The organism is Streptomyces sp. NPDC088246, from assembly GCF_044741025.1.
Taxonomy (GTDB): Bacteria; Actinomycetota; Actinomycetes; order Streptomycetales; family Streptomycetaceae; genus Streptomyces.
The window spans coordinates 167,702-281,138 of the sequence record NZ_JBIURV010000003.1; the positions used below are offsets into that span (position 1 = coordinate 167,702).

General features: G+C 70.4%; 102 protein-coding genes, 1 tRNA gene and 1 pseudogene (2 of these 104 cut by a window edge). 46 read left to right on the forward strand and 58 right to left on the reverse strand.

Features of this window, described 5'->3' with window-relative positions:
* Positions 1-174, reverse strand: the 5' portion of a protein-coding gene (gene rpsA / locus ACIPEK_RS05955) for a 30S ribosomal protein S1 (protein ID WP_266362176.1). 1,338 nt of this gene lie to the left of the window's left edge; only the first 174 of its 1,512 coding nucleotides appear in the window; the start codon lies at positions 172-174; the stop codon falls past the left edge of the window.
* Positions 175-570: 396 nt separating this feature from the next.
* Here rpsA and ACIPEK_RS05960 point away from each other — a divergent pair, with 396 nt between their 5' ends.
* Together ACIPEK_RS05960 and hrpB are read left to right on the forward strand one after the other, a co-directional pair.
* Positions 571-1,383, forward strand: coding sequence for a class I SAM-dependent methyltransferase (locus ACIPEK_RS05960; RefSeq protein WP_401991176.1), 813 nt, complete (start codon positions 571-573; stop codon positions 1,381-1,383).
* Positions 1,384-1,450: 67 nt separating this feature from the next.
* Positions 1,451-3,943 (forward strand): ATP-dependent helicase HrpB, encoded by a 2,493-nt coding sequence (hrpB, locus tag ACIPEK_RS05965; RefSeq protein WP_401991179.1) that lies wholly within the window; start codon positions 1,451-1,453, stop codon positions 3,941-3,943.
* A gap of 186 nt (positions 3,944-4,129) precedes the next feature.
* Here the strand turns inward: hrpB and ACIPEK_RS05970 are convergent, their stop codons facing one another.
* From ACIPEK_RS05970 to ACIPEK_RS05980, 3 genes are all read right to left on the reverse strand, one after another.
* Positions 4,130-5,140, reverse strand: a complete 1,011-nt coding sequence (locus ACIPEK_RS05970) for a DUF3068 domain-containing protein (RefSeq protein WP_383067649.1) — start codon at positions 5,138-5,140, stop codon at positions 4,130-4,132.
* 39 nt (positions 5,141-5,179) lie between these two features.
* Complete coding sequence (locus tag ACIPEK_RS05975) at positions 5,180-5,317, reverse strand: SPW_0924 family protein (protein ID WP_107451335.1); 138 nt, start codon at positions 5,315-5,317, stop codon at positions 5,180-5,182.
* A 146-nt stretch (positions 5,318-5,463) separates the two neighbouring features.
* A complete protein-coding gene (locus ACIPEK_RS05980; protein ID WP_401991183.1) occupies positions 5,464-7,128 on the reverse strand; it encodes a lytic transglycosylase domain-containing protein in 1,665 nt (554 codons plus the stop codon).
* Positions 7,129-7,314: 186 nt separating this feature from the next.
* Between ACIPEK_RS05980 and ACIPEK_RS05985 the strand changes: the two genes are divergently transcribed.
* A complete protein-coding gene (locus ACIPEK_RS05985; RefSeq protein ID WP_401991186.1) occupies positions 7,315-8,157 on the forward strand; it encodes a DUF4184 family protein in 843 nt (280 codons plus the stop codon).
* A 52-nt stretch (positions 8,158-8,209) separates the two neighbouring features.
* Here the strand turns inward: ACIPEK_RS05985 and polA are convergent, their stop codons facing one another.
* Positions 8,210-10,921 (reverse strand): DNA polymerase I, encoded by a 2,712-nt coding sequence (gene polA, locus ACIPEK_RS05990; RefSeq protein ID WP_401991189.1) that lies wholly within the window; start codon positions 10,919-10,921, stop codon positions 8,210-8,212.
* 158 nt (positions 10,922-11,079) lie between these two features.
* On the opposite strand from polA, the gene ACIPEK_RS05995 reads away from it, so the two are divergent.
* The 7 genes from ACIPEK_RS05995 to ACIPEK_RS06025 all read left to right on the forward strand — a co-directional run bounded on the left by ACIPEK_RS05995 (position 11,080) and on the right by ACIPEK_RS06025 (position 20,366).
* A complete protein-coding gene (locus tag ACIPEK_RS05995; protein ID WP_401991192.1) occupies positions 11,080-13,422 on the forward strand; it encodes an FdhF/YdeP family oxidoreductase in 2,343 nt (780 codons plus the stop codon).
* Positions 13,423-13,523: 101 nt separating this feature from the next.
* The gene (locus tag ACIPEK_RS06000) at positions 13,524-13,994 is read left to right on the forward strand and encodes a PaaI family thioesterase (RefSeq protein ID WP_401991195.1); all 471 of its coding nucleotides are present in this window, start codon (positions 13,524-13,526) and stop codon (positions 13,992-13,994) included.
* Positions 13,995-14,664: 670 nt separating this feature from the next.
* Positions 14,665-15,873, forward strand: coding sequence for a branched-chain amino acid ABC transporter substrate-binding protein (locus ACIPEK_RS06005; RefSeq protein ID WP_383067936.1), 1,209 nt, complete (start codon positions 14,665-14,667; stop codon positions 15,871-15,873).
* Between the two features lie 104 nt (positions 15,874-15,977).
* Positions 15,978-16,907: a branched-chain amino acid ABC transporter permease gene (locus ACIPEK_RS06010; protein WP_037699258.1), complete on the forward strand. Its 930-nt coding sequence runs from the start codon at positions 15,978-15,980 to the stop codon at positions 16,905-16,907.
* A gap of 5 nt (positions 16,908-16,912) precedes the next feature.
* Complete coding sequence (locus ACIPEK_RS06015) at positions 16,913-18,709, forward strand: branched-chain amino acid ABC transporter permease (RefSeq protein WP_401991198.1); 1,797 nt, start codon at positions 16,913-16,915, stop codon at positions 18,707-18,709.
* A 5-nt stretch (positions 18,710-18,714) separates the two neighbouring features.
* Positions 18,715-19,653 carry an ABC transporter ATP-binding protein gene (locus ACIPEK_RS06020; RefSeq protein WP_401991835.1) on the forward strand — a complete coding sequence of 313 codons (939 nt, stop codon included), beginning with the start codon at positions 18,715-18,717 and terminating at the stop codon, positions 19,651-19,653.
* On the forward strand, positions 19,650-20,366 hold the full coding sequence (locus ACIPEK_RS06025; protein WP_189277064.1) for an ABC transporter ATP-binding protein: 717 nt from the start codon (positions 19,650-19,652) through the stop codon (positions 20,364-20,366). Before ACIPEK_RS06020 ends, ACIPEK_RS06025 begins: the two co-directional genes overlap by 4 nt.
* 74 nt (positions 20,367-20,440) lie before the next feature.
* Here ACIPEK_RS06025 and ACIPEK_RS06030 read toward each other — a convergent pair whose 3' ends face one another.
* Positions 20,441-21,103, reverse strand: a complete 663-nt coding sequence (locus ACIPEK_RS06030) for an ANTAR domain-containing response regulator (RefSeq protein ID WP_401991201.1) — start codon at positions 21,101-21,103, stop codon at positions 20,441-20,443.
* A 95-nt stretch (positions 21,104-21,198) separates the two neighbouring features.
* Here ACIPEK_RS06030 and ACIPEK_RS06035 point away from each other — a divergent pair.
* Positions 21,199-21,281 (forward strand) — tRNA-Leu (locus ACIPEK_RS06035).
* A gap of 86 nt (positions 21,282-21,367) precedes the next feature.
* On the forward strand, positions 21,368-22,153 hold the full coding sequence (locus ACIPEK_RS06040) for a helix-turn-helix domain-containing protein (RefSeq protein WP_401991204.1): 786 nt from the start codon (positions 21,368-21,370) through the stop codon (positions 22,151-22,153).
* Between the two features lie 8 nt (positions 22,154-22,161).
* Here the strand turns inward: ACIPEK_RS06040 and pyk are convergent, their stop codons facing one another.
* Complete coding sequence (gene pyk, locus ACIPEK_RS06045; RefSeq protein ID WP_401991207.1) at positions 22,162-23,595, reverse strand: pyruvate kinase; 1,434 nt, start codon at positions 23,593-23,595, stop codon at positions 22,162-22,164.
* 125 nt (positions 23,596-23,720) lie between these two features.
* The gene (locus tag ACIPEK_RS06050) at positions 23,721-24,425 is read right to left on the reverse strand and encodes an SIMPL domain-containing protein (RefSeq protein WP_401991210.1); all 705 of its coding nucleotides are present in this window, start codon (positions 24,423-24,425) and stop codon (positions 23,721-23,723) included.
* A gap of 167 nt (positions 24,426-24,592) precedes the next feature.
* Here ACIPEK_RS06050 and ACIPEK_RS06055 point away from each other — a divergent pair, with 167 nt between their 5' ends.
* The gene (locus tag ACIPEK_RS06055) at positions 24,593-26,404 is read left to right on the forward strand and encodes a bifunctional metallophosphatase/5'-nucleotidase (protein ID WP_401991213.1); all 1,812 of its coding nucleotides are present in this window, start codon (positions 24,593-24,595) and stop codon (positions 26,402-26,404) included.
* Positions 26,405-26,498: 94 nt separating this feature from the next.
* Here the strand turns inward: ACIPEK_RS06055 and ACIPEK_RS06060 are convergent, their stop codons facing one another.
* From ACIPEK_RS06060 to pepN, 3 genes are all read right to left on the reverse strand, one after another.
* On the reverse strand, positions 26,499-27,917 hold the full coding sequence (locus tag ACIPEK_RS06060) for a lysine N(6)-hydroxylase/L-ornithine N(5)-oxygenase family protein (protein WP_401991216.1): 1,419 nt from the start codon (positions 27,915-27,917) through the stop codon (positions 26,499-26,501).
* Positions 27,914-29,311 carry a pyridoxal phosphate-dependent decarboxylase family protein gene (locus ACIPEK_RS06065; protein ID WP_401991837.1) on the reverse strand — a complete coding sequence of 466 codons (1,398 nt, stop codon included), beginning with the start codon at positions 29,309-29,311 and terminating at the stop codon, positions 27,914-27,916. Before ACIPEK_RS06065 ends, ACIPEK_RS06060 begins: the two co-directional genes overlap by 4 nt.
* Before the next feature lie 394 nt (positions 29,312-29,705).
* Positions 29,706-32,210 (reverse strand): aminopeptidase N, encoded by a 2,505-nt coding sequence (gene pepN / locus ACIPEK_RS06070; protein ID WP_401991219.1) that lies wholly within the window; start codon positions 32,208-32,210, stop codon positions 29,706-29,708.
* 129 nt (positions 32,211-32,339) lie between these two features.
* On the opposite strand from pepN, the gene ACIPEK_RS06075 reads away from it, so the two are divergent.
* The 3 genes from ACIPEK_RS06075 to ACIPEK_RS06085 all read left to right on the forward strand — a co-directional run bounded on the left by ACIPEK_RS06075 (position 32,340) and on the right by ACIPEK_RS06085 (position 33,836).
* Positions 32,340-32,876, forward strand: coding sequence for a MarR family winged helix-turn-helix transcriptional regulator (locus ACIPEK_RS06075; protein WP_401991222.1), 537 nt, complete (start codon positions 32,340-32,342; stop codon positions 32,874-32,876).
* 136 nt (positions 32,877-33,012) lie between these two features.
* A complete protein-coding gene (locus ACIPEK_RS06080) occupies positions 33,013-33,219 on the forward strand; it encodes a hypothetical protein (RefSeq protein ID WP_401991225.1) in 207 nt (68 codons plus the stop codon).
* Between the two features lie 194 nt (positions 33,220-33,413).
* Positions 33,414-33,836: a hypothetical protein gene (locus tag ACIPEK_RS06085; RefSeq protein ID WP_401991228.1), complete on the forward strand. Its 423-nt coding sequence runs from the start codon at positions 33,414-33,416 to the stop codon at positions 33,834-33,836.
* A 126-nt stretch (positions 33,837-33,962) separates the two neighbouring features.
* Here the strand turns inward: ACIPEK_RS06085 and ACIPEK_RS06090 are convergent, their stop codons facing one another.
* Positions 33,963-34,490: a hypothetical protein gene (locus tag ACIPEK_RS06090; protein ID WP_401991231.1), complete on the reverse strand. Its 528-nt coding sequence runs from the start codon at positions 34,488-34,490 to the stop codon at positions 33,963-33,965.
* 281 nt (positions 34,491-34,771) lie between these two features.
* On the opposite strand from ACIPEK_RS06090, the gene ACIPEK_RS06095 reads away from it, so the two are divergent.
* The 4 genes from ACIPEK_RS06095 (at position 34,772) to ACIPEK_RS06110 (ending at position 38,227) form a co-directional block, all read left to right on the forward strand.
* Entirely contained in the window at positions 34,772-35,611 is an 840-nt protein-coding gene (locus tag ACIPEK_RS06095) for a PP2C family protein-serine/threonine phosphatase (RefSeq protein ID WP_401991234.1), read from the forward strand.
* A gap of 308 nt (positions 35,612-35,919) precedes the next feature.
* Positions 35,920-36,756 carry an alpha/beta fold hydrolase gene (locus tag ACIPEK_RS06100; protein ID WP_401991237.1) on the forward strand — a complete coding sequence of 279 codons (837 nt, stop codon included), beginning with the start codon at positions 35,920-35,922 and terminating at the stop codon, positions 36,754-36,756.
* A complete protein-coding gene (locus ACIPEK_RS06105; RefSeq protein WP_401991240.1) occupies positions 36,749-37,303 on the forward strand; it encodes a TetR/AcrR family transcriptional regulator in 555 nt (184 codons plus the stop codon). The genes ACIPEK_RS06100 and ACIPEK_RS06105 overlap by 8 nt, the downstream gene beginning before the upstream one ends.
* A 144-nt stretch (positions 37,304-37,447) precedes the next feature.
* Positions 37,448-38,227, forward strand: a complete 780-nt coding sequence (locus ACIPEK_RS06110) for a hypothetical protein (protein ID WP_401991243.1) — start codon at positions 37,448-37,450, stop codon at positions 38,225-38,227.
* Here the strand turns inward: ACIPEK_RS06110 and ACIPEK_RS06115 are convergent.
* The 3 genes from ACIPEK_RS06115 to ACIPEK_RS06125 form a co-directional block, all read right to left on the reverse strand.
* Positions 38,221-38,499 carry a hypothetical protein gene (locus ACIPEK_RS06115; protein WP_401991245.1) on the reverse strand — a complete coding sequence of 93 codons (279 nt, stop codon included), beginning with the start codon at positions 38,497-38,499 and terminating at the stop codon, positions 38,221-38,223. The two genes, ACIPEK_RS06110 and ACIPEK_RS06115, sit on opposite strands and share 7 nt — an antisense overlap.
* An 84-nt stretch (positions 38,500-38,583) precedes the next feature.
* Entirely contained in the window at positions 38,584-38,922 is a 339-nt protein-coding gene (locus ACIPEK_RS06120; RefSeq protein ID WP_114243997.1) for a chorismate mutase, read from the reverse strand.
* A 202-nt stretch (positions 38,923-39,124) separates the two neighbouring features.
* Positions 39,125-40,018 (reverse strand): helix-turn-helix domain-containing protein, encoded by an 894-nt coding sequence (locus ACIPEK_RS06125; protein ID WP_401991248.1) that lies wholly within the window; start codon positions 40,016-40,018, stop codon positions 39,125-39,127.
* Between the two features lie 226 nt (positions 40,019-40,244).
* Between ACIPEK_RS06125 and ACIPEK_RS06130 the strand changes: the two genes are divergently transcribed.
* On the forward strand, positions 40,245-42,059 hold the full coding sequence (locus ACIPEK_RS06130; RefSeq protein WP_401991251.1) for a beta-galactosidase family protein: 1,815 nt from the start codon (positions 40,245-40,247) through the stop codon (positions 42,057-42,059).
* Positions 42,060-42,081: 22 nt separating this feature from the next.
* Here the strand turns inward: ACIPEK_RS06130 and ACIPEK_RS06135 are convergent, their stop codons facing one another.
* Entirely contained in the window at positions 42,082-42,858 is a 777-nt protein-coding gene (locus tag ACIPEK_RS06135; protein WP_401991254.1) for a S1 family peptidase, read from the reverse strand.
* A gap of 236 nt (positions 42,859-43,094) precedes the next feature.
* On the opposite strand from ACIPEK_RS06135, the gene ACIPEK_RS06140 reads away from it, so the two are divergent.
* Entirely contained in the window at positions 43,095-44,021 is a 927-nt protein-coding gene (locus tag ACIPEK_RS06140; protein WP_401991257.1) for a hypothetical protein, read from the forward strand.
* An 88-nt stretch (positions 44,022-44,109) separates the two neighbouring features.
* Here the strand turns inward: ACIPEK_RS06140 and ACIPEK_RS06145 are convergent, their stop codons facing one another.
* Positions 44,110-45,099: an SDR family oxidoreductase gene (locus ACIPEK_RS06145; RefSeq protein WP_401991260.1), complete on the reverse strand. Its 990-nt coding sequence runs from the start codon at positions 45,097-45,099 to the stop codon at positions 44,110-44,112.
* Between the two features lie 86 nt (positions 45,100-45,185).
* Here ACIPEK_RS06145 and ACIPEK_RS06150 point away from each other — a divergent pair, with 86 nt between their 5' ends.
* Genes ACIPEK_RS06150 through ACIPEK_RS06165 form a run of 4 tightly spaced genes read left to right on the forward strand, consistent with a single transcriptional unit; the run spans position 45,186 to position 48,632 of the window.
* Positions 45,186-45,929, forward strand: coding sequence for an enoyl-CoA hydratase family protein (locus tag ACIPEK_RS06150; protein WP_401991263.1), 744 nt, complete (start codon positions 45,186-45,188; stop codon positions 45,927-45,929).
* On the forward strand, positions 45,926-46,831 hold the full coding sequence (locus tag ACIPEK_RS06155; protein ID WP_401991266.1) for a CoA transferase subunit A: 906 nt from the start codon (positions 45,926-45,928) through the stop codon (positions 46,829-46,831). Before ACIPEK_RS06150 ends, ACIPEK_RS06155 begins: the two co-directional genes overlap by 4 nt.
* Entirely contained in the window at positions 46,828-47,568 is a 741-nt protein-coding gene (locus ACIPEK_RS06160; protein ID WP_401991269.1) for a CoA-transferase subunit beta, read from the forward strand. The genes ACIPEK_RS06155 and ACIPEK_RS06160 overlap by 4 nt, the downstream gene beginning before the upstream one ends.
* Positions 47,568-48,632 carry an NAD(P)H-dependent flavin oxidoreductase gene (locus ACIPEK_RS06165; RefSeq protein WP_401991272.1) on the forward strand — a complete coding sequence of 355 codons (1,065 nt, stop codon included), beginning with the start codon at positions 47,568-47,570 and terminating at the stop codon, positions 48,630-48,632. The genes ACIPEK_RS06160 and ACIPEK_RS06165 overlap by 1 nt, the downstream gene beginning before the upstream one ends.
* Positions 48,633-48,682: 50 nt before the next feature.
* Here the strand turns inward: ACIPEK_RS06165 and ACIPEK_RS06170 are convergent, their stop codons facing one another.
* The 5 genes from ACIPEK_RS06170 to ACIPEK_RS06190 all read right to left on the reverse strand — a co-directional run bounded on the left by ACIPEK_RS06170 (position 48,683) and on the right by ACIPEK_RS06190 (position 53,701).
* Positions 48,683-50,359 (reverse strand): DEAD/DEAH box helicase, encoded by a 1,677-nt coding sequence (locus ACIPEK_RS06170; RefSeq protein WP_401991275.1) that lies wholly within the window; start codon positions 50,357-50,359, stop codon positions 48,683-48,685.
* Between the two features lie 175 nt (positions 50,360-50,534).
* The gene (locus tag ACIPEK_RS06175; protein WP_003969786.1) at positions 50,535-50,738 is read right to left on the reverse strand and encodes a cold-shock protein; all 204 of its coding nucleotides are present in this window, start codon (positions 50,736-50,738) and stop codon (positions 50,535-50,537) included.
* Positions 50,739-51,087: 349 nt separating this feature from the next.
* Positions 51,088-52,245: an acetyl-CoA C-acetyltransferase gene (locus tag ACIPEK_RS06180; protein WP_383067584.1), complete on the reverse strand. Its 1,158-nt coding sequence runs from the start codon at positions 52,243-52,245 to the stop codon at positions 51,088-51,090.
* A gap of 31 nt (positions 52,246-52,276) precedes the next feature.
* Positions 52,277-52,888 carry a TetR/AcrR family transcriptional regulator gene (locus tag ACIPEK_RS06185; protein ID WP_383067582.1) on the reverse strand — a complete coding sequence of 204 codons (612 nt, stop codon included), beginning with the start codon at positions 52,886-52,888 and terminating at the stop codon, positions 52,277-52,279.
* Positions 52,889-52,918: 30 nt separating this feature from the next.
* Positions 52,919-53,701, reverse strand: a complete 783-nt coding sequence (locus ACIPEK_RS06190; RefSeq protein WP_401991279.1) for an SDR family oxidoreductase — start codon at positions 53,699-53,701, stop codon at positions 52,919-52,921.
* 93 nt (positions 53,702-53,794) lie between these two features.
* Here ACIPEK_RS06190 and ACIPEK_RS06195 point away from each other — a divergent pair, with 93 nt between their 5' ends.
* Genes ACIPEK_RS06195 through ACIPEK_RS06205 form a run of 3 tightly spaced genes read left to right on the forward strand, consistent with a single transcriptional unit; the run spans position 53,795 to position 56,858 of the window.
* Positions 53,795-54,676 (forward strand): enoyl-CoA hydratase, encoded by an 882-nt coding sequence (locus tag ACIPEK_RS06195; RefSeq protein ID WP_401991282.1) that lies wholly within the window; start codon positions 53,795-53,797, stop codon positions 54,674-54,676.
* Positions 54,676-55,821: an acyl-CoA dehydrogenase family protein gene (locus ACIPEK_RS06200; RefSeq protein ID WP_401991840.1), complete on the forward strand. Its 1,146-nt coding sequence runs from the start codon at positions 54,676-54,678 to the stop codon at positions 55,819-55,821. The genes ACIPEK_RS06195 and ACIPEK_RS06200 overlap by 1 nt, the downstream gene beginning before the upstream one ends.
* Positions 55,821-56,858: an acyl-CoA dehydrogenase family protein gene (locus tag ACIPEK_RS06205; RefSeq protein ID WP_401991285.1), complete on the forward strand. Its 1,038-nt coding sequence runs from the start codon at positions 55,821-55,823 to the stop codon at positions 56,856-56,858. Before ACIPEK_RS06200 ends, ACIPEK_RS06205 begins: the two co-directional genes overlap by 1 nt.
* Here ACIPEK_RS06205 and ACIPEK_RS06210 read toward each other — a convergent pair.
* From ACIPEK_RS06210 to ACIPEK_RS06220, 3 genes and pseudogenes are all read right to left on the reverse strand, one after another.
* Positions 56,838-57,336: pseudogene (locus ACIPEK_RS06210) on the reverse strand (pyridoxamine 5'-phosphate oxidase family protein). The gene ACIPEK_RS06205 and the pseudogene ACIPEK_RS06210 sit on opposite strands and share 21 nt — an antisense overlap.
* Before the next feature lie 103 nt (positions 57,337-57,439).
* A complete protein-coding gene (locus ACIPEK_RS06215; RefSeq protein ID WP_401991288.1) occupies positions 57,440-58,003 on the reverse strand; it encodes a HutD family protein in 564 nt (187 codons plus the stop codon).
* Positions 58,000-58,743 (reverse strand): vWA domain-containing protein, encoded by a 744-nt coding sequence (locus ACIPEK_RS06220; protein WP_401991291.1) that lies wholly within the window; start codon positions 58,741-58,743, stop codon positions 58,000-58,002. The genes ACIPEK_RS06215 and ACIPEK_RS06220 overlap by 4 nt, the downstream gene beginning before the upstream one ends.
* 137 nt (positions 58,744-58,880) lie before the next feature.
* Between ACIPEK_RS06220 and ACIPEK_RS06225 the strand changes: the two genes are divergently transcribed.
* Entirely contained in the window at positions 58,881-59,810 is a 930-nt protein-coding gene (locus ACIPEK_RS06225) for a rhomboid family intramembrane serine protease (protein WP_401991294.1), read from the forward strand.
* Positions 59,811-59,832: 22 nt separating this feature from the next.
* On the opposite strand, the gene ACIPEK_RS06230 is transcribed toward ACIPEK_RS06225, so the two are convergent.
* Entirely contained in the window at positions 59,833-65,688 is a 5,856-nt protein-coding gene (locus tag ACIPEK_RS06230) for a TIR domain-containing protein (RefSeq protein ID WP_401991297.1), read from the reverse strand.
* Between the two features lie 6 nt (positions 65,689-65,694).
* Between ACIPEK_RS06230 and ACIPEK_RS06235 the strand changes: the two genes are divergently transcribed.
* Positions 65,695-66,927: an SLC13 family permease gene (locus ACIPEK_RS06235; RefSeq protein WP_401991300.1), complete on the forward strand. Its 1,233-nt coding sequence runs from the start codon at positions 65,695-65,697 to the stop codon at positions 66,925-66,927.
* On the opposite strand, the gene ACIPEK_RS06240 is transcribed toward ACIPEK_RS06235, so the two are convergent.
* From ACIPEK_RS06240 to ACIPEK_RS06265, 6 genes are all read right to left on the reverse strand, one after another.
* Entirely contained in the window at positions 66,920-67,795 is an 876-nt protein-coding gene (locus tag ACIPEK_RS06240) for an inositol monophosphatase family protein (RefSeq protein ID WP_401991303.1), read from the reverse strand. The genes ACIPEK_RS06235 and ACIPEK_RS06240 overlap by 8 nt on opposite strands.
* Complete coding sequence (locus tag ACIPEK_RS06245) at positions 67,788-68,450, reverse strand: hypothetical protein (RefSeq protein ID WP_401991306.1); 663 nt, start codon at positions 68,448-68,450, stop codon at positions 67,788-67,790. The genes ACIPEK_RS06240 and ACIPEK_RS06245 overlap by 8 nt, the downstream gene beginning before the upstream one ends.
* A 21-nt stretch (positions 68,451-68,471) precedes the next feature.
* Positions 68,472-69,422, reverse strand: a complete 951-nt coding sequence (locus tag ACIPEK_RS06250; RefSeq protein ID WP_383067557.1) for a hypothetical protein — start codon at positions 69,420-69,422, stop codon at positions 68,472-68,474.
* 209 nt (positions 69,423-69,631) lie between these two features.
* Positions 69,632-71,092: a glutamate synthase subunit beta gene (locus tag ACIPEK_RS06255; RefSeq protein WP_401991309.1), complete on the reverse strand. Its 1,461-nt coding sequence runs from the start codon at positions 71,090-71,092 to the stop codon at positions 69,632-69,634.
* Complete coding sequence (gene gltB / locus ACIPEK_RS06260) at positions 71,085-75,662, reverse strand: glutamate synthase large subunit (RefSeq protein ID WP_401991312.1); 4,578 nt, start codon at positions 75,660-75,662, stop codon at positions 71,085-71,087. The genes ACIPEK_RS06255 and gltB overlap by 8 nt, the downstream gene beginning before the upstream one ends.
* Positions 75,663-76,106: 444 nt before the next feature.
* Positions 76,107-76,841 carry a VIT1/CCC1 transporter family protein gene (locus tag ACIPEK_RS06265; protein ID WP_401991315.1) on the reverse strand — a complete coding sequence of 245 codons (735 nt, stop codon included), beginning with the start codon at positions 76,839-76,841 and terminating at the stop codon, positions 76,107-76,109.
* A 264-nt stretch (positions 76,842-77,105) separates the two neighbouring features.
* On the opposite strand from ACIPEK_RS06265, the gene ACIPEK_RS06270 reads away from it, so the two are divergent.
* The 10 genes from ACIPEK_RS06270 to ACIPEK_RS06315 all read left to right on the forward strand — a co-directional run bounded on the left by ACIPEK_RS06270 (position 77,106) and on the right by ACIPEK_RS06315 (position 87,157).
* Entirely contained in the window at positions 77,106-78,314 is a 1,209-nt protein-coding gene (locus ACIPEK_RS06270) for an ADP-ribosylglycohydrolase family protein (protein WP_401991318.1), read from the forward strand.
* Positions 78,314-79,603 carry an ADP-ribosylglycohydrolase family protein gene (locus tag ACIPEK_RS06275; RefSeq protein WP_401991321.1) on the forward strand — a complete coding sequence of 430 codons (1,290 nt, stop codon included), beginning with the start codon at positions 78,314-78,316 and terminating at the stop codon, positions 79,601-79,603. Before ACIPEK_RS06270 ends, ACIPEK_RS06275 begins: the two co-directional genes overlap by 1 nt.
* Positions 79,548-80,735 (forward strand): ADP-ribosylglycohydrolase family protein, encoded by a 1,188-nt coding sequence (locus tag ACIPEK_RS06280; RefSeq protein WP_401991324.1) that lies wholly within the window; start codon positions 79,548-79,550, stop codon positions 80,733-80,735. The genes ACIPEK_RS06275 and ACIPEK_RS06280 overlap by 56 nt, the downstream gene beginning before the upstream one ends.
* Positions 80,732-82,105 (forward strand): ADP-ribosylglycohydrolase family protein, encoded by a 1,374-nt coding sequence (locus ACIPEK_RS06285; RefSeq protein ID WP_401991327.1) that lies wholly within the window; start codon positions 80,732-80,734, stop codon positions 82,103-82,105. Before ACIPEK_RS06280 ends, ACIPEK_RS06285 begins: the two co-directional genes overlap by 4 nt.
* Entirely contained in the window at positions 82,102-82,986 is an 885-nt protein-coding gene (gene rbsK / locus ACIPEK_RS06290; RefSeq protein WP_401991330.1) for a ribokinase, read from the forward strand. The genes ACIPEK_RS06285 and rbsK overlap by 4 nt, the downstream gene beginning before the upstream one ends.
* Positions 82,983-84,182 carry a CaiB/BaiF CoA transferase family protein gene (locus ACIPEK_RS06295; RefSeq protein WP_401991333.1) on the forward strand — a complete coding sequence of 400 codons (1,200 nt, stop codon included), beginning with the start codon at positions 82,983-82,985 and terminating at the stop codon, positions 84,180-84,182. Before rbsK ends, ACIPEK_RS06295 begins: the two co-directional genes overlap by 4 nt.
* Positions 84,179-84,991, forward strand: a complete 813-nt coding sequence (locus tag ACIPEK_RS06300) for an HpcH/HpaI aldolase/citrate lyase family protein (protein ID WP_401991336.1) — start codon at positions 84,179-84,181, stop codon at positions 84,989-84,991. The genes ACIPEK_RS06295 and ACIPEK_RS06300 overlap by 4 nt, the downstream gene beginning before the upstream one ends.
* Before the next feature lie 684 nt (positions 84,992-85,675).
* Entirely contained in the window at positions 85,676-86,368 is a 693-nt protein-coding gene (locus tag ACIPEK_RS06305) for a DUF2975 domain-containing protein (protein ID WP_401991339.1), read from the forward strand.
* Entirely contained in the window at positions 86,368-86,616 is a 249-nt protein-coding gene (locus ACIPEK_RS06310) for a helix-turn-helix domain-containing protein (protein ID WP_383046795.1), read from the forward strand. The genes ACIPEK_RS06305 and ACIPEK_RS06310 overlap by 1 nt, the downstream gene beginning before the upstream one ends.
* 388 nt (positions 86,617-87,004) lie before the next feature.
* Entirely contained in the window at positions 87,005-87,157 is a 153-nt protein-coding gene (locus tag ACIPEK_RS06315; protein ID WP_401991343.1) for a hypothetical protein, read from the forward strand.
* 107 nt (positions 87,158-87,264) lie between these two features.
* Here the strand turns inward: ACIPEK_RS06315 and ACIPEK_RS06320 are convergent, their stop codons facing one another.
* From ACIPEK_RS06320 to hisI, 12 genes are all read right to left on the reverse strand, one after another.
* Entirely contained in the window at positions 87,265-87,657 is a 393-nt protein-coding gene (locus ACIPEK_RS06320; RefSeq protein ID WP_401991346.1) for an alpha/beta fold hydrolase, read from the reverse strand.
* 116 nt (positions 87,658-87,773) lie between these two features.
* Positions 87,774-88,754 (reverse strand): prolipoprotein diacylglyceryl transferase, encoded by a 981-nt coding sequence (gene lgt, locus ACIPEK_RS06325; protein WP_401991349.1) that lies wholly within the window; start codon positions 88,752-88,754, stop codon positions 87,774-87,776.
* Positions 88,755-88,853: 99 nt separating this feature from the next.
* Positions 88,854-89,690: a DsbA family protein gene (locus ACIPEK_RS06330; RefSeq protein WP_401991352.1), complete on the reverse strand. Its 837-nt coding sequence runs from the start codon at positions 89,688-89,690 to the stop codon at positions 88,854-88,856.
* Positions 89,691-89,765: 75 nt separating this feature from the next.
* Positions 89,766-90,578 carry a tryptophan synthase subunit alpha gene (gene trpA / locus ACIPEK_RS06335; RefSeq protein ID WP_093895626.1) on the reverse strand — a complete coding sequence of 271 codons (813 nt, stop codon included), beginning with the start codon at positions 90,576-90,578 and terminating at the stop codon, positions 89,766-89,768.
* Complete coding sequence (gene trpB / locus ACIPEK_RS06340; RefSeq protein WP_383067530.1) at positions 90,575-91,855, reverse strand: tryptophan synthase subunit beta; 1,281 nt, start codon at positions 91,853-91,855, stop codon at positions 90,575-90,577. The genes trpA and trpB overlap by 4 nt, the downstream gene beginning before the upstream one ends.
* A gap of 136 nt (positions 91,856-91,991) precedes the next feature.
* A complete protein-coding gene (trpM, locus tag ACIPEK_RS06345; protein WP_327275751.1) occupies positions 91,992-92,207 on the reverse strand; it encodes a tryptophan biosynthesis modulator TrpM in 216 nt (71 codons plus the stop codon).
* Positions 92,208-92,215: 8 nt separating this feature from the next.
* The gene (trpC, locus tag ACIPEK_RS06350) at positions 92,216-93,025 is read right to left on the reverse strand and encodes an indole-3-glycerol phosphate synthase TrpC (protein ID WP_401991356.1); all 810 of its coding nucleotides are present in this window, start codon (positions 93,023-93,025) and stop codon (positions 92,216-92,218) included.
* Between the two features lie 115 nt (positions 93,026-93,140).
* Positions 93,141-93,680 (reverse strand): DUF2752 domain-containing protein, encoded by a 540-nt coding sequence (locus ACIPEK_RS06355; RefSeq protein WP_401991359.1) that lies wholly within the window; start codon positions 93,678-93,680, stop codon positions 93,141-93,143.
* A gap of 79 nt (positions 93,681-93,759) precedes the next feature.
* Complete coding sequence (locus ACIPEK_RS06360) at positions 93,760-94,008, reverse strand: HGxxPAAW family protein (RefSeq protein ID WP_351258607.1); 249 nt, start codon at positions 94,006-94,008, stop codon at positions 93,760-93,762.
* A gap of 127 nt (positions 94,009-94,135) precedes the next feature.
* A complete protein-coding gene (locus tag ACIPEK_RS06365; protein WP_383067525.1) occupies positions 94,136-94,795 on the reverse strand; it encodes a TIGR02234 family membrane protein in 660 nt (219 codons plus the stop codon).
* Between the two features lie 14 nt (positions 94,796-94,809).
* Positions 94,810-96,303, reverse strand: coding sequence for an anthranilate synthase component I (locus ACIPEK_RS06370; protein WP_383067523.1), 1,494 nt, complete (start codon positions 96,301-96,303; stop codon positions 94,810-94,812).
* An 11-nt stretch (positions 96,304-96,314) separates the two neighbouring features.
* Positions 96,315-96,698, reverse strand: a complete 384-nt coding sequence (gene hisI / locus ACIPEK_RS06375; protein ID WP_383067521.1) for a phosphoribosyl-AMP cyclohydrolase — start codon at positions 96,696-96,698, stop codon at positions 96,315-96,317.
* Between the two features lie 84 nt (positions 96,699-96,782).
* Between hisI and ACIPEK_RS06380 the strand changes: the two genes are divergently transcribed.
* Complete coding sequence (locus tag ACIPEK_RS06380) at positions 96,783-97,415, forward strand: TIGR03085 family metal-binding protein (RefSeq protein WP_401991364.1); 633 nt, start codon at positions 96,783-96,785, stop codon at positions 97,413-97,415.
* Positions 97,416-97,431: 16 nt separating this feature from the next.
* Here the strand turns inward: ACIPEK_RS06380 and ACIPEK_RS06385 are convergent, their stop codons facing one another.
* The 10 genes from ACIPEK_RS06385 to hisD all read right to left on the reverse strand — a co-directional run bounded on the left by ACIPEK_RS06385 (position 97,432) and on the right by hisD (position 105,219).
* Positions 97,432-98,676, reverse strand: a complete 1,245-nt coding sequence (locus ACIPEK_RS06385; RefSeq protein ID WP_401991366.1) for an MFS transporter — start codon at positions 98,674-98,676, stop codon at positions 97,432-97,434.
* Between the two features lie 26 nt (positions 98,677-98,702).
* Positions 98,703-99,290, reverse strand: a complete 588-nt coding sequence (locus tag ACIPEK_RS06390; protein ID WP_401991369.1) for an ArsR/SmtB family transcription factor — start codon at positions 99,288-99,290, stop codon at positions 98,703-98,705.
* A gap of 171 nt (positions 99,291-99,461) precedes the next feature.
* On the reverse strand, positions 99,462-100,217 hold the full coding sequence (hisF, locus tag ACIPEK_RS06395; RefSeq protein WP_401991372.1) for an imidazole glycerol phosphate synthase subunit HisF: 756 nt from the start codon (positions 100,215-100,217) through the stop codon (positions 99,462-99,464).
* The gene (locus ACIPEK_RS06400) at positions 100,214-100,612 is read right to left on the reverse strand and encodes a RidA family protein (RefSeq protein ID WP_327275742.1); all 399 of its coding nucleotides are present in this window, start codon (positions 100,610-100,612) and stop codon (positions 100,214-100,216) included. Before ACIPEK_RS06400 ends, hisF begins: the two co-directional genes overlap by 4 nt.
* Positions 100,609-101,334, reverse strand: coding sequence for a bifunctional 1-(5-phosphoribosyl)-5-((5-phosphoribosylamino)methylideneamino)imidazole-4-carboxamide isomerase/phosphoribosylanthranilate isomerase PriA (priA, locus tag ACIPEK_RS06405; protein WP_385653843.1), 726 nt, complete (start codon positions 101,332-101,334; stop codon positions 100,609-100,611). Before priA ends, ACIPEK_RS06400 begins: the two co-directional genes overlap by 4 nt.
* Positions 101,334-101,990, reverse strand: coding sequence for an imidazole glycerol phosphate synthase subunit HisH (hisH, locus tag ACIPEK_RS06410; protein ID WP_327275741.1), 657 nt, complete (start codon positions 101,988-101,990; stop codon positions 101,334-101,336). Before hisH ends, priA begins: the two co-directional genes overlap by 1 nt.
* A gap of 10 nt (positions 101,991-102,000) precedes the next feature.
* The gene (locus tag ACIPEK_RS06415) at positions 102,001-102,168 is read right to left on the reverse strand and encodes a hypothetical protein (RefSeq protein WP_176740053.1); all 168 of its coding nucleotides are present in this window, start codon (positions 102,166-102,168) and stop codon (positions 102,001-102,003) included.
* A complete protein-coding gene (gene hisB, locus ACIPEK_RS06420; RefSeq protein WP_093894918.1) occupies positions 102,165-102,767 on the reverse strand; it encodes an imidazoleglycerol-phosphate dehydratase HisB in 603 nt (200 codons plus the stop codon). The genes ACIPEK_RS06415 and hisB overlap by 4 nt, the downstream gene beginning before the upstream one ends.
* The gene (locus tag ACIPEK_RS06425; RefSeq protein ID WP_401991377.1) at positions 102,764-103,900 is read right to left on the reverse strand and encodes a histidinol-phosphate transaminase; all 1,137 of its coding nucleotides are present in this window, start codon (positions 103,898-103,900) and stop codon (positions 102,764-102,766) included. Before ACIPEK_RS06425 ends, hisB begins: the two co-directional genes overlap by 4 nt.
* Entirely contained in the window at positions 103,897-105,219 is a 1,323-nt protein-coding gene (gene hisD, locus ACIPEK_RS06430; protein WP_401991380.1) for a histidinol dehydrogenase, read from the reverse strand. Before hisD ends, ACIPEK_RS06425 begins: the two co-directional genes overlap by 4 nt.
* Positions 105,220-105,358: 139 nt before the next feature.
* On the opposite strand from hisD, the gene ACIPEK_RS06435 reads away from it, so the two are divergent.
* The 4 genes from ACIPEK_RS06435 to ybaK all read left to right on the forward strand — a co-directional run bounded on the left by ACIPEK_RS06435 (position 105,359) and on the right by ybaK (position 109,548).
* Positions 105,359-106,960: an oxidoreductase gene (locus ACIPEK_RS06435; protein ID WP_401991383.1), complete on the forward strand. Its 1,602-nt coding sequence runs from the start codon at positions 105,359-105,361 to the stop codon at positions 106,958-106,960.
* 268 nt (positions 106,961-107,228) lie between these two features.
* Positions 107,229-108,266: a hypothetical protein gene (locus ACIPEK_RS06440; protein ID WP_401991386.1), complete on the forward strand. Its 1,038-nt coding sequence runs from the start codon at positions 107,229-107,231 to the stop codon at positions 108,264-108,266.
* A gap of 5 nt (positions 108,267-108,271) precedes the next feature.
* Positions 108,272-109,015: an LON peptidase substrate-binding domain-containing protein gene (locus tag ACIPEK_RS06445; protein ID WP_401991389.1), complete on the forward strand. Its 744-nt coding sequence runs from the start codon at positions 108,272-108,274 to the stop codon at positions 109,013-109,015.
* A 32-nt stretch (positions 109,016-109,047) separates the two neighbouring features.
* A complete protein-coding gene (ybaK, locus tag ACIPEK_RS06450; RefSeq protein WP_401991392.1) occupies positions 109,048-109,548 on the forward strand; it encodes a Cys-tRNA(Pro) deacylase in 501 nt (166 codons plus the stop codon).
* Between the two features lie 287 nt (positions 109,549-109,835).
* Here the strand turns inward: ybaK and ACIPEK_RS06455 are convergent, their stop codons facing one another.
* The 4 genes from ACIPEK_RS06455 to ACIPEK_RS06470 form a co-directional block, all read right to left on the reverse strand.
* Positions 109,836-110,582: an ABC transporter permease gene (locus ACIPEK_RS06455; protein ID WP_401991395.1), complete on the reverse strand. Its 747-nt coding sequence runs from the start codon at positions 110,580-110,582 to the stop codon at positions 109,836-109,838.
* A 34-nt stretch (positions 110,583-110,616) separates the two neighbouring features.
* Positions 110,617-111,504 (reverse strand): ABC transporter permease, encoded by an 888-nt coding sequence (locus ACIPEK_RS06460; protein ID WP_383067493.1) that lies wholly within the window; start codon positions 111,502-111,504, stop codon positions 110,617-110,619.
* Positions 111,505-111,532: 28 nt separating this feature from the next.
* Complete coding sequence (locus tag ACIPEK_RS06465; RefSeq protein WP_401991843.1) at positions 111,533-112,507, reverse strand: ABC transporter ATP-binding protein; 975 nt, start codon at positions 112,505-112,507, stop codon at positions 111,533-111,535.
* A 154-nt stretch (positions 112,508-112,661) separates the two neighbouring features.
* Positions 112,662-113,437: the 3' portion of an NYN domain-containing protein gene (locus tag ACIPEK_RS06470; RefSeq protein WP_401991398.1), read on the reverse strand. 496 nt of this gene lie beyond the right edge of the window; the window shows 776 of its 1,272 coding nt (coding positions 497-1,272); its start codon lies beyond the right edge, outside the window; it ends in the stop codon at positions 112,662-112,664.

Here is a 113,437-nt window from a genome sequence, read left to right on the forward strand (position 1 = left end):
GATGTCGAGGAGAACCTCGTCCCGGTCAACCTTCACGATGACACCGTCAACGATGTCGCCGTCGTTGAAGTACTTGATCGTCTCGTCGATCGCCGCGAGGAACGCGTCCGCGTCGCCGATGTCGTTGACCGCAACCTGCGGAGTGGTGGCGGTGGTCTCGGTGCTGCTCGTCATGTGGGAAAGGGCTCCGGTACGGACAGTGAGTCGTAGGTACTGCTACGCCGGGAGCCCGTATCGCCTCTGCAGAAGCCGGACAGCTCGGGAAGCACCGGACCCGCCGAACGGGAAGCGCCTCGTGAACCGAGGGGACATGCAACAGATGCGAGCGCGGCCTGCTAGGTCTGAGGCGCGCAGGCTCGCAGCGCAACTTGTAGCATACGGGGGCAGCCGGGCACGGTCAATGCACGAAGGCGCACACCGGGGGCACAACGCCCCATATCCGGCACAATTCGTGTTCTCCGAGGCCACATCGGCCCGGGAGATAATCGTGGGTACGGAGCCGTACTCACGGGTGCCCCTGGGTGCGTACCGCGTGCGGCGGGGTGAAGGCAAACTACAACGGCGGACACGATGAGCCAAGAGATCTACACGGCCGAACCCGAAGCGACTCGCCGCAGCGCGTCGGAGGCCGAGAGCAGCCGGGCAAGTCGCGGCTGGTGGGACCGGAACGCCGACGAGTACCAGAGCGACCACGGCGCCTTCCTCGGCGACGACCGTTTCGTCTGGGGTCCGGAGGGGCTCGACGAGGCCGAGGCCGGTCTGCTCGGCCCCGCCGAGTCGCTGAAGGGCCTCGACATCCTGGAGATCGGTGCGGGCGCGGCGCAGTGCTCGCGCTGGCTGGCCTCCAAGGGCGCCCGCCCGGTGGCCCTGGACCTCTCGCACCGGCAGCTGCAGCACGCACTGCGGATCGGCAACGAGGTCCCCCTGGTGGAGGCGGATGCCGGGGTCCTGCCGTTCCGGGACGGCTCCTTCGACCTGGCGTGCTCCGCCTACGGCGCGGTGCCGTTCGTCGCCGATCCCGTGCAGGTGTTCCGCGAGGTGCACCGGGTGCTGCGCCCCGGGGGCCGCTGGGTCTTCTCGGTGACGCATCCGGTCCGCTGGGCGTTCCCGGACGAGCCGGGTCCCGAGGGGCTCTCCGTCGCGTCCTCGTACTTCGACCGCACCCCCTATGTCGAGCAGGACGAGCAGGGCAATGCCGTGTACGTCGAGCACCACCGGACGCTGGGTGACCGGGTGCGGGACGTGGTGGCCGGCGGGTTCCGGCTGGTCGATCTCGTCGAACCGCAATGGCCCGCCTGGAACAACCAGGAGTGGGGCGGCTGGTCCCCGCTGCGCGGCAACCTGATCCCGGGGACGGCGATCTTCGTCTGCGTACGGGACTGAACTGATACGGAGGTCCGGGCCGGTCTCGGGGTACGGGAGCCCCGGTGCCTCGTACGAGACTGGGAGCGTGATCCGTACCGACGCCCTGGACCAGTTGCCCGTACGCACCGCTGTGCCCGCCCTGGAGCGGGCCCTCGACGACCGTGGTGTCGCGGTGCTGTGCGCGCCGCCCGGCACCGGCAAGACGACCCTCGTACCGCTGGTCCTGGCCGGTCTGACCGGGGGCGGCCCGGTGCGCAGGGTGGTGGTCGCCGAGCCGCGGCGCATCGCGGCGCGCGCGGCGGCGCGCCGGATGGCGTGGCTCATCGGTGAGCGGGCCGGCGGGCGGGTGGGCTTCACGGTCCGCGGAGAGCGGGTGGTGGGGCCCCACACCGTGGTGGAGGTGGTGACCACCGGGGTGCTGCTCCAGCGGCTGCAGCGCGACCAGGAACTGGCCGGGGTCGATGCGGTGATCATCGACGAGTGCCATGAGCGGCATCTGGACGCGGACACGGTCGCCGCGTTCCTTCTCGATGTGCGGGAGGCGATCCGGCCCGATCTGCGGCTGGTGGCCGCGTCGGCAACGACGGACGCCGCGGGCTGGGCACGGCTGCTGGGCGATGCCCCCGTGGTGGAGGCACGGGGTGTCTCGCATCCGGTGGAGGTGGTCTGGGCACCGCCCGCCACCCCGGTGAGGCCGCCGCACGGGATGAGGGTCGATCCGGCGCTGCTGACGCATGTCGCCTCGACGGTGCGCCGGGCGCTCGCCGAACGGGAGGGCGATGTGCTTTGTTTCCTGCCCGGTGTCGGCGAGATGGGGCGGGTCGCGGTGCAGCTGGCGGGGGTGGCCGCCGAGGTGCTCCAGGTGCACGGGCGGGCTCCGGCGGCGGTGCAGGACGCGGTGCTGGCCGGGTCGTCCGGCAGTCGGCGGGTGGTGCTGGCGACCTCGGTGGCGGAGTCGTCCCTGACGGTGCCCGGGGTGCGGGTCGTGGTCGACTCGGGGCTGGCCAGGGAGCCGCGTACCGATCATGCGCGGGGGCTGAGCGCGCTGACGACGGTACGGGCGTCGCAGGCGGCGGGGCGGCAGCGGGCGGGCCGGGCCGGGCGTGAGGCGCCGGGAGCGGTGTACCGGTGCTGGGAGCAGGCGGAGGACGGGCGGCTGGCGCGGTTCCCGTCCCCGGAGATCAAGGTCGCGGATCTGGTGGCGTTCGCGTTGCAGGCGGCGTGCTGGGGCGATCCGGACGCGTCGGGGCTGGCGCTGCTCGATCCGCCGCCCGCGGGTGCGATGGGCGCGGCGCGCGAGGTGCTGACGGCAGTCGGCGCGGTGGACGCTGACGGGCGGGTGACCGACCGGGGCGTACGGATGTCCCGGCTCGGCCTGCATCCGCGACTGGCGCGGGCCCTGCTGGACGGCGCCGCCGAGGTGGGCGGCCGCCGGGCGGCCGAGGTGGTGGCGCTGCTGAGCGAGGAGCCGCCGCGCGAATACGGGGATGATCTGGCGGCGGCGCTGCGTACCGCCCGGCGGGGCGGGGACGGCTATGCGGCGCGTTGGCGGCAGGAGGTCCGGCGGCTGTCCTCGTCGGTCAAGGACGTGGGTGGGGGTTCCGGTGCGGACGATGGAGCCGTCGGTCTGGTGGCCGCGCTGGCGTTCCCGGAGCGGGTGGCGCGGGCCCGGGGCGAGGGGACGTTCCTGATGGTGTCGGGTACGGGTGCGGAGCTGCGGGACGGGTCGGGGCTGCGCAGCGCGCCGTGGCTGGCGGTCGCGGTCGCCGACCGGCCCGCGCACGCGGCGTCCGCGCGGGTGCAACTCGCCGCCGTCATCGACGAGGACACGGCGCGGGCGGCCGCCGGGCATCTGCGGTTCGCGGGCGAGGAGGTCCGCTGGGCCGGCGGCGATGTGGTGGCCCGCAGGGTGGAGCGGCTGGGTGCCGTCGAGCTGTCGGTGCGCCCGCTGAAGGAGCCGGCGCCCGAGCTGGTGCGCGAGGCGCTGATCGAGGGTCTGCGGCGCGAAGGGCTCGGGCTGCTGCGCTGGACGCGTGAGACCGAGCAGCTGCGGGAGCGGCTCGCCTTTGCGCACCGGACGTTGGGCGCGCCCTGGCCGGACGTGTCGGACGGTGCGTTGCTGGACCGTACCGAGGAGTGGCTGGAGCCCGAGCTGTCACGGGCCCGGCGGCGCTCCGGTCTCGCGCGGATCGACGCGGGGCAGGCGTTGCGGCGGCTGCTGCCGTGGGCGACCGGTGAGGCGGCCCGGCTGGACGAACTGGCGCCGGAGCGGATCGAGGTGCCGAGCGGCTCCCGTATCAGGGTGGAGTACGGCGGGACGCAGCCCGTACTCGCGGTGAAGCTCCAGGAGCTGTTCGGCCTGCAGGAGACCCCGAGGGTGGCCGGGGTGCCGGTGCTGGTCCATCTGCTCTCCCCCGCCGGCCGTCCCGCGGCCGTCACCGCGGATCTGGCGTCGTTCTGGCGGGACGGCTACCGGGCCGTGCGGGCGGAGCTGCGCGGCCGCTATCCGAAGCATCCGTGGCCACAGGACCCCACGACGGTGGAGGCGACCCGGTTCACGAAGAGGGCCCGGCGGTAGGCAGCGCGGGTGAAGGAGCGGGGCTGGGGTGCGTGCATCGCAAGGCGGAGGATTGAATCAGACGGGGTCTCCCCTGCTCGAGCTCAGCCGAGAGCTCGGGGAAGGAGCGTTGGTGATTGACGGCAACGCCGCGAGGTGCGTGCCCCAGCCCCGCGAAGCCTGCTGCCGGGCCCTCTGGGGCGCGGCTCAGGCGGGAGTAGGTTCCGGGTCCGGGGCGGGTGCCGGTGCCCCGTCGGGCAGTTCGCCGTCCGGACGCCGGGAGCGCGCCTCCAGCCACAGGGCGAGCGCGAGCAGGCCGGCGCCGAGGACGACGAAGCCCCGGGGCAGGTACGAGGTGAGCAGCAGAACCAGCACGCGCTGGGACTTGACCAGGGCGACGATCGAATCCACGTAGTCCTCGCGCATCTTCACATGCCCGGCGAACGCGGTGACGGTGTCCTGGGACATGCCCATCGCCTTGGCGTTGCGCAGCTCCTCCTTGTGGATCTCCTCGCCGTTGACGGGCGCTCCGGTGACCGGGTCGACCCAGAACATCCGCTTGGTGGTGTACCAGCGGGTCATGCCCGTCTTGGCGACCTGCTCCGCGGTGACGCCCTTGATGGGCATCTTCTTCGGCATCGGGACCTTGGTCCAGGGGATGGTCTGCTCGAAGTAGTAGACGTCCATGCCGTGGAAGGTGCGGGTGCCCCTGTAGTGGATGGGCGAGCTCGTACGGGTCTGGGCGTCGAAGTACTCGTAGTCGCGCTTCTGGGTGAGGAAGGGCCACTTGAACTCGATGCCCTCGCGCCTGACCGGGTCGCCGTCGACCATTTCGCCGGTGGCGTGGACGGGGGCCTGGCTGTGGGCGTCGAAGATGTAGCGCTCGGGGATCTCGGAGACCATCTTGCCGTTCGGGTCGGCGACGTAGCTGAGGGAGTCCCAGACGACGACGTCCCGCCCGGCGCTGCGCTCGATCTTCTCGGACTCCTCCACATTGCCCTTGAGGGTCTGCACGATGGTGACCTTGGGGACCTGCTTGACCTTCATGTTGTCGTTGTAGTCGAGGAGGGTGGCCGGCTTCGCCTCCAGCACCGTCTCCTGGTACTGGCTGGGCGGGATCTTCGCCAGCCTCGGGAAGGCGTACCAGCGCAGCAGTGGCGACATGGCGGCGAAGAAGACGGCGAAGGCCAGGAGTACGAGGCTGGCTCTGCGGCGCATGGTGGTGCCCTCCCTCAGCTTCTGTGCTTCTTCCGGTGGCTAGTTCTTGGGGCCCGGGACGGTGGTCAGCAGGGGTTTGGGCGAGGTCTCTCCGGGCGGGGCGCCGATCGTGGTGATGGTGAAGACGAGCGCGAGGGCTGCGGCCAGTCCGATGGCGGCGGCGACGAGGGCACGCATGCCGGTCCTCCCGGAGAACACGGATCTGATGGATCGTCAGGGCTGGGGCACCGTAGCAATGCGGGCGCGAGATGAGAACACGTAGAACAGCCCCTCTGCCGGGTGGTGGCGGAGGGGCTGTCGTGAGTGACGTGCGGCGGGACGGGTCAGGCAGCGGGCGTCTGCGGGGCCTCGACCTCGAGCTCGATGACGACCGTGGCGCCGCCCTCGGTGGTGAGGCGCAGCTTGTACGTGCCCGCGGTGTCGTCGGCGTAGATCTTCGGGAGCTTCAGGATGCCGTCGGCGTCGGTCCTGAGGTCCGTGAGGGTACGGACCGTCTTGCCGTCCGCGTCCTTGAAGTACGGGCCCTTGTCGTTCTCCACCGGCTCCGCGGCGTCGGTGATCATGGTTGCGGTGACGGCGACACCGGCGGCGACCGCGCCCTTGTAGGTGGCCTTGACCTCGACGGTGTCGGCGAACTCGGCGCCGGGCGCGGCGGTCAGTGCCTTCTCGTCGGTCCTGGCGATCGCGTCGGCCTGTCGGGCGGTGACGGTCGCGGTGTAGGTGACGGCGGGCAGCGAGCGGCCGGTGGCGACGGCCCGCACCGTGAACCGCCCCGTCTTCTCGCCCGCCTGCAGCACCGGGGCGGTGACCGTGCCGTTGGCTCCCGTGAGGAGAGTGACGGCGTTCTTCCCGCCGGCGAAGGTGGCGTCCGTGTCACCGGCGATGGTGAAGGTCACGGACGCCTTGGCGAGCGAACCGCCGAGCTTGTTCGTGGTCCGCACCTTGATCCGCTCGGCGAACGCGTCGCCCGCAGTCGCGGTGAGCGTGCCGGTGCCGGCGTTCTCCACACGTGCGACGGTCTGGGACGGCGGGGGCGTGGGTGGGGTGGGCTTCGGACTGGGCGGAGTGGAGCCGCCCGGCTTCGGCGGCTTCGGCTTCGAGCTCGGAGGCGGGGTCGGGGACGGCGAGGCGCCGGGAGTGCCGGGATTCGGGCTCGGGTCCGTACCGCCGCCGAGGTCGGGCGGGACGGTGCCGGTGCCGTCGGGGATCTCGTGGGTGCCACTCTTGTAGTAGTCGAACCAGGAGCGGACCGTACGGAGATAGGCGTCCGAGTGGTTGTAGCTCAGGACCGCCCGGTCGAGATCCGTGGCTATGGACAGATCGCGGGAGCCGGCGCAGAGATAGCGTCCGGCGGCGAGCGCCGCGTCGTAGATGTTGTTGGGGTCCTTGCGGCCGTCTCCGTTGCCGTCCTGGCCCCAGGTCGCCCAGGTGGACGGGATGAACTGCATCGGGCCGACGGCACGGTCATGCGTCGAGTCCCCGTCGTACGCCCCGTTGTCGGTGTCCTTGATCATGGCGAAGCCCCGGCCGTCGAGGACCGGGCCGAGGATCGGTGAGAACGTGGTGCCGTTCGCATCGACCCTGCCGCCGCGGGCCTGGCCGGACTCGACCTTGCCGATCGCGGCGAGCAGCTGCCACGGCAGCCGACAGGCGGCGTCGCTGCCTGCGACGGTCTGTTCGGCCTTCTTGTACGCGGCCAGGATCGAAGCCGGTATGCCGGATTCCGCACTGCCGGTGATGGGCAGATCGGTGGCGGTTACCGGCTTGTTGGGCGTGTTCAGCGGCGGCAGGTCCGTGTAGTACGGCGAGTTGCCGGTGGCCGCGGTGCCGTCGGGCGACGGTGTCGTTCCGGCGGACTGCTGATCGCCGCTCCCGGTGACCAGCGTTGCGCCAGGGGCCCCTGAGGCGGAGAGCGCCGCCACGGCGACTGCGGCCACAGCGGTCGTGGTCGCCCCCTTGCGAAGTCGGCGACCGAATTGCGCTGCCATACCTCTGGCCCCTCCCCTTCGACGGCTGTCCGAGCTCCCCAGCGCCAGGACTCAGGCGACCCTACGGCAACTTGTGCCGCCGGAACACCGTGCAATGACCGGTTCTTACCTGTTCTTCACGTTCCGGACAGCAAGTTGTACGGCGGTCGTCGGGCGGGCGACGGCGGCTCACGCATACTTGCCGCCATGCCGTTCACACTCAGTCATGCCGCGGCCGTGCTGCCGGGGATGCGGCGGGACGGAACGGCGCGCGGGCCGCTCCTCGCCTCTGCCCTCGTCGCGGGATCGTTCGCCCCCGACATGACGTACTACGCGGACACCGCGATCCCGGGCGCCATGGAATTCGGGCGGGTCACCCACTCGGTGTGGGGCGTGTTCACGGTCGATGTGCTGATCACCGCAGCCGTGGTGGCGCTGTGGCTGCTGCTGCGCGAACCGTCGGTGGCGCTGCTGCCGAGGGCCTGGCAGGGACGGGTTCATGCGTTCGTGCGAGGGCAGCGGTGCGGATCAACCGACCGAGGGGCGTGGGGTGTCCGGGACGGTGCGTGGTTCGTAACTTCGGCGGTCATCGGGTCCGCCACTCATGTCGTCTGGGACGCCTTCACCCATCACGACCGGTGGGGTGTGCGGTTGGTGCCGGTGCTCGACGGGAGCGTCGTCGGGTTTCCCGTGTTCCAGATGGTGCAGTACGGCAGTTCGGCGGTGGCACTGGCCGTGCTCGCCTGGTTCACGGCTTCGGGGCTGCGACGGACCGATGCGCGCCCGGTCCCGCCGTCCGTGCCGGTGCTGGGCCGTCGGGGGCGGTGGTCGGCGGGGGTACTGCTGAGCGTCTGCGTCCTGCTCGGCGTCGTACACCGGTGCGCACGCTGGTATGCGTACTTCGGGCACATCGACACCCCGCTGGACATCATCCCGACCGCCTGCTTCGGCGCCGGGGCGGGACTGGCGGTCGGCCTGGTGCTGTACGGGGCGTGGATGCGGCTGCGACGGCCGCACGCTTCCGTACCCTCGGTCGCCGGACGGGCCTGATTCCTCCGGAGGGTCTCTGAACAAACCCCGGGGCCCGTCCGGCGCCGCCGCGTCAGTGCGCTGCGGACTCCCAGTCCGTACCGACACCCACCGATACATCCAGCGGGGCGCGCAACTGCACGGCCGTGGACATCTCGTGGCGGAGGATCTCCTCCACCTGCGCCCGCTCGCCCTCGGCGATCTCCAGGACGATTTCGTCATGGACCTGGAGCAGCATCCGGGACTTCAGCCTCGCCTCGGTCAGCGCCCGGTCGACCTGGAGCATGGCGACCTTGACGATGTCCGCGGCCGTGCCCTGAATCGGTGCGTTGAGCGCCATGCGCTCGGCCATCTCGCGGCGCTGACGGTTGTCGCTGTTGAGGTCGGGGAGATAGCGGCGACGCCCGAAGACCGTCTCCGTGTAGCCGGTGGCCCTGGCCTCCTCCACCACACGGTGCAGATAGTCACGCACTCCGCCGAACCGCTCGAAGTACGTGTCCATCAGGCCGCGCGCCTCGCCCGCCTCGATGTTCAGCTGCTGGGAGAGGCCGAACGCGGAGAGCCCGTACGCGAGTCCGTAACTCATGGCCTTGATCTTGCGGCGCATCTCCGGGTCGACGGCCGACTTGCCGACGCCGAAGACCTGCGAGGCGACCGTCGTGTGCAGATCCTCGCCGGAGGTGAACGCCTCGATCAGGCCCGCGTCCTCGGAGAGGTGGGCCATCACGCGCAGTTCGATCTGGCTGTAGTCGGCCGTCATCAGCGTTTCGAAGCCCTCGCCGACGACGAAGCCCCGGCGGATGGCCCGGCCCTCATCCGTACGGACCGGGATGTTCTGCAGGTTCGGGTCGGTGGAGGAGAGCCGGCCGGTCGCCGCCACCGTCTGGTTGAACGTGGTGTGGATACGGCCGTCCGCCGCGATCGTCTTGATCAGGCCCTCGACGGTGACCCGCAGCTTCGCCTGCTCGCGGTGGCGCAGCATGATGACCGGCAGCTCGTGCTCGGTCTGTGCGGCAAGCCAGGCCAGGGCGTCGGCGTCCGTCGTGTACCCGGTCTTCGTCTTCTTCGTCCTGGGCAGGCCCAGCTCGCCGAAGAGGACTTCCTGGAGCTGCTTGGGCGAACCGAGGTTGAACTCGCGGCCGACCGCGGCGTGCGCCTCCTTCACCGCCTGCTGCACCGCACCGGCGAACTGCTGCTCCATGCCCTCCAGATGGGCCCGGTCGGCGGCGATGCCGTGCCGCTCCAGACGGGCCAGCAGAGCGGACGTCGGCAGCTCCATGCCGTGCAGCAGATCGGTCGCGCCGACCTCTGCCAGCCGGGTGGTGAACGCATCGCCCAGATCCAGGACCGCGCGTGCCTGCGTCATCAGGGCGTCGGCCTCGGCCCGGTCGTCCGCGCCGAAGGCCAGCTGGCCGTCGGACGCCGCCGCGGGGGCCAGCTCCCGGCCCAGATACTCCACCGCCAGCGCGTCCAGCGCGAAGGAGCGGCGGCCGGGCTTGACCAGATAGGCGGCCAGCGCGGTGTCCATCGTGACGCCGTCGACCTGCCAGCCGTGCTCGGGGAAGACCCGCATGGCGCTCTTCGCGTTGTGCATGACCTTCGGCCGCCGCGCGTCGGCGATCCACGCGGCGAACGCCTGCTCGTCGCCCTCGTCGAGCTCTGCGGGATCGAACCAGGCCGCCGCCCCGCCGGCCGCGGCGAGCGCGATCTCGGTGACCGTGCCGCTGCCCACCGCCCAGGTGTCGACGGTGGCGACACCGAGCGGCTGCCCACCGTGCTCGGCGAGCCAGGGCGCCAGCTCGCCCGCGCCCAGCACCGCGCCGTCCAGCTCGACGCCCGCGGCGGGCGCCGGGGTCTCGTCCTCGGCCGCGCCCGGGTCCACGGCCAGCAGCCGCTCGCGCAGACTCGGGTTACGGATCTCCAGGACGTCCAGCACGCCCGTCACCGCGGTGCGGTCGTACGGTGCGCGCTCCAGGTCCTGCGGGGTCTTCGGCAGCTCCACGTCACGGACCATCTCGGTCAGCCTGCGATTGAGCCGCACCGCGTCCAGGTTGTCCCGGAAATTCTGCCCGGCCTTGCCCTTGACCTCCTCGGCGCGCTCCACCAGCTCGTCGAACGAACCGAACTGGTTGATCCACTTCGCGGCGGTCTTCTCACCCACACCGGGGATGCCCGGAAGGTTGTCCGACGGGTCACCACGCAGCGCCGCGAAGTCCGGATACTGCTGCGGCGTGAGCCCGTACTTCTCCTCGACCTTGGCCGGGGTGAAGCGCGTCAGCTCCGAGACGCCCTTCGTCGGGTACAGCACGGTGACGTTGTCCGTGATCAGCTGGAACGAATCCCGGTCACCGGTGACGATCAGCACCTCGAAGCCGGCCGCCTCGGCCTGCGTGGCCAGCGTGGCGATGACGTCGTCCGCCTCGAAGCCGTCGACCGCGAAACGGTCGGCGTGCATCGCGTCGAGCAGCTCGCCGATCAGCTCGACCTGGCCCCTGAACTCGTCCGGGGTCTTCGAGCGGTTCGCCTTGTACTCGGGGAACTCCTCCGAGCGCCAGGTCTTGCGGGAGACGTCGAACGCCACCGCGAAATGCGTCGGCGCCTCGTCACGCAGCGTGTTCGCCAGCATTGACGCGAAGCCGTACACCGCGTTCGTCGGCTGCCCCGACCCAGTCGTGAAATTCTCCGCAGGCAGCGCAAAGAACGCCCGGTACGCCAGGGAGTGCCCGTCCATCAGGAGCAGGCGCGGTCGGTTGTCTGCCGTCTTCTTCGATGCCGTCTCAGCCACGCCCCCGATCCTGCCACGGACCACTGACAATCCCGACCGGGCATGGCTCGCCGGACGCTCCGTCGGTGCCTCGTGACAGGATCGACGGAGGAACACGTACCGCATCACTGCGTACAGCGCACCGCGCAGGTCCGCAGTTGCTCAAAGGGGAGCACGAAATGGCCACGAAGCCGCCCGCAGGTGACCCGGTCCAGGATGCGCCGCGGGTCGAGCCGGCGCAGCACGCCGCCGCCGGACTGCCGGCCGTCGCACACAGCCTGCTCATCGCCCAGCAGCAGATGGGCGTGCGGCGCACCGCGCAGACCCTCCTCAAGGTCAACCAGAAGAACGGCTTCGACTGCCCCGGCTGCGCCTGGCCCGAGGGCGACAAGCGGCATACGGCGGAGTTCTGCGAGAACGGCGCCAAGGCCGTCGCCGAAGAGGCGACACTGCGCCGTGTCACGCCCGACTTCTTCGCCGCGCACCCGGTCGCCGATCTCGCCTCGCGCAGTGGGTACTGGCTGGGCCAGCAAGGGCGGATCACCCAGCCGATGTACCTCCCCGAGGGCGCCGAGCGGTACGAAGCGGTGACCTGGGAGCGCGCCTTCGGCATCATCGCCGAGGAGCTGGGCACGCTCGCCTCCCCCGACGAGGCCCTCTTCTACACCTCGGGACGTACCAGCAACGAGGCGGCGTTCCTGCTCCAGCTGTTCGCCCGCGAGTTCGGCACGAACAACCTCCCCGACTGCTCCAACATGTGCCACGAGTCCTCCGGCTCGGCGCTGACGGAGACCATCGGCATCGGCAAGGGCAGCGTCTCGCTGGAGGACCTCCACCAGGCGGACCTGATCATCGTCGCCGGGCAGAATCCCGGCACGAACCATCCCCGGATGCTCTCCGCCCTGGAGAAGGCCAAGTCCGCGGGCGCGAAGATCATTTCGGTGAACCCGCTGCCCGAGGCCGGCCTGGAGCGGTTCAAGAACCCGCAGACCCCGCTCGGCATGATCAAGGGCGCCGCGCTCGACGATCTCTTCCTGCAGATCCGTATCGGCGGCGACCAGGCCCTCTTCCGGCTCCTCAACAAGATGATCCTTCAGACCGAGGGCGCCGTCGACGAAGCCTTCGTACGGGACCACACCCATGGTTACGAGGAGTTCGTGGCCGCGGCCCGCCAAGCCGACTGGGAACAGACCCTCGCCGCCACCGGCCTCGACCGCGGCGCCATCGAAGAGGCCCTCGCGATGGTCCTCGCCTCCAAGCGCACCATCGTGTGCTGGGCCATGGGCCTCACCCAGCACAAGCACTCCGTGCCGACCATCCGCGAAGTCGTCAACTTCCTTCTGCTGCGCGGCAACATCGGCCGCCCCGGCGCCGGAGTCTGTCCCGTCCGCGGCCACTCCAACGTCCAGGGCGACCGCACCATGGGCATCTTCGAACGGCCCGCACCCGAATTCCTCGACGCGCTCGACAAGGAATTCTCGATCACCTCACCGCGCCACCACGGCTACGACGTCGTCCGCTCCATCCAGGCCCTGCGCGACGGCGATGCCAAGGTCTTCTTCGCCATGGGCGGCAACTTCGTCGCAGCCACTCCCGACACGGAGGTCACCGAGGCCGCGATGCGCCGCGCCCGCCTCACCGTCCATGTCTCCACCAAACTCAACCGCTCGCACGCCGTGACCGGCACCCGCGCGCTGATCCTGCCGACGCTGGGCCGAACCGACAAGGACGTCCAGGCGAGCGGCAAGCAGTTCGTCACGGTCGAGGACTCCATGAGCATGGTCCACGCCTCGCGCGGCAACCTCACCCCGGCGAGCCCGCACCTGCTCTCCGAACCCGCCATCGTCGCCCGCCTCGCCCGCGCCGTCCTCGGCCCCGGATCGGCCACCCCCTGGGAGGAGTTCGAGAAGGACTACGCGACGATCCGCGACCGCATCTCCCGCGTCGTCCCCGGCTTCGAGAACTTCAACGCCCGCGTCGCACACCCCGGCGGTTTCACCCTCCCGCACGCCCCGCGCGACGAGCGCCGTTTCCCCACCGCGACCGGCAGGGCCAACTTCACCGCCGCACCCGTCGAGTACCCCGAGATCCCCGAAGGCAGGCTGCTGCTGCAGACCCTGCGCTCGCACGACCAGTACAACACCACGATCTACGGCCTCGACGACCGCTACCGCGGCATCAAGGGCGGCCGCCGCATCGTCCTGGTCAACCCCGACGACGCCCGCACCCTCGGCCTGGCCGACGGCGCATACACCGACCTCGTCAGCGAATGGAAGGACGGGGTGGAGCGCCGCGCCCCCGGCTTCCGCATCGTGCACTACCCGACCGCCCGGGGCTGCGCCGCCGCCTACTACCCGGAGACCAATGTGCTGGTCCCCCTCGGCTCCACCGCCGACACCAGCAACACCCCCGCCAGCAAGTCCGTCGTCGTGCGCTTCGAGAACATCCAGAGGCAGAACGTCCAGGGGCAGACCGCCAGGCAGACCGCCAGGCAGACCGCCAGGCAGACCGCCCAGAGGTAGTCCGCACCCACAACCCACTAAGCGTTCGCTCAGTCGTCTGATAAGAACGATGCACACAGCAATAAAGCTATGAACCACGCAGACGATCGGAGCCGGACCCCATGGGCGAGCACACCACACCCAAGTTCCCCCAGGAGATCATCGACGAGTACGCCGCACTCGGCGTCGATCTGCCCGCACTCTTCTCCGCCGGCCACCTCGGCGAGCGGATGGGCGTCACGATCGTCGAAGCCTCCGCGGACCGCGTCGTCGGCACCATGCCCGTCGAGGGCAACACGCAGCCGTACGGACTGCTCCACGGCGGCGCCTCCGCCGTCCTCGCCGAGACCCTCGGCTCGGTCGGCTCCATGCTCCACGGCGGCGTCACCAAGCTCGCTGTCGGTGTCGACCTGAACTGCACCCATCACCGAGGGGTACGGAGCGGACTCGTCACGGGCGTCGCCACCCCCGTACACCGCGGCCGCTCCACCGCCACGTACGAGATCGTCATCACCGATGAGCACGACAAGCGGGTCTGCACCGCCCGCCTCACCTGCATGCTCCGCAACGCACCGCAGAACGACACCGCCTGACCGACCGGAACACACCGCACAGCGCCCCCGACACCACTGCCCGGCCGGACCCCATTCCGGCCGGGCAGCGCCATTCCCGCCCGCAACCACCCATACGCAAGGCATTGTTGAGCAACCGAACACGCCAACACCCTTGACCGTACGGCTGGTTGTATGGCCAACTCGGCACCCCAGCCACACCCGGCGCACACCCCGCGCACACAACACCGCGTCGACCACATCGGCCCAGATGTAACACTGCGTAACAAGTGCGCAATGCGCAAACGTCACCGCGCAGCACTCCGAACCCGGCCCCGCAGCCGCCGGGCGGCCCATCGTGCCCCCATGACGCCCTCTTCACCCCTCGACACGCGACAGCAGCAAGATCAGCTCAAGCCCCTTAGCAGAGCTGCGCGTTCTCACAATGCGGTCACTTCACCGACCGGCAAAAAGCCGTACATGTCCGCACAGCCACCTCAAGCCTTGCTCAAAGGCATAACAAGACAGTCACATCCTGCGGCGGACCCATCCCGGACACCCACACCTGCGCCTAGAGTCACCGCCAGTCACCGCGCCGCCGGGCGCGTCTGCTGCACGGCCCTGTACCAACCAGTACGGCCCGGCGAACGACACGGCACCTCAAGCAGAGGAGGCCGCGCCAGGGAAAGGACCTTTCGTGCGACACCGTTCTTTGCTCATCCTCACCACAGTGCTCACCACAGGAGCACTGACACTCACCGCCTGCGGGTCGCGCGACGACGGCAAGAAGAGCAGCAGCGGCGACACCCAGACCGTCGTCATCGGCGTCGACGCGCCCATCACCGGCGACCTGTCCGCCCTCGGCCTCGGCATCAAGAACTCCGCGGACCTCGCCGCCAAGACGGCGAACAAGGAAAAGACCGTCCCCGGCATCAAGTTCGAGGTCAAGCCGCTCGACGACCAGGCACAGCCCTCCGTCGGCCAGCAGAACGCCCAGAAGTTCATCGACGACGACACCGTCGTCGGCGTCGTCGGCCCGCTGAACTCCGGCGTCTCCCAGTCGATGCAGAAGCCGCTCAACGACGCCTCCCTCACCCAGGTCTCCCCCGCCAACACGGGCACCGAACTCACCCAGGGCGAGAACTGGAAGACCGGCGACAAGAAGCGCCCCTTCAAGACCTACTTCCGCACCGCCACCACGGACCAGATCCAGGGCGCCTTCGCGGCGAAGTACCTCTTCAACGACGCGAAGATCAAGCAGGTCTACCTCATCGACGACCAGAAGCCGTACGGCGCCGGTCTGGCCGCCTCTTTCAAGGCGACCTTCACCACCCTCGGCGGCAAGATCGTCGGCTCCGACCACGTCAACCCCGACGACCGCGACTTCAACGCCGTCGTCACCAAGGTCAAGAAGTCCGGCGCCAAGGCCGTCTACTACGGCGGCGAGTACCCCGCCGGCGCACCCCTGAGCCAGCAGCTCAAGGACAGCGTCCAGATCCCCCTCATGGGCGGCGACGGCATGTACAGCGCCGACTTCATCAAGCTCAACAAGAAGGCCCAGGGCGACATCGCCACCTCCGTCGGCAAGCCCGTCGAGGAACTCGACTCCGCCAAGAAGTTCATCGCGGACTACAAGACGGCCGGATACAAGGACGCCTACGAGGCCTACGGCGGCGGCACCTACGACGCCACCTGGGCGATCATCGAGGCCGTCAAGCTCGCCGTCGCCGAGAACAACGGCAAGCTCCCCGACGACGCCCGCGTCAAGGTCCTCGACGCCATGAGCAAGGTCAAGTTCGACGGCGTCACCGGCCCCGTCTCCTTCGACGAGTACGGCGACACCACCAACACCATGATGACCGCCTACCAGGTCAACGGCGGCAAGTGGACCTCCAAGCTCAGCGAGGCCTACAAGCCCTGACCCGTGCCCTCCCGGACACGCACTGACTGACACCAGACCGCGCGGGAGCGCTACCAGCGCTCCCGCGCGGTGCCATATCCGAACCACTCCACGGAGGCCCTGCGGTGAACGAACTGCCGCAACAGCTGGCCAATGGACTCATCCTCGGCGCGATGTACGGTCTCATCGCGATCGGCTACACGATGGTCTACGGAATCATCCAGCTCATCAACTTCGCCCACGGCGAGATCTTCATGATCGGAGGCTTCGGAGCTCTCACCGTGTACCTCTGGATGCCGGCCGGCGTCTCCCTCCTCGCAATCATCCCACTCATGATCATCGGCGGCGTCATATGCTCCGTCGCCGTCAGCACAGCCGCCGAACGCTTCGCCTACCGGCCCCTGCGAGGCGCCCCCCGACTGGCCCCACTGATCACCGCGATCGGACTCTCCCTCGCACTCCAGCAGGCCATCTGGAAGTGGTACCCCGACGCCAAGAAGGACCGCTCCTTCCCCCAGTTCAAGGGCGAAGCGATCGACATCTTCGGCGCCCACATCCAGCGCGGTGACCTCTTCGTCCTCATCACGGCACCCATCTGCATGCTCGCCCTCGGGCTCTTCGTCTCCAAGACCCGCTCCGGCCGCGGCATGCAGGCCACCAGCCAGGACCCCGACACCGCAAAACTCATGGGCATCAACACCGACCGCATCATCGTCATGGCCTTCGCCATCGGTGCCGCGTTCGCCGCCGTCGCCGCCGTCGCCTACGGGCTCAAAAACGGCCAGATCGGCTTCAAAATGGGCTTCATCATGGGCCTCAAAGCCTTCACCGCAGCCGTACTCGGCGGCATCGGCAACATCTACGGCGCCATGCTCGGCGGCGTCGTACTCGGCATCGCCGAATCCCTCGCCACCGGCTACATGAGCAACGTCCCCGGCATGGAACTCTTCGGCGGCGGTGCCTGGAAGGACGTATGGGCCTTCGTCCTCCTCATCATCGTCCTGCTGCTCCGCCCCCAGGGCCTGCTCGGCGAACGCGTCGCGGATCGGGCGTGATACGGATGACCACCAACCACACCACCGCACCCGGGGCCGCCCCCATCCTCGCGATCCCCGCAGCCGCGGCCCGCATCGCCACCCTCGCAGGCGCCGCCGTCGCACTCGCCGGCACCTTCCTCGCCTGGACCTGGACCAGCGAATTCCCCGGCGACCTCACCGTCACCGGCTACCCCGGCGGCCTCCAGGTCCTCACCCTCATCAGCGCCGCACTCACCCTGCTCTTCGCCCTGTCCGGATACGGCATCCGAGGCCTCGGCTGGCTCACCCCCGGCGGCACCAACAGCCCCGTCCGCCTCCTGGCGCTCGGCACCTTCGGCACCACCGGCTACACCATCGGCGCCATCGCGTACGACCTCGGCGGCGTCGTCAACCTGGAACCCGGCGCCTGGGTCAGCGGCATCGGCGCACTCATCGCCGCCATCGCCGCACTCGGACTCCCCGGCGACCAGCCGCTCCCCGACACCACAACGGCCGGCGCCTGGCAGCGCTTCCGCAACAGCCTCAGCGCCCCGCCGGCCCGCCGCGCCAAACCCCTCCCCGCCTGGGCCGAAATCCTCACCATCGCCGTAGCCTTCGGCATCGGCCTCCAGGTCTTCGCCTACGGCATCGACACCGACTACGCCGAACTCTTCATCGGCTTCCTCATCACCGTCGGCTTCGCCTTCACCGCACTCCACCGCGCCGGACTCGTCTCGCGCCTCACCACGCTGACCACGAAGCACCGCAACATCACCCTCGCCGCCGCCCTCGTCGCAGCCGTCTGCTTCCCGTTCACACAGCAGAAGGAGGAGTACGCGCTCATCGGCGCCAACATCCTCATCTTCGCGACCGTGGCACTCGGCCTCAACGTCGTCGTCGGCCTCGCCGGCCTCCTCGACCTCGGCTACGTCGCCTTCCTCGGCGTCGGCGCCTACGCCGCAGCCCTGGTCTCCGGCTCCACCATGTCGGCCATCGGCGTCGAATTCCCCTTCTGGGCCGCCGTCCTCACCGGCGCCGGCGCCTCGCTCGTCTTCGGCGTCCTCATCGGCGCCCCGACCCTGCGACTACGCGGCGACTACCTGGCCATCGTCACCCTCGGCTTCGGTGAAATCTTCCGCCTCACCGTGAACAACCTCAACGGAAACAGCGGACCCGACCTCACCAACGGCTCCCAGGGCATCCCGAGCATCCCCGACCTCAACTTCTTCGGATTCGACTTCGGGCTCAAGCACGACATCCTCGGCTTCAACCTCGGCAGGTCCGCCAACTACTACCTGCTGATGCTCGTCTTCACCGCCGTCGTCGTCCTCGTCTTCCGCCGCTCCGGAGAATCACGCATCGGCCGCGCCTGGGTCGCCATCCGCGAGGACGAGACCGCAGCCACCGCCATGGGCATCAACGCCTTCCGGCTCAAACTGCTGGCCTTCGCCCTCGGCGCCACCCTCGCCGGCCTCGCCGGAACCGTCCAGGCACACGTCAACTACACAGTGACACCCGAGCAGTACCAGTTCGCCGGCTCCGTACCGCCCAACTCCGCATTCCTCCTCGCCGCCGTCATCCTCGGCGGCATGGGAACCCTCAGCGGACCCCTCGTCGGCGCCGCACTGCTCTACCTCATCCCGGCCAAACTGCAGTTCATGCAGGACTACCAGCTCTTCCTCTTCGGCGTCGCACTCATCCTCCTGATGCGCCTGCGCCCCGAAGGCCTCGTCGCCGACCGCAGGAAGCAGCTCGAGTTCCACGAGACCGACCAGCTCGACGTACCGGAGCCACGGCAGTCCGCAGAGACCGGCGCCGGCATCGCCAAGGCGGGGGCGTGACCACCATGACCACCACCACGAAGACCGCCACCACCGTCCTCGACGCGAGCGGCGTCACCATGCGCTTCGGCGGCCTCACCGCCGTACGCAACGTCGACCTCACCGTCAACGCGGGCGAAATCGTCGGCCTCATCGGCCCCAACGGCGCCGGCAAGACCACCTTCTTCAACTGCCTCACCGGCCTGTACGTCCCCACCGAGGGCAAGGTCAGCTACAAGGGCACCGTCCTGCCGCCCAAGCCCCACCTCGTCACCCAGGCAGGCATCGCCCGCACCTTCCAGAACATCCGGCTCTTCGCCAACATGACCGTCCTGGAAAACGTCCTCGTCGGACGCCACACCAGGACCAAGGAAGGCCTCTGGTCCGCCCTCCTGCGGCTCCCCGGCTTCACCAAGGCCGAACACGCCAGCCGCGAACGCGCCATGGAACTCCTGGAATTCATCGGCCTCCAGGACAAGGCCGACCACCTCGCGCGCAACCTCCCCTACGGCGACCAGCGCAAGCTGGAAATCGCCCGCGCGCTGGCCAGCGACCCCGGACTCCTGCTCCTCGACGAGCCCACCGCCGGCATGAACCCGCAGGAAACCCGCGTCACCGAAGAACTCATCTTCGCCATCCGTGACCAGGGCATCGCCGTCCTCGTCATCGAGCACGACATGCGGTTCATCTTCAACCTCTGCGACCGCGTCGCCGTCCTCGTCCAGGGCGAGAAACTCGTCGAAGGCACCTCCGACGTCGTCCAGAGCGACGAACGCGTCGTCGCCGCCTACCTCGGCACCCCCTTCGAAGGCGCCCCCGGCGCCGAAGAAGTCGCCGAAGTCGAAGCCGCCGAAGCAGGCGCCACCAAGACAGCCGACACCACCAGCACCACCAGCACCACCAGCACCACCAGCACCACCAGCACCACCAGCACCACCAGCGCCGAGGAGGAGGACACCCGATGACCGCACTGCTAGAGGTCGAGGACCTCCGCGTCGCCTACGGCAAGATCGAAGCCGTCAAGGGCATCTCCTTCACCGTCGAAGCCGGCCAGGTCGTCACCCTCATCGGCACCAACGGTGCGGGCAAGACCACCACCCTGCGCACCCTCTCCGGGCTCCTCAAGCCCGTCGGCGGCAACATCCTCTTCGACGGCAAACCGCTCAACAACATCCCGGCCCACAAGATCGTCTCCCTGGGCCTCGCCCACTCCCCCGAGGGACGACACATCTTCCCCCGGCTGACGATCACCGAGAACCTCCAGCTCGGCGCCTACCTCCGCAACGACAAGGCAGGCATCGAGAAGGACATCCAGCGCGCCTACGACCTCTTCCCCATCCTCGGGGAACGCCGCAAGCAGGCCGCCGGAACGCTCTCGGGCGGCGAACAGCAGATGCTCGCCATGGGCAGGGCTCTGATGTGCCAGCCCAAGCTCCTGATGCTCGACGAACCCTCCATGGGCCTCTCCCCGATCATGATGCAGAAGATCATGGAGACCATCGTCGAACTCAAGGCACAGGGCACCACCATCCTGCTCGTCGAGCAGAACGCCCAGGCCGCGCTCTCCCTCGCCGACCACGGCCACGTCATGGAGGTCGGCAAGATCGTCCTCTCCGGCACCGGCGCGGACCTCCTCCACGACGAGTCCGTCCGCAAGGCCTACCTCGGCGAGGACTGAACCCCGCCCGACCGTACGAGTAAGGCCCGCACCCCGATCGATCCGGGGTGCGGGCCTTACTCGGATACGCGCGCCTACTGGTCGCCGTCCTTCGCCGCCCTTTTCTTCTCCTCGGCATCCTCGATCAACGCCTCGGCAAGCTGCTGCATGGACAGCCGACGGTCCATCGACGTCTTCTGGATCCAGCGGAACGCGGCCGGCTCCGACAGCCCGTAATCCGTCTGCAGAATGCTCTTCGCCCGATCCACCAGCTTCCGCGTCTCCAGCCGCTGCGCGAGGTCGGCGACCTCACCCTCCAGTGCCTTCAGCTCCGAGAACCGCGACACCGCCATCTCGATGGCAGGCACCACGTCGCTCTTGCTGAACGGCTTCACGAGATACGCCATCGCCCCGGCGTCCCGCGCCCGCTCGACGAGATCGCGCTGCGAGAACGCGGTGAGCATCAGGACCGGGGCGATGGACTCCTCGGCGATCTTCTCCGCGGCGGAGATCCCGTCGAGGATCGGCATCTTCACATCGAGGATGACCAAGTCCGGCCGGTGCTCCCGGGCGAGCTCGACGGCCTTCTGACCGTCCCCGGCCTCACCGACGACCGCGTAGCCCTCTTCCTCCAGCATCTCTTTGAGGTCGAGCCGGATGAGCGCCTCGTCCTCGGCGATGACGACGCGGGTCGTCAGCGGCGGAACGTGCGACTTGTCGTCGTCGGCTGCGGGCTGGGGCGACTCGGGGGCGGTCACGGGGACTCCTCGTTCCAAGGGCAGGTACAGCTCCTATGAGCCTACCTAGCAGCGGACCGGGCGTGTCACCCGGTACACTTTCCGGCAGCAGCCTCGCCGGGTTGGTGGAATGGCATACACGGATGTCTCAAACACATCTGCCCGAAAGGGCTTGCGGGTTCGAATCCCGCACTCGGCACATGCGAGACAAAGCGGATGTTCACGTTCTCGTGAACATCCGCTTTCTGCTGCACCCAGTAGCGAGTGGTCGCTCATGGTGTTCGTATGAACTTCCACGGACCAGAACTACGACAGAAGGCGCTCACCCTTCTCCGAGGCGGCGCAAAGAACGCGGACGTGGCGCGGCAGCTGAACGTGCCGGCAGGCACCGTCAGCTACTGGAAACACATGGACCGCGCCAAACGCGGCGAGTGCCCGGGAGCCCATCGTTCCTTCTGCCCTCGATGCGAAGGAGAGTTGGACCGCTCGGCGTACGCCTACCTTCTCGGCCTCTATCTCGGTGACGGGCACATAGTCCAGAACAAGACCATGCACACGCCCAGTCTGTCCGTCGCCTGCGCAGATTCGTGGCCCGGCCTTATGGACCTGTGCGAGAGCGCGATGCGTGCCGTCTTCCCCGAGAACTCCGTATGCAGGGTCCGCAGAAAGGGATGCCACCAGGTGAAGATGTACTCGAAGCACCTTTGGTGCCTCTTCCCCCAGCACGGTCCCGGTAGAAAGCACGAGCGCCCGATCGTCCTCGCAAACTGGCAACAGGAGATCGTGGACGCACACCCGTGGGAGTTCATCCGTGGTCTGATCCATTCCGACGGATGCCGCATCACCAACTGGACCACCCGCCTGGTAGGCGGGGAGCGTAAGCGCTACGAGTACCCGCGCTACTTCTTCGCCAACAAGTCCGACGACATCCGCAAGCTCCTCTCCGACACCCTCAACAAGGTCGGAGTCGAGTGGACGACTCTCGCTCGCGGCAGCGATCCGTTCAACATCTCCGTCGCCCGACGGGCGTCCGTCGCTCTCATGGACGCCCACGTCGGGCCGAAGTACTGACGACTGACCTACCTGGCGCTGTCGTCCTCGCCGATGTGGTGCACCCGGACCAGGTTCGTCGAGCCCGGGACTCCCGGCGGGGAGCCGGCCGTGATGACCACGATGTCGCCCTTCTCGCAGCGGCCGATCTTCAGCAGTTCCTCGTCGACCTGGGCCACCATCGCGTCCGTCGATTCCACGTGCGGGCCGAGGAAGGTCTCGACGCCCCAGGTCAGGTTCAGCTGGGAGCGGGTGGCCGGGTCCGGGGTGAAGGCCAGGAGCGGGATGGGTGAGCGGTAGCGGGAGAGGCGCCTGACCGTGTCGCCGCTCTGGGTGAAGGCGACGAGGAACTTGGCGCCCAGGAAGTCGCCCATCTCGGCCGCCGCGCGGGCCACCGCGCCGCCCTGGGTGCGGGGCTTGTTGCGGTCGTTCAGGGGCGGGAGGCCCTTGGCGAGGATGTCCTCCTCGGCGGCTTCGACGATGCGGGACATCGTGCGGACCGTCTCGATGGGGTACTTGCCCACGCTGGTCTCGCCGGAGAGCATCACCGCGTCCGTGCCGTCGATGACCGCGTTGGCGACGTCGGAGGCTTCGGCGCGGGTGGGGCGGGAGTTGTCGATCATCGAGTCGAGCATCTGGGTGGCGACGATGACCGGCTTGGCGTTGCGCTTGGCGAGTTTGATCGCGCGCTTCTGGACGATCGGCACCTGTTCCAGGGGCATTTCGACGCCGAGGTCGCCGCGGGCGACCATGATGCCGTCGAAGGCGGCGACGATGCCGTCGATGTTCTCGACGGCCTGAGGCTTCTCCACCTTGGCGATGACGGGGAGGCGGCGGCCCTCCTCGTCCATGATGCGGTGGACGTCCTCGATGTCGCGGCCGCTGCGTACGAAGGAGAGGGCGATGATGTCGGCGCCGGTGCGCAGGGCCCAGCGGAGGTCTTCGATGTCCTTCTCGGAGAGTGCGGGGACGGAGACGGCGACGCCGGGGAGGTTGAGGCCCTTGTGGTCGGAGACCATGCCGCCCTCGATGACGGTGGTGTGGACGCGGGGGCCGTCCACCTCGGTGACTTCGAGGGTGACGCGGCCGTCGTCGACGAGGATGCATTCGCCGGTGGTGACGTCGGTGGCGAGGCCGTCGTAGGTGGTGCCGCAGGTGTGGCGGTCGCCTTCCATGGGTTCGACGGTGATGGTGAAGCTGTCGCCGCGTTCAAGGAGTACGGGGCCTTCGCGGAAGCGTCCGAGGCGGATCTTCGGGCCTTGAAGGTCGGCGAGGATCCCGACGCTGTGTCCGCTCTCGTCGGAGGCCTTGCGTACGTGGTGGTATCGCTCTTCGTGTTCGGCGTAGGTGCCGTGGCTGAGGTTGAGGCGGGCGATGTCCATTCCCGCTTCGACCAGTGCCTTGATCTGGTCGTATGTGTCGGTGGCGGGGCCCAGGGTACAGACGATTTTTGCTCGGCGCATGGTTTGAGCCTAGACCTTACCTACGGGTAGATATTTGGCCGTGCATGACGACCCAACAACCTTTGGGTGAAGGGTTATTGACAAGTGTTGAATTGTGCGGCGGGGTGCTCGGATGAGCATTCTCTTTATAGTTTTGGCGGTGACATGGTGAAGCGGGCGTTCACCTGTGCGTAGACGGTCTGGCGTTGCGGTTCGAGGTCGAGGGCCGGGGCTGGTTCGGCGGCTGCCCCGCCGTATGCCGCGCGGCCCCGGATGCCTCCGGGTGCGACGGGCATGGCTATGGCCGGGGCGGCGTTCTCCGCGCCGAGGTCGGCGAGTTCGACCAGGGCGGTGAGGTGGGCGCCGAGGGCGTCGGCGTATTCGCGGGCGCGTTGGACGGCTTCGCGTACGGCCTGGCGGCGGGCGTTCGCGTGGGCTGGCGAGTCGGGGCGCAGGGCCCACCAGGGGCCGTTGACGCGTGTCATGTCGAGGTCGGCGACGCGGGTGGTGAATTCGCCCAGTGCGGTGAAGTCGTTGAGGACGGCGGTGACGTGGACGCGGCCGTGGTAGGCGCGGATTTTTTCGTCGCGGCCGCGCTGGGTGAGTTCGGGGGTGATGGAGAATGCGCCGGTTTCGAGTTTTTCGACCGCTTGTCCGTAGGACCGTGCGAGTTCGAGGACGTGGTTGTTGCGTCGGGTGAGGTCTTCGAGGGCTGCGCGGCGGTCTTTTCCGCGGGCGCTGACGGTGATGCCGATGTGGGCGGTCTCGGGGTCGACTTCGAGGCGGGCTTCGCCTCGGACGGCGACGCGGGGGTGGTCGGGGGTGCCGTAGGGCGGTGGGGTGTCGGTCATGGGTCCACTCTCGCATCCGGGTGCGACAGCGGGTGGTCATCAGATCGAAACCCGCAAGGGGTGTTGCCGGGTGTTGCTCGTGGGTCATTATCTACGCGCGTTGTGCACTGCGAGTACTGAGCTGTACGAGAACTGAGCTGTACGAGAACTGAGATGTGGGAGACGAAATGCCGCTGAACCGTAGGACGTTCCTGGGCACATCGGCGGCCGCCGGTGCCGGTGTGGCGATCGCTGGTGGTTCCGCCGTTCCTGCCGCGGCCCACGGTCATGGCCAGGGGCACGGCCACGGGCGTCCGCCGAAGCGGTACTCGTTCACCGTGATGGGCACCACCGATCTGCACGGGAACGTCTTCAACTGGGACTACTTCACCGACAAGGAGTTCGACGACAAGGCCCACAACGACGTCGGTCTGGCGAAGATCTCCACGCTGGTGGACCAGGTGCGCCGGGAGAAGGGCCGCCACAACACCCTGATGATCGATGCGGGTGACACGATCCAGGGCACCCAGTTGTCGTACTACTACGCCAAGATCGATCCGATCACGGCGAAGCGCGGCCCGGTGCACCCGATGGCGCAGGCGATGAACGCGATCGGCTATGACGCCGCGGCGCTCGGCAATCATGAGTTCAACTACGGCATCCCGGTGCTGCGGAAGTTCGAGGAGCAGTGCGACTTCCCGCTGCTGGGTGCGAACGCGCTGGATGCGAAGACGTTGCGGCCGGCGTTCGCCCCGTACGTGATCAAGAAGATGCGTACCCCGCACGGTCCGGATGTGAAGGTCGCGATCCTGGGTCTGACCAACCCGGGTATCGCCATCTGGGACAAGGCGAATGTCAGCGGGAAGATGGTGTTTCCCGGTCTGGAGGAGCAGGCGGCGAAGTTCGTGCCGCGGCTGCGTTCCATGGGTGCGGATGTCGTGATCGTGTCGGCTCACTCGGGCCACAACGGTACGTCGTCGTGGGGTGATCAGGTCCCGTATGTCGAGAATGCGGCGGGTCTGGTGGCCGAGCAGGTTCCGGGGATCGACGCGATTCTGGTCGGGCATGCGCATCTGGAGATTCCCGAGTATTTCGTGGAGAACAAGCAGACCGGCAAGAAGGTGGTGCTCTCCGAGCCGTTGAAGTGGGGGCAGCGGCTGACGCTGTTCGACTTCGATCTGGTGTGGGAGAAGGGCCGCTGGGTGGTGGAGAAGGCGGGTTCGCAGGTGTTGAACTCCAACACCGTGGCCGAGGACCCGGAGATCACGAAGCTGCTCATGGACGAGCACAGGAAGGTCGTGGCGTACGTCAATCAGGTCATCGGTACGTCCACGGCGGCGATGACGACGGCGGAGGCGGCCTGGAAGGACGAGCCGATCATCGATCTGATCAATGTCGTCCAGGCGGAGACGGTGAAGGCGGCGCTGGCGGGTGGCGAGTACGCGGCGCTTCCCGTTCTCTCGCAGGCTTCCTGCTTCTCGCGTACGGCGCAGATCCCGGCCGGGAATGTGACGATCAAGGACGCGGCGGGTCTGTACCCGTTCGAGAACACCCTTGAGGCGCGGCTGCTGACCGGTGCGCAGATCAGGGATTATCTGGAGTTCTCTGCCCGGTACTACGTGCAGACGGCGGCCGGTGTTCCGGTGGACACGGCGAAGCTGACGAACGCGGACAACACTCCGGACTACAACTACGACGCGGTGTCGGGTCTGACGTACGAGATCGACATTGCGAAGCCGAATGGTTCGCGGATCGTGAATCTGTCGTTCGAGGGCAAGCCGATCGATCCGGCGGCGCAGTTCGTGCTGGCGGTGAACAACTATCGGGCGAGCGGTGGTGGCAATTTCCCGCATGTGCCGGGTGCCAAGCAGTTGTGGGCGAACTCGGAGGAGATCCGTAACACGATCATCGCCTGGGTGCAGGCGAAGGGTTCGGTGGACGGTGCGCAGTTCGCTTCGGTGGACTGGCGTCTGACGCGGGACGGTGCGCCGGTGTTCTAGGCGTTCGCCCCTGGGGGTGTGCTGGTGTGGGTCGGCGGCCGTCTTCTCCTTGTGGAGGGGGCGGCCGCCTTCTGTCTGTGTGTGGGGGTGGGTGTCAGTTGCTCTGGGTGAGGGGGATGAGGTCGGGGTTCTGGGTGGGGATGGGTGGGGTCTGGGGGGTGAGGCCGAAGGTGGTGAAGGCGGTGCGTTGCGGGAGGGGGTAGGCGTTGGTGCCGGTGAGGTTGTTGAGGATGGTGGCGCTGCGCCAGGCGGCGAGTCCGAGGTCGGGGGCGCCGACGCCGTGGGTGTGGCGTTCGGCGTTCTGTACGTAGACGTTGCCGGTGACGGTGGGGTCGAGGACGAGGCGGAACCGGTCGTCGATGTGGGGGCGTGCGGAGGTGTCGCGGCGCATGTAGGGGTCGAGGCCGGTGAGGATGCGGTCGAGGGAGCGTTCGCGGTAGCCGGTGGCGAGGATGACGGCGTCGGTGGTGAGGCGGGATCGGGTGTTCTGCTGGGTATGTTCGAGGTGGAGTTCGATGCGGGTGTTGGCGACGCGTCCTGCGGTGCGTACGGAGACTCCGGGGGTGAGGGTGGTGTCGGGCCAGCCGCCGTGGAGGGTGCGGCGGTAGAGCTCGTCGTGGATGGCGGCGATGGTGTCGGCGTCGATGCCTTTGTGGAGTTGCCATTGGTGGGGGACGAGTTCGTCGCGTACGGATTCGGGCAGGGCGTGGAAGTAGCGGCTGTAGTCGGGGGTGAAGTGTTCCAGGCCGAGTTTGGAGTACTCCATGGGTGCGAAGGCCTGGGTGCGGGCGAGCCAGTGGAGCTTTTCGCGGCCTGGGGGGCGGGCGCGCAGGAGGTCGAGGAAGATTTCGGCGCCGGACTGTCCGGATCCGATGACGGTGATGTGTTCGGCGTCGAGGAGTGTTTCGCGGTGGTGGAGGTAGTCGGCGGAGTGGATGACGGGGAGGGATTCGGCTTCTGCGAGGGGTTTGAGGGGGTCGGGGATGTGGGGCTCGGTGCCGATTCCGAGGGCGATGTGACGGGTGTGTGCGCGGCCGAGTGCTTCGGCTTCGCCGTCGGTGTCGAGTTGGGTGAAGTCGACTTCGAAGAGGCCGCGTTCGTTGTTCCAGCGGACGGCGTCGACCTGGTGGCTGAAGTGGAGGCCGGGGAGTTGGTCGCTGACCCAGCGGCAGTAGGCGTCGTATTCGGCGCGCTGGATGTGGAAGCGCTCGGCGAAGTAGAAGGGGAAGAGCCGGTCGCGGCTGCGCAGGTAGTTGAGGAAGGTCCAGGGGCTTGCGGGGTCGGCGAGGGTGACGAGGTCGGCGAGGAAGGGGACTTGGAGGCTGGCTCCGTCGATGAGGAGGCCGGGGTGCCAGTGGAAGGCGGGGCGTTGTTCGTAGAAGGCGGTGGTGAGGGGGTGGGGGTTGCCCGGAATGCCGTGGGCGAGTGCGGCGAGGGAGAGGTTGAAGGGGCCGATGCCGATGCCGACGAGGTCGTGTGGCTGGTCGGTCTCGGGGGTGGGCAGGTCGGTCATCGGGGGGTGTTGCCTTCCGCGAGGTCGTTGGCGAGGTGGTTGACGAGGTCGAGGAGTGTGCGGAGGTTGTCGGGGGTGGTGTGGGGGTTGAGGAGGGTGGCTTTGAGCCAGAGGCGGTTGTCTGTGTGGGCGCGGCCGAGTACGGCGTGGCCTCGGGTGAGGAGGGTGCGGCGGATGGTGGCGACGGTGTTGTCGTCGGCGTCGGTGGGGCGGAAGAGGACGGTGCTGATGGTGGGGCGGTCGTAGAGGTCGAGGGTGGGGGTTTTGGCGATGAGGTCGGCGAGGTGGTGGGCGGCGGCGATGGTGTGGTCGATGAGGTCGGCGAGTCCGGTGCGGCCGAGGGCTTTGAGGGTGACGGCGATCTTGAGGGCGTCGGGGCGGCGTGTGGTGCGCAGGGAGCGGCCGAGGAGGTCGGGGAGGCCGGCTTCGGTGTCGTCGTCGGCGTTGAGGTAGGAGGCGCGGTGGTGGAGTACGTCGAGGTGGGTGCGGTCGGGGGTGGCGAGGATTCCTGCGGATGCGGGTTGCCAGCCGAGTTTGTGCAGGTCGAGGGTGACGCTGTGGGCGCGGTCGAGGCCGTGGACCTTGCCTCGGTGGGTGGGGCTGAAGAGGAGGGGGCCGCCGTAGGCGGCGTCGATGTGGAGTTCGGCGCCGTGGGTGGTGCAGAGGTCGGCGATGTCGGCGAGTGGGTCGATCTGGCCGGTGTCGGTGGTGCCTGCGGTGGCGGTGACGAGCAGGGGGCGGTGGAGTTCGGTGAGGGCTTCGTCGAGTGCGGCGAGGTCCATGACGCCTGTGGGGGCGGGGATGACGACGGGTGCGGGGAGGCCGAGGAGCCAGGCGGCGCGGGTGACGCTGTGGTGGGCGTTGGCGGCGCAGATGGTCTGTACGGGGCCGTTGCGTTCGCGGGCGAGGAGCAGGGCGAGTTGGTTGGCTTCGGTGCCGCCGGTGGTGACGAGTGCGTCGGGTGAGGGTTGGTGGGGGTAGATCTCGCTGGCGAGTGCGGCGGTGATGTCGGCTTCGAGGGCGGAGGCTGCGGGGGCTTGGTCCCAGGAGTCCATGGAGGGGTTGAGGGCGGAGGCGGCGAGGTCCGCGGCGGCGGCGAGGGCGAGGGGCGGGGTGTGCAGGTGGGCGGCGCAGAGTGGGTCTGCGGGGTCTGCGGCGCCTTCGGCGAGGGCGCTGATGAGGGTGTGCAGTGCGTCGTGGGGGCCGGTGCCGTGGTCGGGGATGACGGGGTGGGTTGCGGCGCGCATCCGGGGGGTGACGGCGTCGGGTCCGCCTGCGGGGAGGGGGCCGTCGCGGCGGTGGGCGCCGTCGTGCAGTGCGGTGAGGACGGTGTCGATGAGGGGGCGCAGGGCGGCGGGGCCGGTGGTCGATCCGGCGAGGGGCGGGGTGGGCATGGTGGCGGGGCCCTTCGGGTGCGCATGGGTGGACATGCCAGCTTGTCCGGGTTTTCGGGGGCGCGGCCGCGGAGCTCGGTGATCTGAACTCGAAAGGGGGATGTGGGTTGGGCGGAGGGGTGTTGTCGGGGGTTTCGGTGATATGGGTGTGGCGTCGGATATGGGTGTGCCCGGCGCCTCCCTGTGTGGTGGGGTGGCGCCGGGCACGGGTGGTGCCGACCCTGAGAGCCTGTCGGGTGACCTCTGATCGGGCGGCCACGGCCTGGCACGCACGCTTCCAGCGTTGCCGAAATGCCCTAGTAGCTCCGCTACGAGGCCATCCCGGCGCCTTGGAATCGCACGCACCATGCCGCGTCCGCTCTCCGATCGAAGGTCACCCGACAGGCTCTGAGGGTCAGTGGGTGTCGCGTACGGCGAGGGCGCGGCGCAGGTCGTCGATCTGGTCGATGAGCTTGCGGCGCAGGGCCGGGGTGAGGTCCTGGTCGTTCAGGGCTTGTTCGCCGAGGTGGAGGCTGTCGGTGTCGACGGCGTGGGCGGGGAAGGCGTAGCGGCCGGCGGCTTCGGCGATTGCGGGGCCGCGGCGGGCGGCGAGGCGGGTCGCCTCGGGGTAGTAGCGGGGCACGTAGTCGCGTACGAGGTCGGCCTGTTCGGGCTGCCAGAAGCCTTGGGCGGTGGCGGTGAAGAGGTAGTTGGAGAGGCTGTCGTCGTTGAACAGGGCGTGCCAGGCGGCGGCTTTGGCTTCGGGGGTGGGGAGGGCGGCGCGGCAGCGGGCGGCGCCTTCTTGTCCGGTGGCGCTGGGGTCCTGTTCGAGTTCGGCGGCGATGGCGGTTTCGTCGGTGGCGCCGAGGACGGCGAGGCGGGTGAGGATGCGCCAGCGCAGTTCGGGGTCGAGTTCGGGTCCGCCGGGGACGGTGCCGTTGGTGAGCCAGTCCTGGATGGTGTCGGGCTGGGTGGCGGCGTCGATGAGGTGGCGTACGGCGACGAGGCGCAGGCCGGGGTTGTGGCCGTCCTCGGTGCGGCGGATGAGGTCGCGGCACAGGGCGGTGAGGGTGGCGAGGGCGGCGGGGCGGTTCTCGGGGGCGAGGTAGCGGCCGGCGATCTGGGTGTCGGCGAAGGCGAGTACGCCCTGGGCGAGGGCGAGGTCGGTCTCGTGCGGGAGGTGTGCGCGGGCCGCTTGGAGGTAGGTGGTGGGGGCGAGTTCGCCGTCGCGGACCAGGTCGCGGGCGGTGTTCCAGACGACGGCGCGGGTCAGGGCGTCGGGGATGCCGGAGAGGTCGCGTACGACGGTGTCCCAGGACTTGGTGTCGAGGCGGACCTTGGCGTAGCTGAGGTCGCTGTCGTTGAGGACGACGAGGGCGGGGCGCCGGCCGGGCAGTGCTTTGGCCGTGTCGTTCTGGGGGACGTCGATCTCGAACCGGTCGCGCAGGACGAGGCGGTCGGGGCCGGGGTGGGCGTCCGGGGCGTGGTCGTATGCGCCGACGGCGATGCGGTGGGGTCGGGTGCCGTTGTGGTCGACGGTGAGGGACCACATGCCGTCGGACTCCTCGACCTGGGGGGTGAGGGTGTCGACTCCGGTGGTGCGCAGCCAGGCGTCGGCCCAGGCGTGGACGTCGCGGTCGGTGGCCGATGCGAGGTTGTCGATGAAGTCGGCGAGGGTGGCGTTGGCGAATTTGTGGCGGGCGAAGTGGGTGTTGATGCCGGCCAGGAAGTCTTTCTCGCCGAGCCAGGCGACGAGTTGGCGCAGGGCGGATGCACCCTTGGCGTAGGAGATGCCGTCGAAGTTGAGCATCGCGGACGCGGTGTCGGGGACGGCTGCCGGGTCGGGGGCGACGGGGTGGGTGGAGGGACGCTGGTCGGCGTCGTATCCCCAGCCCTTGCGGGCGACGCCGAAGTCGACCCAGGTGTCGGTGAAGCGGGTGGCCTCGGCGAGGGTCTGGTAGCCCATGTACTCGGCGAAGGACTCGTTGAGCCAGATGTCGTCCCACCAGGCGAGGGTGACGAGGTCGCCGAACCACATGTGGGCCATCTCGTGGGCGATGACCATGCCGCGGGTCTGGCGTTCGGTGTCGGTGACGGCGGAGCGGTAGATGAACTCGTCGCGGAAGGTGACGAGTCCGGGGTTCTCCATGGCGCCTGCGTTGAACTCGGGGACGAATGCCTGGTCGTAGGAGTCGAAGGGGTAGGGCTCGTCGAACTTCTCGTGGAAGCGGTCGAAGCAGGCGCGGGTGATGTCGAGGATCTCGTCGGCGTCCGCGTCGAGGTACGGGGCCAGTGAGCGGCGGCAGTGGATGCCGAAGGGCAGTCCGGCGTGTTCGGTGGTCACGGAGTGCCAGGGGCCTGCGGCGACGGCGACGAGGTAGGTGGAGATCAGTGGGGTGGCCGCCAGGGTCCACCGGCCGTCGCCGCGGTGCTCGGCGATGCCGTTGCCGAGGACGGTCCAGCCTTCGGGGGCGGTGACGGTGAGCTCGAAGACGGATTTGAGGTCGGGCTGGTCGAACGCGGCGAAGACGCGCTGGACGTCCTCCATGAACAGCTGGGTGTAGACGTATGTTTCGCCGTCGGTCGGGTCGGTGAAGCGGTGCATGCCTTCGCCGGTGCGGGAGTAGCGCATGGCGGCGTCGATGCGGAGTTCGTGTGCGCCGGCGGTGAGTGCGGTGAGCGGGAAGCGGTTCTCGGTGAGGTCGGCGGGGTCGAGGGGCTGTCCGTCCAGGCTGATCGAGCGCAGGGTGGCGGGCTTGAGTTCGACGAACGTGTCTCCGGCCGCGGCTGCGGTGAACTGGATGACGGTGCGGGAGTCGAAGGTCTCCTCCCCTCCGGTCAGATCGAGGTCGATCGTGTACCGGTGTACGTCGAGGAACTGGGCTCGGGTCTGCGCTTCGTCGCGCGTCAGTACGGACATGCACCCATGCTGCCGTACGGCCCGGGCGGGGCGCAGGCGGGTTCTCCCAGGGCTGAGTGGGAAGGATCGGTGGGCCTTTCAGGGCTAAGATTCTTACCCATTGTGTTCCTGTACGGAGGAGTGCCCGCAATGGCGAAGAACGCGGCTTCCGCTTCCGCGACGCGGCAGGACGCGGTGGCGTCGATCGTCGAGGACTGGCGGCGGGAGCGGCCGGATCTGGATACGGCTCCGCTGGAGGTGTTCGGCCGGCTGCGCCGGGCGTTCCTGCGGTACAGCGCGGCGGTCTCCCGGCCGGTGGAGCGCAAGGGCCTGTCGGTGGCCGGGTTCGATGTGCTGACGGCGCTGCGCAGGGCGGGGGCGCCGTTCCGTCGTACGGCGGGTGAGCTGGCCGATTCCGGTTTGATCAGTTCGGCGGGGGTCACGCTGCGGATCGACCGTCTGGAGAAGGACGGGCTGATCCTGCGGGAGCGTGATCCTCAGGACCGTCGGGTGGTGCACTCGCGGCTCACGGACGAGGGTCTGTCGACGATCGACGAGCTGTTCGCGGAGCACTTGGACAATGAGCGGCGGATGCTGGCGGGGCTGACTCCCGCGGAGTGCCGGCAGCTGGCCCGGCTGCTGGAGAAGCTGGAGCGGTCGGTGCTGGCGGCGGCGGAGGACGCGTAGTCGTCCCTGGTCGCCGGACGGGCGGAGAAGCGAGCCCGTCCGGCGGTTGAGGACGTCTGTTCGGCCAGTCAGGCGGTTGAGGATGTCTCGGGTTCAGCCTGTCGCGCCGGCCTGCGCTTCCGCCTCCGTGCGGTACGTGCGGCGTACGCGGGGCGTGGGCGGCGCGGTCAACCGCCCGGGCGTGATCCTGGGCCCGATCCTTGTCGGCATGGTGTACGCGGCCGGGGACGGCGTCGCGCCGGTGTTCATGATGCTGAGGGCAGTGGCACTGGTGGGCGCGGTGGTGGCGGGCACCTTCGCGCAGAAGACGGCGAACCGCCCACTGGAGGAGATCTCGCCGTGAGGGGCGCTCACCCCCGTCGCTCCTGGTCACCGCGGAACGTCCGGTACTCGCCGTCGGGCGCCATGACATGCGGGTCGGGGAGACACCTCGGGCAGTCAAGCCGTCAATCAGGAACCATGCTTGTGGACCGCCTCCAAGCCGCGTGACTCCTATTTCGGTGGAGGCACGACGGAAGCGGCTGCCACAGTGATCGCATGGATCTCCCTCCCGACGCCGTGCTCGTCTTTGACCGAGACGAAGACCTGAACGTCTTCGAGTCCTTCGCGCACGCCACGAACTACCTGGAGGCGATTGATGTGTCGGAGGGCGAGTACACGGCGGCCTACACCCCTGACGGTCGAGTGCTGGCGCTCTCCGCCCCTGAAGCGTGGAGAGGGCCGGTCGTTCTGACCGGAACCGACGGAGTTGACCTGGCCGATCTGGAGCGCAGAGTGGCCCGCTACTGGCAACTCCATCAGGTAGGTCAGCCGCCGTGTGACCCACAGCAGACAGCGCGTTTCCTGATCGACAGGGACAACCAGCCCCACAGGGGGCGGCTGAAGCTTTTCACCGCCCTGCTGGGTCGCAATTTCGGGAATGGACCGACGTCACTGCCGCACGATCACTCCACTGATTGACGCGGCGCCGGACGGCGAGGGGCGCGGATACGGCGACGGGCGCGAGGAAGTGCTCGGCCTTGCGTTCGTGGCGGCGGTGCAGGCTTCGGCAGGCGCCATGACAGCTTGGACTGCACCTCACCTCGCTCATTCCCTGACTCCGCGCATCCGAGCCACGAGGGCACCCCGGCGTCGCCTTCGGGGTGGGAGGGGAACAAGGGCCGTCGATGAGACCCCCAGTGCGTCCAGCCGGGAAAGGAGTGCGGCCTCCTGCTCCTGGGTGACGGCAATACACAGAGAGGTTCCCGTGTCGTTCGCGCTGAAGATCGAGCAGTTGCCTTGCCAGCCTTCAGCGTTGATCGTGTAGGGAGCAAGGTTCTCGAGCACTTCGAACTGTTTGTCGTCACGCACGTCGATGCCGATGCCCATCCCGAGGTCGTGCCGCTGGGAGCGAGCGCCGCTTGCGACCTCCTCACGGGCGAGGGACAGCGCGCGTTCGCAGGAGTTCAGTACGGCAGGCGGCCAGGCTTCGTCGCTGTAGGCGTCGAGGTGGGCCGTGTCGATGTCGGAGCGCAGGACACGGAGCGCCTCGCGGTGCACATGCTCGATGTCTGCGGGAGTCAATCCGTCTGCGAGTACGAACTCGCTTCGTGGACTGCCCTGTTGGTTGATCACGTGCAAGACCTTTCCATCTCGAGTACGCCTTCGCCTCGGCAGAAACGAGCGGCAACGTGATCATTGTCGGACACGGCCTGGCGTCCTTGGGAAGAGTCGGGGGACGTGCGCTCTCGCATGTCAGGCCGCGGCGACGCCTGTCGCCGGGAAGGCGTCGTCGACGTCGTCACCGAAGGGATCGGCAAGATGTCCGGGGGCATCGCGGCCGACGCCATGGACGCGATGACGTGAAGTGGCTTTGCCCGTAGTCCCGTTGAAAGCTCTGGCAGGATGCACAGCTGATGAGTGAGATTGCGGGCTGTGACCTGTGCGGCGGAACGGTCGCTCCCGACGGGTACTGCTGGGACTGCGGTGCGGCCCAGCCGTCGTTTCGCTCGCGCGTGGAGATCACGACGGACGGCGGTGCGGCGGGCGTCAGCGACCGCGGCCGGCAGCGCGGCATCAATGCGGACGCGATGGCGCTGACCACGGTCGGCAGTTGGACGGTCGGGGGCGTCTGCGACGGCGTGTCCATGTCGCCACGGTCGGAGCGAGCGGCCCAGGTCGCCGCCGAGGTCGGCGTGACGGCTCTGGCGGCGCGGCTGCGGGAAGGTGTTCTGCCGGAGATCGCGCTCGGTGACTCCGCCAGGCGTGCGGCGCGCGCTGTTGTCGGCCTGGCGGCGTCGGTGCATGCCGCACCCGCCTGCACGTATGTCGCCGGTATCGCAGGCCCGGAAGGCATCTGGAGTGCCTGGATCGGCGACAGCCGTGCCTACTGGCTGCCGGACGAAGGGCCAGGGATGGCGCTGACCGAGGACGACACAGGTCAACACGAGGCACTCTCCGCATGGCTGGGAGCCGACGCCGGTGAACCAGCACCGCACATCCGGAGCTACCGGCCCTCGGTGCCAGGTCGGCTGCTGCTGTGCACCGATGGGCTGTGGCGCCATCTGCCCGATGTCGCCGCACTGCGGGGCGTGCTCCGCCGTCGCCCGATCGCGTCGTCGGCCGGCAGTGACCTTCTGGAGGACACGCGGTCGCTGGTCCGGTACGCCCTTGACGCAGGCGGGCGCGACAACATCACCGCGCTGCTCATCCCCGTCGCACCGGCCGTGCCCACTGCGAACGTGACCGGCCGCTAGGCGGTTTCGTTCCGGTCACCCCACCGAGTGGGGTTGCCGTCAGTACAAGACCGGGCATCGGCTCTCTGGATCGGGGTCGGGGTTCTGATCTTTCCGGGTGCCGTCCACGCGCTCGTACGCGATGTTCGCCGCTCCCGTATGGCGTCTGCCGCCTGAAGGCCAGCTGATGCGCTCCGTGCTCGCCCATCGGCGTACAGCGGCGGCGCTCCCGCCCGGAGGTCCGGTCCCGCCCCCTTGGAACAAGGGTTGACACCATCGGCTAATCACATTAGCTTGATGGCTATATTCATTAGCTTCGGAGGGTGGACGTGACCGAGTTCTTGACGATTGACAGCGGACAGCTCGCGTACGAGGTGACCGGCGAGGGCCCGCTGATCGTGCTGGCCCACGGCATGGGCGACAACAGGGCGGCCTACCGAGATGTGGCCGCCCGGCTCGCGACGGCCGGATTGCGGGTCGCCAGCATGGACCAGCGCGGCCACGGTGAGTCCAGCACCGGCTGGGCGTCCTACACCCGCACCGACGCAGCGGCCGACCTCCTCGCCCTGATCAGGCACCTGGGCGGCCCCGCCGTCGTCGTGGGCCACTCCTTCGCCGGCGGCGCCGCCACCATCGCCGCGGCCCAGGAGCCCGAACTGGTCAGCGCCATCGTCGAGATCAGCCCGTTCACCCGCGCACAGAAGATCAGCCCGAGTGCTCTGATGTCCCACGCCCGCTACCGCAAGGGCATGAGCCTGCTCATGGGCGCCGGTCTGCTGCGCAGCGTCGGGCTGTGGAAGCGCTACCTCGACCATGCCTACCCGGGAGTCAAGCCCGACGGTTACGCCGGCCATGTCGCCGCCCTCGACGCCGACCTGCGCAGGCCCGGCCGGATGGCCGTCGTCAGCAGGATGGGCATGTCCGCGCCCACGGACGCCGGTGCCTGTCTCGACGCCATCCAGTGCCCCGCCCTGGTCATCGAGGGCACGCTCGACCCCGACTGGGTCGACCCCAGGGCCGAGGGAGAGGGCATCGTGGCCGACATGCCCGCAGGGCTCGGTCGGCTCGAGATGATCGAGGGAGCCGGTCACTACGCACACGTCCAGTTCCCGGACGAGGTCGCCACCGCCATCCTGGCCTTCCTCAAGGTCGGCGCGCGTGGCTAGGGCAGCGCTCACCACGGATGCCGTCGTCGATGTCGCGCTGCTGATCATCGACGAAAAAGGCCCCGCCGCCCTGACCTTGTCGGCGGTGGCCGGCCGGGCAGGCGTCGCCACCCCGTCCCTCTACAAGCACGTGCGCAATCTGGCCGAGCTGCGCGACCTCATGTCGGCGCGGATCATGAACGAGATCGCGGACCAGGTCGGTGAAGCCGTACTGGGCCGCTCCGCCGACGAGGCGATCCGCGCGCTCATGACGGCCTGGCGGCACTACGCGCTGCGGCACCCCCACCGCTACTCGGCGCTGATCCAGACGCCCGAGCCGCGCACGGTCGAGGCCGGGACGCGACTGATCAACATCATGCTCGCCACTTTCCGTGCGTATGGAATGGCGGACTCCGTAGCGATCCACGCAGCCCGCTGCCTGCGCGCGGCCGTCCACGGCTTCGCGGTTCTGGAGGCCGAGGGCGCGTTCGGGCTCCCGGAGAAGCTGGACAAGAGCTACGACCTGCTGATCCACATGATGATCAAGGGCCTGCACGCACCTCACTGATCAGGCCATGATGAGAGACCTCTGACCAAACGCATCACAGAGCCGCATCATCAACGACAGCCGAGCTCGGCAGGATTATCGGGGCAGATGGTTCATATGGGGCAGGCAGTGTCCGAAGCGGTGCGTAGGGCTTCAGGGACGGGCGTGGACGTCGCACGGCGGCGGGTCGCGGGGGTCGTGGGGGTCGCGCCATGGGGAGTGGCGGCGGGTGCGGTTGCCTGGTGTCTCGCGGGGAGCCGGCGCGCCGCGCACATGGAGAACTACCCCTGGAACGTCTGGACTCCGATCGGTTACGGCGCGGTGAAGGGCGTGTTCCTGGGGCTGCTGGCCGGCTGGTGTGCCGTACTGAGCCTTCGGGCCGGCCGGGCGGCCAGCCGGAAGGAGAACAGCGGGGCGGCGCGTTTCGCGGGGCTGGTCTTCGGCGGCGGGCTGCTGGGCGGGCTGGTGCCCGGGTCGGTCCGGGACTTCATGGGTGCGCCGCAGCCGCGGACCCTGTACTACTTCGACGGGCCGAGGCCCGAATCGGAGTGGTACTGGCGGCCGTTGCTGTCCGAATGGCTGACCTACACGGTGCTGCCGGCACTGGGCTGCGCGGTGCTTCTGACGGCGGGTGCTCTGGTGTCCGCCCGGTCCTCGCGCCGCGAAAGCGTCGGCTGGGCGGTACCCGCCCTGGTGGGAGCGGGACTGCTGCTCCTCCCGCACTACGCGGCCGCCGGGCTGCCCGTGCCACAGGGCAACGGCGACCACGTCAACGAGTCGGCCTCGGCCGGGCTCGTGGTCCTGGCCACGGGACTCGGTCTGCTGGTGAGTGCCTGGGTGGCGTGGTCGAGGCGCAAGCGGTCGGCCGGGCGGTCCGGCCCGTATCCGTCGCGCCGGGCGGGCGAACCGCCCTCCGTTCAAGGCGAGCCGCCCTCAGCTCATTGAGAAGACAAGAAGTGGAGAGCGACTGCCGCCAGTCCCCACACTCCCCCGGCCGCCAAGCCGATCCCGATCAGTCTCTGGTGGGCGAAGGAACGGACGAACCCTCGGTCCGCCCTGCCGCCCATCCACTCGTGCCACTGCCGCGGAATGCCCCGGAAGTCCGCCGCGACGAACACGCCGACGCCGATCAGGAGGAGGCAGAGGGAGGCCGTCACCCAGGCGGGCGGCGGTTCCCGTCCGGTCGCGGCGGCGACGCCTTGCGCAAGCAGACCCATGCGTACCGTCCCCCCGACCACCGGGAGCGCCCCCGGTGGTCACAGCCTCGGCTGTCGGTCCGCAGGATTCAAGCCCTGCCCCGTTCACGACCCGGCGCCGGTCTCCCCGTTCGTCGCCGACTCCTCCGCGATCCGTTCATGGTGGCGGATGACCTCCGCCACGATGAAGTTCAGCAGCTTCTCCGCGAAGGCCGGATCCAGATGCGCGCTCTCCGCCAGCTGCCTCAGCCGGGCGATCTGCCGGCTCTCGCGGGCCGGATCGGCCGGGGGGAGCTGGTGGGCGGCCTTGAGGTGGCCGACCTGCTGGGTGCACTTGAAGCGCTCGGCGAGCATATGGACAACAGCGGCGTCAATGTTGTCGATGCTCTCGCGCAGCCGGTTCAGTTCCGCGCTCACGGACTCGTCGATGTCCCTCGTGGTCATGGTCAGCGAGCTTAGACCGACCGTCAAATGGGTGGTGGGAGAACGAGCGGGGCCGGGTGCGTGCGGCTGCAAGGCAGAGGAGGGCGGCAACGCGAAGGGGGCCCCCATGCCTTTCGGGCTATGGGGGAGTTGCCGACTGACGACAACGCCGCAGGTGTGCGTGCCCAGCCCCGCGACGCCGCCCCCCATGTGCCGGTCGGTTTTAGACGGCCGGGCCCAGGGGGGTGATCGTCGGTGGGTGTTCCGGGTCCGGGACCTGGTCGCTCCAGCCGCCCGGGACGCTGCGGCCCTGCTGATCGCGGAACCGGACCGGGGCGGTGCCGACCCGGCGGGCGAAGAGGCGGGAGAAGTACGCCGGGTCGTCGTAGCCGACGCGTCGGGCGACCGCGGCGACCGGCAGGTCGGTGGCGGCGAGGAGCTCCTTGGCGCGGCCGAGCCGGATGCCGAGAAGGTAGTCCTTCGGGCTGCAGCCCGCACCCCGCCGTACCGCCGTGCGCAGTTCGGCGGGTGTCATTCCGTGCCGGGCCGCGTGCTCGGCGACGGAGAGCGGCTGGAAGGCATCGCGGGCGAGGGCCTGCAGAACCGGGTCGCCGTCGGGGCTGACATCGGCGCGGGCCCGGCGCAGGGCGACGAGGAGTTCGTGCACGGCGGCGCCGGTCTCGACCTCCAGCAGCGGGTTGCCGCGCCGTGCCGCGCGCACCATCCGCCCCACCGCTGCACGGGGGCCCGCCGTGTCGGCGAGCGGGACGAGCGGGCGGTCGGGTTCGATGTAGCCGAGCTCGGTGTACGTGGCGGTGGCGGGGCCGGTGAAGTCGACGAAACTCTCGTCCCAGCCGGTGCCGGGATCGGCGCCGTAGTGGTGCGGGGTGCCGGGGGTCAGCCAGATGAGGCTGGGCGCGATGACGGGCACCCGGCGGCCGTCGGATCCGATGAACCAGCCGCTGCCGGAGTTGATGACGACGGCCACATGGTGGTCCAGGGTGCGCGGGCCGACCGTCGGCAGGGCGCCGTGCTGCAGCCCCACGCCCAGGCAGACGAGGCCCAGCCGGTGGTGGAGCGGGCTGGGAGTGAAGAAGCGCATCCAGGTGTGGTACATCGGCCTTCCTTCCTCCCTCTTTTCTTTGCGTTGGTCCGAACATTTCGCGTCCGAACAATTGTGTCCAAACAGCAGTGATCTTTGTCCATGGACCGGCCGCACGCCAGGGGGCGAAGGTTGGTCGCATCATTCCTCCCGGGTTCGCCCGCTCCGTGGTGCGTGCCGTCGTGCGACCCCTGGACGGCGCGACGCCGGGGGACCGCACGCACAGGAGAGTACGAGCACGATGGCTGACTTCACCGTGGGGGACGACCACTTCCGGCTCGACGGGAAGCCCGTACGGCTGCTGTCGGGGGCGCTGCACTATTTCCGGGTCCATGAGGCGCAGTGGGACCACCGGCTGTCGATGCTGCGCGCCATGGGTCTCAACTGTGTCGAGACATATGTGCCGTGGAATCTCCATGAGCCGCAGCCCGGCCGCTTCCGGGACGTGGCGGCGCTGGGCCGGTTCCTGGACGCGGCGCAGCGGGCCGGGCTGTGGGCGATCGTCCGCCCGGGACCGTACATCTGTGCCGAGTGGGAGAACGGTGGTCTGCCGGCCTGGGTGACGGGGCGGTTCGGGCGACGGGTGCGGACCCGTGACGAGGAGTACCTGGGTGCCGTGGAGCGGTGGTTCTCGGCGCTGCTGCCGCAGGTGGTGCAGCGGCAGATCGGACGTGGCGGCCCGGTGATCATGGTTCAGGCGGAGAACGAGTACGGGAGCTACGGCACCGATCGGGTCTATCTGCAGCGGGTGGCCGGGATGCTGCGGGAGCGCGGGGTGACCGTGCCGCTGTTCACCTCCGACGGGCCGGAGGACCACATGCTCACCGGCGGCTCCGTGCCGGGGCTGCTCGCCACGGTGAACTTCGGGTCGGGTGCGCGGGAGGCCTTCGAGGTGCTGCGCCGCCATCAGCCGAGGGGGCCGCTGATGTGCATGGAGTTCTGGTGCGGCTGGTTCGAGCACTGGGGTGCCGCGCCGGCGGTACGGGATCCGGCGGAGGCCGCGGAGGCCCTGCGGGAGATTCTGGAGTGCGGGGCGTCGGTGAATGTCTACATGGCGCACGGGGGGACGAATTTTGCGGGCTGGGCGGGGGCGAACCGCTCGGGTCCGGTGCAGGACCAGGATCTTCAGCCGACGGTGACGTCATACGACTACGATGCGCCGATCGACGAGTACGGGCGGCCGACCGAGAAGTTCTGGCTGTTCCGGAAGGTCCTGGCGGAGTTTGCGGACGGCCCGCTTCCGGAGCTGCCGCCGGAGCGGGTCGGGCCCTCGGCGCCGGTGCGGGCGGAGCTGACCGAGTGGGCGCCCCTGTCGGTGGCCCTGGAGGTGCTGGGCGACCCGGAACGGGCGGAGTCCGGTGTTCCGCCGACGTTCGAGGAACTGGGCGTGGACCGGGGCCTGGTGCGGTACGAGGTCACTGTTCCGGGTTTGCGACGACCGTACGCGCTGGGTGTGTCCGGGCTCCGGGACCGTGCGGTGGTGTATGTGAACGGCGTCCGGCAAGGTGTGCTGAGCGGCGAGAACACCACCCTCGACGAGCCGGTGGCCGGGCCCGCGGAGGTCGAGCTGTGGGTGGAGTCGCTGGGCCGGGTCAATTACGGGCCGCGGCTGGGTGAGCCGAAGGGCATCACGGGCGGCGTCCGGCACGAGCGGCAGTATCTGCACGGGGTACGGGCGCGGGGGCTGCGGCTGGCCGCTTTCGAGGAGCCGGGTGCGGTGGACGCGGTGCCTTTCGGTGGGGTCGCCGAGAGGGGCCGTGCCGGGCTGTACCGGGGTTCGTTCGAGTCGGCGGAGTCGGGACTCGCAGGTCCTGCGGATCACGCGGGGCTCGAACTGCCGGGCTGGACGCGCGGGTTCGTGTGGGTGAACGGTTTCTGTCTGGGACGGTACTGGTCGGCGGGTCCGCAGCGGACGCTGTATGTGCCGGGTCCGGTGTTGCGGGAGGGCGTCAACGAGGTGTGGGTGCTGGAGGTGGAGGGTGCCGGGGATCCGTGGGTGGAGCTGGGTCCGGGTGTGCCCGTCCGGACGGGCACACCCGGGGGTGCTCAGAGCTGATGCGGTGGGGCCGGCCGGGGCGTCAGAGCGTGGCCGCCGCGGAGGCGATGTTGGCGGCGAACGTCGAGACCTCGCTGTACACACCCGGGTAACCGGGCTCGGCGCAGCCCTGGCCCCAGCTGACGATGCCCACCTGGATCCAGGCTCCGGCGTTGTCCTTGCGGAACATGGGGCCGCCGGAGTCGCCCTGGCAGGTGTCCACGCCGCCCGTGTCGATCAGCCCGGCGCAGATCTCGTCGCCGGGGACGAGGTCACTGCCGTATGCGCCCTGGCAGTCTGCGTCGGAGACGAACGGCACGGTGGCCTTCAGCAGATACCGCTGCTGGCTTCCGCCCTCGGTGGCGGCGCCCCAGCCTGCGATGGTGAAGGTGCCGTTGTTGTACGTGGTGTTGGTGGCGACCTTCAGGGTGGGCAGGTCGATGGGCTTGGCGAGCTTGATCAGTGCCCAGTCCTTGCCCTTGCCGTTGTAGCCGGGGGCCTGGAGGACCTTGGTGGACTTGACCTTGATCGCGCTGGACGACTGGAGGTCGACGACGCCCGCGGTGGCGGTGATGGAGGTGTTGTTGCCCGAACCGTTCACGCAGTGCGCGGCGGTGAGGACGATGTCCTTGGCGTAGAGAGCGCCGCCACAGCCCATCGACAGCCGGACCATGAACGGGAATTCACCCTGGGCGGCGCGGGTTCCGCCGACGACCGGGTTGGGGGCCGCGGACGCTCCGGCGGGCTGGAGGCTGACGGCCGCGAGGACCACGGCGGCTATGACGGAGCATCTCTTCACGGCGCGCAGAAGCTGCTTCAACGGACTGCCTTCTTTCGTGGGGGGTTCTTGTGGGGGGTTGCGTGGGGGTACGTGCCCTCGCCCGGGGTCCTGGCCACGGGCAGCAGAACCCCGTTGGTCATGCCCCCGACAAGAGCATGATTCGGATTATCGGGAAATAATCACGGGCCCCACAAGATTCACTTTTCGGCCAAGATCACTCACGTCGCTGCGGCTACAGTGGAGGCCGGTCGATCGTCGCGGACGGGGGCGGAGACGTGACGGACAACAGCCGGGACCACGGCCGGGGCGGCGGAAGTCCGGTCGTCCACGGCTTCCCTCATCTCGACACCGTCCGGTCCGCGATCACGGCGCTGTACCGGAGGCTGTCGCATGACGGTGTCCGCGGCTACGCCACGAGCCTCGCCCCCGCCGACGCCGCCTTCTCCGACCAGGACGATCTGTACCTCGGCGCCCAGCGGGTGGCGCGGGCCATGGTCCAGCATCTGCACCTGCCGGACGCCCGCATGATCGTCGGCTTCCGGACGATGGAACACGCCGCCGGCGTCGAACTCGCCGCGGGGCCCGAGTACTTCATCGAACTCAACGACCGCTTCCGCACCCATCGCAGGGACATCGGCGCCGCGCTCTCGCACGAGGTCATGCATGTGCTGCTGCACCGCCTCGGCCTGGAGTTCCCCGGTACGCGCGACAACGAGATCCTCACCGACACCGCGACGACGTATCTGGGCGCGGGCTGGCTGCTGCTGGACGCCTTCCGTGAGGACGCCGTCTCCAGCCAGAAGCTCGGCTATCTCACCCCGGAGGAGTTCGGATACGTCCTCGCCAAGCGGGCGTTCGCCTTCGACGAGGATCCCTCACCGTGGTTCACGAGTCCGCAGGCGTACACGGCGTACACGAAGGGGCGCGCCCAGGCCCTCCACGACACCCGGCAGCCGCCCCTCGCGGCGGCCGGCTGGGCGGGCCGGCACCGCTACGCCAAGGACCGGCGGTACGCCCAGGACCATCCGGGTGCGGGGGCGGCCCCGGGCCCCGACGCCCCGTACACCTTCGAGAACGGCCCGCAAGGCCTCCGGGTCTCCTTCGCCTGCCCCACCTGCCACCAGCGCATCCGCGTTCCGGTACGCGGCCGGGTACGGGCCCGGTGCGGGTTGTGCCGGACGGTCCTGGACTGCAGCACCTGAAGCAACCGGGGCTGCGGGAAGGGGCGGGCAGGGAAAGCCCGTCGCAGGCGCCCGCCCCCGCACCTCGAACGCCGGAGAGAGTGAATGGTCAGCCTCGCCGACGGCTGGATTTCGCCCCGTACACCGGCTGCGCCGGCTCCGCCTCCGACAGCAGCTTCCGTGCCGCTTCCCCCGCCTCCGCCGGCGCCCACCGCGCCCGCCGGTCCGCGGTGGGACCGGGGCGCCAGCCCTCCATGACCGTGATCCGGCCGGCCTCCGCCCCGAAGACCCGCCCGGTCACCCCGTCGCTCGCGGCCGAGCCGAGCCACACCACCAGCGGGGACACGTTCTCGGGGGCCATCGCGTCGAACTCCCCCTCCCCCGGCGCCGCCATCGTCTCCGCGAACGTCCGCTCGGTCATCCGGGTCCGTGCCGCTGGGGCGATCGCGTTGACCTGGACCCCGTACCGCCCCATCTCCGCGGCCGCGACGAGCGTCAGGCCCACGATGCCCGCCTTCGCAGCGGAGTAATTGCCCTGTCCGACGCTCCCGAGCAGCCCCGCACCGGAGCTCGTGTTGACCACCCGGGCCACCGGCGCGCGGCCGGCCTTCGCCTCGGCCCGCCAGTGCGCGGCGGCCTGCTTCAGTGGCAGGAAGTGGCCCTTCAGATGGACCCGCATCACCGCGTCCCAGTCGTCCTCGTCCAGATTCACCAGCATCCGGTCGCGCAGAAATCCGGCGTTGTTGACCAGCGTGTCCAGTCGCCCGAAGGTCTCCAGCGCGGCAGTGACCAGCGACGCCGCCCCCTCCGTCGTGGCGATGTCACCCCCGTGGGCGACCGCTTCGCCGCCCGCCGCCACGATCTCGTCGACCACCTGCCGGGCCGGACCGGCCGAGCCCCCGTCGCCGTCCGGGCCGACACCGAGATCGTTGACCACGACCTTCGCCCCCTCGGCGGCGAAGGCGAGCGCGTGGGCACGGCCGAGCCCGCGCCCGGCACCCGTCACGATCACGACGCGCCCGTCGCACAGTCCACCGACGCTTCCTCCGTCGTTTCCCCCTTCGCTTCCCCTGTCCCGTCCGTCGCTGCTTGCGGTCATCACACATCTCCTTGTTGGCGATGCGGGGGCAGGCTGCTACCTTCCACACCTAACAAATGTTTGGTGGAAAGGTAGCTGATTCGCCCATGGGTGTCTCCACCGCAAGTCCCGGCAAGGGCATCTGCCTCGTCACGGTCGACTACCCGCCCGTCAATGCGCTCCCCGTACAGGGCTGGTACGAACTCGCCGACGCTCTTTGTGCCGCGGGCCGCGATCCCGAGGTCCGCTGTGTCGTGCTGGCCGCCGCCGGGCGTGGATTCAACGCGGGCGTCGACATCAAGGAGATGCAGCGCGACACCGGTCACGCCGCCCTGATCGGCGCCAACCGCGGCTGCTACGAGGCGTTCTCGGCCGTGTACGAGTGCGAGGTCCCGGTCGTCGCCGCGGTGAACGGCTTCTGCCTCGGTGGCGGCATCGGCCTCGTCGGCAACGCGGACGCGATCGTGGCGAGCGACGATGCGACATTCGGCCTGCCCGAGCTGGACCGGGGCGCGCTCGGCGCCGCAACCCATCTCGCCCGGCTCGTGCCGCAGCATCTGATGCGCGCGTTGTACTACACCTCGCGCACCGCCACCGCCGCAGAACTGCACGCCCACGGCTCGGTCTGGAAGGTTGTAGCGCGCGATGAACTCCTGGATGCGGCAATGGAGTTGGCGGGCGAGATCGCCCGTAAGGACGGGTATCTGATCCGGCTGGCGAAGGCCGCGATCAACAGCATCGACCCGGTGGACGTACGCCGCAGCTACCGCTTCGAGCAGGGCTTCACCTTCGAGGCCAATCTCAGCGGTGTCGCCGACCGCGTCCGCGACACCTTCGGCAAGGAGGCATGACCGTGACCGTGACCGGAATCGGCACCGACATGAGGACCGACAAGACCATGACAGCGCAGGACGTCGTCTCCCGGCTCAGCAGCGGGATGACGATCGGCATCGGCGGCTGGGGCTCCCGCCGGAAGCCGATGGCACTGGTCCGGGCGCTGCTCCGCTCCCGGATCACCGATCTCACCGTGGTCTCGTACGGCGGCCCCGACGTCGGCCTGCTCGCCGCCGCCGGCAGGATCCGCAAACTGGTCGCGGCCTTCGCCACACTCGACTCGATCCCGCTCGAACCCCACTTCAGGACGGCCCGCCAGCGCGGCGCGTTCGAACTGATGGAGGTCGACGAGGCCATGTTCATGTGGGGGCTGCACGCCGCCGCGAACCGGCTGCCGTTCCTCCCCGTCCGCGCCGGTATCGGCTCGGACGTGATGCGGGTCAACCCGGGCCTGCGTACGGTCACTTCGCCGTACACGGACGGCGAGGAGTTCGTCGCGATGCCCGCCCTGCGGATGGACGCTGCACTGGTCCACATGAACCGTGCCGACCGGTTCGGCAACGGCCAGTACCTCGGCCCGGACCCGTACTTCGACGACCTGTTCTGCGAGGCCGCCGACAACGCCTACGTCTCCTGCGAACGCCTCGTGGAGACCGCCGAATTGACCGAGACGGCGGCCCCGCAGACGCTCCTCGTCAAGCGGCACTCCGTCACCGGCGTCGTCGAGACCCCGAACGGCGCGCACTTCACCTCCTGCGTCCCCGACCACCCGCGCGACGAGGCGTTCCAGAAGGCGTACGCGACCGCGGCCGCCGACCCCGACGCCTGGGCGGCCTTCAGCGACCGCTTCCTGCCCGCACAGGGCGACGAGAAGAGCTATCAGTCGGCCGTCCAGGCCTGGCACGAGGAGCAGAAGTGAGCAACCGGACCGTGACCCGGGCCGAGTACTGCGTGATCGCCTGCGCCGATGCCTGGCGTGACAACGGAGAGGTGCTCGCCAGCCCGATGGGACTCGTCCCGTCCGTCGGCGCCCGGCTCGCCAAACGCACCTTCTCGCCCGATCTGCTGCTCACCGACGGCGAGGCGCTGATCGTCGGCCCGGACGGCACGACGGAGGGCTGGCTGCCGTACCGCCAACACCTCACCATGGTCACGGGCGGCAGGCGTCACGTGATGATGGGAGCGAGCCAGATCGACCGGTTCGGCAACCAGAACATCTCCTGCATCGGCGACTGGGAGCAGCCCACCCGCCAGCTCCTCGGCGTACGCGGCGCCCCGGTCAACACCCTGAACAACCCGGTCAGTTACTGGGTGCCCAAGCACTCCCCCCGGGTCTTCGTCGAGCGCGTCGACATGATCTGCGGCGTCGGTCACGACAGTGCCGCGGCGGCCGGTCCGTCGGCGACCCGCTACCACCGCATCCCTCGCGTCGTCACCGATCTCGGCGTCCTCGACTTCGCGACCCCGGACCGCTCGATGCGCCTCTCCTCGCTGCACCCCGGCGTCACCGCCGACGAGGTCCGCGAAGCCACCGGCTTCGCGCTCACGATCGCGGACGATGTCCCGTACACCCGGGAGCCGACCGCCGAGGAGCTGGCCTTGATCCGCGAGGTCATCGACCCGAAGGGCACCCGGAACCGCGAGGTCGGGGTCTGATGCGGACCGCGCTCACCGATCTTGTCGGCGTCCGCCACCCCATAGTCCAGACCGGCATGGGCTGGGTCGCGGGCCCCCGCCTGGTCTCCGCCACGGCCCGCGCGGGCGCGCTCGGCATCCTGGCCTCCGCGACGATGAGCGTGGAGCAACTGCGGGCAGCGGTACGGGAGGTCAAGTCCCGTACGGACGAGCCGTTCGGCGTCAATCTGCGCGCCGACGCCGGTGATGCGCACGAGCGGGTACGGATCATCGTCGACGAGGGCGTGAAGGTGGCGTCCTTCGCACTGGCCCCTTCGAAGGAGCTCATCGCCGAGCTGAAGGACGCGGGCGTGGTCGTGATCCCGTCCATAGGTGCCCGGCGCCATGCCGAGAAGGTCGCGGCGTGGGGCGCGGACGCGGTGATCGTGCAGGGCGGCGAGGGCGGCGGCCACACCGGTGATGTGGCAACCACCGTGCTGCTGCCCCAGGTTGTCGATGCGGTGGACATCCCGGTGATCGCGGCGGGTGGCTTCCACGACGGCCGGGGCCTGGTCGCTGCGCTGGCGTACGGGGCGGCGGGCATCGCGATGGGTACGCGGTTCCTGCTGACGTCGGACTCGACCGTGCCGGACGCGGTGAAGGCCCGCTATCTGGCGGCGGGCGTCAAGGACGTGACGGTCACCACGGCGGTGGACGGGCTCCCGCACCGGATGCTGCGTACGGAGATGGTCGCCGCGCTGGAGAACGCGGGCCGGATCCGGGCGTTGGCCCAGGCGGTGCGCCGGGCGGCGGGATTCAAGCGGATCTCCGGGACCGGCTGGTCCCGGATGGTGCGCGACGGTCTCGCGATGAAGCACGGCAAGGACCTGTCCTGGAGCCAGGTCCTGCTGGCCGCCAACACCCCGATGCTCCTGAAGGCGTCCATGGTCGACGGCCGCACGGATCTGGGTGTGATGGCATCGGGCCAGGTGGCGGGCCTGATCGAGGATCTGCCCAGCTGTGCGGAGCTGGTGGAACGGGTGATGGAGGAGGCCTGCGCGGCGCTGGGCGCGGTGTCGGGCGCCGTGAGCCCGTCCGGCGATTGAGGACAAAGCGGTGACCGGACGAATCCGGTCACCGCACGTCATCCGTACCGTTACGCGACCCTGCGGCCACGCCCCGCCGCCGCACCACCGCGTCCGGCCCCGGACCCGGAACGCCCGGCCCCGGCACCGCGTGCCTCGCCGCGGCCACCACCGGCACCGGAAGCAGCGCCACGAGCCGAGCCACCCGCACCGCCGCCGCGGCCGGAGGAACCCCCCGTACCCCGGCCTTCACCGCCGCCGCCCTGCCCGGCACCACCGCGCCGGCCCCGGCCGCGGCTGCCCGAGCGGAAGCCCGCGCCACCGGCCGCGGCCCCGCCCGACCGCGTGCGCGGCTTCGGCGGGGTCGGCTGGGGGACCTCGATGACGATCGCGACGCCGGACGGCTCCCGGGCCCCGGTGATCCGGGTGAGTTCCTCGTCGCTGGACTTGATCCGGGTGGTCCGCGGAGCGATGCCCGCATCGGCCATCAGCCGGGTCATCTCCCGCTTCTCCTCGGGCAGCACCAGGGTGACGACGCTGCCGGACTCCCCGGCACGCGCCGTGCGCCCGCCGCGGTGGAGATAGTCCTTGTGGTCGGTCGGCGGGTCCACGTTCACGACCAGGTCGAGGTCGTCGACATGAATGCCGCGCGCCGCCACATTCGTCGCGACGAGCGCGGTGACCTGGCCGTTCTTGAACTGATCCAGCGTCCGGTTGCGCTGCGGCTGCGAACGCCCGCCGTGCAGGGCGGCAGCCCGTACACCGCTGGCGAGCAGCCGCTTGGCGAAGCGGTCGGCGGCACGCTTGGTGTCCACGAACATGATCACCCGGCCGTCGCGGGCGGCGATCCTGGTGGCGACGGCCTTCTTGTCGGTCTCGTCGGCCACGTGCAGCACATGGTGCTCCATGGTGGTGACCGCGCCCGCGGACGGGTCGACCGAGTGCACGACCGGGTCGGTCAGGAACATCTTGACCAGCCGGTCGATGTTCTTGTCCAGGGTCGCGGAGAAGAGCATTCGCTGACCGTCCGGCTCGACCTGCTTGAGCAGCGCGACGACCTGCGGCATGAAGCCCATGTCCGCCATCTGGTCGGCCTCGTCGAGGACGGTGATGGCGACCTGGTCGAGGCGGCAGTCGCCGCGCTCGATGAGATCCTTCAGCCGTCCGGGCGTGGCGACGAGCACCTCGGCGCCGCGGCGCAGCGTGCCGGACTGTTTGCTGATCGACATGCCGCCGACGACGGTGGCCAGGCGCAGGTTCACGGACGTCGCGTACGGCGTCAGCGCGTCGGTGACCTGCTGGGCGAGCTCACGGGTCGGGACGAGGACCAGTGCGAGCGGGGCGCGCGGCTCGGCGCGCCGTCCGCCGCTGCGGGCCAGCAGCGCGAGGCCGAAGGCGAGGGTCTTGCCGGAGCCGGTGCGGCCGCGGCCGAGGATGTCCCGGCCGGCGAGCGAGTTCGGCAGGGTGGCGCCCTGGATCGGGAACGGATCGGTGACGCCCTGCGCGGCAAGGGTTTTCAGCAGGGCTGCGGGCATGTCCAGCTCGGCGAACGCCTCGACGGCGGGCAGTGCGGGGGTCATGGTTTCGGGCAGGGCGAATTCGCCCTGCGGCGGCGTGGCCCTGCGACGGGGCGACGCCTTGCCGGATCCCTTGCCGGAACCCTTAGCGGTTGCCTTTGCCGGGGCCGTGCCGCGCCCCCTCGACGGGCGGTTGCGGGCGGGTCGGTCCTGGCGTTCGGAGCGGGTCATACGGAATTGCCCTCCTGGGGGATTCCTGAGGATTCCTAGGGATTCCTGGGAACTGCGTGGGACTGCTGGGGAGCGCTGCGGGACGGCGCGTTTCTTCGCCATGTCCCGGGACAGCACAAGCCGGGACCCGCACCTTCACGGTGCGGGCCCCGGCTGCGAGGTACGCGTCCGGCAATTAGGCCGGGACGATGTTCTCCGCCTGCGGGCCCTTCTGGCCCTGCGTGACGTCGAAGGAGACCTTCTGGCCCTCCTGGAGCTCACGGAAGCCCGAGGTGGCGATGTTGGAGTAGTGGGCGAAGACGTCGGCGCCGCCGCCGTCCTGCTCGATGAAGCCGAAGCCCTTTTCCGAGTTGAACCACTTCACGGTTCCAGTAGCCATGTCATTCTCCTAAAAGAGGTGCAGTGCCGGAAATCCGCACTTTACGAATTCCAAGTCGCCGCATTGAGCCCCATCCGGAGAAAGCCGGAAAACAATAATGCGCCTGAGGAAGCATTCCCGTCAGGCGCACATAAAGTTCATGGGTACCAAAACTGCAACTCGGCAACCGTAGCACGTTCTGCCGACCGGCGGTGGAACACGCCGCGCCGCCGGCCGGCGGATTTTCTGCCCGGGCCCTTGGGGTAACTGGCCCGGAGCGAGCTCGGGACTCTGCCGAAACCTGTTCCCGGAGCCCTGTCGGAACGGTTCGGCGACCTGGTCAGCGGCCGGGCAGGGGCCGGGGTGGGGGTCAGAGCCGTTCGATGATGGTCACATTCGCCTGGCCGCCGCCCTCGCACATGGTCTGCAGCCCGTAGCGGCCGCCGGTGCGCTCCAGCTCGTGCAGCAGCGTCGTCATCAATTTTGTACCGGTTGCGCCGAGCGGGTGACCCAGGGCGATCGCGCCGCCGTTGACGTTGACCTTGTCCGGGTCGGCTCCGGTTTCTTTCAGCCAGGCCAGGACGACCGGGGCGAATGCCTCATTGATCTCGACCAGGTCGATGTCGTCGATGGTCATTCCGCTCTTCTTGAGCGCGTGCGCGGTGGCCGGGATCGGCGCCGAAAGCATGCGGATCGGGTCCTCGCCGCGCACCGACAGGTGGTGGATGCGGGCGCGCGGGGTGAGACCGTGCTCGGCCACGGCGCGCTCGGAGGCGATGAGCATGGCGGCGGCCCCGTCGGAGACCTGCGAGGAGCAGGCGGCGGTGATCGTGCCGCCGTCCAGGACCGGCTTGAGGGCCGCCATCTTCTCCAGGGTGGTGTCGCGGCGCGGCCCCTCGTCGGTGGTGACGTCGCCGTAGGCGACGGTCTCGCGCGCGAAGCGGCCCTCGTCGATGGCGCGGATCGCACGCCGGTGGGAGCGGAGGGCGAACTCCTCCATGTCCTGGCGGCTGATGCCCCACTTCTCGGCGATCAGCTGGGCGCCGTGGAACTGGTTGACCGGTGCGTCGCCGTACCGGGCGCGCCAGCCCTCGCTGCCCGCGTACGGGCCGTCCGTCAGGCCGAGGGGCTCGGCGGCCTGACGGGAGGCGAAGGCGATCGGGATCTGCGTCATGTTCTGCGTGCCGCCCGCGACGACGAGGTCCTGGGTGCCGGACAGGACACCCTGGGCGGCGAAGTGCACGGCCTGCTGGGAGGAGCCGCACTGCCGGTCGACGGTGACGCCGGGGACCTCCTCGGGCAGTCCGGCCGCCAGCCAGCAGGTGCGGGCGATGTCACCGGCCTGCGGTCCGACGGTGTCGAGGCAGCCGAAGACCACGTCCTCGACGGCCGCCGGGTCGATTCCGGTCCGCTCGACGAGGGCCTTGATGACATGGGCGCCGAGGTCGGCGGGGTGGACCGAGCCGAGCCCTCCCTTGCGCCGGCCGACCGGAGTGCGTACCGCTTCGACGATGTATGCCTCGGCCATGACTTCTGCTCCTCGGTGAGCTCGGGTGGGGTCAGGTGTCGAGGGCGATGCCGTCCAGAACCATCGAGAGGTACTGGCGGGCGATCTCCTCCGGGCTGTGCTGTCCGCCCGGCCGGTACCAGGACGCCGCGACCCAGACGGTGTCACGGACGAAGCGGTAGGTGAGGCGGATGTCGAGGTCGGCGCGGAAGGCCTTGTCGGCGACGCCGCGTTCCAGCGTGCCGAGCCAGGCCTTCTCGAACTTCTGCTGGGAGTCGACGAGGTACTGGAAGCGCGGCTGGGTGGCCAGGTGCTTGGACTCCTTCTGGTAGATGGCGACGGCGGCGCGGTGCCGGTCGATCTCCCGGAAGGACTCGGTGACGAGGGCCTCGATGGTCTCCCGGGGTCCGAGTCCGGCGGCGAGCACCGCGTCGTACCCGTCCCAGAGTTCGGTGAGGAAGGTCGAGAGGATCTCGTCGATCATCGATTCCTTGGAATCGAAGTGGTAGTAGAGGCTGCCCGCGAGCATCCCGGCCGCGTCCGCGATTCTGCGGACGGTGGTGGCGTTGTATCCCTGCGCGGCGAACACCTCGGCGGCGGTGGCGAGCAGTTCGCGGCGACGCTCGGGCGAGGGGGTCACCTGGGGCTTCTTCTTGGTAGGCACCCGCCCATTCTCCGCCCGGCCGCCCTCCCGTCAGGCATGCCGGTTGCTGACGGAGACGACCTCGCCCGTCATGTAGGAGGAGTAGCCGCTGGCGAGAAAGACGATGACGTTGGCGATCTCCCACGGCTCGGCGTAGCGGCCGAATGCCTCCTTCTCGGTCAGTTCGTCGAGGAGTTCGGCGGAGGTGACCTTCACCAGGTGCGGGTGCATGGCGAGGCTGGGGGCGACGGCGTTGACACGTACGCCGTACCCGGCGGCCTCGATCGCGGCGCACCGGGTGAGCGCCATGACGCCCGCCTTGGCGGCGGCGTAGTGGGCCTGGCCGCTCTGGGCGCGCCAGCCGACGACAGAGGCGTTGTTGACGACGATGCCGCCGCGGCCCGCCGCTTTGAGCGAGCGCAGGGCCGCCCGGGTGCAACGGAAGGTGCCGTTCAGCGTGACGTCGAGGACCTTGGTCCACTGTTCGTCGGTCATCTCGGTGAGTTCGGCGGTGCCGCCGAGGCCGGCGTTGTTGACGACGATGTCGAGGCCGCCGTGGGTCTGTTCGGCGAGCGCGAAGAGTGCCTGGACCTGGGGCTCGTCGGTGACGTCGCAGGGCAGTGACGCGACATGGTCCGCGCCGAACTCCTCGGCGAGCGCCTGCTCGGTCTCCATCAGCCGGCGGGCGTGCGCGTCGCCGATGACGATGCGGGCGCCCTCCTCAAGGAGTCTACGGGCGGTGGCGCCGCCGATTCCGGCGCCCGCGGCTGCGGTGACGACGGCGCTGCGGCCGGCCAGCAGGCCGTGTCCGGGTACGTACTGCGGTGCGCTCACGCCCGCGCCTCCTCGGTCTCGGCCCGCGGATCCTCGACGGTCCTCATGCTCGTACGTTAACCTACCAAACACTTGTTAGGGAAGGATGAGCCGATGCTCGATGCCCACGACACATCTGCCGGTGACGCCGGTGACCTCCAGTCCGATCCCGTGCTGTACGAGCGCCGGGGCCCGGTCGCGTACGTGACGCTGAACCGCCCGCGCTACCGCAACGCCCAGAACTCGGCGATGACCTACGCCCTGGACGCCGCGTTCTACCGGGCCGCCGAGGACTCCGAGGTCAAGGTGGTCGTACTGGCGGGCGCCGGGGAGCACTTCTCGGCGGGCCATGACATCGGCACGCCCGGGCGCGATGCGCATCTGCCCTTCGAGCGCAGGGCCGGTCTGTGGTGGGACCACTCCGACAAGACCGGCGCGGAGAGCCGCTTCGCCCGTGAGTCGGAGGTCTATCTCGGCATGTGCAGGCGCTGGCGCGAGCTGCCGAAGCCGGTCGTCGCCTCCGTCCAGGGCGCGTGTGTGGCCGGCGGGCTGATGCTCGCCTGGATCTGCGATCTGATCGTGGCGAGCGAGGACGCCTTCTTCGCCGATCCGGTGGTGCGGATGGGCATCCCCGGCGTCGAGTACTTCGCACACCCCTGGGTGATGCCGCCCCGGATCGCGAAGGAGTTCCTTTTCACCGGCGACCGGATGAGCGCCCGCCGGGCGTACGAGGTCGGCATGGTGAACGAGGTGGTGGAGCGCGGCGCACTCGCCGGACGTACCCATGAATTGGCGTTGCGGATCGCCGGGATGCCGCGTCTGGGACTGGCCCTCACCAAGCGTGCGGTCAACCAGGCCGAGGACCTTCAGGGGCTGCACACCGGCATCGACTCGGCTTTCGGGCTGCATCATCTCGCCCATGCGCACAACGCGGAGACGGCGGCGGACCCGCTCGGCGGCATGGACATCGCCTCGATGAAGAAGGCGGGTGCGTGATGGATCTGTCGTACACGGCCGAGGAGGAGGAGTTCCGGGCCGAGGCGCGGCAGTGGCTGCGGGCCAACGTACCCACCGAGCCGCTGCCGTCCCTGGAGACCGCCGAGGGCTTCGCCGCGCACCGGGAGTGGGAGGCGCGGCTTTACGCGGACCGCTGGTCGGTCGTCTCCTGGCCGGCCGAGTACGGCGGCCGGGGCGTCGACATCTTCCGGTGGCTGACATTCGAGGAGGAGTACTACGCGGCGGGCGGCCCCGGCCGGGTCTCGCAGAACGGCATCAGCCTTCTCGCCCCGACGCTCTTCGACCACGCCACGAGGGAACAGCGGGCCCGGGTCCTGCCGTCGATGGCGAGCGGGGAGGTGATCTGGGCGCAGGCCTGGTCCGAGCCGGAGTCGGGCTCGGACCTGGCGTCACTGCGCTCGCGGGCGGTGCGCACGGACGGCGGCTGGCTGCTCTCGGGGCAGAAGACCTGGTCCTCGCGGGCCGCGTTCGCGGACCGGGCGTTCGGCATCTTCCGTACGGATCCCGAGGCCGCGAAGCCGCACCACGGGCTGACGTATCTGTTGTTCGACCTGTCGGCGCCGGGGGTGTCGGTCCGGCCGATCGGGCGGCTCGACGGCAAGCCCGCCTTCGCCGAGCTGTTCCTGGACGAGGTGTTCGTACCGGACGAGGACATCATCGGGGAGCCCGGACAGGGCTGGCGTATCGCCATGTCGACAACGGGCAACGAGCGCGGACTGACGCTCCGCTCCCCCGGCCGCTTCCTGGCCGCCGCGGACCGGCTGGCCGGGCTGTGGCGCACTCACGGCGACCCGTCCGACACGGCGCTGCGGGACCGGGTGGCGGACGCGGTGATCGGGGCGCGCGCGTATCAGCTCTTCACCTGCACCAACGCCTCACGCTTCGCGGCGGGGGCGGACATCGGCGCGGAGTCCAGCCTGAACAAGGTGTTCTGGTCCGAGTACGACATCGCTCTGCACGAGACGGCGCTCGATCTGCTGGGCCCGGACGCGGAGCTGGCGGAGTCCGAGTGGGCCGAGGGGTACGTCTTCTCCCTCGCGGGCCCCATCTACGCCGGTACGAACGAGATCCAGCGCGACATCATCGCCGAGCGGCTGCTCGGCCTGCCGAAGGGACGGCGCTGATGCGTTTCCTCCTCGACGACGAGCAGCGGGAGTTCGCCCGCTCGCTGGACGCGATGCTGACCGCCTCGGACACCCCTGCGGTGGTACGCGTCTGGGCCGCCGGGAACCATGGACCGGGCAGGGCCCTGTGGGCGCGGCTGGCGCAGGCGGGGGTGTTCGCCCTGGCGATACCGGAAACGTACGACGGCGTCGGACCGCTGCCGGTCGAACTCGCTGTCGCCTTCACCGAGTTGGGGCGGCACGCGGTGCCGGGGCCGGTCGTGGAGACGGTTGCGGCCGGGGTACTGCTGGGGGGTGTGGGTGGCGCGGCGGCCAAGGAGTGGCTACCGCGGCTGGCCTCCGGTGCGGCATCGGCGACGCTCCGGTTGGACGGGTACGGGCCGTATGCGCTGGACGCGGACGCCGTCGACGCGGTGTTCACCGTGACCGGCGACGAGCTGCGACTCGCACCCGGGCCCGGCGCGCTCAGCGTGTCGTCCGACCCGGCCCGGCGGCTGTGGTGCCCCGGGCCGGGCGGGGAACTGCTCGCATCCGGGCCCCGGGTGGCGCAGGCCTCGGGGCGAGCCGCTCGGTGGGCGGCGTTCGCCACGGCCGCGCAGGCGCTCGGCACGGGCGAGGCGCTGCTGCGGGCCACGGTCGCGTATGTGAAGCAGCGCACCCAGTTCGGTACGGCGATCGGTTCCTTCCAGGCGGTCAAGCACCGGCTCGCGGACACGCTGATCGGGCTGGAGTTCGCCCGCCCGCTGCTGTACGGGGCGGCGCTCGCGCTCGCCGGGGAGGCGCCGGACGCCGGTGCGCAGGTGGCGGCGGCCAAGGTGACGGCGGGCGAGGCGGGGTACGCGGCGGCGCGGGCGGCACTGCAGTTGCACGGCGCGGTGGGGTACACGCAGGAGCTGGACCTGTCGCTGTGGCTGCGCAAGGCGCGACCCCTGCGGGAGGCGTGGGGGACGCCGGGGGCCTGCCGCGGGCGGGTGCTCGCCGACGGGCCGGCCGCGCCTGCGGCCCGGCCCCCTGCGTCAGGAGATTTCGTTCAGTGAGCCGTCGTCGTTGCCCCTTCGGAAGGTGCGCAGCGGGTGACCGGGGCGCCATACCTGGATGACCAGGGTGTTCGAGACCGGTGCGTACCACCTCGGTCAGCTCCACCCGGAAGAGATGGAAGGGTTCCGGCGGCTTCACCTCCTCGATGAAGCGGGCCAGCACGGCGGGGTCGGTCATCTCCACCGCGCGGCCGGAGAGCCGGACGTCCCCGTCGGCCATCTCGGCGTCCGGTCCGGGGTTGGCCTGCACCGCGAACCGCGGATCGCGCAGCAGGTCCAGCGCCTTGCGCGAGTTCGGCATCATGCCGAGGAACGGCTCACCCAGCCGGAAATCCACTTCGAGGCCGGTCACGCGCGGCGATCCGTCCTTGCGCAGGGTCGCCAGGACGTGGTGCTTGTACTGCTGGAAGCGGGCCCGGACGGTGTCGGCGAAGGCCGGCTCCGCCGACTGGAACTCTTCCCAGGAACTCGATGTCATGCGTCCATGGAACCCTGGAATCCCGACATCTTCTGTCTGCTTTTCCCGGCTGCACCCGATCGGCCGCGCAACTTCCGGGCTCCCGCCATCCGCCGGGTGCCCGTCATCCGACCGACAGGGTGACCACCAGCGCCCAACCCAGCGTCCGCAGCACTCCCGGCGATTCGCCCTGCGCCAACAACGCGTCGTAGCGGTCAAGTTCGATGTCCTGGCCGTCGACCACCGCACCGTCCTCCAGCGCGACGGCCAGAACCGTCCCGCCCCGAGGCACCGACAGCCGGACGGTGCCGCGTACCACCGCGACCTCCGCGCTCGTACGCTCCCTGCGGTACATCACATTGAGGTTCACGACCGGGCCACCGAGCAGCCTGCCCTCCGTCTCCAGGTCACCGGCGAAGTCGTGCGGCCAGTACTGCTCGTCGACGATGTGGTGCTCGCCGCCCACCATGAGGTCCATCCCGGCGCCCTCGACCACGGTCAGTGTGCGGTCGACCCCGGGGAACGAGGAGAACGGCCCGTCCCCGGACACATCGGCGAGGCTGACCCGCCAGTCGAAGGCGTCCAGCGGCGCGCCCTCGGGGGACGCCGCGATCTCGCGGGTGACTCCCCCGCCGTTCTTCCAGGGCGTGGCCGTGCGGTCGGCCGCCCGCAGCACCCGGGCCGTCACTTGACGATCCCCTGTGCCCGGGCCGCGGCCAGCCACTGCGGGAATTCGGCGACCAGCCGGTCGTACAGTTCGGCGTCCGGGACCTTGCGCGGGTCGAGTCCGGCGTGGAAGAAGCCTGCGTTGTCTATGGGGCGCTTGGCGGGTACGGCCAGTTCGTCGAGCCTGTGCAGGAAGTCGAACTGCGTACTCCGCTTGTTACCGAAGCCGATGAACTGCCAGAACAGTGGCAGTTTCGCCGCCTTGCACAGATAGCGCTCCGCCGCGTGCTTGCTGATCGGGCCGCCGTCCGTCTGGAAGACGACGAGCGCGGGGGCGGTCGAGCCGCTGTCGATGTAGTGGTCGATGACGGCGTCCATGGCCAGGTGGTAGCTGGTCTTCCCCATGTGCCCCAGGCCCGCCACGATCGCCTCGACCCGGCCGCGGTGATTGTCCAGTGCGATGTCGGTGACGGCGTCGACATCGGTGGAGAAGAAGACGACCGGTACACGGCCGTCGTCGTCCAGATGTGCCGAAAGACCCAGCACCCGGTCCGCCAGGGCCTGGACGCTGCCGTCCTTGTAGTACTCCTTCATGGAGCCGGAGTAGTCGAGCACCAGATATACCGCTGCGCGCTCCCCGGTCATGCCGTGCTTCGTCAGCGGGACGGAAGCACTCCTGTAGAGGCCGACCAGCGCGGGTGCGGTCTCCTCGATCTTGCGGAGGCTGATGGCCGGACCTGTTGCGGCGGACGAGCCGGCCATGCGGATTCTCCGATCTCGGTGTGTCAGAACCCTGAGCGTAAGGCACCCGGATATGCCCGGGGCGGCGGTGTTCGCTATCTTGATCGCCGCCGTCCCCACCGGCCGCTCGTGTCCGCCCACCCGTGAAGGAGCCTGCCGTGGAGGCCGCGGTCACCACCTGCTATCGCCATCCGTCGTACGAGACGTATGTGAGCTGCACCCGCTGTGAACGGTTCATCTGCCCCGACTGCATGCGTGAGGCCGCTGTCGGTCACCACTGCGTGGAGTGCGTGAAGGAGGGGCAGCGCTCGGTCCGGCAGGCCCGCACCGTGTTCGGCGGTGCGGTGGCGAGGACCGCGGTGCCGCTCGTCACGTATGTGCTGATGGGCCTGAACATCCTGGCGTATCTGGGCGAGCTGGTCCGTCCGGGGATCGTCGACCGGTTCGCGATGCTCGGTGCGGGGCTGGACGGCCCGGACGGAGGCCAGTACGTCTACGAGGCCGGGAAATTCCCCGGCTTCGATGTGATCGGTGTGGTGGACGGCGAGTGGTACCGGCTGCTGACCGGGGCCTTCCTGCATCTCCCGCCGGGCGCGTCGTCCTTCGGCTCGCTGCCGTTCGGAGTGCTGCACATCCTCTTCAACATGTACGCGCTGTGGAATCTGGGCCGGGTCGTCGAGGAGCAGCTGGGCCGGGCCCGCTACCTCGCGCTGTATCTGCTGTCCGCGCTGGGCGGTTCGGTCCTCGTCTATCTGATCGCGCCGTTCGACGGCACGGTGGGTGCCTCGGGTGCGATCTTCGGTCTCGGCGCGGCGTTCTACGTCATCAACCGGCGCCTCGGACGCGACATGCAGGCGGTGAACCGGTTCATGGCCGGGTTCCTGATCTGGATGCTGATCTCGGCCGGATTCACCTCGTGGCAGGGCCACTTGGGCGGGCTGCTGACGGGCGGCATCGTCACGGTCGCATACGCGTACGCCCCGGCGAAACGGCGTACGACGATCCAGGCCGCCGCGGGTGTGGTGCTGCTCGCCGTGCTGGTGCTGCTGGTGGTGCTCAAGACGTCCGCGCTGACGGGCGGTGCGTGAGCACCGCCCCGGCCGTGTCCCCTCAGAGGGCTTCGCCCAGCGCCAGCCGGTTCACCCCCGGCAGATACGGATCCAGCTCGCCGGGGGCGAACCGGGACATGCCCACCACATGCCAGAACTCGCCGGCCACATCGCCGTCGTACTTGTAGCCCCCGGCCGGGGTGAGCGTCGCCCAGCCGCCCGGCAGTCCGATCAGGGTGGCCGTGGGTTCGGGCACCGTACGGTCGACGGAAAGGGTCCACAGGCGTACCGTGCCGTCCTCTCCCGCGCTCGCGAGGGTGCGCCCGTCCGGGCTGAACGCGAGGGAGAGGACTCGTCCGGCGTGGCCGTCGAGCGCCGCCAGCCGCTCGCCCGACTCCGCGTGCCACAGCCCGATCGTGCGGTCGTCACCCGCCGTGGCGAGCAGGTGGCGTACGGGGTGCGCCGCGACGGCCCAGAGCTTGCCGGTGTGTCCGGTCAGCCGAAGCTCCGGGACGCCGTCCCGCCACACGACCGTGCGGCCGTCCCAGCCCGCCGTGGCCAGCCATGCGCCACCGGGTCCGAACGCCACCCCGTACACCCGGTCCGTGTGCTCGCGCAGTTCCGCCAGGAGCTCGCCCGTGCCGGGACTCCACAGACGTACGACCCCGTCGTCGCAGCCGGTGGCGAGCTCGCCTCCGGGGCCGGTGCAGAAGGCGATCGAGCGGACCCGGCCCCGATGCTCGGTCAGGGTGGCGACGGGTGCGCCGGTCGAGCGGTACCAGAGGCGGACGGTGTCGTCGTCGTTGGCGGTGGCGAGGAGGGAGCCGTCGGCGCTGAACGCCCCAGCCCAGATGTGCTCGGTCTCGGCGTCCACCTCGCGCAGGTGGGCACCGTCCGATGCGCTGCGGAGGTAGATGTCGCCGTCGTTGCTCGCCGTGGCCAGGATTTCCTCGGCCGGGCTGAAGAAGGCGGAGACCAGGCGGTTGCCCCGGCCCGTCAGCTCAGTGGTACGCCGGCCGGTCCGGGTTTCCCACAGCCGTACCGTTCCGTCGTTCCCCGCCGCCGCGAGCTGGGTGCCGTCGGCGCTGAACGAGAGTCCGGTGACCCGGCGGCCGTGGCCACGCAGGATGCGGCGGCCGTGCCCGGTATCGGCGTCCCAGATCTGGGCACCGCCATCGTTGCCGACGGTGAGGAGCTGCCGGTCCCCCGGACGGAAGGCGCAGGCCCACGCGGAGCCCCGGTGCGCGGTGGGCTGGCGGTCGTGCAGGGCGACGGTGCGGCCCGTGCGGGGAGTGCCGGAGACCTTCCAGAGACGGACCTGGCCACTGCTGTCGCAGGAGGTGAGGAGCTTCCCGGAGGAGTGGAAGAGCACCTGGTAGACCGCGCCGGCGCAGTGTTCCATGGTTCCCGCGGGGGTGCCGACGACCGGGTCCCAGAGGCGGACCTGGCCGTCGGTGTCACCGCTGACCAGAAGAGTTCCGTCGGGGTGGAAATCGAGCGCGTACACGCGTCCGGTGTGACCGGTGAACGTGTGCAACAGCCGGGCGTCCTCGGCCCGCCAGATCCGTACCGTACCGCCGCCCGCCGCACCCTGGTCGGCGGTGGCCAGGAGGGTGCCGTCGGGGCTGAACCTGGCCCGGTAGACGGCGCCCTGATGGCCGGTCAGTTCACCGTCGGCGGAGCCGTCGGACAGGTTCCAGCGGCGGAGCCGGGCCCCGGCGTCCCCGGTGATCAGGGTGCGTCCGTCCGGGGAGTACACGGCCGTGTAGACCGGGGCGGTGTGACCGGGAAGCCGGTGCAGGGGCCGCCCGGTGGCCACGGACCAGACGGTGACCAGGCCCTCGCGGTCTCCGGTGGCGACCAGGGTGCCCTCCGGGTCGAGCGCGAGCGGCCACACCCCTTCGGGATGGACGTCGAGCCGGTGGCGGCAGGCCCCGGAGACCGGGTCCCACAGGCGTACGGTGCCGTCGGAGCCGCCCGTCGCGATGGTGTCGCCGGCGAACTTCACCGCGTACACGCGTCCGGAGTGGCCCTGCAGCGTGCGCAGGGCCCGGCCGGTGTCCGCGCCGCAGATCAGCACGCCGCCGTCCTCGCTGCCGACGGCAAGGAGTTCCCCGTCGGGGCTGTAGGCGATGGGTTCGGGGAGTCTGCTGGTCCGCATGTCGAATCCGTAGGGGACGCCGACGGCCGACGGCCGATATCCGGCTTCGACGGGCATGCCCGGGGCGATGGCCGCGGCCCGGAGCTCGGGCGCCCGGCGCACGGCGTCGTCCAGGATCGGTGCGATCAGCGCGGCCCGGTGCCAGCGGCTCCCGGTGAGTTCGGCGCCGGTGAGTTCGGCGCGGGTGAGGCGGCTGCCGGTGAGGTCGGCGCCCGTCAGGTCCGCCCGGGAGAGGTCGGCGTGGTCGAGCCGGGCGCCGGCGAGCCTGCTGTCGCGGAGTACGGCACCGGAGAGGTTGGCTCCGGTGAGACGGGCGTCGGTCAGGTCCGCGCCGGAGAGGTCGGCGCCGGAGAAGTCCCGGTATGAAAGGTCCTCGCCGGCCAGCCGCGCGCCGCGCAGGTCGGCGTTGGCGGGTACCCGGAGCCGGTCACCGATCCGCAGCGCGTTGCGGCGGGCCGCTTCGCTGACGACGGGGCCGTCCGGGGCGAGGGTGTCGCGGACCCAGTCGGCGCAGGTCTCGTGGTCGGCGAGGTCGCAGAGGAATTCGACGGCGAGCTGGCTGAACGGACGCGCGGCCAGGAGCGCGTCCTGGCCCTCGTCGAGCTGCCGCGCGGCCTGCCGGGCGACCAGCCATTCGAGCACCGAGCCGTGGATGAACTGGAACACTCCGTCGTCGCTGCGGACCAGCAGGCTGCCGGCACCGACCGCCTGGGCCTGTTCAGCGGTGGAGAGCGTGGAGGGCGCCGGCGTGGGCCCGGTGAGTCCGCCGAGGGCGGTGGCCACGGTCTCGGTCAGTTCGTCCAGGCGCAGCGCGGTACGACCGGACTCCCACAGCCGCAGGGCGAGCGCGGTGACGGAGGACCACAGCGCGGCAGCGCCGAGTCCGGGTGCGGCGCCCGCGCCGCCCTGGCCGCGCTGTTCCTCGTAGTCGATCCAGGAGGTGAAGACATCCTCGTAGAGCCGGGCGGGGCTGAGGGTGCGGCCCGCTCCGGCGACCGCGCGCAGCCGGTCCGGGCTGAGGGCCGCGGCGAAGGAGAGAAGCCGGGGGTTGCCGCACAGGGTGAGCAGGTCGGGGATGTTGCGCAGCAGCTGGAACCGCTGTTCGGCCTGGTGTTCGTCGCCGTAGGTGCGGACGAGGTAGGAACGGACCTGGTCGGGCGTGAACCCTTCGACGGCGAGGATGCGGCGCTGGGGCAGCAGCCCGACGCGTTCGCCGAGCGCGGTCAGGATCTGGTCGTGGGACTTGAAGTGCTGGGTGCGGCTGCTGACGACGATCTTCGCCCGGTCGACGGCGGCATCGAGAAGGACCTGGAGGTGGTCGGCGGCCCTGTCGTAGCTGACCCGGTTGACGAGTTCGTCGAATCCGTCGAAGAGCAGGACGACGCGGCCCTGGGCAAGCATGTAGCGCAGGGCCCGCAGGTCGATGGTGTCGACGCCGTGGCCCGCAAGGTGGGCGGCGACGAGCCCTTCGAGGCTGTGGGCGCGGTCCAGGGTGTTGAGCGGGATGAGCAGCGGGGTGAGGTGCGGGAGCTGTTCGGGAATGCGCCGGGCCAGCTCACGCAGGGCGAAGGTCTTGCCGTGGCCGAAGTCGCCGAGGAGCAGCAGGAACCGGCCGTGGTCGCTCTCCAGCAGGTCGATGAGGTCCTCGACAAGCCCGGTGTGTTCGGCGCCTTCGGGCCGGTCGGCGTCGCGGTAGCGCTGCGGGAGGTAGCGGGCGGGCGGGTACTGTTCGCTGCTGTTCAGCCGGGCGGTCTGCGTGGCCACGTAGCCGCGCAGGTCCAGCAGCCCCTGGAACTCGACGAAACTGCGCAGCCTGATGCGGACCGTGCGGGTGGCGGCACGGTCGCGCAGCGCCTGGTCGGGCGCGTCCCCCGCGTGCACCAGCACGGCGTCGGCCGCCGCTCCGGTGGCGTGCACCTGGGCGGTGAACCGGTCGAGTTCGGCCTCGGTGGGAACGCCCGGGTGGACGGCGATGCGCTGCTGGCGCACCACTCCGTCCTCCTGCCAGGTGGCCATGATCTGGGCCATGTCGGCGGGGTCGCGGCGGGGGATGTCGCGCAGCCGTACACCGTCTCTGCGGGCCAGGCAGATCTCCTTGACGCGTTCGGTGAGGGAGTCGACGGGTGCGTCGGTGGCCGGCCGGTCGAAGTCGGGTGTGGCCTGGATGGCGGCCGGGCCGGGGACCGGGAAGACCCGGCCGGTACGGCGCCATTCGCCGGGCAGCCGGACGGGGGCCGCCGCGGTGGTGCGGTCGTCCCAGCGGGTGACGCCGTCCGCGGCGATCCGCAGGAGCTGGAAGCGGGCGGGGGCCGCGGCGCCGAAGACCGGAAGCCGCGCGGGCCCCGCCGCGACCGTGGTGTGGCTCGGTTCGCCGCCGGTGGTGCGGGGGCCGCCGGTGGGCCCGTGCAGCAGGAGGTTGAGCCGGGGGCCGGTGAGCCGGGTGAGGGCGTCCGCGTCCCGCAGCGCGCCGGGTCCACTGGTGGCGTCGGCGTAGTGGCGGGCGGCGGTGAGCGGGTGGCGTACGGCTCCGATCCGCAGCCAGCCCTCCTCCTCGTATCCGCGCAGGGCCTCGGCGAACCAGGCGGCCTGGTCGCGGCCGATGGCGCCGTACTGGTCGTCGGGGCGGTGACTGAAGGCCATGGAGGAGTTGAACCCGGCGACCACGGTGCTGAGTTCGGGGACCGGGAACAGGGTCCAGGGCTGGTCGCTGTCGAAGACGGTGTCCAGCCCGTGATAGAAGCTGCGGAAAAGCCGGGTGTGGTGGCGCCACTTGGGCCAGTACGGGGGCTGCGGGGCGACCTCGTCCGCCTCACAGGTGTGGAAGTAGCCGCGGCAGGCGGCCTGGTTCACATCCTGCGCGCCGGGCACCACCATGACCCGCTGCGGCGGCAGGTCGAGCTGGGATCGGATCGCGGTCAGGAAGCTGAGGGCCTGGTCGCACTCGCGGGGGCTGCCGGACGCGGTGAGGTCACCGGTGACGACCAGCAGATCGGGGGCGGGTGCCCCGGCGTCCCGGAGTTCGACGATGTCGCCTCGCAGCTGCCGGCTGAGGGCGTCGGGTTCCCGGCCGCGCCCGAAGCCGGGTCCGGCGAGGTGGAGGACGGTGACGGTGTCGCGGGCCACGCCGGCGCCGGTGGCGGGCGGGTATCCGGGGGCGCGGGCGGGTCTGCGCCGGCCCGCCCAGCCGGGGCCGCCGGGCCTGCGGCCGGGCAGGTGGTCCGGGTCGGCGGGGTACGGGTCCTGCCCGGGCAGTAAGACACCTCTGCCGGACGGTCCGGAGCCGGGGTAGCCGGGGCGGCGGACCGGCCGGGCATGCCCGTCCATCGCCTGTCCCACCCGGTTCAGCAGCAGGGAGCGCGCGGTGTCCGCGTCGGCGATGCCGACCAGGTCGACATAGGTGATGGTGGCGAGGAGTCCCTCGATGGGGATGTCGTCGACCCGAACGGTCAGCAGCCGTCGCTCCGGTGCCTCCGGGGCCGCGCGGAGCGCTGCCTGCCATTCCATGCGGCCGTAGGTGGAGCGTTCGTAATGGCGGGAGAGCACGGCGATGACGGCGGTGGACTCGCTGACTCCGCGGTCCATGTAGTCGATGAAATTGGTGCCGGGCACGAAGTCCCACGCCTGGAGGACGGTGCGGTATCCGGCGTCCTCCAGCGACCACGCTATCCATGAGGCCCACTGTTCATCAGCCGGCGAATAGCTGATGAAAAAATCGAACTCGCTTACTGATAAACCCAGTTCGCTGTCTGCCACCATTACTCCATGGTAGAAGACCTTTCGCCGCAGCGGCTGCGAACCAGGCTGCCCAAAAGCCTCGGCCTGTTGCATCCGCTGGACTGGCTGGCCGGCGGGTTGCTCGTGCTCGGGGTGGGCGCGGTGGCGACGGGGCTGCTTCCCGCGGACCCGGCGGCGGCGCAGCTGCGGCGTATCGGTCCGCTGCTGGTGTTCCTGGCTTCGGTGATCGTGCTGGCCGAACTGACCGGCCGGGCCCAGGTCTTCGACGTGGTGGCGACCTGGGTGGCGCGGGCGGGCCGGGGCAGCTATGCGCTGCTGTTCGGGCTCTGTGTGCTGTTCGCCTCGCTCACCACGGTCACGCTGAATCTGGACACGACCGCGGTGCTCCTCACTCCGGTGATGCTGGCACTGGCCACCCGGGTGGGGATCGCGGCGGTGCCGTTGGCGATGACGACGGTGTGGCTGGCCAACACCGCGAGCCTGCTGCTGCCGGTGTCGAACCTGACGAATCTGCTGGCGGCGGACCGGGTGGCGCTGTCGCCGTCCGGACTGGCCGCCGTGATGTGGCTGCCTCAGCTGGTCACGGTCGGGGTGACGGCCGCCTGTCTGTGGGCCTTCTACTGGCGCCGAGGCCGCCGGGGGCAGGACCGGTACACCCCGCCGTCCGCCTCGACCCCCGGCGATCCGGTGCTGCTGCGGATCTGTTCGGTGGCGTGCGCCGGTTTTCTGCTGGCGATCCTGCTCGCCGACGTGCCGCTGTGGGCCGCGTCGACGGTGGCGATGCTGATCGTCGTGGCGGCCTTCGCGCTGCGCCGCAGAGCGGAGCTGCGGCTGTCACTGGTCCCGTGGCGGCTGCTGGTGCTGGTTCCCGGGATGTTCCTGGTGGTGGAGACGGTCAACGCGCACGGTCTGCACGCGCTGCTGGCGTCGGCGCTCGGCTCGGACGACGGATGGGCCGGAATGCTGAGGTCGGCGGGGGTGGGCGCGGGGGTGTCCAACGTACTGAACAACCTTCCGGCGTACGTGGCGGGTGAGGCGGTCATTCCTGCGGGCAATCACCACCAGTTGCTGGCCCTGCTGATCGGGGTCAACGCGGGACCGGTCATCACTCCGTGGGCCTCGCTGGCGACCCTTCTCTGGTTCGAACGGTGTCGCTGGCACGGGACGCGGATCGACACGGGCCGGTTCGTGCGGACCGGGCTGGTGCTGTCGGTGACCGGCACGGCGGCCGCCACCTGCGCGCTGGCGCTGATCACCTGACGGCCGGCCCGGGGTCGCGCCGCCCGGTCACCGAAGCCACCTGCGCGAGGACGTAGTCGAGCGTGTCGGTACGGGCGGCGACGAAGCTTCGGTCCGCACCGGATCCCGCGAACCCGGGCCGGAACACCTCGCCGTGCAGGGTGCGCAGTTCCACCCCGGCCTCGGCCGCGAGCAGCGCCCCGGCCGGCAGGTCGATCCCCTCGGCCCGGTATCCGACGAAACCGTCGATGGTCCCCCGGGCCAGCATGGACCAGCCCAGCAGCGGCGCCCACAGCTGGAGCACCCGCCGGCAGCGCAGCTCCAGGTGTTGGCGGAGCACGGCGGCCGCCGTATCGGCCCGGCCCACCGCGTGGCCCTGGGTCCAGGCGATGACCGGGCCGGGGGCGGGGAGCCTGCCGTCGGGACCGGTGAGCGGACCGGAATCGCTGTGCGCGCCGTGGCCGGACACCGCATGCCAGGTCCGGCCGGTGAGCGGTTCGTGGACCACTCCGACCACCGGCGCCCCGGCGACGCAGAGCGCGATGCCCACGACGTAGGCGGGCAGTCCGATGGCCACGTTGTTGGTGCCGTCGAGCGGATCGACCAGCCAGGTGCGGGAACCGGTCCCGTCCAGTAGTCCGGCTTCCTCCGACAGGATGCGGTCGTGCGGGAAGTGCCGCCGCAGCCTGCTCAGCACGATCTCCTCGGCAGCCAGGTCGAGTTCGGTGACCACATCGCCCGAGGCGTCCTTCGTACGGACCGTCAGCGGGGCCCGGAATCGGTCCCGGAGCATGGTTCCGGCTTCCTCGGCCGCGGCCACCGCCACCGCGCGCTCACGCGCGTACGGTCCCGCTCCGCCGGCCGCGGAGGCCATTTCCGGATCAGACATCGACGTGTCCATCGAACCTCCTGAGCGCCGTACGGACCGTGCGTAACGTCTGTTCCTCGTCGCACAGCCGGCGCGTCATGGTGCGCGCCGGCCCGTCGAGCGGGCCGAGCGACAGATCCGTCCGGCCGGGCATCGACCGGCCCAGCACGAGTGTGGCGGCCGGGCCCGTGCCTTCGGTGGACGTGGCGTGGAACTTCCCCGCGGTGAGGGTGTACGTCTCACCCGGGCCGCTGATGTGCGCGTGGCCCGGTTCGCCGCGGACCAGCACCGGCGTGGGAACGATCTCGTCCACTCCGCCCGGCCCGCTGCGCACTTCGAAGATCCGGTGGGTGGGTTCGTCCCCGGTGCCGCTGACCCGTACCGGCAGATTGGCGACCCGCCCGTACAGGACATGGCTGCGCAGCTCCCAGCTGTGGGCATGCCAGGGCGCGGTGTCCGGCTCGGCCGTGTACTCGGGGTCGAAGAGATGGACACAGATCCCCCGCAGCCCCTCGCGCAGCAGCGGCAGGCAGAGGAAGCCGAGCGGGTGGCGTACGGCGCGCAGCGCCCGGACGCCGGTGGCAACTTCGGTGAGCGCGCGGACGGCGGAGCCACGGGGGTCCGGGGAGACCGTGTCGCCGTGGGTGAGGGCCATTTCCAGCTCGTCGTAGTCCATGGGGTCGCGCCGGGGGGCGCCTCACCTCCGGTAGGGATCCTCCGCGTGCAGTGCCTTGACAATGATTTCGCCGATGTCGCTGTCGGTGAACGCACGGGGCAGCGGCAGTTGAAGAGCCTCGAAGAGACCGCGGGCCTCGTCGACGGTGGGCTCCTCGCTCAGCGGCGCCTCCACACGCATCGGAACCACGAGGGCCTGTTCCCGGCTCTGGTGCAGTTCGGTGACGTAGTAGTCGTAGAGCGGCTGTTCCCGCTCGACCAGGAGGTTGACCCGCGAGGTGTCGTCCTGGGTGATGATCAAACAGGATTCGGACAGATCGAAGCGGAGCGTCGGTACGGCGGAGGAGAGGTGCACCGCAATGTCCAGGGTGGTGAGCCTGCGCTGGTACCAGCAGGCGGCCAGCACCGTCGCGTACGACTCCTTGCGCACCCGGTCGGTGGTCCAGTGACCGGCGTGCCCGGTGCTGCTGCGGTTGGCGAACATCTGCCGGAACCGCGCGTACGCCTGGCAGATCCGTTCGTCGTCCGGATTGATGATGTCGATCTTCATGTTGAGCTGGGAGCGCTGCTCCCTGGCGGTGGCCACGCACTGCGGCAGGGTGACGGCCCGTAAGTAAGTGCCGGTTCCGCCCTTGAAGTACCAGAGATTGGTGTGCTGCCGGGCAGTGCGCAACGCCTCGCCGACATCGTTGCCGGAGAGCGAGCGGACCATGGTGAGGTCCTCCAGCGCGCGGCGGGTACCGGCCATCGCCTCCTGGATCGCGGCAGGCTGGCGCACCCGCTCCACGATCGAACCGAGCGCCAGGGCACCGAGGACGACCAGGGTCGCTCCGGACGCCACGTCGCTGGTGACGACATCGCCGAAGATGTCCAGAAAACCGATGGTCAGCGCTACTCCGGCGGCGATGACGACATCGATGTTCTTCAGGATCCAGGCAACGGACCGCTCCAGGCGCCGTCCGTGCACGGTCATGGGCACGCTCCTCCCCCGTGGAATGCCTTCCCGATCGTAGGAGAACGGAGCGGGGCGCCGCCAGGGGGTACAAGGGGCTCATGGTGGGCATCCGTGCGCCCGGGGAGTGCGGACGCGCCACGGCGCCTGCCAGGTCGTCCGGTCGGGGACGGGCAGGCGCCGCGTTCAGTTCCGTACGCCTTTGTACGGGACGTCTATGTGTGCCGTGATCAGACCACCAGAGCACGGTCCGTCGGGCGGATCGGAGCCGGCAGTGCGCTGGCTCCGGTCAGGAAGCGGTCCACACCGCGTGCCGCGGAGCGGCCCTCGGCGATGGCCCACACGATGAGGGACTGGCCGCGGCCCGCGTCACCGGCGACGAAGACTCCGTCGACGTTGGTGGCGTACTCCGCGTCGCGCGCGACATTGCCGCGCCCGTCGAGCTCCAGGCCGAACTGCTGGACCAGGCCGTTGGACCGGTCGGTGCCCGTGAAGCCCATCGCGAGGGTGACCAGCTGCGCGGGGATCTTCCGCTCGGTGCCGGGCTTCTGCGCCGGCTTGCCGTCCTTGAACTCCACCTCGACCAGGTGCAGGGCCTGGACGTTGCCGTCCTCGTCGCCCTCGAAGTGGGTGGTGGAGACGGAGTAGACCCTCTCGCCGCCCTCCTCGTGCGCGGAGGTGACCTTGTAGAGCATCGGGAAGGTCGGCCAGGGCTGGTTGGCGTTCCGGTCCTCGCCCGGCCGCGGCATGATCTCCAGCTGGGTGACGGAGAGCGCGCCCTGGCGGTGGGCGGTGCCGACGCAGTCGGCGCCGGTGTCGCCTCCGCCGATGACGACGACGTGCTTGCCCTCGGCGGTGATCGGGGAGACCGTCAGGTCGCCCTCCTGCACCTTGTTGGCGAGCGGCAGGTACTCCATGGCGAAGTGCACGCCGTTCAGCTCACGGCCCGGGACGGGCAGATCGCGGGAGACGGTGGCACCGGCGGCGATGACGACCGCGTCGTACCGGCGGCGGAGCTTGGCGGCGTCGATGTCCTTGCCGATCTCCACCTCCGTACGGAACTTGGTGCCTTCCGCGCGCATCTGCTCGATGCGACGGTTGATGTGCGACTTCTCCATCTTGAACTCGGGGATGCCGTACCGGAGAAGACCTCCGATGCGGTCCGCGCGCTCGAAGACGGCGACCGTGTGGCCGGCCCGGGTCAGCTGCTGGGCCGCGGCGAGACCCGCCGGGCCCGAGCCGATGACGGCGACGGTCTTGCCGGAGAGCCGCTCGGGCGGCTGCGGGGTTACGTCGCCGCTGTCCCACGCCTTGTCGATGACGGAGACTTCGACGTTCTTGATCGTGACGGCCGGCTGGTTGATGCCGAGCACGCACGCCGACTCGCACGGGGCCGGGCAGAGCCGCCCGGTGAACTCCGGGAAGTTGTTCGTGGCGTGCAGGCGCTCGGACGCCGCGGTCCAGTCCTCGCGGTAGGCGTAGTCGTTCCACTCGGGGATGAGGTTTCCGAGCGGGCAGCCGTTGTGGCAGAACGGGATGCCGCAGTCCATGCAGCGGCCGGCCTGCTTGCTGATGATCGGGAGCAGCGAGCCCGGAACGTAGACCTCGTTCCAGTCCTTGACGCGCTCGCCCACGGGGCGGGTCTCGGCGGCCTCGCGCCCGGTGGTCAGGAAGCCCTTGGGGTCAGCCATTGGTCGCCGCCTCCATCATCTTCTCGGTGGTCTCCTGTTCGGAGAGACCGGCGAGCTCAGCGGCGTCCTTGGCGGCGAGCACTGCCTTGTAGGTGGACGGGATGATCTTGCTGAAGCGGGAAACACCGCCGTCGGCGCTGTCCCACTCGGCAAGCAGCTTCTCGGCGACCGTGGAACCGGTCTCCTCCTGGTGGCGGCGCACCACATCGTGCAGCCACTGCTTGTCGGTGTCGGAGAGGGTCTCGATCGCACCGAGGCTGCCGACGTTGACGTTGTCGCGGTTCAGGTCGATGACGTACGCGACACCGCCCGACATGCCTGCGGCGAAGTTGCGTCCGGTCTCGCCGAGTACGACGGCGTGACCGCCGGTCATGTACTCGCAGCCGTGGTCGCCCACGCCTTCCGAGACGACCGTCGCGCCGGAGTTGCGGACGCAGAACCGCTCGCCGGTCCGGCCGCGGAGGAACAGCTCGCCACCGGTGGCGCCGTAGGCGATGGTGTTGCCCGCGATGGTGGAGTACTCGGCGAGGTGGTCTGCGCCACGGTCCGGGCGGACGATGACGCGGCCGCCGGAGAGGCCCTTGCCGACGTAGTCGTTGGCGTCGCCTTCCAGGCGCAGCGTCACACCGCTCGGCAGGAACGCGCCGAACGACTGGCCGGCGGAGCCGGTGAAGGTGACGTCGATGGTGTCCTCGGGCAGGCCCGCACCGCCGAACTTCTTCGTCACCTCGTGGCCGAGCATGGTGCCGACGGTCCGGTTGATGTTCCGGATCGAGATCTGGGCCCGGACCGGCTGGGCGGCCTCGGCGCTCTCCGCGTTCAGGGCGTCGGCGGCGAGCTTGATCAGCTCGTTGTCGAGGGCCTTGGCGAGACCGTGGTCCTGCTCGACCAGCTGGTGCCGGACGGCACCTTCGGGCAGCTCGGGAACGTAGAACAGCGGCTCCAGGTCGAGGCCCTGCGCCTTCCAGTGCGTGATCGCACGGTCGGTGTCGAGCAGCTCGGCGTGGCCGACGGCCTCTTCGATCGTACGGAAGCCCAGCTCGGCGAGGAGCTCGCGGACTTCCCTGGCGATGAACTCGAAGAAGTTGACGACGTACTCGGCCTTGCCGGAGAACCGACTCCGCAGGACCGGGTTCTGGGTGGCGATGCCGACCGGGCAGGTGTCCAGGTGACAGACGCGCATCATGACGCAGCCGGAGACGACGAGCGGCGCGGTCGCGAAACCGAACTCCTCGGCGCCCAGCAGCGCGGCGATGACGACGTCGCGGCCGGTCTTCAGCTGGCCGTCGGTCTGCACGACGATACGGTCGCGCAGACCGTTGAGCAGCAGGGTCTGCTGGGTCTCGGCGAGGCCGAGCTCCCAGGGGCCGCCCGCGTGCTTCAGCGAGGTGAGCGGGGAGGCGCCGGTTCCACCGTCGTGGCCGGAGATCAGGACGACGTCCGCGTGCGCCTTGGAGACACCCGCGGCGACCGTGCCGACGCCGACCTCGGAGACCAGCTTCACGTGGATGCGGGCCGCCGGGTTGGCGTTCTTGAGGTCGTGGATCAGCTGAGCCAGGTCCTCGATGGAGTAGATGTCGTGGTGCGGCGGCGGCGAGATCAGACCGACACCCGGGGTGGAGTGCCGGGTCTTGGCGACCCACGGGTAGACCTTGTGGCCGGGCAGCTGGCCGCCTTCTCCGGGCTTGGCACCCTGCGCCATCTTGATCTGGATGTCGTCCGCGTTGACCAGGTACTCGCTGGTCACGCCGAAGCGGCCGGAGGCGACCTGCTTGATGGACGAGCGGCGTGCCGGGTCGTAGAGCCGGTCCGCGTCCTCGCCGCCCTCACCGGTGTTGGACTTGCCGCCCAGCTGGTTCATGGCGATGGCGAGGGTCTCGTGCGCCTCGCGGGAGATCGATCCGTACGACATGGCGCCGGTGGAGAAGCGCTTGACGATGTCGGATACGGGCTCGACCTCGTCGACCGGGATCGCCTCGCGGTCGCTCTTGAAGCCGAACAGACCACGCAGCGTCATCAGGCGCTCGGACTGCTCGTTCACCCGGTCCGTGTACTTCTTGAAGATGTCGTACCGCTTGTTGCGCGTGGCGTGCTGGAGGCGGAAGACCGTCTCCGGGTCGAACAGGTGCGGCTCGCCCTCGCGGCGCCACTGGTACTCGCCGCCGATCTCCAGCGCGCGGTGCGAGGCGGAGATGCCGGAGGCGGGGTAGCCCTTGGCGTGCCGGGCGGCGACCTCCTTGGCGACGACGTCGAGTCCGGCGCCGCCGATCTTGGTCGCGGTGCCGTTGAAGTACTTCGCGACGAAGTCCTCGTCCAGGCCGACGGCCTCGAAGACCTGGGCACCCCGGTAGGAGGCGACGGTCGAGATGCCCATCTTGGACATGACCTTCAGGACGCCCTTGCCGAGCGCGTAGATCAGGTTCCGGATGGCCTTCTCGGGCTCGATGCCCTCGATGAACGTACCGGCGCGGACCAGGTCCTCGACGGACTCCATCGCCAGGTACGGGTTGACCGCGGCGGCGCCGTAACCGATCAGCAGCGCGACGTGGTGGACCTCGCGGACGTCTCCGGCCTCGACCAGCAGACCCACCTGGGTGCGCTGCTTGGTGCGGATGAGGTGGTGGTGGACGGCCGAGGTGAGCAGCAGCGACGGGATCGGCGCGTGCTCGGCGTCGGAGTGCCGGTCGGACAGGACGACCAGACGGGCGCCGTCCTCTATGGCGGCGTCGACCTCGGTACAGATCTGCTCGATCCGCGCCGCGAGGGCATCGCCGCCGCCGCCGACCCGGTAGAGACCGGAGAGCGTGGCGGCCTTCATGCCCGGCATGTCACCGTCGGCATTGATGTGTATCAGCTTGGCCAGCTCGTCGTTGTCGATCACCGGGAACGGCAGCGTGACGCTGCGGCACGACGCGGCGGTCGGCTCCAGCAGGTTGCCCTGCGGGCCGAGCGTGGAGCGCAGCGAGGTGACGAGCTCCTCGCGGATGGCGTCCAGCGGCGGGTTGGTGACCTGCGCGAACAGCTGGGTGAAGTAGTCGAAGAGCAGCCGCGGACGCTCGGAGAGGGCGGCGATCGGCGAGTCCGTGCCCATGGAGCCGAGCGGCTCGCCGGCGGTGCGGGCCATCGGCGCGAGGATGACGCGGAGCTCTTCCTCGGTGTAGCCGAAGGTCTGCTGGCGGCGGGTGACGGAGGCGTGCGTGTGCACGATGTGCTCGCGCTCGGGGAGGTCCTCCAGCTCGATCTCGCCGGCCTCCAGCCAGTCCCGGTACGGCTGCTCGGCGGCGAGGCCGGCCTTGATCTCGTCGTCCTCGATGATGCGGCCCTCGGCCGTGTCGACGAGGAACATCCTGCCGGGCTGGAGGCGGCCCTTGCGGACGACCTTCGCGGGGTCGATGTCCAGGACACCGACCTCGGAGGAGAGCACGACGAGGCCGTCGTCGGTGACCCAGTAGCGGCCGGGGCGCAGACCGTTGCGGTCCAGCACCGCGCCGACCTGGGTGCCGTCGGTGAAGGTGACGCAGGCCGGGCCGTCCCAGGGCTCCATTATCGTGGAGTGGTACTGGTAGAAGGCGCGGCGGGCCGGATCCATGGCGTTCTGGGATTCGGGGCTCTCCCACGCCTCGGGGACCATCATCAGCACCGAGTGCGGCAGCGACCGGCCGCCGAGGTGGAGCAGCTCCAGGACCTCGTCGAAGGAGGCGGAGTCGGAGGCGTCCGGGGTGCAGACGGGGAAGATCCGGTCCAGCTGCTCCGTACCGAAGAGGCTGGAGGCGAGCTGGGACTCGCGGGCCTTCATCCAGTTGCGGTTGCCCTTGACCGTGTTGATCTCGCCGTTGTGCGCGACGAAGCGGTACGGGTGGGCGAGCGGCCAGCTCGGGAACGTGTTCGTGGAGAAGCGCGAGTGGACCAGTGCGACGGCGGTGGCGAAGCGGCGGTCGGAGAGGTCGGGGAAGAACGGCTCCAGCTGCCCGGTGGTGAGCATGCCCTTGTAGACGATCGTGCGGGCGGAGAGCGAGGGGAAATACACCCCGGCCTCGCGCTCGGCACGCTTGCGCAGCACGAAGGCCTTGCGGTCGAGCGCGATGCCGGCGCTCTCGCCGTCCGCGACGAAGAGCTGGCGGAACTCGGGCATGGTGGCGCGGGCGCCGCTGCCGAGGAGGTCGGGGCTGACCGGGACCTCACGCCAGCCGAGGACCTTCAGGCCCTCCTCGGCGGCGATCTTCTCGAGCTTCTGGACGGCCTCGGTGGAGTCGTCCGCGGGCAGGAAGGCGATTCCGACGGCGTAGGCACCGGCCTCGGGGAGGTCGAAGGCGACCTCGTCGCGGAGGAAGGCGTCCGGGACCTGGAGGAGGATTCCGGCGCCGTCGCCGGAGTCGGGCTCGGATCCGGTGGCACCTCGGTGTTCGAGGTTGCGCAGTACGGTCAGCGCCTGCTCGACCAGCTCATGGCTGGCCACACCGGTCAGAGTGGCCACGAACCCGACGCCACAGGCGTCGTGCTCGTTACGGGGGTCGTACATCCCCTGCTGGGCGGGGCGACCGTCCATGGGCGACCAGGCGTCGGTACGCATCGGCTCTCCCGTCGTCGTCGTGGCATATGCAGTGCCGAGGGACGACGTTGGCCCTCTGCGAAATTTGGTGCAGGTTACATGATGGGGCGCTTCTCAAGAAGCGGATAGCTCGTTCCAACATGCGGACACCGCGTGAGGCGGTGAGGGTGGGTCGCAGCCGGAGGATCGGCGCCCGGGGGGACCGCAGAGAGCAGGCGTCGTTGCCTGCGGTGTCTACGGCTCATGCCCGGCGGCAAGGGAAACGAAACCGCCAGGTAACGGCTAACTATGCGCAGCCTTGTATAGGGACTCATTTTACGCCGGGTGAAGCCGTCCGCCCAGAGGCGGACGCCAAGACGTACGTCACACGGACGGCGGACGCGTTACGGAAACAGGACCGACCGGCAAATGGGGGACAGAGCCTTCCGCCGGACGGGCTCGATGTCACGCTCTTGCCCAGGAGCACTAGCTTCCGGCGGCCACACCGAACAGCGTGCCCAGACCGTAGGTGATCGCCGCCGCGGCCCCGCCCAGCACCAGCTGACGCAGCCCGCTGTACCACCAGCTGCGCGCCGTCACCCTGGCCACCACCGCACCGCAGGCGAACAGCCCGACGAGCGCGAGCAGCACGGCCGGCCACAGCGCACTCGCACCGAGCAGGAACGGCAGTACGGGCAGCAGGGCCCCCAGCGCGAACGCGCCGAACGACGAAACGGCGGCGACGAGCGGCGAGGGCAGATCGCCCGGGTCGATGCCGAGCTCCTCGCGGGCGTGGATCTCCAGGGCCTGCTCCGGGTCGCGCGACAGCTGCCGTGCGACCTCGCGGGCGAGCCCGGGCTCGACGCCACGGGACTCGTAGAGCTCGGCGAGCTCCCGCTCCTCGTCCTTGGGATGCTTGCGCAACTCGCGTCGCTCGACTTCGAGTTCGGCCTCGACGAGCTCGCGCTGCGAGGCGACGGAGGTGTATTCGCCCGCAGCCATGGAGAACGCACCGGCGGCCAGGCCCGCCAGACCGGTGATCACGATCGTCTGCTGGGAGACGGCGCCGCCCGCGACGCCGGTCATCAGCGCGAGGTTGGAGACCAGCCCGTCCATGGCGCCGAACACCGCCGGGCGCAGCCAGCCGCCGTTCACATCGCGGTGGCTGTGGTTGTCGCGGTGCGCCTCGTGCAGTACGGCGTCGGTCTCGATGATGGACACAGCTCTCCCCTTCTCCGGCAGCGGGTTTCACGCGCTCCGCCCCCGCTCAACACCATCGAAAGTACGCACGAAAAAGGCCCCCCGCCAGCAAGGCAGGCCGTACTTACCTGCCCCTGTGACCAGGTAAGTACGGCCTGACTCACCGCCTCTGAGCCGTCATCCGACTGGCCCTTTTGTTGCGATTATCGGCCTCTGTCGGGGCTCCGCGTGGCACAGATCGAGCAGGTACGAGAACTGGCTCGGTGTGAGCGAAGGGTCGACGCGATGGAGTTGATTGCAGGAAATCCGGCAGAGCCGCCCACGGGCGGTACGGAGGCGGCGGTACGGCGCGGCACGGACCGGGGCGAGGTGTCGCGGGGAGACCTGGGCGACCGGGCCCGGGGCTCCCTGCTCGGTCTCGCGGTCGGTGACGCGCTGGGCGCACCGGCGGAGAATCTGCGGCCGTCCGAGATCCGTCGTCGCTGGGGCCGGATCGAGGGCTTCGTGAGCGACGACCCCGCGGGTACGGACGACACGGAGTACGCGATCTTCTCCGGTCTGCTGCTCGCCCGGCACGGTTCGGCGCTGACCGTCACCCATGTGGAGCGGGCCTGGCATCTGTGGATCGCCGACCTGGACGAGGGGCCGTTCCGCGGCGCCGGGTTCAGTGAGCGGGGCACGCTGGAGAATCTGCGCCGGGGCCTCGCCGCCCCGATCTCCGCCCAGCACCGGCATGCCTGGAGCGACGGCCTGGCGATGCGGGCGGCGCCGTTCGGTGTCTTCGCGGCGGGCCGGCCGGACGAGGCGGCGCGGCTGGTCGCGGTGGACGGGCGGGTCAGCCATGACGGGGAGGGCATCTACGGCGGTCAGGCGGTGGCGGCCGGGGTGGCCGCTGCGATGGTGGGTGCCGGGGTCGCGTCGGTGATCGCCGCCGCGCTGTCCGTCGTTCCCATGGACTCCTGGACAGCTCGCTCGCTGCGGCGCGCGGTGGCGGCCGCACAGCGCACGTACCCCGACCGGCTCACCAGGGAACGCGCGGTGCGCTCCGCGGTTGTCGTCGGCGGCTATCCGTGGACGGACCTGGCGCCCGAGGCGGTCGGCCTGGCCTTCGGCGCTTTCGCGGCGGCGCGCGGCGACTTCCGTACGGCGGTGCTGACCGCGGTCAACATGGGCCGCGACGCGGACACGACGGCCGCGGTGGCGGGGGCACTGGCCGGCGCCCTGCACGGGGCGTCCGCGATTCCGCGGCACTGGGGGGAGGCGATCGGCCCGGTCCGGGGCAGTTGCCTGCCGTCGATGCGGGGCTACCACGTTCTGGACATCGCGGAGTTGCTCACCCCGGACGACGCGGACGAGGTGTACCAGGGCGCGCGGAACGACGCCGGTACGCCGGAGGGCGACCCGGCGCGGGACACCGGCACCGGCGCCGAGTACGCGCCGCCCGGCGCCCCGTCCGCCGTCTCCCCCACCACGGGCGGAACGGTGGTGGGGTGATGACCACCGCGCGCGGCACTCAGGAGGACCCTCACCGGGACGCCCCGCACGACGCCCCCCGCGCCGCCGCCTCCCGTATCCGTACCCGTCCCGCCCCCGGGCGCAGGGCCCGGATCGAGGGGCTGTTGCTCGGGCTCGCTTCCGGGGACGCCGCCGGGTGGCCGGCCGCGCGGCACCGGGCCGCCAGGATGCCCGAGTGGACCCGGCGCCTCACCCGGGAGCTCGACACCTTCGCCGAGCAGAACGCCACGACCACTCTGCCCGTGCCCATCGCGCTCAACCAGCCGCCCGAACCCCTGCGCCTCGGGCCCTCCGACGACGCCGAATGGGCGGCGTTCGCCGCCGGGACCGTGCTCGCCTCGGCGGCCGGTCCGCTGCACGGGCTGTCCCCCGAACGCCGGATGCGGGCTGCCATCGACGTCGCCTGGAACGCTCTGGCGGCCGAGGTCGCCGCGGCTGCCGCCCGTGCCCCCGAGGTCGAGTCCGCGGTGCTGCCCCTGCGCGCCCGGATCTCGGTGCGGGCCGGGCTCGGCAATCTCGCCGCCGGGTTGCGCCCGCCCGCCACCGGGCACGACAATCCGCACTACTTCGACGACGCGGCCTGCGTACGGGCCGCCGTGCTCGCCGTCGTCCACCCCGCAAACCCCGCCGCAGCCGCCGACCTCGCCGAGTTCGACGCCCGCTACACCCAGGACGGCGACGGTGTGCACGGTGCCCGCGCGATGGCGGCCGCGATCGCCGAGGCCCTGGGCGGTGCGGACGTGGACACCGCGGTGAACGCCGCGCTCGCCCAGCTCCCCGACGGCACGGAGATCGCCCGCAACGCCGCCCACGCCGTCCGGATCGCCCGCGACTTCGTCGGCGAGGCGGCCGGCGCGTTCGCCCTCGTACCGGTGCTGGAGCATCAGATCGTGGACCACGTCTACAGCTACGGGATCGCCGCCGCCGAGACCGTCCCGGTCGCCCTCGCCCTGGCCACCGCGGCCCGCGGCCAGATCGCCCAGGCCGTTCCCGCGGCGGCATGCCTGTCACGGGTGGCCGACTCGGCGCCCGCGCTGGCCGGCGCCCTGACCGGCGCGCTCGGTGGCATCGGCGCCCTCCCGGACGGCTGGCGCGAGGCCTGCCGCACCCTGGCGGGGTGTGCGCTGCCCCGACTCGCGGGGACCGATCTCGTCGAACTCGCCGGGCTGCTGGCAGACACGAAACCGAAGCCCGCGGGTGGACAATTCGGACATGACATCCACGACGCCCATGCGGTCCGAGGCGAAGGCCACGACACTCACACTTGATGAACGGATCGCGGGAGCGCTCGTCGGCGCCGCGGTCGGCGACGCGCTCGGCGGTCCGGTCGAGGGCCGGTCCCCCGAGCAGATCGTGGCACGCCACGGCGGGCGGATCAGCGGCGTCGTCGGCCCGTGGGACGGCGACGACTGGCGTACCGCCCGTCCCATCGCCCCGTACCACAAGGGCGACGGACACGTCACCGACGACACCTTGATGACCCATGCGCTGGTGCGGGTGTACGGCGCCGTGCGCGACCATCTCGACGCGTACGCGGTCGCCGACCATCTCGTGCCGGAGCTGATCTCCACCCCCCGCTGGATCCCGGAGCTGGAGGCCGACGCGCTGCCGCTCCAGCGGATCTTCCTCGCCGAGAAGTGGATCGTCGCGCGGCTGCACTACGGGCATGCCGATCCGCGTGAGGCGGGCTCCGGAAACATCGTCAACTGCGGTGCGGCGATGTACATGGCACCGGTCGGGCTGGTCAACGCCGCCCACCCGCAGGCCGCGTACGCCGAGGCGCTGGATGTCGCCGGCGCCCATCAGTCCTCGTACGGCAGGGAGGCGGCCGGAGTCCTCGCGGCGGCCGTCGCCGCCGCCTGCGCCCCGGACGCGACGCCCGCCACCGTCGTCGACACCTGTCTGTCGCTCGCCAAGGACGGGACGCGTGCCGCCATCGAGGCGGTGTGCGAAGTGGCCGTACGGCACCGCGACTTCGAGTCGGCGCTGACCCCGCTGCGTACCGCTGTCGCGCCCTTCGACACCGTCGGCCCCGACTACCGCGCCCCGTCCCTCGGCGCCCGCCGGCCGTCCCGCCTGCACTCCATCGAGGAACTCCCGATCGCGCTCGGCATGCTGCTGGTCGCGGACGGCGACTACCGGCACGCGGTCCTCGGCTCGGTCAACTACGGCCGGGACTGCGACTCGATCGCCACGATGAGCGGCGCGATCGCGGGCGCGCTCCACGGTGAGCAGGCGATCCCCGCCGGCTGGGTGAAAACGGTCGCCGAGGCCAGCCGGCTCGATCTGCACGCCCCCGCGCGGGCCTTGGCCGACGTCGCCCGCGAGGTGTTCGTCCGGGACACGACCCGACGCCGCGCGCACGAGTCGGCGTTCGCCGCGCTGGTGGGTACGCGATGAAGGTACGGGTGACGTGGGTGCAGCCCGAGGACCTGGTCGGGCACGAGCTGCGCCAGGCGGCCGAGGACGGGCGGGACGCGCGGGCCATCGCGCGCCGGTGGTACGAGGCGGGCGGCGCCCCCGCCCCGGAGCGCGCGGGCGCATCGACCCCTGCGGCCCCCGAGCTGCGCGCGCTCGCCGAACGGCTGCTCGACGAACTCGCCCTGCTGGAATCACCGTTGGAGGCTGACGAGCCGACGGAGCTGATGGCGATCCGGGCTGCCTGCCCAAACTGGCCGGCCCTCCGCACGGACCCGCCGCCGGTGAGTCAGGACCAGTTGCACGCCGCCTGGCTGGGGCGGGCCGCCGGCTGCCTGCTCGGCAAACCCGTCGAGAAACTGCCGCTCGCCGGCATCCGCGCGCTGGCCCGCGCCACCGGCAACTGGCCGCTGGCCACCTGGTTCAGCGCCAAGGGGCTGCCCGCCGAACTGACCGCCACCTACCCCTGGAACCGTCGCTCCGCACCCACCTCCCTGGCCGAGAACATCGACGGCATGCCGGAGGACGACGACCTCAACTACCCCTTGCTGACTGTGTTGTTGCTCCAGCGGTACGGCCTGTCCTTCACCACCTGCGATCTCGCCCGGCTCTGGCTCGACGAACTCCCGGCCGGCCGGACGTTCACCGCCGAGCGGGTCGCTTACCGCAACCTGCTCGACGGAATCGAGCCCCCGCACACCGCCAGGTACCGCAACCCGTTCCGGGAGTGGATCGGTGCCCGGATCCGGGCCGATGTTCACGGCTGGACGCATCCGGGCGACCCGTCGGCCGCGGCGGAGCAGGCGCACCGGGACGCGGTCCTCACCCACACCGCCAACGGCGTGTACGGGGCGATGTTCACCGCCGCGGCGCTCGCCGAGGCGGCCGGAGGTGGGAGTGATGTGCACGGCGCTCTGGCCGCCGGGCTGCGTGTGGTCCCGCCGCGTTCACGGTTCGCGCACGCGGTGCGTTTCGGTGTCGGGGCGGCCCGCGGCGAGAGCGGCTTCGACGCGGTGGCCGACCGGCTGCACGCCGAGTACGGCAGCTACCACTGGGTCCATGTGCTGCCCAATGCCGCACTGCTCGCCGCCGCCCTCACGCACGCCGACGGCGACTTCTCCGACTCCATCTGCCGTGCCGTGTCGGGTGGTTGGGATACCGACTCCAACGGTGCGACTGCCGGTTCGCTCGCCGGTCTGCTGGCCGGGAGCCCCGACGCGCTGCCCGACCGCTGGACCACCCCGCTGAAGAACCGCCTCGCCACGTCCGTCCCCGGTTTCGACTCCATCGGCTTCGACGCACTCGCCGGACAGACCCACCGGCTCATCCACAAGGAGGCACACCGCCCATGACCGGCATCGCGGTGCTCGGCAGCACCAATATGGACCTTGTCGCATACGTCGCACGGGCTCCGGAGCGCGGAGAGACCGTCACCGGACGGGAGCTGCGCACCGTCCCCGGCGGCAAGGGCGCCAACCAGGCCGTCGCCGCCGCCCGTGCGGGCGGCGAGGTGATGATGATCGGCGCGGTCGGCGACGACGAGTACGGCCCCCTGCTGCGGTCCGACCTGGAGCACGCCGGCGTCGACACCGATCTGCTGCACACCGCGGACGGCCCCAGCGGCACCGCGCACATCGTCGTCGACGACATGGGCTCCAACTCCATCGTGGTGATCCCCGGCGCCAACGGCACCGTCACCGCTCTCGGCCCCGGTGAAATGGCCGCCATCGCCGGAGCCGATCTGCTGCTCCTCCAGCTGGAGCTGCCGCTGCCCGCCGTGATGGAGGGCGCGCGGGTGGCCCACGCCCAGGGCGTACGGACCATCCTCACCCCCTCCCCCGTACAGCCGCTGCCTTCCGAACTCCTCGACTGCATCGATCTGCTGATCCCCAACGAGCACGAGGCGGCCGAGCTCACCGGCTCCGCGGATCCCCGTGCGGCGGCGCAGATCCTGCTCAGCCAGGTCCCGGCGGTCGTCGTCACACTCGGCTCGAAGGGCTGCCTCTACGCGGCCCGGGGCGGCGAACCCATCCTCTTCCCCGCCCCCGAGGTCACCGCCGTCGACACCACCGGGGCCGGGGACACCTTCGTCGGCACGCTGGCCGTGGCCCTCGGTGAGGGACGGCCCGTACCGGAGTCACTGGCCTGGGCGTCGTCCGCCGCCGCGCTCTGCGTACAGAGGCCGGGCGCCTCGACCTCCATGCCGTACCGCAGCGAGATCGACGCCGCATGAACGCGACTGCGCAGGCACCTCTGACCGGACTGCGGGTCATCGACCTCGCCACGCTCTTCGCAGGCCCCCTCTCCGCCACCATGCTCGGCGACTTCGGCGCCGAGGTGATCAAGGTCGAGCATCCGCGCAAGCCCGATCCCTCGCGCGGGCACGGCCCCACGAAGGACGGCATCGGCCTGTGGTGGAAGCTGCTCGGCCGCAACAAGCGCAATCTGACCCTCGATCTGTCCAGCCCCGGCGGGCGCGACATCCTGCTCCGGCTGGCCGCCGGGACCGATGTGATCATCGAGAACTTCCGGCCCGGAACGCTGGAGCGCTGGGGCCTGGGCTGGGCGGAACTGCACGCCGTCAACCCGCGGCTGGTGCTGGCCAGGGTCACCGGCTTCGGCCAGTTCGGCCCGTACGCGCACCGCCCCGGTTTCGGCACACTGGCCGAGGCGATGAGCGGATTCGCCGCGATCACAGGGGAACCGGACGGGCCGCCCACACTGCCGCCGTTCGGGCTCGCCGACTCGATCGCGGCGCTGGCCACCGCGTACGCCGTGATGGCCGCACTCGCCGGACGCGACAGGACCGGGGAGGGGCAGATCGTCGACATGGCGATCATCGAGCCGATCCTGACGGTGCTCGGCCCGCAGCCGGTCTGGTACGACCAGCTCGGCTACGTACAACCGCGCACCGGCAACCGCTCCCGGAACAACGCCCCGCGCAATACGTACCGCACATCGGACGGCCACTGGGTGGCCGTCTCCACGTCCGCGCAGTCGATCGCCGAACGGGTCATGCATCTGGTCGGCCGGGCCGAGCTGATCGACGAACCCTGGTTCGGCTCCGGTACCACCCGCGCCGAGCACTCCGACGAGCTCGACAAGGCGGTCGGCGACTGGATCGCCCGGCACACCCGTGAGGACGCGGTCTCCGCGTTCGAGAAGGCGGAGGCGGCGATCGCGCCCATCCACGACATCCGGGACGTGATGGAGGATCCGCAGTACCGGGCCCTGGACTCCGTCACCGAGGTCGACGACCCGGAGCTGGGGCCGCTGCGGATGCAGAACGTCCTGTTCCGTCTCTCGGGGACACCGGGCGCGATCCGCTGGGCGGGCCGGCCGCACGGTGCGGACACCGACGAGATCCTCACCGGGCTGGGTCTGTCGGGCCCGCAGATCGCCGCGCTGCGGGCGGAGCACGTCCTGTGACGGCGACGGTCCCCCTCACCTTGCTGTACGTCCCCGGGGACCGGCCCGAGGTGGTACGCAAGGCGCGCGACTCGGGAGCGGATGTGGTGATCGTCGATCTGGAGGACGCGGTCGCGCCGGACCGTAAGGACTACGCACGGTCCGCCACCGCCGAGCTCCTGTCCGAGGCGGTCGAGGAGACGGCAGTGCCGATCCATGTCCGGGTCCACACCGAGGCGGACATCCTCGCCCTGGCCGGGCTGCCGGGCCTCGCCGAACTCCGGCTGCCGAAGATCACTCACGCGGCGTCCGTCCATCACATCGCGGCTGTGGCACCGGGGGTCGCGCTCTGTCCGCTGCTGGAATCGGCGCTCGGCATCGAGCACGCGTACACGGTCGCCGCCTCCCATCCCCAGGTCCGCTCCATCGCGCTGGGCGAGGCGGACCTCCGGGCCGATCTGGGGGTACGGGAGGACGCCGGGCTCGACTGGTCGCGCAGCCGGGTCGTCGTCGCCGCCCGCGCGGCCGGGCTCGCGCCACCCACCCAGTCGGTGTTCCCGGACGTACGGGACCTGGACGGCCTCTGGTCCTCCTGCGCGCATGGCCGCGCGCTGGGTTTCCTGGGCCGGGCGGCGATCCATCCCCGCCAGCTCCCGGTCATCGAGCGGGCGTTCCGCCCGACGGCACAGGAGGTCGAGGCGGCGAAGGAGATCGTGGCGGCGGCCGTGACGGACGAGGGCGCGCTGGCTCTCCCCGACGGCCGGTTCGTCGACGCGGCGGTAGTGGCATCGGCCCGCCGCACGCTGGCGCTGGCGCGGAAGGCGGGGTGACGGGTGAGCTACTGGACGGGTTCCGGCGCGGGCCCCACCCGCCTGACGGTTCCGTCCTCGATCGCCGGACGGGCTCGACTTCGCCCGCCCGGCGTTCGAGTACGGACGCAATCGGGGACCTCCGCAGCCGCCCGTACACGGAGCGCCGCGCCCACCTGCTGGAACTGCTCGCCAATGTGGGGCCGCCGATCCAGCCTGTGCCTGCCGGCTTTGTTCACAGGTCGTGGTTCTGGCACACATTCCGTGAAAGATCTTGCTGGCTCTCGCCAACAGGAAGCGCGCGCGTCATGTGAGCTGCGCGAACCACGCGTCACCGGGGTCCGGTGAGGCCAGACTCGAGATCGCTCACGGAATGTGTGCCAGAACCCAGGTCGTGAAAGCGGTTGTCCACGAGCTTGGGAGGCACCCGGCTGGGCGGGAGGTTGGTGTTCACGGTTTTTGACAGCACGTCGGTCCTTGCGCGGCCGGCATCGTTGTGCTGCCGGCGAAAGATGCTGGTCTTGCCGCACATGTAGAAGGTGCCGCCATACACGGGGGATCCGGCGTGACGCCCCCCCGGTTCGGGGAGATGCGCCGGGCGGCGTTGGGGCTCGTTGACGGGTGCCGGGAGGGGTTGACCACCGCCGCACTCGCTCTTATCGTTCTTCGATAACATCGATATTCGATACGAAGAGGCGGTTGCTGATGCCTGCTGAGGTGCAGAGAACCAAGGGGTCCGAGCTGCCGGATGGACCGCCGTCACATGGCGACCGCGCCGAGGCCAGGCTGCTGGAGCCGGTCGCCACCGTGGTCCGGGGCGTCTACCGACTGTTTTTCGTGGGCCTCGTCGCCGGTGCCGTGGGCCCCCTGGTCGGTACCAAGCTGCGCCTGATGTGGGGTGGTCCGAACGTGTGTGCCGAGTCCCGCTCGGACTTCAGCACGGACGGGTTCACCGCCATGTTCCGGCCCCATGCGGGGGTCGAGGTCATGACCCGCCCGTCCTACTGCACTGATCACGCCGACGGTGCCCAGCGGCTGTTCGACTTCCTCGGCGGCTTCCCCTCGTTGCTGCTGGTCCTGGGCATCCTGTTCCTGCTCAACCGCTTGATACAGGGCGCGTCCCGCGAGGGCGTCTTCACCGCACGGACCGCCAAGCTCCTGCGGGCCGCGGGCTGGTGGCTGCTGCTCGGCTGCCTGGTCGCAGAGGTGGTGGAAGCCGGCGCGCACACGGCGCTACTGGCGACCCTGGCGCAGGACTACACCTTCGATGCGGACAATTGGCTGGGAACCTGGCAGCCGCCCTACGCACTCGTCTTCACGGCGCTGGGCATCCTCACGTTCGCCCGCATCATGCGCGCCGGGGTGGCCATGCGGGAAGATCTGGAAGGGACGGTGTGATGGCGCCGGACGACAACGACAGCCATGCGATCGAGGTCCATCTCGACCGCATGCTCAGCGAACGCGGCATGACGCTTGCGGAGCTCGCCTCCCGGGTCGGCGTGACCAACGTGAACCTGTCCATCCTGAAGAACGGCCGGGCCCGCGCGATCCGCTTCACCACGCTGACCCGCATCTGCGAGGTCCTCGACTGCCAGCCGGGCGACCTGCTTACGTACCGGGGCGCCGAGGACAAGCGGCGGCGGTAGACGGCACCCACCGGCCGCCGTCTGATGGCGGGCAGGGTCGACGCTGTGATCTGTTCCATCTGCCGAAACGAGCCGGTGGGCCTGCTCGTGATCCATCATGTGTTAGCTCCGTCTGCCCAGCCACGCACTCCATGACATCCGACGACACCACCAACGGGTCCTACCAAGAATCCACCCGCTGCAAGCGGCCGCACCGTTCTGACGATCTCGACCAGGACTCGCTGTTCCGAGACGGGCCCCGGGGCGCTGTCTCCCGACGCCCGCAGTGGGCTGCCTCACCGACGCCGTCTCGCCGGGCGTCAACGCTGATGATGCGGCTCCGCACGTTTCGGTGATCTCCGGCCCGATGGCTGCCACGGTGCTGGGGCCGTCGCCAGGACTCACGGTCGTGGCCGACCCGAATACCCCTGATCTCGCCTCCGAGGACTCCCCCGACGGGGCGGACCGGACGACTGCCGGCACCGGCCGGGTCCGGTTTCCGCTCGCGTGGTGGGTGCTTGCCCCGCGCACGACGTGGCAGGCGCGGCGCCTGGTGGGGTAGCCGGATGCGGATGGCTTGGCGGCCCGGGTCCTCTTGGCTTGTGTCCCTGACAGGCGCAGTCACGGGGGCCCGGTTCCCGTCACGCCGCGTGGATGGCTGTGCCTGGCTCACAGCGGGTCGAGAAACGTACGGACTGCTGCGGCGAAGCCGACGGGGTCGCTCTCGTGGACGGTGTGACCGGTCGCAAGTTCGGCAAGCCGGGTGTTGGGGCGACGAGCCGCCATCGCCTTTGCATGCTCCGCGCTGAGCGAGTCGCTTTGGGTGCCGTGGATGAGGAGAGCCGGGCACTCGGTGGCCAGCCAGTCGTCCCAGTGGTCGCCATTCACCTGGCCGACGGAGGCGACCATGTCTGCCGGCCGAAAGGCCAGGCCCCAGCCGTCGGGGTACTCGCGGATCGCGTACATCAGGTAGCGGGCTGAATCTCCCAGTGCGTCTATCAGAGCCGTGCGGGTAGGCGCGCGGTGCGGCCAGGCCAGGCTGAAGGACAGATGGTCGCCCATACGACAACGCCGGCCTTCAAGACCACAACCGGGTCTTGAAGGCCGACGTCACGCCAGGCCCCGGATCAACCAACAGCATCCAGAAGGTTCGGGGCCCCACCTCAAGCGCACACGGCTCAGCCGTTTTTCGCCGCCTCCGCGGTGCCGTTCTTCTCCGGCGCCTGCGCGGCACTGTCCTCGGCGTGCCCGGCGCCGCCGTCCGCGTCCGCGTCAGGCACAACGGCACCGTCCGCGTCACCCGCGACGTCACCGCCCTCCGCACCCTCGCCGCCTTCGGCGTCCACCGCGTTCGGTTCCACGATCTCCTCGCGCCCCGGCCGTACCTTCGCCGAGATCACGATGTACGCCACCGCCAGCACGAACACGATTCCCGCGGTCCACACATTGAGCCGTACGCCCAGGATGTGGTGGGCCTCGTCGACCCGCATGTACTCGATCCAGCCCCGCCCCGCGCAGTACGCGGCGACGTACAGCGCGAACGCCCGGCCGTGTCCGAGCCTGAAGCGCCGGTCCGCCCAGATCACCAGCAGGGCGACGCCGATGCACCACAGCGACTCGTACAGGAACGTCGGGTGGTACGTACCGGCGACCCGGTTGGGTCCCTCGCTGATCTTCAGCGCCCACGGCAGATCGGTCGGCTTGCCGTAGAGCTCCTGGTTGAACCAGTTGCCCCAGCGGCCGCAGGCCTGGGCCAGGGCGATACCGGGGGCGAGCGCGTCGGCCCAGGCCGGCAGTGGAATCCCGCGGCGGCGGCAGCCGATCCAGGCACCGACGGCGCCGAGCGCGATCGCACCCCAGATGCCGAGGCCGCCCTGCCAGATCTTGAAGGCGTCGACCCAGTTCTCACCGTCGCTGAAGTACAGCTGGTAGTCGGTGATGACGTGATAGAGCCGGCCGCCGACAAGGCCGAAGGGCACGGCCCAGACGGCGATGTCGGCAACGGTGCCGGCTCTGCCGCCCCGGGCGATCCAGCGCTTGTTGCCGAACCAGACGGCGACGAAGACACCGATGATGATGCAGAACGCGTAGCCGCGGAGCGGGATCGGGCCGAGCTCGATCACGCCGGTCGACGGGCTGGGAATGTAAGCAAGGTCCATGGCAGGGTCGACGCTACCTTGCCGGGTGGGGCGTAGGGCAACCCACCCGACAACGTCTGGGTAACAGGCAGGTCATCTGTTCCCCCTGTCGGACACGGCTCAGGAGCCCGACGGTGCCGGGGTGGCCGTGCCCGGCTTCTTGCCCTTGTCGACCTTGTTGGCCTCGGCGACCCACTTCTTCAGGTTGGCCGCGGTGAGCGGTTCGTTCCCCTTCTTCGGGAAGATCGACTCGCCGTTGAGCAGCGCGGTCGGCGTGCCCTCGAATCCACCCTTCAGGAACGCCGTGTTGGACTTCTTGACCCAGCTGTCGTGCTTGCCGTCCTCCACACAGCTGCGGAAGGCGGCGGTGTCGAGTCCCGGGACCTTCCCGGAGAGCTCGATCAGCTTGGCGTTGTCGGCGAAGGCGTCGACGGACTCCTGCGGCTGGTTGCGGTAGAGGACGTCGTGGTACGCGGAGAACTTGCCGACGTCCTGTGCGCAGGCCGCGGCGTTGGCCGCCCGCAGCGACCCGCTGCCGCCGAGATTGCCGTCGATGATCGTGGCGAGGTGGTACTCGGCCTTGATCTGTCCGGTGCTCTCCAACTGGTGGATGGTGTCCCGGAACGCGTTCTCGAACTGGGCGCAGACCGGGCAGCGGAAGTCTTCCCAGATGGTGAGCGTGGACGGGGCGTCGTCCGCGCCGACCTGGATGGCCAGGCTGTCCTTGCCGGTCACGCCGGACGGTGCGACGGCGGGGCCCGCCGTCTTGCTCTTGCTGCCGTTGTCGCCCGAGTTCGCGGCGATCACGCCGACGACGGCGGCCAGCGCCAGCACACCCACCAGGCCACCGCCGACGATCAGCCTGCGCCTGCGGCGCTCGCGCGCCTTCTGGCGCTCCCGCTGCTGGACGAGCCGGTCTCGCGCGGCCCTTTTTCCCTGTTCGTTCTTCTCGCTCACACCCGCAGCAACGACCCGGGGAGGCACGTGCGTGCCTCCCCGGGTCCAGGTCCACCCATTTGGATTACACCCGTTTCAGCGCTTTCGAACGCCTTCGGCAAGTTCGCCCGCCAGGGAGCGGACCGCGGCCAGGCCCGCCTCCTCGTCGGGTGCGTCGAGCATGCCCTTGACGAAGGCCGAACCGACGATCACCCCGTCGGCGAAGCCCGCGACCTCGGCGGCCTGTCGGGCGTTGGAGACGCCGAGTCCGACGCAGACCGGGAGGGACGTGGTGGCGCGGGTGCGCGCGACCAGGTCCTGGGCCTGCTCGCCGACGGACTCGCGGGTGCCTGTGACACCCATCAGCGAGGCCGCGTACACGAAGCCGGAGCCGACCGCGGTGATGGTGGCGAGGCGCTCGTCCTTGCTGCTCGGCGCGACGACGAAGACGGTCGCCAGACCGTGCTTGTCAGCGTGTTCGCGCCACAGTTCGGACTCCTGGACGGGCAGGTCGGGCAGGATGCACCCGGCGCCGCCCGCCTCGGCGAGCTCGGCCGTGAAGCGCTCGACACCGTACCGGTCGATCGGGTTCCAGTACGTCATGACGAGGATCGGGACACCGGTCGCCTCGTACGCCTCGCGGACCGTGCGCATCACGTCGGCGATCTTCACACCGCCGCGCAGGGCGATGTCGTCGGCGGTCTGGATGACCGGGCCGTCGAGCACCGGGTCGCTGTGCGGCAGCCCCACCTCGACGATGTCCGCACCACCCGCCACGACCGCCTTCACGGCGGCGATCGCGCCGTCGACCGTCGGGAAGCCGGCCGGGAGGTACGCGATGAGCGCGGCCCTGTTCTCCGCCTTCGCCTGTGCGAGGGACGAACTCAACAACTCCACATTGCCGCTCACTTGGTGATCTCCTCTTCCCCGTCGGCCACGTCGGCCTCGACGACCCCGTCGGTCGCGCCGTACAGCCCGAAGTAGCGGGCTGCCGTGTCCATGTCCTTGTCGCCGCGGCCGGACAGATTGACCACGAGCAGTCCGTCCTTGCCGAGCTCCTTCCCGACCTCCAGGGCTCCGGCCAGCGCGTGGGCGCTCTCGATGGCCGGAATGATCCCTTCGGTACGGGAGAGGAGGCGCAGCGACTGCATGGCGGCGTCGTCGGTGACCGCGCGGTACTCGCCGCGGCCGATGTCCTTGAGGTACGCGTGCTCCGGGCCGATGCCCGGGTAGTCGAGGCCGGCCGAGATGGAGTACGGCTCGGTGATCTGGCCCTCGTCGTCCTGGAGGACGTAACTGCGCGAGCCGTGCAGGATGCCGGGCTCGCCCGCGGTCAGGGTCGCCGCGTGTTCGCCGGTCTCCACACCGTGTCCGGCGGGCTCGCAGCCGATCAGCCGGACGTGCGCGTCCGGGATGAAGGCGTGGAAGAGCCCGATGGCGTTGGAGCCGCCGCCGACACAGGCGATGGCGGCGTCCGGCAGCCGGCCGGTCCGCTCCAGCATCTGGCGGCGGGCCTCGACACCGATGACACGGTGGAAATCGCGGACCATGACGGGGAAGGGGTGCGGTCCGGCGACGGTGCCGAAGAGGTAGTGCGTGTGGTCCACATTGGCGACCCAGTCGCGGAACGCCTCGTTGATGGCGTCCTTCAGGGTCCTTGAGCCGGACCTCACGGCGATGACCTCGGCGCCGAGCATCCGCATCCGCGCCACGTTCAGCGCCTGCCGCTCGGTGTCGATCTCACCCATGTAGATGGTGCATTCGAGGCCGAAGAGCGCGCAGGCGGTCGCGGTGGCGACGCCGTGCTGGCCGGCGCCGGTCTCGGCGATGACGCGGGTCTTGCCCATGCGCTTGGTGAGCAGAGCCTGCCCCAGCACATTGTTGATCTTGTGCGAGCCGGTGTGGTTCAGGTCCTCGCGCTTGAGGAAGATCCGGGCGCCGCCCGCGTGCTCGGCGAAGCGCGGGACCTCGGTCAGCGCGCTGGGGCGGCCGGTGTAGTTGACCATGAGCTCGTTGAGCTCGGCGGCGAAGGCCGGGTCGGCCTTGGCCTTGTCGTACTCGACGGCGACCTCGTCCACGGCGGCGACGAGTGCCTCCGGGATGAACTTGCCGCCGAACGCACCGAAGTACCCCTCGGCGCTGGGGATCAGACCCTCCGGGTCCGGAATGAAGAAGTCAGATGACATCCGACGTGCTCCTCGACATTGCAATGGGTGGGTTCACCGTATGCGCCGTGAGCGGAGCGCCGCCGCGACCGGGAGCGGTCGGGCAGTGCGGTCGTACGTACGGCAGGAGTGGTGCAGGTACGTCGGCCGGGGCTCGCTACAGCGCGGACCCCGTGCGCCATCGCATGCCGTTGACCTGGCCGGGCTCGTCGCCGATCACGTACCGCACGCGCCTGCCGTGCACGCGCCGGGCGGGGGCGCGGCAGCCGCGGGGGCGGCAGCCGCGCGCCAGCGGCGCATGCGGGAGCCGGGCCGTCATTCCGGCGGGGCGCAGGCCCGGCCGGATACGGGGCGCGGGACGGTCGGCGGACATGGTTGCGGTCAGCTCCGCCCGTGCCGGAGCGCCGGGTGGGCACCGGCGGCGACCAGGTCGGCGACGGCGGCCCGCGGGTCGCGGCCGGTGACCAGGGATTCGCCCACGAGCACCGCGTCGGCACCCGCGTTGGCGTACGCGATCAGATCGTGCGGGCCGCGGACGCCGGACTCGGCGACCTTGACGATGTGGTCCGGGATCTCGGGGGCGACGCGCTCGAAGGTGGAGCGGTCGACCTTGAGGTCCTTCAGGTTGCGCGCGTTGACACCGATGATCTTCGCTCCGGCGTCCACGGCTCGTTCCGCCTCCTCCTCGTCGTGCGCCTCGACCAGCGGCGTCAGGCCGATGGACTCGGCGCGCTCGATCAGGGAGACCAGGGCCTCCTGGTCGAGGGCGGCGACGATCAGCAGAGCGAGGTCGGCGCCGTAGGCGCGGGCCTCCCAGAGCTGGTACGAGGTGACGATGAAGTCCTTGCGCAGGATCGGGATGTCGACCTTGGCGCGAACGGCCTCCAGGTCGGCGAGGGAACCGCCGAAGCGGCGCTCCTCGGTGAGGACCGAGATGACCGACGCGCCGCCCGCCTCGTAGTCCGCGGCGAGCGCGGCCGGGTCGGCGATCGCGGCAAGTGCCCCCTTGGAGGGGCTTGAGCGCTTGACCTCGCAGATGACGGTCACGCCCTCGCCGCGCAGGGCGGCGACTCCGTCCTTGGCCGCAGGAGCGCGCGCTGCGCGTTCCTTCAGCTCGTCGAGGCTGACACGCGCCTGCCGCTCTGCGAGGTCGGCGCGTACGCCATCGATGATCTCGTCGAGCACACTCACGCGAGCGGCCCCCTTCCGGGACGGTGATAAGGGAACAGGATCAGCCATGTCAATGCTATCCGCAGGAGGCCGAAGGGCCCGAATCCAGTCGTCGAATGTCCCATTACCTGGGCATTCAAGGCGCCAACACCGATCCGAACGGCAGATTCCGGACGATCGAGAAGATCAGCAGCACGGCCCCGGTCCCCCACCAGACGACGGGCTTCGCAGCGATGCTCATGGGCCTGCCCCGGGATGCGCGGGCCATCCAGACCACCCAGAGGACGGCGAAGATCCCGTAGCCGAGGACGGCGAGCGCATTCGAGCCGAGGGCAGCGGCGATGTCGCCGTGCGCGACGGCGTGGGCACTGCGCAGCCCGCCGCAGCCCGGGCAGTACAGGCCGGTGAACCGGAGCAGTGGGCAGACCGGGTAGTGGCCCGGCTGATTGGGGTCGACGGCACCGACGTAGCCGAACGCCCCGATGACGGCGGCCATGACTCCCACCGGGGTGGCGAGCCGCCGGAAACGCGAGACGGGGGCAGGGGCCGGAGGGAGGACCGGCGGGGACGGCTGCCGGCCGGGCATCAGCGGATGTCCGGACATCGGCGGGTGGCCGGGGGCGGGCCGGGAGCCCGGCGCCGGCGCTGCGGCGGCTGGAGTAGGCGATGCGTCCACGCGGTGATTGTCCCCGCTGATGCGGAAAGGCGCAGCCCGGGCCGGGCTGCGCCTCGCATTCGTACGGGTGGTGCGTGCGTCAGGAGATCTGGGCCTGCCCGGCGCGAGCCCTGGCCTGGGCCATCTCCTCAGACTCCTTCGGCATGCCGAGACCCGCGGCCTTCATCGCGAGGCCGACGATCCCGCCGAGGAGGATGACGGCGATACTGGCCCAGAAGCCGATCGGGTTGGCCGCGACCATGAAGACGCCTGCGGCGCAGAAGCCGATGAAGGAGATGATGACACCGGTCCAGGCGGCCGGGGTGTGTCCGTGGCTGCTGCCCGCCATGAGTTGCTCCTTGTTGGTGATGCGCTGTTGGTATCGCTGTACGCAAAGCTGGTGCCGCTGTTGGTGCCGCTGTGCAGAAAGCTCGGCTTCATTGTCCCGTACGTGCGTGTACGACGTGAGCTGGGGGTCATGCCTCGCGCGTCGGGTCCTCGCCGCGGTCCAGGGCCTTCCACAGGTCCTCGGGCCGGTCCGGGTCCGGGGCGGTGCGGGCGGCCTTGCGGGGGCGGGGGGTGCCGTCCCGTTCGTACCGTCCCGACATGGTGGGCCAGAGCTTCCCGTACCGCAGGGCGAGCAGCCCGGCGAGCAGGATCAGCAGGCCGCCGGCTGCGGTGACGTAGGGCCACGCGGTGTGGCTGAGGGCCTCGATGGTCGCCGAGGCGTCGCCGGTGGTCTGCGCGGCCTTCTCGTCGAGCGCCGAGCTGTCGGAGGCACCGAGGCAGGCGCTCAGTCCGGCACCGAGGCCGCTGAGGGCGAGGAGCCCGGCGACGATCAGCCGCGCGCCGCTGCGGACGGCGAAGACGGCGACGAGGGCGGCCAGGCCGACGATGGCGAGGGCCGCCGGAAGGCCGGTGACGTCCTGGCCGTCGGCGGTCAGCGGCAGGGAGCCGCCACCGACGGCCGCTCGGCCCTCGGCCCACGTCTGGCCGGAGGCGAGCAGGACGACGGTGGCGCCGGCCGCCCCGAGGAGCAGGCCGACGGCCAGGCTGCGGCGGCTTCCCGCGACGTCGGACGCGGTGACGGCTCGGGCACGGGGCTGGGGTACGGGGACGGCACTCACGCCCTCCACTATCCCTTACCGCCTCATGCTCCGTGGAGCCGGTTGGCCGTATGCACCGCGCGGAGCACCGCGGCGGCCTTGTTGCGGCACTCGGTGTCCTCGGCGACCGGGTCGGAGTCGGCGACGACACCTGCTCCGGCCTGGACATATGCCGTGCCGTCGCGGAGCAGGGCGGTCCGGATCGCGATGGCGGTATCGGAGTCCCCGGCGAAGTCGAGGTAGCCGACACAGCCTCCGTACAGTCCGCGGCGGGTCGGTTCGAGCTCCTCGATGATCTGCATCGCGCGGGGCTTGGGAGCGCCGGAGAGGGTGCCCGCGGGGAAGCACGCGGTGAGGACGTCGAAGGCGGTGCGGCCCTCGGCGACGCGGCCGGTGACGGTGGAGACGATGTGCATCACGTGCGAGTACCGCTCGATCGACATGAAGTCGACGACCTCGACGCTGCCGGGTTCGCAGACCCGCCCCAGGTCGTTGCGGCCGAGGTCGACGAGCATCAGATGCTCGGCGCGTTCCTTCGGGTCGGCGAGGAGTTCGTCGGCGAGCGCCTGGTCCTCCTGCGGGGTGGCACCGCGGTGCCTGGTACCGGCGATCGGGTGGACCATGGCGCGTCCGTCCTCGACCTTGACGAGGGCTTCCGGACTGGAGCCCGCGACGTCGAAGCCGTCGAAGCGGAAGAGGTACATGTACGGCGACGGGTTGGTGGCGCGCAGCACCCGGTAGACGTCCAACGCGCTTGCCGTGCACGGGGTTTCGAAGCGCTGGGAGGGGACGACCTGGAAGGCCTCGCCGGCTCTGATGCGCTCCTTCACGTCCTCGACGGCGTCCTGGTACGCCTTGCCGCCCCACAGCGCGGTGTACGGGGGCAGCTCGGACGGCGGGAGGGCGGCGGGGGCGTTCTCGACGGGGCGCGAGAGATCCTGCTCCATGGCGTCGAGACGGGCGACGGCGTCCGCGTACGCCTCGTCGACGCCGGTCGCGAGGTCGTTGTGGTTGATCGCGTTGGCGATCAGCAGGACGCTGCCGTCCCAGTGGTCGAGTACGGCCAGGTCCGAGGTGAGCAGCATGGTCAGCTCGGGAACGTGCAGGTCGTCCTCGACGCTGTCGCCGATCTTCTCCAGTCGGCGCACGATGTCGTAACCCAGATAGCCGACCATGCCGCCGGTGAACGGGGGCAGCCCGTCGTCGACGACCAGGTCGTGGGGGGTGTGCAGGGTCTCGATGGTGGCACGCAGGGCCTGCAGCGGGTCGCCGTCCACGGGGACGCCGACGGGCGGGGTGCCCAGCCAGTGGGCCTGTCCGTCGCGTGCGGTGAGGGTGGCGGCGCTGCGTACCCCGATGAAGGAGTAGCGCGACCAGGTGCGGCCGTTCTCCGCGGATTCGAGGAGGAAGGTGCCGGTGCGCTCGCCCGCGAGTTTGCGGTAGAGCCCGACCGGGGTGTCGCCGTCCGCGAGGAGCCGGCGGCTGACGGGGATGACGCGCCGGTCGACGGCCAGCTTGCGGAAGGTATCGAGATCCATGACGGCTGACCCTACTGAGCGAGCGGGAGGACGTCTGCGTCGAAGCAGGTGCGGTCGCCGGTGTGGCAGGCGGCACCCGTCTGGTCGACCCTGACGAGGACGGTGTCGGCGTCGCAGTCGAGGGCGACGGACTTGACCTGCTGGATGTGGCCCGAGGTGTCGCCCTTGACCCAGTACTCCTGACGGCTGCGGGACCAGTAGGTGCAGCGGCCGGTGGTGAGGGTGCGGTGCAGGGCCTCGTCGTCCATCCAGCCGAGCATCAGCACCTCACCGGTGTCGTACTGCTGGGCGATCGCCGGGACGAGGCCGTCGGCACCGCGCTTGAGGCGAGCGGCGATGGCCGGGTCGAGACTGCCGGACGGCGGCGGAGTTCTGGGCGTGGGCGCGCTGGTCATGCGCCCATTGTGCCGTGGCCGCGGGAGCGGCTCTGTGCAGCGTCCACTGGGCGGACCGCGTGCGACGGTCGTACGCTGGCGAGCATGTCGACCCATGCGAAGCGTGAACGACTTCTGCTCGCCGACCTGTTGGAGGCGGCGGGACCGGAAGCCCCGACCCTGTGCCACGGCTGGACGACCCGGGACCTGGCCGCCCATGTGGTGGTCCGCGAGCGCCGGCCGGACGCGGCGGGCGGGGTGGTGCTGGGCGTGCTGAAGAACCGCCTCGAACGGGTGCAGGCGGAGTACGCGGCGAAGCCGTACGAGGAGCTGATCCAGCTGATCCGTACCGGACCACCGCGGATGTCCCCGTTCGGCCTGAAGCAGATCGACGAGGCCGCCAACACCGTCGAGTTCTACGTCCACACCGAGGATGTGCGCCGGGCCCAGCCGGACTGGTCGCGGCGGGAGCTGGACCCGGTCTTCGCCGATGTGCTCTGGTCGCGCGCCGAGAGGACGGCCCGGCTGCTGGGCCGCAAATCCCCGGTGGGGCTGGTGCTGCGCCGCCCGGACGGCCAGACGGCGGTGGCGCACAAGGGCACCCCGGTGGTGACGGTCACCGGCGAGCCGGGCGAGCTGCTGCTCTTCGCGTTCGGCCGGCAGGACGCGGCGACGGTGGACCTCGAGGGCGACAAGGAGGCGATGGCCCGGCTGCACACGGCGGAGCTGGGGATGTAGGGCGTACAGGGACGGGTCAGCGCGGGAGTTCGGCGCGGCGCAGCCGGGTGAAGGCCAGAGCGGCCGTCGCCCCCGCCGCGCACACCGCGGCGCTGGTGACGAAGACCGGGCCCGTCCCCCAGGCCGCGACGGCGGCTCCCGTGACCGGGTAGCTGAGCGGGGCGATCGCGTGGGTGAAGAGCGTCGAGACCGAGGTGACCCGGCCCAGGTAGGCGGGGTCGGCAGCGGTCTGGATCAGGGCGCCGCACAGGGAGCCGCCGAGGCCGGCGAAGAGCCCGATGCAGACGGCGACGGCGACGGCGAGGCCCACCGAGGGGGCGTAGGCCAGGGCCCCGATGGCCACCGCACCCGCGAGCATGGTCAGGCACATCGCCAGCCCGGCCCGTGGCACCCTGCCGCGCACGGCGAGCAGCAGGGCCGACACACCGGCGCCGATGCCGAACGCGGCGACGATCCAGCCCATGCCGGACGCGCCCCAGCCGCGCTCGCGGACGAGCAGGATCAGTCCGAGGTTGAGCGGGCCCGCGAAGCCCAGTTCACTGAGGGCGACGGCGAGCATCAGCGGTCCGAGCACGGGGTGGCGGCGGATGTGGCGCAGCCCGTCGGCCAGTTCGCGCCAGGCGTTGCCGGACGGTTCGGCGCTCTCCCGGGCGGGGAGGGGGCTGATCCGCAGGGACAGCAGCAGCGGCAGCGATACGGCGAAGAGCACCCCGGCCACGGCGAACGCGAGCCTCGGGCCGCCGACGGCGACCGTGACGCCGCCGAGCGGGGCTCCGACGACATTGGCGGTGCGGGCGGCGAGTCCGCGCAGCCCCTGGACGCGGGCCAGCTGTCCTGCGGCGGTGATCCGGGGCGGCAGGGCGCCGACGGCGGGCAGGAAGAGGGCGTCGACCACGCCGAAGACGAGCGCGACGGCGATCAGCATCCACACGGCGGGCGAGGTGAGCAGCAGCGCGCCCGCCAGGCCCAGCACGACCAGGCAGCGGGCGGCGTCGCTGCCGATGACGACGCGGCGCGGTCCGATCCGGTCGGCGAGCACTCCCCCGCCGAGCATCAGTAAGGCCCTGGGTATGGAGCCGACGGCGAGGACGAGTCCGGTCTGGGTGGCGCTGCCGGTGCGGGCGGCGGCCCAGGCGAGCGCCATGTAGTAGACGCTGTCGCCGATCATCGACGCGGTGTAGGCGCCGAGCCAGCGCAGGACGTTGCCGTCGCGGTGGGCGGGACGTTCGGGAGCTTTCGTGGCCGTGGCGGTGACAGTCATGAAGGTCGTCCTCTCGGGGCGCCGGCTCAGATGCGGAACGGGAATCCGTACAGGTGCATGGCGACGTTCTCGCGCCCTTGTGTGTCGCCCGCCTCGTCGCGGGCACGGCCGAGCTCCTCGTACCGGTCGATCACCTCGTGCACCTCACGGCTGAGCGCGGCGAGCTCCTCGGCGGTGAGCCGGGCCAGGTACTCGGAACCGGAGGCGGCGCTGCGCCACTCCTGTGGCCAGCTCTGGGCCGAATCGATGTAGCGGCGGTACAGCTCGACGTGCTGGTCGAACGAGAGCCGGCCGACAGCGGCGTGGGTGGCGACCTTCTCGGGTGCGTCGCTGAAGTCCTCCTCGTGGAAGGTCAGCCCCTTCGAAGCGGGCTGCCACCAGCGCTCGCGGCCGTCCTTGCCCTGCTGCTCGGCCTCCTCGATCAGACCGTGGTCGGCGAGCTTGCGCAGGTGGTAACTGACCAGCGAGACCTGCTCGTCGACCTGCTCGGCGAGCTGGGAGGCGGTGGCCTCGCGGGTGATGTAGAGCGCCCGGTAGAGCTTCATCCGCAGCGGGTGCCCGAACGCCTTCAGGGTCCCCAGATCCGAGATCCGGCGCGATTCATTGCTTGCCATGCCTTCCACCGTAGACAGGAAGGGAAACTTGCGCAATTTTTATTGCGCAATAAAAGTTTTGGGTTTTGCAGTGCGCTGCCGCGACCGGAGGTGCGACGCGACCGCCCTCGGAACGCCGATCGCCGGATGGAGCCGAAAACGGCTCCACCCGGCGATCGATGAGTGCTGCGGTCAGCGGACCGGGTGTCCGGCCTCCCTGAGCGCGCCCTTGACCTCGGAGATCCGCAGATCACCGAAGTGGAAGACGGACGCGGCCAGCACCGCGTCGGCGCCCGCCGCGATGGCCGGCGCGAAGTCCGCGAGCCGGCCCGCGCCGCCGGAGGCGATGACGGGGACGGTCACGTGCTCCCGTACCGCCGCGATCATCTCGGTGTCGTAGCCGTCCTTGGTGCCGTCCGCGTCCATCGAGTTGAGCAGGATCTCGCCCGCGCCCAGTTCGGCGGCCCGGTGCGCCCATTCGACGGCGTCCATGCCGGTGCCTCGGCGGCCGCCGTGCGTGGTGACCTCGAAGGTGCCCGCGGGCGTGCGCCGGGCGTCCACGGAGAGCACCAGGACCTGGCGGCCGAAGCGCTCGGCGATCTCCCGGATGAGTTCCGGACGGGCGATGGCCGCGGTGTTGACGCCGACCTTGTCCGCACCGGCCCGCAGCAGCTTGTCGACATCGTCGGCGGTACGGACGCCGCCGCCGACCGTGAGCGGGATGAAGACCTGCTCGGCGGTGCGGCGCACCACGTCGTAGGTGGTCTCCCGGTCGCCGCTGGACGCGGTGATGTCCAGGAAGGTCAGCTCGTCGGCGCCCTCGGCGTCGTACAGCTTCGCCATCTCGACGGGGTCGCCCGCGTCGCGCAGGTTCTGGAAGTTGACGCCCTTGACGACCCGGCCGTTGTCGACGTCCAGGCACGGAATGACGCGTACCGCGAGAGTCACCGCGCACCTGCCCGGTAGGCCTCGACCTCGACCTCGACGACCAGGCTCGGGTCCACGAAACCGGACACGATGATCATCGACGCGGCGGGGCGGACGTCGTCGAAGAGCTCCTTGTGGGCGCGGCCGACCTCGTCCACGTCCCGGGCGTGCGTGATGTACATCCGGGTGCGGACGACGTCCTCACGGCCCAGACCGAGCTGCTTCAGCGCGTCGAAGGCGACCTTGAAGGAGGTGACGGTCTGCTCGTACGGGCCGCCCGCGGAGATCTGCCCGTTCTCCACCGACGTGCAGCCGGCGACCAGGACGAGGCCGTTCGGCAGCTCGACCGCGCGGGAGTAGCCGAATTTGTCCTCCCAGGGGGCACCGGAGGAGATGCGGTTGACGGAGTCGCTCATCCGGAGACCACCTGCAGCGCTTCTTCGAGGGTGAACGCCTTCGCGTACAGCGCCTTGCCGACGATCGCGCCCTCGACGCCGTCCGGGACGAGCGAGGAGATGGCCCGCAGGTCGTCGAGCGAGGAGACGCCGCCCGAGGCGACGACGGGCTTGTCGGTGGCGGCGCAGACGTTCTTCAGGAGCTCCAGGTTGGGGCCCTGGAGCGTGCCGTCCTTGGCGATGTCGGTGACGACGTAGCGGGCGCAGCCCTCGGAGTCGAGGCGGGCGAGCGTCTCGTAGAGGTCGCCGCCGTCGCGGGTCCAGCCGCGGCCGCGCAGTGTCGTGCCGCGGACGTCGAGGCCGACGGCGATCTTGTCGCCGTGTTCGGCGATGACCTCGGCGACCCACTGAGGGGTCTCCAGGGCGGCGGTGCCGAGGTTGACCCGGGTGCAGCCGGTGGCGAGGGCCGCGGCGAGCGAGGCGTCGTCGCGGATGCCGCCGGAGAGCTCGACCTTGATGTCCATGGAGCGGGCGACCTCGGCGATCTGCGCCCGGTTGTCACCGGTGCCGAACGCGGCGTCCAGGTCGACCAGATGCAGCCATTCGGCGCCCGCCTGCTGCCAGGCGAGGGCGGCCTGCAGGGGGTCACCGTAGGAGGTCTCGGAGCCGGACTCGCCGTGGACGAGGCGGACGGCCTGGCCGTCGCGGACGTCGACGGCGGGGAGGAGTTCAAGCTTCGGCATTACAGCGTCTCAATCCAGTTGGTCAGCAGCTGGGCGCCGGCATCGCCGGACTTCTCGGGGTGGAACTGGGTGGCCCACAGGGCGCCGTTCTCCACGGCTGCGACGAACGGCTCGCCGTGGGTGGCCCAGGTGACCCGGGGTGCGCGGATCTTGGCGTTGGTGACCTCCAGGCTCCAGTCGTGCACGGCGTAGGAGTGCACGAAGTAGAACCGGGCCTCGGGGTCGAGACCTGCGAAGAGCTGGGAGTCCTCGGGGGACCGTACGGTGTTCCAGCCCATGTGCGGGACGATCGGGGCCTTCAGCGGGGCGACGGTGCCGGGCCATTCGTCCAGCCCCTCCGTCTCCACACCGTGCTCGATGCCGCGCTCGAAGAGGATCTGCATACCGACGCAGATGCCCATGACGGGGCGGCCGCCGGAGAGCCTGCGGTCGATGATCCATTCACCGCGGGCCTTCTTCAGCCCATCCATGCAGGCGGAGAACGCACCGACGCCGGGCACCAGCAGCCCGTCGGCGTTCATCGCCTTCTCGTAGTCGCGGGTGATCTCGACATCCGCGCCGACGTGGGCGAGGGCCCGCTCGGCGGACCGGACATTGCCGAAGCCGTAGTCGAAGACGACGACCTTCTTCTTGTCGCTCTTCTTCTTGTCGCTCACAAGTCGTACCTCAGTCCCAGAGTCCCTGGATCCGCATGACGCCTGCCACCAGGCACATCACGGACGCGAGCCCGAGCAGGACGATGACGCCCTTGGGCATCTTCTGCTTCGAGAAGGAGTAGACCCCGCCGGCCAGGAACAGGCCGACCAGGATCAGGATGGTGTTGAGGCCGGTCACAGCGCGCCCTTCGTGGAAGGAAGAATTCCGGCAGCGCGCGGGTCGTGCTCACTGGCGTAGCGCAGGGCCCGGGCGAGTGCCTTGAACTGGCACTCCACGATGTGGTGGGCATTGCGCCCGTACGGCACGTGGACGTGCAGGGCGATCTGCGCCTGGGCGACGAAGGACTCCAGTATGTGCCGGGTCATCGTCGTGTCGTACTCGCCGATCATGGGCGCCATGTTCTCGGGCTCGGTGTGCACGAGGTACGGGCGTCCGGACAGGTCGACGGTGACCTGGGCCAGCGACTCGTCCAGCGGGACGGTGCAGTTGCCGAAACGGTAGATGCCGACCTTGTCGCCGAGGGCCTGCTTGAACGCGGCGCCCAGGGCGAGGGCGGTGTCCTCGATGGTGTGGTGCGAGTCGATGTGCAGGTCGCCGTCGGTCTTGACCGTGAGGTCGAAGAGTCCGTGCCGGCCGAGCTGGTCGAGCATGTGGTCGTAGAAGCCGACCCCGGTCGACACCTCGACCTTGCCGGTGCCGTCGAGGTTGATCTCGACGAGTACCGAGGTTTCCTTGGTGGTGCGTTCGACTCTTCCTACGCGGGCCGCGCGAGTCATGCGTCGTGCTCCTTCTTGGCGATCTCATTTACAAGCGTGCGTACCGCATCGAGGAACGCGTCGTTCTCTGCCGGGGTGCCCGCGGAGACCCGCAGCCATCCCGGTACGCCGTTGTCCCGGACCAGGACGCCCCGGTCGAGGATCTGCCGCCAGGCGGTGTGGCTGTCGGCGAAGCGGCCGAACTGGACGAAGTTGGCGTCCGAGTCGGTGACGTCGTAGCCGAGAGCGCGCAGCCGGGTGACGATCCGGTCGCGCTCGCTCTTGAGCTGCGCGACGTATCCGAGCAGCGTATCCGTGTGCTCCAGGGCGGCGAGCGCGGTGGCCTGGGTGACGGAGGACAGGTGGTACGGCAGGCGCACCAGCTGGACCGCGTCGACGACGGCCGGGTCGGCGGCGAGGTAGCCCAGGCGCAGTCCGGCGGCGCCGAACGCCTTCGACATCGTGCGCGAGAGCACCATGTTCGGCCGGCCCTCGATCAGCGGGAGCAGCGAGGCGTGGTGGCTGAACTCGCCGTACGCCTCGTCGACGACGACCATCGACGGCTTGGCCGCCTGGGCGGCCTCGTACAGCGCGAGTACGGTCTCGGCGTCGACGGCGGTGCCGGTGGGGTTGTTGGGCGAGGTGATGAAGACGACGTCGGGCCGGTGCTCGGCGATGGTCTTCCGGGCGGCCTCGACGTCGATGGTGAAGTCCTCGTTGCGCGGTCCGGAGATCCAGCCGGTGCCGGTGGAGCGGGCGATGAGGGCGTGCATGGAGTACGAGGGTTCGAAGCCGATCGCGGTGCGCCCCGGGCCGCCGAAGGTCTGCAGCAACTGCTGGAGCACTTCGTTGGAGCCGTTGGCCGCCCAGACGTTGGCGAGGGCGACCTCGTGCCCGGCGGTGCGGCTGAGGTAGCGGGCCAGTTCCGTACGGAGCTCGACGGCGTCCCGGTCGGGGTAGCGGTTGAGGCCGCGGGCGGCCTCGCGGACGCGCTCGGCGATCCGGTCGACGAGCGCCTCGGGCAGCGGGTACGGGTTCTCGTTGGTGTTCAGCCGCACGGGTACGTCGAGCTGCGGCGCCCCGTACGGGGACTTGCCGCGCAGTTCGTCGCGGATCGGGAGATCGTCAATACGGGTGGTGTTGCTGTGCGTCACTGCTGCGGAACCTCTCCGCCGAACCTGGCCTTGAGCGCGGCGCCGTGGGCGGGGAGGTCCTCCGCCTCGGCGAGGGTCACGACATGGTGGGTGACCTCGGCAAGCGCGTCGCGCGTGTAGTCGACGATGTGGATGCCGCGCAGGAAGGACTGCACGGACAGGCCCGAGGAGTGGCAGGCGCAGCCGCCGGTCGGCAGGACGTGGTTGGAGCCCGCGCAGTAGTCGCCGAGCGAGACCGGGGCCCACGGGCCGACGAAGATCGCCCCGGCGTTGCGGACCCGGTCGGCGAGCGCGGCGGCGTCGGCGGTCTGGATCTCCAGGTGCTCGGCGGCGTACGCGTCGACGACCTTGAGGCCGTCCTCCAGGTCGTTGACCAGGACGATCGCGGACTGGCGGCCGGCCAGTGCGGGCTCGATCCGGTCGGTGATGTGCTTCGTCGCGGCGACCTGCGGCTTCAGCTCGGCCTCGGTGGCTGCGGCCAGTTCCTCGGAGTCGGTGACGAGGACGGCAGCGGCCATCGGGTCGTGTTCGGCCTGGCTGATCAGGTCGGCGGCGACGTGCACCGGGTCGGCGGTGGAGTCGGCGAGGATCGCGATCTCGGTGGGGCCCGCCTCGGCGTCGATGCCGATCCGGCCCTTGAGGAGGCGCTTGGCGGCGGCGACGTAGATGTTGCCGGGGCCGGTGACGAGGTTCACCGGAAGACATTCGGCCGTTCCGTAGGCGAACATCGCGACGGCCTGGGCGCCGCCGGCCGCGTACACCTCGTCTACGCCGAGCAGGGCGCAGGCGGCGAGGATCGTCGGGTGCGGCAGACCGTCGAAGTCCTTCTGCGGCGGGGATGCCACGGCGATGCCCTCGACGCCCGCCTCCTGGGCCGGTACGACGTTCATGACCACGGAGGACGGGTAGACGGAGCGCCCGCCCGGTACGTACAGTCCGACGCGCTCGACCGGCACCCATTTCTCGGTGACGGTGCCGCCGGGTACGACCTGGGTGGTGTGCGTGGTACGGCGCTGCTCGCGGTGGACGAGGCGGGCGCGGCGGATCGATTCCTCGAGGGCGGCCCGTACAGCGGGGTCGAGCCGCTCCAGAGCCTCGGCGATCGCCGCGGCCGGGACCCGGATCGAGTCGATCCGTACGCCGTCGAATTTCTCCCCCCACTCGATCACTGCCGCCGAGCCACGATGGCGTACGTCCTCGCAGATGGGCCGCACCGTCTCCAGAGCGGCTTCCACGTCGAACTCGGCACGGGGCAGCAGGTCGCGCAGGGCTCCACCCTCGGGGAGGGCGTTGCCGCGCAGATCGATTCGAGAGATCACACCGCAATTCTCGCAGACCGCCTCCGGCGTCCGGTCGCCCGTATCACTGGCTGATACATCTCCCGGGTGTCACCGCTGACCAATAGCGTTCACGTCGTCACCCAGAGGGAAGAACAGCTCCGAGCGGAAGGGGCACCCCGTGACCGAACCGCACGACGGCGATTTTCCGGACGGTCTCAGCGCGGCCGAGCTGGGCATGTGGCAGGCCTTCCGGAACGGCAGCACCTACGATCTGCGCGCCCGCGACCCGGCGCGGGACGATCCGTTCGCGCCGCGCACCTGGGGACCGGAGCGCAGCGTGGACGGGCGCGTCGTCGCCCGGCTGCTGCTGTCCGGGCCACCACCGCGGCCCGGCCGGGTCGCCGCGCTGAAGCTCCGGGGTGTACGGATCACCGGGACCCTGGATCTCGCGGGCGGGCGCGTCGCGCCGTACGTCGAGCTGACCGGCTGCCGCTTCGAGAACGAGGTGGTGCTGCCCGAATGCCATTTCACGACGTTGCGGATGGTCGGCTGCGCGATGCCGCGGCTGGAGGCGGCCCGGCTGCGCACCGAGGGCGATCTGCATCTGCCGCGCTGCCGCATCAAGCGCGGGATCCGGCTCACCGACGCACAGATCGGCACCGATCTGCTGATCAACCAGATCGAGATCGGCCCCGACCGGGGCGGGCGGGCCCTCGCCGGTGACGGGCTGGCGGTCGCCCAGGACCTGCAGGCGGAGATGGTCGAGGCGCGCGGCGAGCTGAGCCTGCGCGGGGCGAAGGTCGGCGGTTCGCTGAGTCTGCGCGGCAGCCGGCTGCGGGGCAGGGAGGGGCGGCGCGCACTGAACGCCCCTCAGCTGACCGTGGAGCGGACGCTGTACATGAGCGAGGCGTGGGTGAGCATCGACACCGGGAACCAGGGCACCACTCCCCCGTACGGCATCGTCATGGCGCCGACCCCGGCGCGCGGCACGCGTTCGCAGATCCTCGAGTGCCGCGGCGGGGTGCGCCTGGACGACGGACGGTTCGGCGACGCGGTCGATCTGCACAAGGCACGGTTCGTTCTGGCCAGGCACGAGGAGCTGTCGCTGCGCCGGATCGTCACCCCGGAGCTGCGTTTCAACGCGGAACGGCCGGAGGAGGGCCGGGTCGTGCTGAACGGCGCGAAGGTCGTCACGCTGATCGATGTGTCGACCAGCTGGCCGGGGCCCGGCGGTCTGGCGATGGGCGGTTTCGTGTACGAGAACCTCGTCCCGTACGGGCACTTCCCGCTCTCCCGGCGCCTGGAGTGGGTGGCGGCGGCGACCCCGGAGTACGTACCGGAGCCGTACGAACGCCTCGCCACGGTGCTGCGCAACTGCGGGGAGGACGCGGACGCCCGCGAGGTGCTGCTGGCCAAGCAGCGGCGGCGCCGTGAGACGCTGCCGCCCGCCGCGAAGCTCTGGGGCTTCCTCCAGGACTGGACGGTGGCGTACGGCTACCGGCCGGGGCGGGCCGCGGTGTGGATGGCGGTGCTGTGGGCGGCGGGTGCGCTGGCCTTCGCCCAGCACGTCCCGGCGGCGATCAAGCAGGATGAGCATCCGCAGTGGAATCCGGCGCTGTACGCACTGGATCTGCTGGTGCCGGTCATCAATCTCGGCCAGGACGGTTACTGGCGGATGGAGGGCGGCTGGCAATGGGCGGCGGCCGTGCTCGTCCTGCTGGGTTGGATACTGGCCACGACGGTCGCGGCGGGCGCCTCACGACTGCTGCGCCGGGGCTGACCGGAATCCGGTCACGGCCGGCCGGACGACCGACCGTCCGACCGGCCGAAGCCCTTCTGCGCAGTGGCCGTGGCGGTGGCCGGAGGCCGTGGTCGAACGATCTGCCGAGCCACGGCCGAAGTGTCGGAGACCGATGGCCGGATCAGTGGGAACAAGCCAGATTTCCCACTTTCCTTTACCTTTTATTGACCCAGCTCGATACAACCCCTCCACTCGGCACCAAAGCTTCACAGCACCCCCCTGGCGCCGTCCCGACCAGCGCTTTTCAATGGCCTGCACCATGTCATTCCTTCGCGCTCTGCTCCGTACCGCGCGCACGATCCGGCGCTCCCCCCAGGGTTCCACCGGACTGACCGCGGACGACGCGGTGCTGCTCGACGCCCCCGACGAACGGCTCTCCCCGGCGCTTGTCGCCGCCGCCCTCGGGGAGTACGAACCGGCCGCGAAACTCCTCGCCATCACCCGGGACGGCGCCGAGTGGGAGAACCGGGACCGCTACCTCAGCCGGCTCGCCACGTTCGCCCGCAACCGCGACGGATGGCTGACCGACTGGCTCGCCGCCGCACCGCACGACCCGGACGCGCTGCTCGTCAAGGCCCAGCTGGCGGTCCGCCGGGCCTGGGAGTCGCCCGTCCGGGCAGAGCAGCTGCGCGAGGTGGGACCGCTGATCACCGCGGCGGCCGAGAGCGACCCCCGCGACCCGGTGCCGTGGCGGCTCGCGCTCGACCATGCGCGCGGCACCCATGCCACACACACCATGTTCGAAGCCCTGTGGGAGCAGGCGATCCAGCGCTCCTCGCACCACTACGGCTGCCATGTCGCGGCGCTGCGGTACCTCTCCGCCGCGTGGTACGGCTCGCACCGCGAGTGCTTCGACTTCGCCGAGCGGGCCGCCGAGGACTCACTGCCCAGCTCGCTGGTGCAGGCGCTGCCGCTGCGGGCCGCCTTCGCCCTGCTGATCGAGCAGCCGGACCTACGGACCACCTCGGTGCAGGAGGAACGGATCGACGCGGCAGCGGATCTGGCGATCACGCTGTCCGCCTCGTTCGCGCCGGGCGATCCCTGGCCCGCCGAGGTCCGCAACCTGCTGGCGTACGTGCTGGTCGCGCGGGGCCGCTGGGGCGAGGCGCTGGAACAGTTCCGGCAGATCGGACTCCACGCCGCGTCGTTCCCGTGGTCGTCGGTCTCCGACGATCCACTCGGCCGGTTCCTCGACGCGAGGGACGAGGCGCGGCTCCGGGTGGCCTGTGCGACGCCCTTGTCGGGCCGGGCCGACCGCGGCCGGCCCGGCGGCCATTACGCTTGACCGTTGTGACCACCGCTCGCCTGCCTCTGTTCCCGCTGAACGCGGTGCTGTTTCCCGGCCTCGTGCTGCCGCTGAACGTCTTCGAAGAGCGTTATCGCGCCATGATGCGCGAGCTGCTGAAGACCGACGCCGACGAACCCCGCCGCTTCGCCGTGGTCGCGATCCGCGACGGCCGCGAGGTCGCCCCGACGGCCGCCGGAATGCCGGAGGCGGTGAGCACGCCCGCCGAGCGCGCTCCCGCGGACGGCTTCGGCCCCGACCCGATCCAGGCCTTCCACCGGGTCGGCTGCATCGCCGACGCGGCGAAGATCCGGGAACGGCCGGACGGCAGTTTCGAGGTCCTCGCGACTGGCACCACCCGGGTCAAGCTGCTCTCCGTCGACGCGAGCGGCCCCTATCTGACGGCCGAACTCGAAGAGCTGGACGAGGAAGCCGGCGAGGAGGCCGGCGCACTCGCCGAGGGCGTCCTGCGGGCCTTCCGCAGCTACCAGAAGCGACTGGCCGGGGCGAGCGAACGCTCCCTGACGACGGGTGCTGACCTGCCCGACGACCCCTCCGTCGTCTCCTACCTGGTCGCGGCGGCGGCCGTATTCGACATCCCGTGCAAGCAGCGGCTGCTCCAGGCACCCGACACCGCGACCCGGCTGCGCGAGGAACTGACGCTGCTGCGCTCCGAGACCGCCGTCATCCGGCATCTGCCGTCCCTGCCCGCGGTGGACCTGACGCGTGCCCCGACCCACCCCAACTGACTGACGACCGACCGACCCGAGGACCCTCCCCCGTGGCGAAGAAGCCGAAGAAGCAGCAGTCCGGCGGCACCCCGGCAACGGTCGCGTTGACCGCGGCCGGCACGGCGTTCACCGTCCACTCCTACGGCCACGACCCGGCGTCGGCGTCCTACGGCGAGGAGGCGGCCGAGGCACTGGGCGTCTCCCCCGACCGGGTCTTCAAGACCCTGGTCGCGGACGTCGACGGCACACTCACCGTGGCGGTCGTCCCGGTGGCCGGTTCCCTGGACCTCAAGGCACTGGCCTCCGCGGTGGGCGGCAAACGAGCCGCGATGGCCGACCCGACAGCCGCAGAACGCACCACCGGTTACGTACGGGGCGGCATCTCCCCCCTGGGCCAGCGCAAGCGGCTGCGTACGGTGCTGGACGCGTCGGCACAGTCCCACGAAACAATCTGCGTCTCGGCGGGCCGCCGAGGCCTGGAGGTCGAACTCTCCCCCACGGACCTGGCGTCCCTGACGGGGGCGGTGTTCGCGGAGATCGGCCGGGGGTAGCCGCCCTGGGCACCTTTCAGCCTGGCGCTTGAGGGTACTTTCGGCCCGCCCGGCGCTTGAGAGCGCTTTTCCACCCCGCACCCCGCACCCCGCCTAAGAGCCTGTCGGGTGACCTCCGATCGGATAGCGGACGCGGTCTGGTGCGTGCGATTCCAAGGAGGAGGAGGGAGTCGACGCGAAGGGGGTCCCCCCATGCCTTCAGCTATGGGGGAGTTGGTGACTGACGACAACGCGGGAAGCGTGCGTGCCAGGACGTGGCCGCCCGGTCGGAGGCCACCCGACAGGCTCTAAGACTCAGCCGGCGGCACAGGCGGCACACCCCCACCCGCGGGCGACGGTCCCGCCCCCGGCACAGGCCCACCCGCGGCCCACCCCGGGAACACCCCCCACTCCGGCTCCGGATCCCGCGGCCCGAACAACGCCGTCAGCCCGAGATGAACCGCCATCGCCCCCAGCGGCCACGCCACCAGCGCCCCCTTCGCCCGCAGCTTGAGCGGCGCATCGAAGACCACGCCCTTGCCGACCGCTCGCGCGTGCGCGACCACGTCCTGGTCCGGCCCGAGCCACACCCCCAGCCGCCAGGCCAGCAGCGAACCGAGCAGCCCGCCCAGCGCGAGTCCCACCACCAGGGCGATTCCGCCACGCCGCTGGAACAAGAAGACCAGCGCCCCGGAGAGAGCACCGAATGCCAGTGCCAGCAGCACGAACGTACCGTCGGCGCCGATCGCCTCCTCGCCCTCGCTGTCACTGAGGTAGACGGCCGTGCTGTCGGAGATCAGCGGAACCCGCGGCGCCAGCCACAGCCAGAGGAATCCGAGCCCGATGCCCGCGACGGTGACGAGAACGGCGACAACAGCGGCACGCAGCAGATCCGACCGGAGATTCCGCTCCTCCTGCGACTCCAGCAGCGTGCCGGAGTGGGAGGCACCCGGGCCGCCGGGACGACCGGGCCCACCCTGACCACCCCATTTCGGCGGGGTCTGCCAGGGGTCGTTGGACGAGGGCTGGTGAGGCGGTGTCAGAGGTGCGGTCACCTTGCCATCGTGCCAGGCGTCCCTGTGCCGCGCCTCACCGGACCGCTGCCCTGCGGTACGCCCAGGTGGCCGCAGCCAGCGAGAGGACGCCGACGACGGCGCAGACCGCGAGATCCAGTGCGACGACCGCCCAGTCGGGGTGGGCGTCGAAGGACCGGGAGAGCGCCTCGACACCGTACGTGGAGGGCAGCAGATCGCGGGCCCAGCCGATCGGCCCGGGCAGCCGGTCGGCCGGCAGGACGCCGAGGAGCAGCGCCGCCGACATGCCCAGCTGCCCGAGCAGCGTGGCCAGTTCCTGCCGGGGCGCGAGCAGCCCCATCGCGGCACCGAGCCCGGAGAGCGCCGCCCCGGAGAGCGGGATGACGGCGACGAGCACCCACAGATGCGTCAGCGGCAGTCCGAACAGCACGCTCCCCGCCACGGCCGTGACGATCGTGCCGGGCACGGTGAAGGAGGCGTACGCCCCGGCCGCACCGAGCACCACAGCGGCGGGCGGCACCGGCAGGGTGGCGTAGTGGTCGAGTCCGCCGCCGGCCCGCAGCTGCCCGAAGTACTGGGCGAGCAGGTTGAGCGCGACGAAGGCCACCACGAGGACGCTGGATCCGGCGACGACGGCGCGCGCCTCGGAGCCGCCGTCGACGACCCCGCGCATCAGCACCATGATCCCGACGGACTGGAAGGTCGCGACGAAGAGCAGCGGGATACGGGCGACCCTGGCCCTGGACAGCTGGGCACGGTAGACGGCCGCGAGCGAGGGGAACAGCCGGGCCCGTGGCGCGAGCGGCGCGGGAGCCGCGCCCTCCTGGCCTTCGCGGCCGGCACGGCTGTCATCGGCGGTCCGGACGGGTCCGGTCACCGCCTGCGCGGGAACGATGCTCGTCACCTGGCGCTGCTCCTGTTCGCTCCCTGCCCGGCCGCGCATGCGCATTCGGTCCCCCCGCCCGCCGCGGTCATGACTTCACCAGCCCCTTGGTCGCGTCCCCGCCGAGCGCGAGATAGACGTCCTCCAGGCTGGGCGTCGCCACCGTGAAGTCGTCGAGTGCGGCAAAGGCCGCGCCGCCGGTCACGGCGGCAACCGCCGCCCGCGCCTCGTCGGGACCGAGCCTCAACACCCAGCGCCGCCCGGACTCCTGGGCCGAGCCGCGCAGCGCGGCCACTTCGGGCACGTCCAGGGGCGCCCGTTCGCGCCACACCAGCTCGACCCGGACCTCGCCGGCGACGCGTTCCTTGAGCCCGGTCGGCGTGTCGCAGGCGATGACCTTGCCGCGTTCGATCACGGCGACCCGGTCGAGAACCGTCTCGGCCTCGATGACGTTGTGGGTGACGAGCAGCACCGTCGTGCCGCGTTCGGCCCGACGCCGGTCGACAGCGGCCCAGACGGCGCGCCGCGCGACGGGGTCCATGCCGGTCGTCGGCTCATCCAGCACCAGCACCGGCCGCTCGCCGACCAGCGCGGCCGCGAAGCAGGCGAGCCGCCGCTGTCCGCCGGAGAGCTTCTTCAGGGGGCGTCCCGCGATCTCGGTGAGGCCGAGTTCGCCGAGTACGTCGTCGCGCTCGGCGCGGGCGTCCCGCACCGCGAGGCCGCGCAGCCGTCCGGTGGTCTCGGCGGCAAGCGAGACAGTCAGCTCGTCGAGGGCGGTGGACTCCTGCCCGAGGTATCCGATCAGCCGGGAGGCCCGCTCGGGATGGCGTACGAGATCGTGGCCCAGCACGGTCACGCTGCCGGAGTCGGGCCTCATCAGCCCGGTGAGCTGCCGCACCAGGGTGGACTTTCCGGCGCCGTTGGGGCCGAGGAGACCGAAGATCTCGCCGCGCCGCACATCCAGGCTGATCCCGTCGGTGGCACGCACCTCGGGTGTTGCGGGTGCACCGCGGCGGCCGCGGGCGGCGGGATAGGTTTTGACCAGATCACGCACCGCGCACACGGTCCCGGTCGCCGTCTGCGCCTGTGCTGTGCCCGTACTCACGAGGTACGAGAGTACGGGGTCGGATGCCCCGTATTGCGCCCGGGGCCATGCCGGTCGGACGTCGACGCCGCAATCGCGGGCCGGGTTGCCCGCCCGCGTGACCGTTGTGCCATCAGTCGCCGGACGGGCTCGTCCGCTCCGCCGCCGGGGCGTGTTCCGCCGCGGCCCGTACATCGATCTCCCGCCAGAATCCGGCCCGGATCGCGTAGCGGTCGTGCTCGTCGATCTGGTCGTCCTTGTGGGCGAGCAGGCCGAACCGTGCCGCGTACCGCAGCAGTTCGCCGTCGATGCGGTGCGGGATGCGCGGATACATGGTCGACAGCCTCTGCAGATGGGCGGTCTCCGGCAGCCGCTCCATCCAGCGCCGGGCGAAGACCTGGCCCACCTCGAAGGGGTCGCCGCCCACGGTGGTGATGTCCTCCTCTCGGTCCGCCCAGCGCTGCTCGGCGCTGGTGAGCTGGGCCAGCGTCGGGAGGGACGCGGTTTCGGCGGGCTCGCCCAGCGGTCCGCCGCGCTCCATCCAGCCCTTGTCGGAGGACCAGCGCAGCGTGGCGTTGGCGGGCGACGGCTGGGTGGGCTGGGCGCCGGGGCCGCGCAGGCTGCCCGCCAGGTCCTTGGGTGTGGGGACTCCCCTTCCACCGTGGCCGGGCCGGTCGGCGGTGGAGCTCTCCTCGGGCGGCGGGACCTCACCGTTGCGGGCGGCCGCAGCCTGGGCCTCCGATGCCCGCTCGACGGAGGCTGCGAGGGCCGCCTCGGGCAGCGGTGCGGAGAGGATCGCAGCGATCTCCGGCCGGGGGGCGGGCGGCGGGGCGCAGACACCGCCGGTCTCCTTGGCCCGTACGGCCTGGGTGATCCAGGCCCGGTCGAGCACCCTTCGTTCGTCGGCCT

Coding starts and splice junctions, on each gene's coding strand:
- ACIPEK_RS06385 (WP_401991366.1), bottom strand. CDS start 98,676: ATGACTGTCACCGCCACGGCCACGAAAGCTCCCGAACGTCCCGCCCAC.
- ACIPEK_RS06155 (WP_401991266.1), top strand. CDS start 45,926: ATGACCGTGACCGTGACCGGAATCGGCACCGACATGAGGACCGACAAG.
- ACIPEK_RS06065 (WP_401991837.1), bottom strand. CDS start 29,311: ATGCCCACCCCGCCCCTCGCCGGATCGACCACCGGCCCCGCCGCCCTG.
- ACIPEK_RS05975 (WP_107451335.1), bottom strand. CDS start 5,317: ATGCGTGCCCTCGTCGCCGCCGCCATCGGACTGGCCGCAGCCCTCGCG.
- ACIPEK_RS06285 (WP_401991327.1), top strand. CDS start 80,732: ATGAAGGTACGGGTGACGTGGGTGCAGCCCGAGGACCTGGTCGGGCAC.
- ACIPEK_RS06145 (WP_401991260.1), bottom strand. CDS start 45,099: ATGACCGCAAGCAGCGACGGACGGGACAGGGGAAGCGAAGGGGGAAAC.
- ACIPEK_RS06255 (WP_401991309.1), bottom strand. CDS start 71,092: ATGGCTGACCCCAAGGGCTTCCTGACCACCGGGCGCGAGGCCGCCGAG.
- ACIPEK_RS06055 (WP_401991213.1), top strand. CDS start 24,593: ATGCCGCTGAACCGTAGGACGTTCCTGGGCACATCGGCGGCCGCCGGT.
- ACIPEK_RS05985 (WP_401991186.1), top strand. CDS start 7,315: ATGCCGTTCACACTCAGTCATGCCGCGGCCGTGCTGCCGGGGATGCGG.
- ACIPEK_RS06400 (WP_327275742.1), bottom strand. CDS start 100,612: ATGAGCGACTCCGTCAACCGCATCTCCTCCGGTGCCCCCTGGGAGGAC.
- ACIPEK_RS06360 (WP_351258607.1), bottom strand. CDS start 94,008: ATGGCGGGCAGCAGCCACGGACACACCCCGGCCGCCTGGACCGGTGTC.
- ACIPEK_RS06050 (WP_401991210.1), bottom strand. CDS start 24,425: ATGACCGACACCCCACCGCCCTACGGCACCCCCGACCACCCCCGCGTC.
- hisI (WP_383067521.1), bottom strand. CDS start 96,698: ATGACCAGCGCGCCCACGCCCAGAACTCCGCCGCCGTCCGGCAGTCTC.
- ACIPEK_RS06025 (WP_189277064.1), top strand. CDS start 19,650: ATGACCGCACTGCTAGAGGTCGAGGACCTCCGCGTCGCCTACGGCAAG.
- ACIPEK_RS06000 (WP_401991195.1), top strand. CDS start 13,524: ATGGGCGAGCACACCACACCCAAGTTCCCCCAGGAGATCATCGACGAG.
- ACIPEK_RS06270 (WP_401991318.1), top strand. CDS start 77,106: ATGGAGTTGATTGCAGGAAATCCGGCAGAGCCGCCCACGGGCGGTACG.
- ACIPEK_RS06085 (WP_401991228.1), top strand. CDS start 33,414: ATGGATCTCCCTCCCGACGCCGTGCTCGTCTTTGACCGAGACGAAGAC.
- ACIPEK_RS06380 (WP_401991364.1), top strand. CDS start 96,783: ATGTCGACCCATGCGAAGCGTGAACGACTTCTGCTCGCCGACCTGTTG.
- ACIPEK_RS06165 (WP_401991272.1), top strand. CDS start 47,568: ATGCGGACCGCGCTCACCGATCTTGTCGGCGTCCGCCACCCCATAGTC.
- ACIPEK_RS06240 (WP_401991303.1), bottom strand. CDS start 67,795: ATGTCTGATCCGGAAATGGCCTCCGCGGCCGGCGGAGCGGGACCGTAC.
- ACIPEK_RS05970 (WP_383067649.1), bottom strand. CDS start 5,140: ATGCGCCGCAGAGCCAGCCTCGTACTCCTGGCCTTCGCCGTCTTCTTC.
- gltB (WP_401991312.1), bottom strand. CDS start 75,662: ATGCGTACCGACGCCTGGTCGCCCATGGACGGTCGCCCCGCCCAGCAG.
- ACIPEK_RS06150 (WP_401991263.1), top strand. CDS start 45,186: ATGGGTGTCTCCACCGCAAGTCCCGGCAAGGGCATCTGCCTCGTCACG.
- ACIPEK_RS06295 (WP_401991333.1), top strand. CDS start 82,983: ATGAACGCGACTGCGCAGGCACCTCTGACCGGACTGCGGGTCATCGAC.
- ACIPEK_RS06180 (WP_383067584.1), bottom strand. CDS start 52,245: ATGGCCGAGGCATACATCGTCGAAGCGGTACGCACTCCGGTCGGCCGG.
- ACIPEK_RS06020 (WP_401991835.1), top strand. CDS start 18,715: ATGACCACCACCACGAAGACCGCCACCACCGTCCTCGACGCGAGCGGC.
- ACIPEK_RS06130 (WP_401991251.1), top strand. CDS start 40,245: ATGGCTGACTTCACCGTGGGGGACGACCACTTCCGGCTCGACGGGAAG.
- ACIPEK_RS06075 (WP_401991222.1), top strand. CDS start 32,340: ATGGCGAAGAACGCGGCTTCCGCTTCCGCGACGCGGCAGGACGCGGTG.
- ACIPEK_RS05980 (WP_401991183.1), bottom strand. CDS start 7,128: ATGGCAGCGCAATTCGGTCGCCGACTTCGCAAGGGGGCGACCACGACC.
- ACIPEK_RS06220 (WP_401991291.1), bottom strand. CDS start 58,743: ATGGCCGGCTCGTCCGCCGCAACAGGTCCGGCCATCAGCCTCCGCAAG.
- ACIPEK_RS06230 (WP_401991297.1), bottom strand. CDS start 65,688: ATGGTGGCAGACAGCGAACTGGGTTTATCAGTAAGCGAGTTCGATTTT.
- trpB (WP_383067530.1), bottom strand. CDS start 91,855: ATGTCATCTGACTTCTTCATTCCGGACCCGGAGGGTCTGATCCCCAGC.
- ACIPEK_RS05995 (WP_401991192.1), top strand. CDS start 11,080: ATGGCCACGAAGCCGCCCGCAGGTGACCCGGTCCAGGATGCGCCGCGG.
- ACIPEK_RS06095 (WP_401991234.1), top strand. CDS start 34,772: ATGAGTGAGATTGCGGGCTGTGACCTGTGCGGCGGAACGGTCGCTCCC.
- ACIPEK_RS06280 (WP_401991324.1), top strand. CDS start 79,548: ATGACATCCACGACGCCCATGCGGTCCGAGGCGAAGGCCACGACACTC.
- ACIPEK_RS06170 (WP_401991275.1), bottom strand. CDS start 50,359: ATGACCCGCTCCGAACGCCAGGACCGACCCGCCCGCAACCGCCCGTCG.
- ACIPEK_RS06060 (WP_401991216.1), bottom strand. CDS start 27,917: ATGACCGACCTGCCCACCCCCGAGACCGACCAGCCACACGACCTCGTC.
- ACIPEK_RS06460 (WP_383067493.1), bottom strand. CDS start 111,504: ATGCGCGGCCGGGCAGGGAGCGAACAGGAGCAGCGCCAGGTGACGAGC.
- ACIPEK_RS06245 (WP_401991306.1), bottom strand. CDS start 68,450: ATGGACTACGACGAGCTGGAAATGGCCCTCACCCACGGCGACACGGTC.
- ACIPEK_RS06250 (WP_383067557.1), bottom strand. CDS start 69,422: ATGACCGTGCACGGACGGCGCCTGGAGCGGTCCGTTGCCTGGATCCTG.
- ACIPEK_RS06320 (WP_401991346.1), bottom strand. CDS start 87,657: ATGGGCGACCATCTGTCCTTCAGCCTGGCCTGGCCGCACCGCGCGCCT.
- ACIPEK_RS06015 (WP_401991198.1), top strand. CDS start 16,913: ATGACCACCAACCACACCACCGCACCCGGGGCCGCCCCCATCCTCGCG.
- ACIPEK_RS06305 (WP_401991339.1), top strand. CDS start 85,676: ATGCCTGCTGAGGTGCAGAGAACCAAGGGGTCCGAGCTGCCGGATGGA.
- ACIPEK_RS06205 (WP_401991285.1), top strand. CDS start 55,821: ATGCGTTTCCTCCTCGACGACGAGCAGCGGGAGTTCGCCCGCTCGCTG.
- pyk (WP_401991207.1), bottom strand. CDS start 23,595: ATGCGCCGAGCAAAAATCGTCTGTACCCTGGGCCCCGCCACCGACACA.
- ACIPEK_RS06195 (WP_401991282.1), top strand. CDS start 53,795: ATGCTCGATGCCCACGACACATCTGCCGGTGACGCCGGTGACCTCCAG.
- priA (WP_385653843.1), bottom strand. CDS start 101,334: ATGCCGAAGCTTGAACTCCTCCCCGCCGTCGACGTCCGCGACGGCCAG.
- lgt (WP_401991349.1), bottom strand. CDS start 88,754: ATGGACCTTGCTTACATTCCCAGCCCGTCGACCGGCGTGATCGAGCTC.
- ACIPEK_RS06200 (WP_401991840.1), top strand. CDS start 54,676: ATGGATCTGTCGTACACGGCCGAGGAGGAGGAGTTCCGGGCCGAGGCG.
- ACIPEK_RS06115 (WP_401991245.1), bottom strand. CDS start 38,499: ATGGGTCTGCTTGCGCAAGGCGTCGCCGCCGCGACCGGACGGGAACCG.
- ACIPEK_RS06040 (WP_401991204.1), top strand. CDS start 21,368: ATGAACTTCCACGGACCAGAACTACGACAGAAGGCGCTCACCCTTCTC.
- ACIPEK_RS06175 (WP_003969786.1), bottom strand. CDS start 50,738: ATGGCTACTGGAACCGTGAAGTGGTTCAACTCGGAAAAGGGCTTCGGC.
- ACIPEK_RS06120 (WP_114243997.1), bottom strand. CDS start 38,922: ATGACCACGAGGGACATCGACGAGTCCGTGAGCGCGGAACTGAACCGG.
- ACIPEK_RS06440 (WP_401991386.1), top strand. CDS start 107,229: ATGGCCTGCACCATGTCATTCCTTCGCGCTCTGCTCCGTACCGCGCGC.
- trpM (WP_327275751.1), bottom strand. CDS start 92,207: ATGTCCGCCGACCGTCCCGCGCCCCGTATCCGGCCGGGCCTGCGCCCC.
- pepN (WP_401991219.1), bottom strand. CDS start 32,210: ATGTCCGTACTGACGCGCGACGAAGCGCAGACCCGAGCCCAGTTCCTC.
- ACIPEK_RS06275 (WP_401991321.1), top strand. CDS start 78,314: ATGACCACCGCGCGCGGCACTCAGGAGGACCCTCACCGGGACGCCCCG.
- ACIPEK_RS06125 (WP_401991248.1), bottom strand. CDS start 40,018: ATGTACCACACCTGGATGCGCTTCTTCACTCCCAGCCCGCTCCACCAC.
- ACIPEK_RS05960 (WP_401991176.1), top strand. CDS start 571: ATGAGCCAAGAGATCTACACGGCCGAACCCGAAGCGACTCGCCGCAGC.
- rbsK (WP_401991330.1), top strand. CDS start 82,102: ATGACCGGCATCGCGGTGCTCGGCAGCACCAATATGGACCTTGTCGCA.
- ACIPEK_RS06310 (WP_383046795.1), top strand. CDS start 86,368: ATGGCGCCGGACGACAACGACAGCCATGCGATCGAGGTCCATCTCGAC.
- hisB (WP_093894918.1), bottom strand. CDS start 102,767: ATGACTCGCGCGGCCCGCGTAGGAAGAGTCGAACGCACCACCAAGGAA.
- ACIPEK_RS06370 (WP_383067523.1), bottom strand. CDS start 96,303: ATGGATCTCGATACCTTCCGCAAGCTGGCCGTCGACCGGCGCGTCATC.
- ACIPEK_RS06390 (WP_401991369.1), bottom strand. CDS start 99,290: ATGGCAAGCAATGAATCGCGCCGGATCTCGGATCTGGGGACCCTGAAG.
- ACIPEK_RS06235 (WP_401991300.1), top strand. CDS start 65,695: ATGGTAGAAGACCTTTCGCCGCAGCGGCTGCGAACCAGGCTGCCCAAA.